At 69.6% G+C, this 112,877-nt stretch carries 107 protein-coding genes and 1 tRNA gene (2 of these 108 running past the window's edge); 65 read left to right on the top strand and 43 right to left on the bottom strand.

Translation table 11 applies throughout. The features are described 5' to 3' along the window. Positions 1-320, bottom strand: partial view of a DUF4129 domain-containing protein gene (locus tag FQ142_RS11130; protein WP_149423301.1) — the start only. Its footprint begins 322 nt before the window's first position; the window shows 320 of its 642 coding nt (coding positions 1-320); it begins with the start codon at positions 318-320; its stop codon lies beyond the left edge, outside the window. Continuing rightward, positions 317-1,780 carry a hypothetical protein gene (locus FQ142_RS11125; protein WP_188042370.1) on the bottom strand — a complete coding sequence of 488 codons (1,464 nt, stop codon included), beginning with the start codon at positions 1,778-1,780 and terminating at the stop codon, positions 317-319. Before FQ142_RS11125 ends, FQ142_RS11130 begins: the two co-directional genes overlap by 4 nt. A 95-nt stretch (positions 1,781-1,875) precedes the next feature. Here FQ142_RS11125 and mtrA point away from each other — a divergent pair, with 95 nt between their 5' ends. The 5 genes from mtrA (at position 1,876) to hpf (ending at position 7,514) form a co-directional block, all read left to right on the top strand. After that, positions 1,876-2,556, top strand: a complete 681-nt coding sequence (gene mtrA / locus FQ142_RS11120) for an MtrAB system response regulator MtrA (RefSeq protein ID WP_056416443.1) — start codon at positions 1,876-1,878, stop codon at positions 2,554-2,556. Between the two features lie 7 nt (positions 2,557-2,563). Further along, entirely contained in the window at positions 2,564-4,243 is a 1,680-nt protein-coding gene (gene mtrB, locus FQ142_RS11115; protein ID WP_149423300.1) for an MtrAB system histidine kinase MtrB, read from the top strand. Next, on the top strand, positions 4,240-5,958 hold the full coding sequence (locus FQ142_RS11110; RefSeq protein ID WP_149423299.1) for an LpqB family beta-propeller domain-containing protein: 1,719 nt from the start codon (positions 4,240-4,242) through the stop codon (positions 5,956-5,958). Before mtrB ends, FQ142_RS11110 begins: the two co-directional genes overlap by 4 nt. Before the next feature lie 112 nt (positions 5,959-6,070). Next, positions 6,071-6,763: a ComF family protein gene (locus tag FQ142_RS11105; protein ID WP_149423298.1), complete on the top strand. Its 693-nt coding sequence runs from the start codon at positions 6,071-6,073 to the stop codon at positions 6,761-6,763. A 94-nt stretch (positions 6,764-6,857) separates the two neighbouring features. Continuing rightward, positions 6,858-7,514, top strand: a complete 657-nt coding sequence (gene hpf / locus FQ142_RS11100; RefSeq protein WP_056416455.1) for a ribosome hibernation-promoting factor, HPF/YfiA family — start codon at positions 6,858-6,860, stop codon at positions 7,512-7,514. Positions 7,515-7,581: 67 nt separating this feature from the next. Here hpf and FQ142_RS11095 read toward each other — a convergent pair whose 3' ends face one another. Both FQ142_RS11095 and FQ142_RS11090 read right to left on the bottom strand, forming a co-directional pair. Then, positions 7,582-8,922 carry a hypothetical protein gene (locus FQ142_RS11095; RefSeq protein WP_056416458.1) on the bottom strand — a complete coding sequence of 447 codons (1,341 nt, stop codon included), beginning with the start codon at positions 8,920-8,922 and terminating at the stop codon, positions 7,582-7,584. Positions 8,923-8,985: 63 nt separating this feature from the next. Next, positions 8,986-9,588 (bottom strand): PadR family transcriptional regulator, encoded by a 603-nt coding sequence (locus tag FQ142_RS11090; protein ID WP_056416461.1) that lies wholly within the window; start codon positions 9,586-9,588, stop codon positions 8,986-8,988. A gap of 164 nt (positions 9,589-9,752) precedes the next feature. Between FQ142_RS11090 and secA the strand changes: the two genes are divergently transcribed. Both secA and FQ142_RS11080 read left to right on the top strand, forming a co-directional pair. After that, positions 9,753-12,560 (top strand): preprotein translocase subunit SecA, encoded by a 2,808-nt coding sequence (gene secA / locus FQ142_RS11085; RefSeq protein ID WP_149423297.1) that lies wholly within the window; start codon positions 9,753-9,755, stop codon positions 12,558-12,560. 83 nt (positions 12,561-12,643) lie between these two features. Beyond that, a complete protein-coding gene (locus tag FQ142_RS11080) occupies positions 12,644-13,870 on the top strand; it encodes a pyridoxal phosphate-dependent aminotransferase (RefSeq protein WP_056416469.1) in 1,227 nt (408 codons plus the stop codon). Here FQ142_RS11080 and FQ142_RS11075 read toward each other — a convergent pair. Both FQ142_RS11075 and FQ142_RS11070 read right to left on the bottom strand, forming a co-directional pair. Then, positions 13,794-15,059, bottom strand: coding sequence for a CpaE family protein (locus FQ142_RS11075; RefSeq protein ID WP_056416471.1), 1,266 nt, complete (start codon positions 15,057-15,059; stop codon positions 13,794-13,796). The two genes, FQ142_RS11080 and FQ142_RS11075, sit on opposite strands and share 77 nt — an antisense overlap. Continuing rightward, positions 15,056-15,676: an SAF domain-containing protein gene (locus FQ142_RS11070; RefSeq protein WP_149423296.1), complete on the bottom strand. Its 621-nt coding sequence runs from the start codon at positions 15,674-15,676 to the stop codon at positions 15,056-15,058. The genes FQ142_RS11075 and FQ142_RS11070 overlap by 4 nt, the downstream gene beginning before the upstream one ends. Positions 15,677-15,773: 97 nt before the next feature. Between FQ142_RS11070 and FQ142_RS11065 the strand changes: the two genes are divergently transcribed. Continuing rightward, positions 15,774-16,052: a helix-turn-helix domain-containing protein gene (locus FQ142_RS11065; protein ID WP_056416475.1), complete on the top strand. Its 279-nt coding sequence runs from the start codon at positions 15,774-15,776 to the stop codon at positions 16,050-16,052. Here FQ142_RS11065 and FQ142_RS11060 read toward each other — a convergent pair. Beyond that, entirely contained in the window at positions 16,040-16,651 is a 612-nt protein-coding gene (locus FQ142_RS11060) for a hypothetical protein (RefSeq protein ID WP_149423295.1), read from the bottom strand. The genes FQ142_RS11065 and FQ142_RS11060 overlap by 13 nt on opposite strands. A 128-nt stretch (positions 16,652-16,779) precedes the next feature. Between FQ142_RS11060 and FQ142_RS11055 the strand changes: the two genes are divergently transcribed. Next, positions 16,780-17,166 (top strand): Rv3235 family protein, encoded by a 387-nt coding sequence (locus FQ142_RS11055; RefSeq protein WP_056416478.1) that lies wholly within the window; start codon positions 16,780-16,782, stop codon positions 17,164-17,166. A gap of 24 nt (positions 17,167-17,190) precedes the next feature. Then, positions 17,191-18,675 carry a sensor histidine kinase gene (locus FQ142_RS11050; protein ID WP_056416481.1) on the top strand — a complete coding sequence of 495 codons (1,485 nt, stop codon included), beginning with the start codon at positions 17,191-17,193 and terminating at the stop codon, positions 18,673-18,675. Positions 18,676-18,760: 85 nt separating this feature from the next. Here the strand turns inward: FQ142_RS11050 and FQ142_RS11045 are convergent, their stop codons facing one another. Then, complete coding sequence (locus FQ142_RS11045; RefSeq protein ID WP_028503730.1) at positions 18,761-19,009, bottom strand: WhiB family transcriptional regulator; 249 nt, start codon at positions 19,007-19,009, stop codon at positions 18,761-18,763. Between the two features lie 235 nt (positions 19,010-19,244). Here FQ142_RS11045 and FQ142_RS11040 point away from each other — a divergent pair, with 235 nt between their 5' ends. Continuing rightward, the gene (locus FQ142_RS11040) at positions 19,245-19,628 is read left to right on the top strand and encodes a hypothetical protein (protein ID WP_149423294.1); all 384 of its coding nucleotides are present in this window, start codon (positions 19,245-19,247) and stop codon (positions 19,626-19,628) included. A gap of 3 nt (positions 19,629-19,631) precedes the next feature. Here the strand turns inward: FQ142_RS11040 and bcp are convergent, their stop codons facing one another. From bcp to aroA, 3 genes are read right to left on the bottom strand one after another with little or no spacing between them, the layout of a single operon-like run. Beyond that, the gene (bcp, locus tag FQ142_RS11035; protein WP_056416485.1) at positions 19,632-20,105 is read right to left on the bottom strand and encodes a thioredoxin-dependent thiol peroxidase; all 474 of its coding nucleotides are present in this window, start codon (positions 20,103-20,105) and stop codon (positions 19,632-19,634) included. A 9-nt stretch (positions 20,106-20,114) separates the two neighbouring features. Then, positions 20,115-21,185, bottom strand: coding sequence for a ribosome small subunit-dependent GTPase A (gene rsgA, locus FQ142_RS11030; RefSeq protein ID WP_149423293.1), 1,071 nt, complete (start codon positions 21,183-21,185; stop codon positions 20,115-20,117). Then, the gene (gene aroA, locus FQ142_RS11025; protein WP_149423292.1) at positions 21,182-22,507 is read right to left on the bottom strand and encodes a 3-phosphoshikimate 1-carboxyvinyltransferase; all 1,326 of its coding nucleotides are present in this window, start codon (positions 22,505-22,507) and stop codon (positions 21,182-21,184) included. The genes rsgA and aroA overlap by 4 nt, the downstream gene beginning before the upstream one ends. A 70-nt stretch (positions 22,508-22,577) precedes the next feature. Here aroA and FQ142_RS11020 point away from each other — a divergent pair, with 70 nt between their 5' ends. The 3 genes from FQ142_RS11020 (at position 22,578) to FQ142_RS11010 (ending at position 24,853) form a co-directional block, all read left to right on the top strand. Further along, positions 22,578-23,240 carry a sigma-70 family RNA polymerase sigma factor gene (locus FQ142_RS11020; RefSeq protein ID WP_056416493.1) on the top strand — a complete coding sequence of 221 codons (663 nt, stop codon included), beginning with the start codon at positions 22,578-22,580 and terminating at the stop codon, positions 23,238-23,240. Continuing rightward, positions 23,237-23,482 (top strand): zf-HC2 domain-containing protein, encoded by a 246-nt coding sequence (locus FQ142_RS11015; RefSeq protein ID WP_042541911.1) that lies wholly within the window; start codon positions 23,237-23,239, stop codon positions 23,480-23,482. The genes FQ142_RS11020 and FQ142_RS11015 overlap by 4 nt, the downstream gene beginning before the upstream one ends. A gap of 63 nt (positions 23,483-23,545) precedes the next feature. Next, positions 23,546-24,853: a GNAT family N-acetyltransferase gene (locus FQ142_RS11010; protein WP_149423291.1), complete on the top strand. Its 1,308-nt coding sequence runs from the start codon at positions 23,546-23,548 to the stop codon at positions 24,851-24,853. Between the two features lie 77 nt (positions 24,854-24,930). Here FQ142_RS11010 and FQ142_RS11005 read toward each other — a convergent pair whose 3' ends face one another. Then, a complete protein-coding gene (locus FQ142_RS11005; RefSeq protein ID WP_149423290.1) occupies positions 24,931-28,614 on the bottom strand; it encodes a multifunctional oxoglutarate decarboxylase/oxoglutarate dehydrogenase thiamine pyrophosphate-binding subunit/dihydrolipoyllysine-residue succinyltransferase subunit in 3,684 nt (1,227 codons plus the stop codon). Between the two features lie 159 nt (positions 28,615-28,773). Between FQ142_RS11005 and FQ142_RS11000 the strand changes: the two genes are divergently transcribed. The 3 genes from FQ142_RS11000 (at position 28,774) to FQ142_RS10990 (ending at position 32,731) form a co-directional block, all read left to right on the top strand. Then, complete coding sequence (locus tag FQ142_RS11000) at positions 28,774-30,228, top strand: GuaB1 family IMP dehydrogenase-related protein (RefSeq protein WP_149423289.1); 1,455 nt, start codon at positions 28,774-28,776, stop codon at positions 30,226-30,228. A 128-nt stretch (positions 30,229-30,356) separates the two neighbouring features. Continuing rightward, positions 30,357-31,673, top strand: coding sequence for a hemolysin family protein (locus FQ142_RS10995; protein ID WP_056416505.1), 1,317 nt, complete (start codon positions 30,357-30,359; stop codon positions 31,671-31,673). Beyond that, complete coding sequence (locus FQ142_RS10990) at positions 31,670-32,731, top strand: hemolysin family protein (RefSeq protein WP_149423288.1); 1,062 nt, start codon at positions 31,670-31,672, stop codon at positions 32,729-32,731. Before FQ142_RS10995 ends, FQ142_RS10990 begins: the two co-directional genes overlap by 4 nt. A 76-nt stretch (positions 32,732-32,807) precedes the next feature. Here FQ142_RS10990 and FQ142_RS10985 read toward each other — a convergent pair whose 3' ends face one another. Then, a complete protein-coding gene (locus FQ142_RS10985; protein ID WP_149423287.1) occupies positions 32,808-33,875 on the bottom strand; it encodes an NADH:flavin oxidoreductase/NADH oxidase in 1,068 nt (355 codons plus the stop codon). 55 nt (positions 33,876-33,930) lie between these two features. Between FQ142_RS10985 and FQ142_RS10980 the strand changes: the two genes are divergently transcribed. From FQ142_RS10980 to FQ142_RS10960, 5 genes are read left to right on the top strand one after another with little or no spacing between them, the layout of a single operon-like run. Then, positions 33,931-34,773, top strand: a complete 843-nt coding sequence (locus tag FQ142_RS10980; RefSeq protein WP_149423286.1) for an NAD(P)H-hydrate dehydratase — start codon at positions 33,931-33,933, stop codon at positions 34,771-34,773. Further along, complete coding sequence (locus tag FQ142_RS10975; RefSeq protein WP_262492128.1) at positions 34,770-36,008, top strand: glycosyltransferase 87 family protein; 1,239 nt, start codon at positions 34,770-34,772, stop codon at positions 36,006-36,008. Before FQ142_RS10980 ends, FQ142_RS10975 begins: the two co-directional genes overlap by 4 nt. Before the next feature lie 6 nt (positions 36,009-36,014). Then, entirely contained in the window at positions 36,015-36,347 is a 333-nt protein-coding gene (locus FQ142_RS10970; RefSeq protein WP_056416517.1) for an MTH1187 family thiamine-binding protein, read from the top strand. A 9-nt stretch (positions 36,348-36,356) separates the two neighbouring features. Beyond that, positions 36,357-37,577 (top strand): MFS transporter, encoded by a 1,221-nt coding sequence (locus FQ142_RS10965; protein WP_149423285.1) that lies wholly within the window; start codon positions 36,357-36,359, stop codon positions 37,575-37,577. Positions 37,578-37,616: 39 nt separating this feature from the next. After that, positions 37,617-38,225 carry an NUDIX hydrolase gene (locus FQ142_RS10960; RefSeq protein WP_149423284.1) on the top strand — a complete coding sequence of 203 codons (609 nt, stop codon included), beginning with the start codon at positions 37,617-37,619 and terminating at the stop codon, positions 38,223-38,225. On the opposite strand, the gene FQ142_RS10955 is transcribed toward FQ142_RS10960, so the two are convergent. The 4 genes from FQ142_RS10955 to FQ142_RS10940 form a co-directional block, all read right to left on the bottom strand. Then, on the bottom strand, positions 38,222-39,430 hold the full coding sequence (locus FQ142_RS10955) for a homoserine O-acetyltransferase MetX (protein WP_149423283.1): 1,209 nt from the start codon (positions 39,428-39,430) through the stop codon (positions 38,222-38,224). The genes FQ142_RS10960 and FQ142_RS10955 overlap by 4 nt on opposite strands. Positions 39,431-39,550: 120 nt before the next feature. Next, the gene (locus FQ142_RS10950) at positions 39,551-40,570 is read right to left on the bottom strand and encodes an endonuclease/exonuclease/phosphatase family protein (protein ID WP_056416528.1); all 1,020 of its coding nucleotides are present in this window, start codon (positions 40,568-40,570) and stop codon (positions 39,551-39,553) included. Between the two features lie 59 nt (positions 40,571-40,629). Next, the gene (locus FQ142_RS10945) at positions 40,630-41,952 is read right to left on the bottom strand and encodes a bifunctional o-acetylhomoserine/o-acetylserine sulfhydrylase (protein ID WP_149423282.1); all 1,323 of its coding nucleotides are present in this window, start codon (positions 41,950-41,952) and stop codon (positions 40,630-40,632) included. Between the two features lie 102 nt (positions 41,953-42,054). Then, a complete protein-coding gene (locus FQ142_RS10940; RefSeq protein WP_149423281.1) occupies positions 42,055-42,654 on the bottom strand; it encodes a TetR/AcrR family transcriptional regulator in 600 nt (199 codons plus the stop codon). Between the two features lie 33 nt (positions 42,655-42,687). Between FQ142_RS10940 and FQ142_RS10935 the strand changes: the two genes are divergently transcribed. From FQ142_RS10935 to FQ142_RS10920, 4 genes are read left to right on the top strand one after another with little or no spacing between them, the layout of a single operon-like run. Continuing rightward, on the top strand, positions 42,688-43,608 hold the full coding sequence (locus FQ142_RS10935; protein ID WP_149423280.1) for a DMT family transporter: 921 nt from the start codon (positions 42,688-42,690) through the stop codon (positions 43,606-43,608). Between the two features lie 56 nt (positions 43,609-43,664). Continuing rightward, on the top strand, positions 43,665-44,447 hold the full coding sequence (locus FQ142_RS10930) for an SDR family oxidoreductase (RefSeq protein ID WP_188042369.1): 783 nt from the start codon (positions 43,665-43,667) through the stop codon (positions 44,445-44,447). A gap of 3 nt (positions 44,448-44,450) precedes the next feature. After that, positions 44,451-45,161 (top strand): uracil-DNA glycosylase, encoded by a 711-nt coding sequence (locus FQ142_RS10925; RefSeq protein ID WP_149423279.1) that lies wholly within the window; start codon positions 44,451-44,453, stop codon positions 45,159-45,161. Between the two features lie 4 nt (positions 45,162-45,165). Next, positions 45,166-45,783: a GNAT family N-acetyltransferase gene (locus FQ142_RS10920; RefSeq protein WP_149423278.1), complete on the top strand. Its 618-nt coding sequence runs from the start codon at positions 45,166-45,168 to the stop codon at positions 45,781-45,783. Between the two features lie 8 nt (positions 45,784-45,791). Here FQ142_RS10920 and FQ142_RS10915 read toward each other — a convergent pair whose 3' ends face one another. The 6 genes from FQ142_RS10915 to FQ142_RS10890 form a co-directional block, all read right to left on the bottom strand. Beyond that, positions 45,792-46,586 carry an ABC transporter ATP-binding protein gene (locus tag FQ142_RS10915; protein WP_149423277.1) on the bottom strand — a complete coding sequence of 265 codons (795 nt, stop codon included), beginning with the start codon at positions 46,584-46,586 and terminating at the stop codon, positions 45,792-45,794. Then, the gene (locus FQ142_RS10910; protein ID WP_149423276.1) at positions 46,583-47,374 is read right to left on the bottom strand and encodes an ATP-binding cassette domain-containing protein; all 792 of its coding nucleotides are present in this window, start codon (positions 47,372-47,374) and stop codon (positions 46,583-46,585) included. The genes FQ142_RS10915 and FQ142_RS10910 overlap by 4 nt, the downstream gene beginning before the upstream one ends. Next, on the bottom strand, positions 47,371-48,237 hold the full coding sequence (locus FQ142_RS10905; RefSeq protein ID WP_149423275.1) for an ABC transporter permease: 867 nt from the start codon (positions 48,235-48,237) through the stop codon (positions 47,371-47,373). Before FQ142_RS10905 ends, FQ142_RS10910 begins: the two co-directional genes overlap by 4 nt. Then, positions 48,237-49,184: an ABC transporter permease gene (locus tag FQ142_RS10900; RefSeq protein ID WP_149423274.1), complete on the bottom strand. Its 948-nt coding sequence runs from the start codon at positions 49,182-49,184 to the stop codon at positions 48,237-48,239. The genes FQ142_RS10905 and FQ142_RS10900 overlap by 1 nt, the downstream gene beginning before the upstream one ends. 13 nt (positions 49,185-49,197) lie before the next feature. Next, a complete protein-coding gene (locus tag FQ142_RS10895; protein WP_149423273.1) occupies positions 49,198-50,718 on the bottom strand; it encodes an ABC transporter substrate-binding protein in 1,521 nt (506 codons plus the stop codon). A gap of 94 nt (positions 50,719-50,812) precedes the next feature. Continuing rightward, positions 50,813-51,739 carry an alpha/beta fold hydrolase gene (locus tag FQ142_RS10890; RefSeq protein WP_149423272.1) on the bottom strand — a complete coding sequence of 309 codons (927 nt, stop codon included), beginning with the start codon at positions 51,737-51,739 and terminating at the stop codon, positions 50,813-50,815. 172 nt (positions 51,740-51,911) lie between these two features. Here FQ142_RS10890 and FQ142_RS10885 point away from each other — a divergent pair, with 172 nt between their 5' ends. The 3 genes from FQ142_RS10885 to FQ142_RS10875 are packed head-to-tail and all read left to right on the top strand — an operon-like array spanning position 51,912 to position 53,665. After that, a complete protein-coding gene (locus FQ142_RS10885) occupies positions 51,912-52,442 on the top strand; it encodes a carboxymuconolactone decarboxylase family protein (RefSeq protein ID WP_149423271.1) in 531 nt (176 codons plus the stop codon). Beyond that, positions 52,439-53,161 (top strand): tyrosine-protein phosphatase, encoded by a 723-nt coding sequence (locus tag FQ142_RS10880; RefSeq protein ID WP_149423270.1) that lies wholly within the window; start codon positions 52,439-52,441, stop codon positions 53,159-53,161. The genes FQ142_RS10885 and FQ142_RS10880 overlap by 4 nt, the downstream gene beginning before the upstream one ends. A 33-nt stretch (positions 53,162-53,194) precedes the next feature. After that, on the top strand, positions 53,195-53,665 hold the full coding sequence (locus tag FQ142_RS10875; protein WP_056416579.1) for an SIP domain-containing protein: 471 nt from the start codon (positions 53,195-53,197) through the stop codon (positions 53,663-53,665). On the opposite strand, the gene FQ142_RS10870 is transcribed toward FQ142_RS10875, so the two are convergent. The 4 genes from FQ142_RS10870 to FQ142_RS10855 all read right to left on the bottom strand — a co-directional run bounded on the left by FQ142_RS10870 (position 53,623) and on the right by FQ142_RS10855 (position 57,807). Next, the gene (locus tag FQ142_RS10870) at positions 53,623-54,102 is read right to left on the bottom strand and encodes a hypothetical protein (RefSeq protein WP_056416583.1); all 480 of its coding nucleotides are present in this window, start codon (positions 54,100-54,102) and stop codon (positions 53,623-53,625) included. The two genes, FQ142_RS10875 and FQ142_RS10870, sit on opposite strands and share 43 nt — an antisense overlap. After that, positions 54,099-54,902: an arginase family protein gene (locus tag FQ142_RS10865; RefSeq protein ID WP_149423523.1), complete on the bottom strand. Its 804-nt coding sequence runs from the start codon at positions 54,900-54,902 to the stop codon at positions 54,099-54,101. The genes FQ142_RS10870 and FQ142_RS10865 overlap by 4 nt, the downstream gene beginning before the upstream one ends. Before the next feature lie 61 nt (positions 54,903-54,963). Then, positions 54,964-55,707 carry a PspA/IM30 family protein gene (locus FQ142_RS10860; protein WP_045255408.1) on the bottom strand — a complete coding sequence of 248 codons (744 nt, stop codon included), beginning with the start codon at positions 55,705-55,707 and terminating at the stop codon, positions 54,964-54,966. Positions 55,708-55,761: 54 nt separating this feature from the next. After that, on the bottom strand, positions 55,762-57,807 hold the full coding sequence (locus tag FQ142_RS10855; protein ID WP_149423269.1) for a TPM domain-containing protein: 2,046 nt from the start codon (positions 57,805-57,807) through the stop codon (positions 55,762-55,764). A gap of 123 nt (positions 57,808-57,930) precedes the next feature. Between FQ142_RS10855 and FQ142_RS10850 the strand changes: the two genes are divergently transcribed. The 5 genes from FQ142_RS10850 to FQ142_RS10830 are packed head-to-tail and all read left to right on the top strand — an operon-like array spanning position 57,931 to position 61,985. Then, complete coding sequence (locus FQ142_RS10850; protein WP_056416591.1) at positions 57,931-58,770, top strand: DUF3097 domain-containing protein; 840 nt, start codon at positions 57,931-57,933, stop codon at positions 58,768-58,770. Positions 58,771-58,813: 43 nt separating this feature from the next. Further along, a complete protein-coding gene (gene trmB / locus FQ142_RS10845; protein ID WP_056416594.1) occupies positions 58,814-59,539 on the top strand; it encodes a tRNA (guanosine(46)-N7)-methyltransferase TrmB in 726 nt (241 codons plus the stop codon). Then, positions 59,536-60,429: a CPBP family intramembrane glutamic endopeptidase gene (locus FQ142_RS10840; RefSeq protein WP_149423268.1), complete on the top strand. Its 894-nt coding sequence runs from the start codon at positions 59,536-59,538 to the stop codon at positions 60,427-60,429. The genes trmB and FQ142_RS10840 overlap by 4 nt, the downstream gene beginning before the upstream one ends. A 27-nt stretch (positions 60,430-60,456) precedes the next feature. Beyond that, entirely contained in the window at positions 60,457-60,849 is a 393-nt protein-coding gene (locus tag FQ142_RS10835) for a DUF1304 domain-containing protein (protein ID WP_149423267.1), read from the top strand. Positions 60,850-60,908: 59 nt separating this feature from the next. Next, positions 60,909-61,985 carry a DNA polymerase IV gene (locus FQ142_RS10830; RefSeq protein ID WP_149423266.1) on the top strand — a complete coding sequence of 359 codons (1,077 nt, stop codon included), beginning with the start codon at positions 60,909-60,911 and terminating at the stop codon, positions 61,983-61,985. 60 nt (positions 61,986-62,045) lie between these two features. On the opposite strand, the gene FQ142_RS10825 is transcribed toward FQ142_RS10830, so the two are convergent. Genes FQ142_RS10825 through FQ142_RS10815 form a run of 3 tightly spaced genes read right to left on the bottom strand, consistent with a single transcriptional unit; the run spans position 62,046 to position 63,977 of the window. Further along, a complete protein-coding gene (locus tag FQ142_RS10825) occupies positions 62,046-63,023 on the bottom strand; it encodes a zinc-binding dehydrogenase (protein WP_149423265.1) in 978 nt (325 codons plus the stop codon). Between the two features lie 45 nt (positions 63,024-63,068). Then, on the bottom strand, positions 63,069-63,491 hold the full coding sequence (locus FQ142_RS10820; RefSeq protein WP_149423264.1) for an organic hydroperoxide resistance protein: 423 nt from the start codon (positions 63,489-63,491) through the stop codon (positions 63,069-63,071). 57 nt (positions 63,492-63,548) lie between these two features. Then, the gene (locus FQ142_RS10815; protein ID WP_056416612.1) at positions 63,549-63,977 is read right to left on the bottom strand and encodes a MarR family winged helix-turn-helix transcriptional regulator; all 429 of its coding nucleotides are present in this window, start codon (positions 63,975-63,977) and stop codon (positions 63,549-63,551) included. Positions 63,978-64,081: 104 nt separating this feature from the next. Between FQ142_RS10815 and FQ142_RS10810 the strand changes: the two genes are divergently transcribed. Beyond that, complete coding sequence (locus FQ142_RS10810; protein ID WP_149423263.1) at positions 64,082-65,722, top strand: DHA2 family efflux MFS transporter permease subunit; 1,641 nt, start codon at positions 64,082-64,084, stop codon at positions 65,720-65,722. An 89-nt stretch (positions 65,723-65,811) separates the two neighbouring features. On the opposite strand, the gene FQ142_RS10805 is transcribed toward FQ142_RS10810, so the two are convergent. Both FQ142_RS10805 and FQ142_RS10800 read right to left on the bottom strand, forming a co-directional pair. Beyond that, a tRNA-Arg gene (locus FQ142_RS10805) sits at positions 65,812-65,884 on the bottom strand. Positions 65,885-65,900: 16 nt separating this feature from the next. Further along, entirely contained in the window at positions 65,901-66,707 is an 807-nt protein-coding gene (locus FQ142_RS10800; protein ID WP_262492127.1) for an SGNH/GDSL hydrolase family protein, read from the bottom strand. Positions 66,708-66,777: 70 nt separating this feature from the next. On the opposite strand from FQ142_RS10800, the gene argS reads away from it, so the two are divergent. Both argS and FQ142_RS10790 read left to right on the top strand, forming a co-directional pair. Then, positions 66,778-68,442 carry an arginine--tRNA ligase gene (gene argS / locus FQ142_RS10795; RefSeq protein ID WP_149423262.1) on the top strand — a complete coding sequence of 555 codons (1,665 nt, stop codon included), beginning with the start codon at positions 66,778-66,780 and terminating at the stop codon, positions 68,440-68,442. 34 nt (positions 68,443-68,476) lie between these two features. Beyond that, a complete protein-coding gene (locus tag FQ142_RS10790; protein ID WP_149423261.1) occupies positions 68,477-69,337 on the top strand; it encodes a DUF2993 domain-containing protein in 861 nt (286 codons plus the stop codon). Positions 69,338-69,341: 4 nt separating this feature from the next. Here FQ142_RS10790 and FQ142_RS10785 read toward each other — a convergent pair whose 3' ends face one another. Continuing rightward, positions 69,342-70,409 (bottom strand): YihY/virulence factor BrkB family protein, encoded by a 1,068-nt coding sequence (locus FQ142_RS10785; RefSeq protein WP_149423260.1) that lies wholly within the window; start codon positions 70,407-70,409, stop codon positions 69,342-69,344. 150 nt (positions 70,410-70,559) lie between these two features. On the opposite strand from FQ142_RS10785, the gene lysA reads away from it, so the two are divergent. From lysA to prfA, 5 genes are all read left to right on the top strand, one after another. After that, positions 70,560-71,969: a diaminopimelate decarboxylase gene (gene lysA, locus FQ142_RS10780; RefSeq protein ID WP_262492126.1), complete on the top strand. Its 1,410-nt coding sequence runs from the start codon at positions 70,560-70,562 to the stop codon at positions 71,967-71,969. 64 nt (positions 71,970-72,033) lie between these two features. Beyond that, positions 72,034-73,341: a homoserine dehydrogenase gene (locus FQ142_RS10775; protein ID WP_149423258.1), complete on the top strand. Its 1,308-nt coding sequence runs from the start codon at positions 72,034-72,036 to the stop codon at positions 73,339-73,341. Further along, positions 73,338-74,282, top strand: coding sequence for a homoserine kinase (thrB, locus tag FQ142_RS10770; RefSeq protein ID WP_149423257.1), 945 nt, complete (start codon positions 73,338-73,340; stop codon positions 74,280-74,282). Before FQ142_RS10775 ends, thrB begins: the two co-directional genes overlap by 4 nt. Positions 74,283-74,471: 189 nt before the next feature. Continuing rightward, entirely contained in the window at positions 74,472-76,433 is a 1,962-nt protein-coding gene (gene rho, locus FQ142_RS10765; RefSeq protein ID WP_149423256.1) for a transcription termination factor Rho, read from the top strand. 11 nt (positions 76,434-76,444) lie between these two features. Then, positions 76,445-77,524, top strand: a complete 1,080-nt coding sequence (gene prfA, locus FQ142_RS10760; RefSeq protein WP_056416644.1) for a peptide chain release factor 1 — start codon at positions 76,445-76,447, stop codon at positions 77,522-77,524. Positions 77,525-77,673: 149 nt separating this feature from the next. On the opposite strand, the gene FQ142_RS10755 is transcribed toward prfA, so the two are convergent. Both FQ142_RS10755 and FQ142_RS10750 read right to left on the bottom strand, forming a co-directional pair. Then, positions 77,674-78,327, bottom strand: coding sequence for a response regulator (locus FQ142_RS10755; RefSeq protein ID WP_056416647.1), 654 nt, complete (start codon positions 78,325-78,327; stop codon positions 77,674-77,676). Beyond that, entirely contained in the window at positions 78,324-79,976 is a 1,653-nt protein-coding gene (locus FQ142_RS10750) for a sensor histidine kinase (RefSeq protein WP_149423255.1), read from the bottom strand. The genes FQ142_RS10755 and FQ142_RS10750 overlap by 4 nt, the downstream gene beginning before the upstream one ends. Before the next feature lie 144 nt (positions 79,977-80,120). Here FQ142_RS10750 and FQ142_RS10745 point away from each other — a divergent pair, with 144 nt between their 5' ends. Then, positions 80,121-81,665, top strand: a complete 1,545-nt coding sequence (locus FQ142_RS10745; protein ID WP_056416651.1) for a CitMHS family transporter — start codon at positions 80,121-80,123, stop codon at positions 81,663-81,665. A 124-nt stretch (positions 81,666-81,789) separates the two neighbouring features. Here the strand turns inward: FQ142_RS10745 and epsC are convergent, their stop codons facing one another. Then, positions 81,790-82,359, bottom strand: a complete 570-nt coding sequence (gene epsC, locus FQ142_RS10740; protein ID WP_149423254.1) for a serine O-acetyltransferase EpsC — start codon at positions 82,357-82,359, stop codon at positions 81,790-81,792. A gap of 8 nt (positions 82,360-82,367) precedes the next feature. Beyond that, on the bottom strand, positions 82,368-83,306 hold the full coding sequence (cysK, locus tag FQ142_RS10735) for a cysteine synthase A (protein WP_056416659.1): 939 nt from the start codon (positions 83,304-83,306) through the stop codon (positions 82,368-82,370). A 99-nt stretch (positions 83,307-83,405) separates the two neighbouring features. On the opposite strand from cysK, the gene prmC reads away from it, so the two are divergent. The 16 genes from prmC (at position 83,406) to FQ142_RS10655 (ending at position 99,349) form a co-directional block, all read left to right on the top strand. Then, positions 83,406-84,266: a peptide chain release factor N(5)-glutamine methyltransferase gene (gene prmC, locus FQ142_RS10730; protein WP_149423253.1), complete on the top strand. Its 861-nt coding sequence runs from the start codon at positions 83,406-83,408 to the stop codon at positions 84,264-84,266. A gap of 46 nt (positions 84,267-84,312) precedes the next feature. Further along, complete coding sequence (locus FQ142_RS10725; protein WP_056416665.1) at positions 84,313-85,032, top strand: L-threonylcarbamoyladenylate synthase; 720 nt, start codon at positions 84,313-84,315, stop codon at positions 85,030-85,032. Then, on the top strand, positions 85,029-86,201 hold the full coding sequence (locus FQ142_RS10720; protein ID WP_149423252.1) for an MraY family glycosyltransferase: 1,173 nt from the start codon (positions 85,029-85,031) through the stop codon (positions 86,199-86,201). Before FQ142_RS10725 ends, FQ142_RS10720 begins: the two co-directional genes overlap by 4 nt. Next, complete coding sequence (locus tag FQ142_RS10715; RefSeq protein ID WP_149423251.1) at positions 86,198-86,773, top strand: hypothetical protein; 576 nt, start codon at positions 86,198-86,200, stop codon at positions 86,771-86,773. Before FQ142_RS10720 ends, FQ142_RS10715 begins: the two co-directional genes overlap by 4 nt. 221 nt (positions 86,774-86,994) lie before the next feature. Further along, complete coding sequence (atpB, locus tag FQ142_RS10710; RefSeq protein WP_410477435.1) at positions 86,995-87,702, top strand: F0F1 ATP synthase subunit A; 708 nt, start codon at positions 86,995-86,997, stop codon at positions 87,700-87,702. Positions 87,703-87,761: 59 nt separating this feature from the next. Further along, complete coding sequence (gene atpE, locus FQ142_RS10705; RefSeq protein WP_042541851.1) at positions 87,762-87,998, top strand: ATP synthase F0 subunit C; 237 nt, start codon at positions 87,762-87,764, stop codon at positions 87,996-87,998. 27 nt (positions 87,999-88,025) lie between these two features. Then, the gene (locus FQ142_RS10700; RefSeq protein ID WP_056416674.1) at positions 88,026-88,580 is read left to right on the top strand and encodes a F0F1 ATP synthase subunit B; all 555 of its coding nucleotides are present in this window, start codon (positions 88,026-88,028) and stop codon (positions 88,578-88,580) included. Next, complete coding sequence (locus tag FQ142_RS10695; RefSeq protein ID WP_149423250.1) at positions 88,580-89,368, top strand: F0F1 ATP synthase subunit delta; 789 nt, start codon at positions 88,580-88,582, stop codon at positions 89,366-89,368. Before FQ142_RS10700 ends, FQ142_RS10695 begins: the two co-directional genes overlap by 1 nt. A 63-nt stretch (positions 89,369-89,431) precedes the next feature. Further along, positions 89,432-91,072, top strand: a complete 1,641-nt coding sequence (gene atpA / locus FQ142_RS10690) for a F0F1 ATP synthase subunit alpha (RefSeq protein ID WP_056416680.1) — start codon at positions 89,432-89,434, stop codon at positions 91,070-91,072. Between the two features lie 20 nt (positions 91,073-91,092). Next, on the top strand, positions 91,093-91,992 hold the full coding sequence (locus tag FQ142_RS10685) for a F0F1 ATP synthase subunit gamma (protein WP_045255376.1): 900 nt from the start codon (positions 91,093-91,095) through the stop codon (positions 91,990-91,992). 21 nt (positions 91,993-92,013) lie between these two features. After that, the gene (atpD, locus tag FQ142_RS10680; RefSeq protein ID WP_056416683.1) at positions 92,014-93,468 is read left to right on the top strand and encodes a F0F1 ATP synthase subunit beta; all 1,455 of its coding nucleotides are present in this window, start codon (positions 92,014-92,016) and stop codon (positions 93,466-93,468) included. A gap of 2 nt (positions 93,469-93,470) precedes the next feature. Continuing rightward, a complete protein-coding gene (locus FQ142_RS10675) occupies positions 93,471-93,731 on the top strand; it encodes a F0F1 ATP synthase subunit epsilon (RefSeq protein ID WP_045255374.1) in 261 nt (86 codons plus the stop codon). Positions 93,732-93,805: 74 nt separating this feature from the next. Further along, positions 93,806-94,552 (top strand): YaaA family protein, encoded by a 747-nt coding sequence (locus tag FQ142_RS10670; protein WP_056416688.1) that lies wholly within the window; start codon positions 93,806-93,808, stop codon positions 94,550-94,552. A gap of 108 nt (positions 94,553-94,660) precedes the next feature. Continuing rightward, positions 94,661-95,452, top strand: coding sequence for a DUF5684 domain-containing protein (locus FQ142_RS10665; protein ID WP_149423249.1), 792 nt, complete (start codon positions 94,661-94,663; stop codon positions 95,450-95,452). A gap of 168 nt (positions 95,453-95,620) precedes the next feature. Beyond that, on the top strand, positions 95,621-96,472 hold the full coding sequence (locus tag FQ142_RS10660; RefSeq protein ID WP_149423248.1) for a PP2C family protein-serine/threonine phosphatase: 852 nt from the start codon (positions 95,621-95,623) through the stop codon (positions 96,470-96,472). A 57-nt stretch (positions 96,473-96,529) separates the two neighbouring features. Further along, positions 96,530-99,349, top strand: a complete 2,820-nt coding sequence (locus tag FQ142_RS10655; protein WP_149423247.1) for an FtsK/SpoIIIE domain-containing protein — start codon at positions 96,530-96,532, stop codon at positions 99,347-99,349. 21 nt (positions 99,350-99,370) lie between these two features. On the opposite strand, the gene FQ142_RS10650 is transcribed toward FQ142_RS10655, so the two are convergent. Next, positions 99,371-100,366, bottom strand: coding sequence for an asparaginase (locus tag FQ142_RS10650; RefSeq protein WP_262492125.1), 996 nt, complete (start codon positions 100,364-100,366; stop codon positions 99,371-99,373). Positions 100,367-100,448: 82 nt separating this feature from the next. Here FQ142_RS10650 and FQ142_RS10645 point away from each other — a divergent pair, with 82 nt between their 5' ends. Then, positions 100,449-100,943, top strand: coding sequence for an OsmC family protein (locus FQ142_RS10645; RefSeq protein ID WP_149423245.1), 495 nt, complete (start codon positions 100,449-100,451; stop codon positions 100,941-100,943). Between the two features lie 44 nt (positions 100,944-100,987). Here the strand turns inward: FQ142_RS10645 and FQ142_RS10640 are convergent, their stop codons facing one another. After that, the gene (locus tag FQ142_RS10640; RefSeq protein ID WP_056416704.1) at positions 100,988-101,767 is read right to left on the bottom strand and encodes a lysophospholipid acyltransferase family protein; all 780 of its coding nucleotides are present in this window, start codon (positions 101,765-101,767) and stop codon (positions 100,988-100,990) included. A 93-nt stretch (positions 101,768-101,860) separates the two neighbouring features. Here FQ142_RS10640 and FQ142_RS10635 point away from each other — a divergent pair, with 93 nt between their 5' ends. Next, positions 101,861-102,880 (top strand): FKBP-type peptidyl-prolyl cis-trans isomerase, encoded by a 1,020-nt coding sequence (locus FQ142_RS10635; protein WP_253385912.1) that lies wholly within the window; start codon positions 101,861-101,863, stop codon positions 102,878-102,880. A gap of 38 nt (positions 102,881-102,918) precedes the next feature. Further along, the gene (gene dxr / locus FQ142_RS10630; protein ID WP_149423244.1) at positions 102,919-104,001 is read left to right on the top strand and encodes a 1-deoxy-D-xylulose-5-phosphate reductoisomerase; all 1,083 of its coding nucleotides are present in this window, start codon (positions 102,919-102,921) and stop codon (positions 103,999-104,001) included. Between the two features lie 124 nt (positions 104,002-104,125). On the opposite strand, the gene FQ142_RS10625 is transcribed toward dxr, so the two are convergent. After that, complete coding sequence (locus FQ142_RS10625; protein ID WP_188042368.1) at positions 104,126-105,745, bottom strand: Mur ligase family protein; 1,620 nt, start codon at positions 105,743-105,745, stop codon at positions 104,126-104,128. 134 nt (positions 105,746-105,879) lie between these two features. On the opposite strand from FQ142_RS10625, the gene FQ142_RS10620 reads away from it, so the two are divergent. Continuing rightward, positions 105,880-107,196 carry a M50 family metallopeptidase gene (locus FQ142_RS10620; protein ID WP_149423243.1) on the top strand — a complete coding sequence of 439 codons (1,317 nt, stop codon included), beginning with the start codon at positions 105,880-105,882 and terminating at the stop codon, positions 107,194-107,196. A 43-nt stretch (positions 107,197-107,239) separates the two neighbouring features. Here the strand turns inward: FQ142_RS10620 and FQ142_RS10615 are convergent, their stop codons facing one another. Beyond that, complete coding sequence (locus FQ142_RS10615) at positions 107,240-109,123, bottom strand: anthranilate synthase family protein (protein ID WP_149423242.1); 1,884 nt, start codon at positions 109,121-109,123, stop codon at positions 107,240-107,242. Between the two features lie 230 nt (positions 109,124-109,353). Here FQ142_RS10615 and ispG point away from each other — a divergent pair, with 230 nt between their 5' ends. Then, positions 109,354-110,505 carry a flavodoxin-dependent (E)-4-hydroxy-3-methylbut-2-enyl-diphosphate synthase gene (gene ispG, locus FQ142_RS10610; protein ID WP_188042367.1) on the top strand — a complete coding sequence of 384 codons (1,152 nt, stop codon included), beginning with the start codon at positions 109,354-109,356 and terminating at the stop codon, positions 110,503-110,505. Between the two features lie 138 nt (positions 110,506-110,643). Beyond that, positions 110,644-111,510 carry a hypothetical protein gene (locus tag FQ142_RS10605; protein ID WP_149423241.1) on the top strand — a complete coding sequence of 289 codons (867 nt, stop codon included), beginning with the start codon at positions 110,644-110,646 and terminating at the stop codon, positions 111,508-111,510. Positions 111,511-111,517: 7 nt separating this feature from the next. Here the strand turns inward: FQ142_RS10605 and FQ142_RS10600 are convergent, their stop codons facing one another. Together FQ142_RS10600 and FQ142_RS10595 are read right to left on the bottom strand one after the other, a co-directional pair. After that, positions 111,518-112,210, bottom strand: a complete 693-nt coding sequence (locus tag FQ142_RS10600) for a nucleotidyltransferase domain-containing protein (protein WP_149423240.1) — start codon at positions 112,208-112,210, stop codon at positions 111,518-111,520. A 15-nt stretch (positions 112,211-112,225) separates the two neighbouring features. Further along, positions 112,226-112,877, bottom strand: the end of a protein-coding gene (locus FQ142_RS10595; RefSeq protein ID WP_149423239.1) for an RNB domain-containing ribonuclease. Its footprint extends 764 nt past the window's final position; the window shows 652 of its 1,416 coding nt (coding positions 765-1,416); its start codon lies off the right edge, out of view; the stop codon is at positions 112,226-112,228.

Raw genomic sequence — 112,877 nt, 5'->3', positions numbered from 1 at the left:
GACCGATCGTCCTCGGCGCCGAGCAGACCGCCCCGGAGCGCGCGGACAGACTGCGAGCGCCGTGGGCGGCCCCAGATGATCAGAGCGGCGACGAGCGCGCCGAAGACGATGATGCTGACGATGATCAGAGCCGAGGGTCCGACGCTCGCGCCGTTGTCGGCGCTGAAGAGATCGGCCAGGAACCGGCCGATGTCCCGGGCGATGAGATCGAACCAGGTCGGCTTCGCGTCCGCGTAGCGGGGATCCGCGAGCTCCTGCTCGGCCCACCGCCGCGCCTCGTCGCCGTCCGGCACGCGCACATCGTCGAGGAGGCGGATCATGCCGGACCCTCACCTCCGGTGCCGGGGGCCGCCCAGGTCGGCTCCGCGCTCGCCGCGGGCGGGGCCGGCGGCGCGGCGGGAGCGGGAGGGGGAGTGGACGGCGTGGAGTACGGCGGCTGTGCCGGGTACTGCCGCGGCTGCTGTGCGGGGTACTGCTGCTGTGCCGGGTATTGCTGCGGCTGCTGCGCGGGGTACGGCTGCGCGGGGTACTGCTGCTGTGCCGGATAGGGCTGTGCCGGATAGGGCTGCGCCGGGTACTGCTGCTGTGCCGGGTATTGCTGCTGTGCCGGGTACTGCTGCTGCGCAGGGTAAGGCTCACCCGGGTACCCCTGCGCCCCGTAACCGGCGCTCATCATCGCCCACTCCGGCACCTGCTTCGGCGGGGGCGCGCTCGTCACGGCCTTCGACGGGTCGATCACGAACGGATCGCCCAGCTGCTCCTCGGTCCACCCGAGATCGCGGCGCTCGACGTGGCCGATCAGGGCCTGGTCGAGGCCCTCGTATCGCATCCGGCTGTCGAGGTAGACGAGCGTGCCTGCGGTGCTCTGCACGACGAGCGTGATCGCCTGCAGGACCAGCAGAAGGATCTGCGGGGCGAGCAGGGCGAAGACGAACCCCATGATCGCTCCGGTGTCGGAGGATCCGGTCGGAGCGATCACGGTGCTGAACATCGAGCCCAGCAGCGTCGCCGGCAGGTTCACTAGCTGCATCGCGACGCCCATGATCGCGCCGATCAGGAAGGTGACGCCCCAGGCGGTCCAGAACCGGCCGCGGGTGAGGCGCCAGGATCGCACGAACGCCTCGCGGAACGTCGCCCGCTCGAGCACCAGGACCGAGGGCACGAGCAGCAGCTTGGTCGTGAGCCACACCACCAGCGGGATGGTCGCGAGGATCAGCACGACCACCAGGATGACGATGCCGCCGATCGCCTCGACCGAGTTCCCCAGACCCCCGGCGACGAATCCGGCGATGATGAGGAACACGATCACGATCACGCCGAAGACGAAGACGACCGAGAGGGATGCGAAACCGGCCAGCCGCCAGAACGACGGGATCATCCGTCGCCAGAGCGTGCCGAGCCCGGCCTTCACCCCGATCGCGGCGAAGCCGATCTCGGCGGCCACCACTCCCTGCATGAGAGCGGTGAAGGCGATGGAGGCGATGCCCACGGCGAGCCCGGCCACGAGATTCATCGCGATGGTCCCCGCGAGCACGGCCTCGAAATCCGCGGAGGAGGGGGAGAGGGACTCCAGGCGAGTGAAGGTCGTGACGAACACGAACCCCATCACGGTGGCGCTGAGCGCCACGACCGCGAGCTGGATCACGACCCCGAAGCCGAAGAGCACCTTCGGGTTGTGGCGCAGCGCCGCGAACGACCTGCTCAGCAGCATCCCGAAGGTCAGCGGATGCAGGGGGATGATGCCCCTCTTCGGGGCAGGGGTCCACGTCTGGCCGGTCACCGGCACTCCCTCCGTCGTGCGCTCCCATCGTGTCACACCCGCCGTCGGACGCGCAGACGGAGGTCGGTGGGACTGAGTGCCATAAGGTAACAGTTATGACCTCACGCATTCTTGTGGTCGACGATGACACCGCGCTCGCCGAGATGATCGGCATCGTGCTGCGCACGGAGGGCTTCGAGCCGGTGTTCTGCGCCGACGGAGCGCGGGCCGTCGAGGAGTGGCGCACGCAGCGTCCCGACCTCGTGCTGCTCGACCTGATGCTCCCCGGCATGGACGGCATCGAGATCTGCACGCGGATCCGGGCCGAATCCGGAGTCCCCGTCATCATGCTCACCGCCCGCAGCGACACCGCCGACGTGGTGCGCGGCCTGGAGGTCGGGGCCGATGACTACATCGTGAAGCCCTTCAATCCGAAGGAGCTCGTCGCCCGCATCCGCACCAGGCTCCGTCCCACTCCGCAGACGGTCGGCGAACAGCTGCGCGTGGGCGATCTCACCGTCGACGTCGATGCGCACGAGGTGCGGCGCGGCACGGCGCCGATCGCTCTGACCCCGCTGGAGTTCCAGCTGCTCGTCGCCCTCGCGTCCAAGCCGCAGCAGGTCTTCTCCCGCGAGATGCTCCTCGAGCAGGTGTGGGGCTACCACTACAAGGCGGACACGCGCCTGGTCAACGTGCACGTCCAGCGTCTGAGGGCCAAGGTCGAGCTCGATCCCGACAATCCCAAGATCGTCATGACGGTGCGCGGCGTGGGTTACCGCGCCGGGAGTGCGGGATAGGACGACGATGGCCGCGCCCACAGCGACCACCACGGCGGTCGCTGTCATCCGCGACTGGCGAGGCTGGCCGTCCGTCTTCAGCGCGCTGTGGCGGAGTTCGCTGCGATTCCGCACGCTGACGGTCACTCTGCTCCTCACGTCCACGGCGATCCTGATCACCTGCGTCACCATGGCCCTGGTCATCCAGAACGATCTCTTCGAGTCCCGCAAGACGGAGGCGCTCGAAGACGCGGCCCGCGCCGTGAACCTGGCGCAGGTGACCCTGGACTCCGCAGCCCTCGGCGATGAGCCCGCCGCGCTGCAGGAACTCTGGGACAGCGTGCAGGCAGATCTCCGGCGCTACTCGACGGCAGAGGGCTTCGCCGGCATCCGGATGAACGACGACCCCGATGCCGTCGTACTGAACGGGTTCTCGGCGGGGTTGAGCGCCAACATCATCAGCACGGGTCTGAGCAACAGGGTCGTGCAGTTCGACGACCGCCAATCCTGGCAGTCGGTGGGGCTCGATGTCGCCGGCCGGGTCGTCCCGGGAATCATCGTCGGCCAGCAGCTGCAGGTGCCCGAGGCGGGATCCTTCCAGCTCTACTTCGCGTACGACCTCGCCGATGCCGACAACACCCTCACCTTCGTGCAGCGGACGCTGTGGATCGCCGGGATCGGACTCGTCGCCATCGTCGCAGCGATCTCGTTCATCGTGCTGCGCGCCGTGTCGACCCCGATCGTCGAGGCCGCCGAGACCAGCGCCCGACTCGCATCGGGCGACCTGGCGGTGCGCATCGACGTGCACGGAGAAGACGAGATCGCGACCCTCGGTCGGTCGTTCAACGCGATGGCCGACAGCATCGAGTCCCAGATCAAGGAGCTCGGCGAGCTCTCGCTCGTGCAGCAGCGATTCGTGTCCGACGTCTCGCACGAGCTGCGGACGCCGCTCACGACGATCCGGCTCGCGGCCGACATGCTGAACGACCAGCGCGGGGCGTTCGATCCGACCACCGCCAGGACGACCGAGCTGCTGCACACCCAGGTGCAGCGTTTCGAGACGCTGCTGTCCGACCTGCTGGAGATCAGCCGCTACGACGCCGGGTCCGTGCAGTTGGAGCTCGAGGCCACGAGCCTCGCGCATCTCGCGGAGGACATCATCGAGCAGATGCAGCCGCTCGCGGACGGACGCGGCACCGAGCTGCGTCTGGTCGCGCCTGGCGGCTACTCTCCGGTGGACATGGATCCGCGTCGCGTGCGCCGGGTGCTGCGCAATCTGATCGGCAACGCGATCGAGCACGGCGAGGGGCGCCCGGTCGTGGTGACCGTCGACAGCAACCAGCACGCCGTCGCCGCAGGGGTGCGCGACTTCGGGCTCGGCATGGACCCGGCGGATGCCGAGCGGGTGTTCGACCGCTTCTGGCGGGCGGATCCCTCGCGTCAGCGTACGATCGGCGGCACGGGTCTCGGGCTCTCCATCGCGCTCGGCGACGCGACCCTGCACGGTGGCAGTCTCGCGGTGTGGTCCGAGCTCGGGGCCGGCACGAACTTCGTGCTCACGCTGCCGCGCCGCGGCGACGCGTCAGAAGGGCCGTCGCCGATCTCGACGGAGCCGCAGGATTCGCTGTCCGAGATCGGCGACGCGACCCAGCCGATCCATCTCGCCGACATCCCGGCCGAGCTCTTCGACCGAGGGAGCATCGAATGATGCGTCGGACCCGCCGTATCCTGCGCGGCCTCGCCATCGCGACGACCGCGCTGATGCTGACCGCGTGCACGGGGCTGCCCACGTCCGGCGACGCCCAGCCCGGGCTCGCCCTCGGGGCGTCCCCGGAGGACCCCGACTTCCTCCCTCTCGCCTCGGGCCCTGCCGACGGCGCCGCTCCGGCCGCGATCGTCGAGGGCTTCATGGAGGCGGCGATCACACCGGCGGACAACTGGGACACCGCGCGCAAGTTCCTCACCCCCGATCTCGCGTCGACCTGGCGCCCGAACACCGGCGTCTCGATCGACGTGAGCGCGTCGACGCGCCTGTTCACCTCGAGCATCGAGGAGGACGACGAGCCCGCCGCCGGCGACACCGCCGACGTGCGCGTCACCTTCGATCAGCTGGCCAGCGTCGATGCGACCGGCGCCTACTCGGAGTCGTTCGGAGCGTCGAACTCCGCCTTCGTGGTGGTGTTCGACGACGGGCAGTGGCGGATCTCCGAGGCGCCCGACGGCGTCGTGATCGACGAGTCCCGGTTCTCGCGCGTCTACGACGACTTCGCTCTGCAGTACTACGACCAGACCTGGGAGCGCCTGGTGCCCGACGTGCGCTGGTTCCCCCGTCGTGCCACGGTCGCCACGACGATCGCGCAGTCTCTGATCGGCGGCGCCCCCAGCCCCTGGCTCGACCCGGCGGTGCAGAGCGCGTTCCCGCAGGGCGTGCAGCTCGCACGGGACGCCGTGCCGATCGATTCGGACCAGGTCGCGGACGTTGCACTGAATCGCGAAGCGCTGAGTCTGGATCCGAAGACCCTCGCCCGGATGCGCACGCAGCTGCAGAGCACGTTCGCCGCGGCCGGCGTGCAGATCAGCCAGGTGCGCTTCACCGTCGACGGGCGCACCCTCGAAGCCGGGGTCGTCAAGCTCGTGGAGGACCCCGCCGACACCGGGAGCATCGTGCTGCGGGACGGCGAGTTCGGAACCCTCGTGGGCAGCGAGATCACTCCCATCGCCGGCGTCACGGAGGAGATCCTCGCCGTGACGCAGCCGATCTCGGCGATCGACGTGGCGCTCGACGGCACGCGTGCGGCGGTGAAACTCGCGGACGGCCACGTGTATCTCGCGGGCGAGGGACAGTTCGACGAACTGGATGAGCGCGCGAACCTCGTGCGTCCGTCGATGGACCCGTACGGCTACACCTGGTCGGTGCCCTCGAACGCCCCGGCCGCGCTGCAGGCGATCGGCAGCGAGGTGGCCCCGAACGCGATCTCCGGCGCGTGGCCCGACGCCTCCTCCGTCTCCGCCATCCGTGTCTCCGTCGACGGCGCGCGGATCGCCGCCGTCGTCGTGGTCGGCGGTGAACGGTGGATCGTCGTGTCGTCGGTGATCCGCGACGAGACGGGTATGCCCACCGAGCTGGGACCGATCGAACCTCTCGCGCAGCTGGGAGGTTCGGCGACCGCTCTCGTGTGGCTCGGTCCCGATCGCCTGGGGGTGCTCGCCGACCTCGAGGACCGCACGGTGATCACGCAGATCGTCGGTGGTACCGGCACGTCGGAGGTCGCGCCCACGGATGCCGTGTCGCTCGCGGGGGCTCGCAGCGCGTCGGGGCTGCGGGTTCTCGGTGCCGGCGGGGCCGTCTTCGCCCGCACCGGTTCGGCGTGGAGCGAGTCGATCAGCGGCGTCGCGCTCCTCGCCACGCGGGCCGGGCACTGACCGCGAGCGCACCGCTCCTGCACCGGCAGTGATCCGCGCGGACTTCTGACAGCGCCCGTGCGCGAAGTCGACCGCGAGCGCATCACGCGCGGATCCACGGCAGGATCGGCGGATGCTGTCATCCGCCGCCGCCCCCGCCGTCCGTGCCATCGGTGCCGACGTCCTCGCGCTGCTGCTCGCGGCCACGTGCGCCGGGTGCGATGCGCCGGAGACGCTGCTCTGTGCGTCCTGCCGGCAGCGCATCCGGGCGCGGTCGGTCGTCACCGGCACGACAGCCGGACTCCTCGTCCGTGCCGCGATGCCGTTCGAGTCGGTGCCCGCGCGCTGCGTGCGGCGGCTCAAGGACGAGGGCGAGACCCGGCTCGCGCACCCGTTGGGGGCTGCGCTGGGCGAGGTGCTGCGGGGCGTGCTCGAGGCCCGACCCGCAGGTGAGGTCGCGGTGGTGCCGGTTCCGAGCTCACGAGCGGCCTTCCGTCGCCGAGGCTACCGGGTCCCGGACCTCCTGATCCGTCGCGCGGGGTACACACCCCGTCGCCTTCTCTCCACCCGCCGTCCGACGGCGGATCAACGAGGGCTCGACGTCGAGAGTCGCTCGCGCAACGTGCACGGGAGCATGTGCGCGAAGGGCAGTGGCGGGCTCGCCGTGGTGCTCGTCGACGACGTCATGACCACGGGCGCCACCCTCGATGAGGCGGCGCGGGCGCTGCGGGTCGCCGGGGCGGACGTCCTGTCCGCGGTCGTACTGGCCGCCACGCCACGTCACAGTGAACGGAATGCGTACGCATCGGAGACACGCAGGAAATGACCCGTGACATCCGTCGTCGTGCCGACTAGCGTGGGGGGACACAAGGCGACCACGGTCCGCCCTTGGCCGGGAGGACCGGGACAAGGAGGCAGCAATGGAAACGAGCATCGTTGGCGTCGGGGTGGGAATCACCGACCGCTTCAGAACCGTTGTCGAAGAGAAGATCGCCAAGATCCAGACGTTCGCGTCACGTGCGCAGCGATTGGACGTGAAGGTCACCCACCGGGTGTATCGCAACGGCCGTGTGCCCGATGAGACCGTCGAACTCACGCTCGTGAGCAAGGGACCGGTCGTGCGGGCCGAGGCCACCGACGGCGACAAATTCGTCGCCCTCGACCTGGCGGTGGACAAGATGGCGGAGCAGCTCCGTCGAGCCAAGGAGAAGCGGGTCGACGGACGTCAGCACCCGCGCGGCGCGCATTTCGAGAAGGAGAGCGGCGCCCTGGAGGGCATCGACGTCCAGCCCGCATCCGTCGAGGTCCTTCGCGCCGTCGCGACGGGCACCGTGCCGATCCAGAACGAGGAGGACGAGGTCTACTCGCCCGTCGTCATCCGCACCAAGAGCTTCGATGCGGAGTGGATGACCGTCGAGGAGGCGGTCGATCGCATGGAGCTGGTCGGCCACGACTTCTTCCTGTTCGTCGACGTGCGCACCGACCACCCGAGCGTGGTCTACCGCCGCAAGGGCTGGGACTACGGTGTCATCGCACTCGAGACGCAGGCTCCGCCCGCCGAGGCGCTCGCCTCCTGAGAAGGACATGAGAACGGCCCGGCCCCTTCGAGGGGCCGGGCCGTTCGTTCGTCCGTTCGCGGGATGCTCAGTCGAAGATGCCGTCGAGGATGCTGCCGATCACGAGGCCGCCGAGGATTCCGGACGCGATGTCTCCGCCGCCACCGCGGCGACCGCCGCCGCTCCAGCCGCCACCGCCCCAGCCGTCGCCTCCGCCGCCCCAGCCCTGGTCCTGGGGGCGGGACGAGTCGATGTCGCGCTGGGCGAGCTGCAGAGCCTCGGAGGCGAGGTGAGCCACCCGGCGGGCGCCGGCGAGCGCCTGATCGCGCGTCTCCTCGGCCGGGAGGAGGTCGGAGAGGTCGACCCGCAGGCGCTCGGCCTCCGCGAGCCGGGTGCGGGCGTCCGCCCCGATCCAGCCGCGGTGTCCGGCGATGAGTCCGCGGGCGACGCCCAGCTGCCTGTCCGCGTCGTCGATGGCGTGCTGCACCTGCTGCAGGCTGGGCAGCGGATGCGCCTCGCGGTGCCGCGCCGTGGCGATCGCGTCGTCGAGGGCGGTGTTCGCGGCGCGGAGCTGGGAGAGCTCGGCGAAGGGGTCGCCGGGGGTGCCTGCGGGGGAGAGGGCGCTCAGGGCGTTCTGCAGCGCGGTCACCGCGGCGGCGACAGCCGGCACCTGCGGAGCGGTCCGCGCCGCGATGAGGTCGCTCCGCGAATCGGCCACGACCTCGGCGAGCGTCGACTCGGCGCGCAGTGCCTCGATCTCGAAGTCCTCCACGGCGTCGAGCAGTGCCGAAGCACGGCGCGTGGCTTCGGTCGCCGTCTCGAGAGCGAGGTTGGCCTCTTCGTTCTGCTTCGCGGCCCGGCGACGTTCCGAGACCGAGGCCCCGTGGGTCGCGAACGCGATGAGCTGCTCGGCCTCCGCCGCACTGGCGGTGATCTGGTGCATGGCCGACTCGGCGTATCGCGACGACAGGCGTGCGACGGTCTCGTTCGTCTGCGGGATCCGGGTGCTCAGCTCGGCGGCATCCGCGCGCACCTTCGCGATGACCTCGGGAGCGCGACGGACCTTCGCGATCGATTCGGCGAGGGCGGACGTCTTCTCGTCGAGGAGGTCCTGCGCCCAGTCGCACAGCTGCACGATCCTCGCGTTGCGGGTGCGGAGCTCCTCCGGGGTGTCCGGGATCTCATCGTGATTCAGCTGGTGGAGTTGGAAGGCCTCGCGCAGGTGCGTGCGCACGGCGCTCAGCGCCTTCTTCAGGTCTCCGGTGAGCTGGCCGCCGAGCTCGGCCTCGGCGAAGGAGAGCTCGTCCGAGGTGCTGCGGATCCGCTCGTCGGCCGCGACCAGCGACTGCTCGGCACGGCGTGCCAGATCGGCATCCTGTGCGGCCAGCTCTTCCTGTTCGCGCTTGCGCCTGCCCCATATTCCAGCCATAGGACCGATCCTAGTTTCCCGAGCGCCGACCCTGGCTGTGCATCCGCTTGAGGCGAACGCGGTTCAGACGAGCGCGACCGCCTCGACCCTGGCCGGCCGGCCGCGTCGAGGGCGGTCGGCCGTCAGCTCGATCGTGAGCGCGTGACGCGGATGCCGGGCGAGGCGCGCCTCGACATGATCGAGCCAGCGCAGCTCGGCGTCGGCGGTGAAGATCATCGAGTCGACCACGAGCGACCACGCCAGTCCTTCGGGGGTGTGGTCCTCGCGGGAGTCGCGCACGTTCACGAGCGTCGCGTGGTGCTGCTCGGCCGCGGCCCGTTGGATCGCGATGACCTCGGCGGCGTCGGCGCCGGGAAGCGTCGCCGCCACGGCCAGCTTGATCGCGAGTTCGTCGCGCGTGGTCCGCCCGCGCTCGATCGGCGAGGCCAGCCAGCGGTCGACGTCATCCGCCCCGGCATCGGTGATCTCCCAGTAGACGTGGCCCTGGGCATCAGCGGCGCCTCTGGCGACGAGGCCGTCGCGCTCCAGGCGCTCGAGCGTGTTGTAGATCTGTCCCACGTTGAGCGGCCAGACGGAGCCGGTGCGGCGATCGAACTCGTGGCGCAGCTGGTAGCCGTAGCAGGGGCCCTGCGCGAGGATCGCGAGCAGACTCTGTCTCACCGACATGTGGACCTCCCGGGTGTCGTGCACAAATATACATACCGGGAAATCCGACGACCCCGCGCCATGCAGACGACGCGCAGGTCACGGACCGGTAACATGGCAAGGTATGTCCGGTCGGCGCTCGACACGCGGCGCCGCCGGAACCATCCGACAGGGAGATGACATCTGTGGCCAATCCTCTTGAGAAGCTGCTGCGCGCGGGCGAAGGGCGGGTCATCCGCCGCCTGAACCAGGTGGTCAAGGCCGTGAACGCGCTGGAAGAGGACATCTCCAAGCTCACGGATGACGAACTGCGCAACGAGACCGTCGAGCTGCGGGAGCGGTTCGCCAAGGGCGAGACGCTCGACCAGCTGATGCCGGAGGCCTTCGCCGCCGTGCGTGAGGCGGCGAAGCGCACCCTGGGCATGCGCGCCTACGACGTGCAGATCATGGGCGGCGCGGCGCTCCACCTCGGCAATATCGCCGAGATGAAGACCGGTGAGGGCAAGACGCTCGTCGCCACGTTCCCCGCCTACCTCAACGCGATCGCGGGTGAGGGCGTCCACGTGATCACGGTCAATGACTTCCTCGCGAGCTACCAGGCCGAGCTCATGGGTCGCGTGTACCGCGCGCTGGGCATGACGACCGGCATCATCGTCTCGGGTCAGACCCCGGCGGTCCGCCGTGAGCAGTACGCGTGCGACATCACGTACGGCACGAACAACGAGTTCGGGTTCGACTACCTGCGCGACAACATGGCGTGGCGCAAGGACGACCTCGTGCAGCGTGAGCACTACTTCGCCATCGTCGACGAGGTCGACTCGATCCTCATCGACGAGGCGCGCACCCCGCTGATCATCTCGGGTCCCTCGTCGGGTGAGGCCAACCGCTGGTTCGCCGAGTTCGCCAAGATCGCGCGCACCCTCGAGGCGGGCGTGGACTACGAGGTCGACGAGAAGAAGCGCACCGTCGGCGTGCTCGAGCCCGGTATCGAGAAGGTCGAGGACTACCTCGGCATCGACAACCTGTACGAGTCCGCGAACACCCCGCTGATCTCGTTCCTGAACAACTCGATCAAGGCGCTCGCGCTGTTCAAGAAGGACACCGACTACGTCGTCATGAACGACGAGGTCATGATCGTCGATGAGCACACGGGCCGCATCCTGGTCGGTCGTCGCTACAACGAGGGCATCCACCAGGCGATCGAGGCGAAGGAGGCGGTTCCGGTCAAGGCCGAGAACCAGACCCTCGCGACGGTCACCCTGCAGAACTACTTCCGTCTCTACGACAAGCTCGCCGGTATGACCGGTACCGCCGAGACCGAGGCGGCCGAGTTCATGTCCACCTACAAGCTCGGCGTCATCCCGATCCCGACCAACCGGCCGATGGTGCGCAAGGACCAGTCCGACCTCGTCTACAAGAACGAGGCGGCGAAGTTCGCCCAGGTCGTGGAGGACATCGCCGAGCGTCACGCCAACGGCCAGCCGGTGCTGGTGGGAACGGTGAGCGTCGAGAAGAGCGAGTACCTCTCTCGTCTCCTCGCGAAGAAGGGCGTCAAGCACGAGGTCCTGAACGCCAAGAACCACGCGCGGGAGGCGGAGATCGTCGCCCGCGCCGGTCGGCTCGGTGCCGTGACGGTCGCGACCAACATGGCCGGTCGTGGAACCGACATCATGCTCGGTGGAAACGCCGAGTTCCTCGCCGTGCAGGATCTGAAGGGCCGCGGGCTCGACCCGGTCGAGACGCCGGAGGAGTACGAGGTCGCCTGGGACGAGGCCTACGAGGAGAAGAAGGCCGTCGTCGCCGAGGAGGCCGAGAAGGTCATCGAGGCCGGGGGACTGTACGTGCTCGGCACCGAGCGCCACGAGTCCCGACGGATCGACAACCAGCTCCGTGGCCGTTCCGGTCGTCAGGGCGATCCCGGCGAGAGCCGTTTCTACCTCAGCCTCACCGACGATCTGATGCGCCTGTTCCAGTCGGGTGCCGCCGAGGCGATCCTGGCTCGCACGAACTTCCCCGACGACGTGCCGATCGAGTCGGGTCTCGTCTCCCGCGCGATCCGCAGCGCGCAGTCGCAGGTCGAGTCTCGCAACGCCGAGATGCGCAAGAACGTCCTCAAGTACGACGACGTCCTCAACCGCCAGCGCGAGGCCATCTACGCCGATCGCCGCCACATCCTGCAGGGCGACGACATCGCCGACCGGGTGCAGCACTTCATCGAAGACGCGATCAGCGGCGTCGTGCGCGACCACACGGGCGAGGGGCACAACGAGAGCTGGGACTTCGACGCGCTCTGGACCGAGCTCAAGACCCTCTATCCGGTCAGTGTCACGATCGACGAGGTCGTCTCCGAGGCCGCGGACCGCAAGGGCGGCATCACGGCGGACGGTCTCACTCGCGAGCTGCTCTCGGATGCGAAGATCGCCTACGAGACGCGTGAGGAGTCCCTCGGCGAGGCGGCGACCCGTGAGCTCGAACGTCGCGTGGTGCTGCAGGTGCTCGACCGCCGCTGGCGCGATCACCTGTACGAGATGGACTACCTCAAAGACGGCATCGGCCTGCGGGCGATGGCGCAGCGCGACCCGCTGATCGAGTATCAGCGCGAGGGCTACGCGATGTTCCAGTCGATGATGGGCCAGATCAAGGAGGAGTCCGTCGGCTACCTCTACAACCTCGAGGTCGAGGTGCGGCGTGCCGCAGACTCGCAGACCGCCGAGGTCGAGGCCAAGGGACTGTCCGAGGGCGGCGGCGAGCAGCGTCTCGAGTACTCGGCGGCGAACGATGCGGGCGAGGTCGAGGTGCGCGACGACCGGGGGCAGGTGCAGCAGGCCGCCACCGACAAGATGCGCCAGGCGGCCGCGGCTCGTCAGGCCCCCGCGGATCAGCCCGACGCGGCACCGGCCGAACGCGGGGCGTTCGGACAGCGCACCGATGCGGCAGCACCCGCCGCTGGCAACCGCGAGCAGCGCCGCGCCCAGGGCAAGAAGAAGAAGTAGCAGCGCGAGCGCACGACTGCACGAGCACAGAGGGGCCGATCCGGGTGGATCGGCCCCTCTGCGCGTCATTGTAGGCTTGCGCAATGACACCAACGCGCCACTTCGACCAGTCGTCGAAGCTCAAGAACGTCCTGTACGAGATCCGTGGGAACACGCTCGTCGAGGCGGCGCGTCTCGAGGCCGAAGGACATCGGATCCTCAAGCTCAACACCGGCAATCCTGCGATCTTCGGCTTCGAAGCCCCTCACCAGATCGTGCACGACATGCTCGCCGCGCTTCCGACCGCGCACGGCTACAGCGACAGCAAGGGCATCGTCTCGGCGCGTCGCGCCGTCGTGAGCCGGTACGAGGAGATCGAGGGCTTCCCGCGTTTCGGTCCGGAGGACGTCTTCCTCGGCAACGGCGTCTCGGAACTCATCACCATGACGATGCAGGCGCTGCTCGACGAGGGCGACGAGGTGCTGATCCCCGCGCCGGACTACCCGTTGTGGACGGCCATGACGAGCCTGGCGGACGGCACGCCGGTGCACTACCTCTGCGACGAGGACTCCGGGTGGCAGCCCGATCTCGAAGACATCCGGTCGAAGATCACGCCGCGCACCAAGGCCCTCGTGATCATCAATCCGAACAACCCCACCGGAGTCGTCTACTCGCGCGAGATCCTCGAGGGGATGGTGCAGATCGCCCGCGAGAACCAGCTGCTGCTGCTCTCGGACGAGATCTACGACCGCATCCTCTTCGACGACGCCGTGCACATCCCGACGGCCACCCTGGCGCCCGATCTGCTCTGCCTCACCTTCAACGGCTTGTCCAAGACCTACCGCGTCGCCGGATTCCGCTCGGGATGGCTCGTCATCACGGGGCCGCAGTCGCATGCGAAGGGCTTCCTCGAGGGGATCAACCTGCTCGCCTCCACTCGTCTGTGCCCGAACGTCCCCGCGCAGTACGCGGTGCAGGCGGCACTCGGCGGTGTCCAGTCGATCGACGCGCTGATCGCGCCGACCGGGCGGCTGCACGAGCAGCGCGACATCGCCTGGGAAGGACTCGAATCGATCCCCGGAGTCTCGTGCGTGAAGCCGGCCGGCGCCCTCTATGCGTTCCCGCGCCTGGATCCGAACGTGCACGAGATCAGGGACGACGCGAAGCTCGTCTACGACCTGCTCGTCTCGGAGCACATTCTGCTGGTGCAGGGAACCGGCTTCAACTGGCCGACACCGGACCACCTTCGTCTGGTCACCCTTCCCGAGCCTCGCGTGCTGGCCGAGGCCGTCGAGCGCCTCGGGAACTTCCTCTCGAGCTACCGCCAGTAGGCGTCGCCGGTGCGGCCGGCGGGGACGTCGTCACCGGCAGAGGCAGACGTGATGCGACCAGTCGACGGATGCCGGAGACCAGGGCGGACCGTGGCGTGAGGTCGGCCATCGGGCGGGCATGGAGCAGGGCTGCGTCTGCGGCGCGCTGATCGAACGGCAGGAACTCGACCGCGGTGATGCCCGCCAACCTCTCGAGGGTCCGGCGCACCTGACCGCGGGCGTCGATGCCCAAGGGGCCGGGGCGCACACGGTTCACCACGACGCTGACCGGGACAGGATCGGTGAGACGGCGCAGCTCCGCATGCTCGCGGATGAACCGGCTGATGCCGAGGGGATCGGCGGAGGCGACGGCGACGATCGTGTCCGCCTCCTGCAGCGCGGCCACTGTGGCGGCGTGCCGCCGTGGGCCGGCGAGGTCGAAGGTCGCCTCGTCATCGGCGTCGAAAGCGCTCGCGACATCGACCACGGTCTCCTCGCTCCATGTGCGGCATACCCGGAGTGTCGCGCGCAGACGGTCGGCGCCGAGTTCCGGCCAACGGCTCGGACGATTGATGCCGCCGAGCACCTCCACCTCGCCGGCACTCGTCTCCAGGACCGCGGAGAGCCGGGTGAGCTCGTCGGCGTCGAGCGACCCCAGGTCGGCGCGACGGCAGGCGGCGGCGATTCCCGGAGCGTCGTCGCCGAGTCCGAGCAGCAGAGCCAAGGAAGGGGCGACCGTGTCCGCGTCGATGAGTGCCGTGCGACGGCCCACCCGCGTCAGCTCGACAGCGAGCTGGATCGCCACGGTGGATCGCCCGGGAGCTCCGGCGGGACCCCAGACGACGGTGACACGGTGCGGCGGCGAGGACTCCGGCTCGGTGGTCTCCGGATGATCCGCGGCCAGTGCGGTCGCCACCTCCCACCCGGTGGCGTCGGCCGGCAGCGGGGCCGCGAGACCGTAGCGAGCGAGCACCCTCGCCTCACCGTCGCCGAGGGGCACCAGCCGCACACCCGCCCGATCGCAGGCCGTGACGACTTCGGGGGTCAGCGCGCCGCGCGTCGCGGCGACGACGACGGCGTCGATGCCGGGAGGGAGGGGAAGCAGTCTTCCCGGAGCCACCACGGCGACGACGCGGATGCCCTCGACCTCGAGCTCATCCGCGAGGCCGGCCGCACGGGACTCCGGCACGGCCAACACGACGGACGTCACGGGGTCGCGCCGATCGGGACGACGGCGAGGACCGATCCTCCGGTGATCGCCCCCAGCACCGCCGCGACGTCGGCCCTCTTTATCACGACTTCGACCGTGCTTCCCCCCGAAGCCAGGACGGACGCGCTCTTCGTCACCGAGGTGACGGTCGCGTCGGCCACGAGGATCCGCGGCGGCTCCTGCACCGATCCGTCGTCGCTCGGGGGTGCGGCCCAGAGCTCCACGTCGCTGCCGGCCCCGACATCCGCGGGAATCCCCGTGCCGCTCTCGACGACCACGGTCGTGGTCCGTCCGGCATCGACGTCTTCGACGGCCGCATGGGCCAGGAGTTCGCCCGCGCTCACGGTCTTCGACGCGATCCGGCCCGGCTGCAGATCCTGAGGCGCCACGTAGCGGGACGTGACGCCGCCGAGCCCCACCTCCACGACCTGGAAGTCGTCGGAGGTGAGCGCCTCGCCTCTGACGATCGTGCGGTTCGCCTGGAGGATCGGCGTCGTCGCACCCGCCGACGAGACGACCGCCCAGACGCCGCCGATCGACAGGAGGACGAGGGCGATGCCGATCAGGAAGCGCGCGTCGCCCCAGACGGCGCGGCGTGGACGAACGAATCTGTGCATCGCCACATGCTCACAGAAATCGTCGCGGAGGCTCGGGACTTATCCACAGCGGCACGGGGGTGCAGGTGAAACCCGCCGGTGGGGGCAGAATGGGGACATGCCCGACTCGACCCCGTCCGTGAGGCGCTTCCTCGCGCCCGCGCAGGTGGCCGAACTCCTGAGCATCGAGGTGGACGAGGTCATCGAGCTCGTCTATCAAGGACGGCTCAGCGGATCCAAGCTCGGGTCGCCCGCTCGATGGCGCATCGAGGAGACGAGCCTCGCCGACTACCTCGCGGAGCAGTCGGAAGAGGCGCGTCGCATGGCGTTGTGGCGTCAGGCGAACGAGGCCAGCTTCCCCGAGGTGTGGGGCGCGCCGTTCGGTCACGGAAGCTGACCCCCGAAGGTCTGCACCGACGCCACCGCGTGGAACGGGATCATCTGGAATCCCCGCACGGCTGCCGCGGTCCTGGCCGCGCCGGCGTCGTGCAGCGCGAGATCCAGGTGATCCGCACCGGCTCTGTCTATCGTCCCATGGAGGTCTCTTCCGTCGATGCTCAGGATGTTCACGGGCACACGGCGGCGCGCGAGGTCCCGCAGGATGAACCCCAGGGACATCCGCTCGCGGAGGATCGGTGCGGCCGCCTCCTCTCCGTCCAGGCTCGTGAGCAGCAGTCCGTGATCCACGCTGAGCCCGTGCACCGCGTGGAACGGGAGTATGCAGGTGGACCGACGCGGCGGTGACTCCGCAGCGTCGAGGATCGCCGCCGCGACCCAGTCCGCGCCGAGGGCCTGAAGTCGCACGCGCATGCGTGCTCCGCCGGGGAGATCGACGGTCGCGAGGGCCGATGCCGCGCACAGCACCCGGAGTCGGCTGCGCATGTCCAGACGGGAGATGCGCAGCCGCTCCGACTCGGCGTCGAGCACGGCTCGCTCGCTCTCCCACTCTGCGGCGAGCTGGCCCTCGAGGTCCTCGAACAGTCGATCCCAGTGCACGCGGACCACCGTAGGCGATCGCATCGGGCCCATGTACGAGTTATCCACATAGATCTCGGATTCGGCCGGAACGGCTCTTCCACGCATGCTCTACTTGGCGCAGTCTTCCCCGATGGAGAGTGCCGCAGATGACGATGAACGAGTATTTCGCCCCGCAGCCGACGCCGCGCGCCGAGCTTCCGGATCCGCAGCCGCTGCTGCGCAGTCTCACGCAGGGCGTGCTCGAGGTCCTCGCCGGGGTCAGAGAAGTCGATCAGTTGGCCCGCTGGTTCAGCGAAGATGCGTACCGGAGTTTGGTGACGCGGGCGAATCTGTCGGCGAGGGCGCGCAGCGCGAGGGGGGTCTCGCCTGCGCGCCCGACTTTCGAGATCCTGTCCATCCGAGTCACCGAGCCGGTCGACGGCAAGGTCGAGGCGGTGGTCGTCGTGGCGGGCCCCGGTCGGACTCGAGCGGTGGCGATCCGTCTCGAAGGCCTCGACCGGCGCTGGCGGGCCTCGTCGCTGGCCGTGCTCTGATCTCCCGCACCGTAGGCTTGAGGGGTGTCAACCCTCAGTGATCTCGCCAATGCCCAGGGCCGCCTGACCGACGTCGACGTCGAGTGGCTGCACCGCCTCGCCGGCGACGGGCAGCTCCTCGCGGACCTCTCGTCCGCCGACATCGTGGTCTGGGTCCAGACCGAGGACGGCTCGTTCATCGCCGTCGCGCACGCGCGGCCCAGCGGTGCGGCGACGCTGTTCTACCGCGACATCGTGGGGGAGCGGGTGCGTCCGCAGTGGCGGACCCAGGTGCAGGGGGCGTTCGACTCCGCGGCGATCGTCGATTCCTCGTCGCCGGACTGGTTCGAGGAGACGCCGACGCGGGTCCGGGCTGTTCCGATCGTCAACGATCGACGCAGCGGACACGGGGAGGCCGGTGTCATCGGCGTCGTCACCCGGCACACGAACCTGGGTGAGGCGCGCACTCCGTCCCGACAGCAGATCACGTTCGACGAGTGTGCGAACGACATCTTCCGGATGATCGCGGACGGCAGCTTCCCGGATCCGGCCGCGCCGACCTCACCGCGGCGCGGAGCGCCTCGTGCGTCTGACGGGCTGATCCGCATCGATGTCGACGGCATCACCACGTTCGCCAGTCCGAACGCGCTTTCCGCCTTCAATCGCATGGGCTTCGACGACGAGCTCGAGGGGGAGTCGCTGGCCGAGGTCACCACGCGGCTCGTCCCGCCGTCCCGCCAGGTCGACGAGTCGCTGCCGGTGGTGGTCACCGGCCGTGCGCCGTGGCGCACCGACATCGAGGCGCGCGGGGTCACCGTGTCGCTTCGGGCGATACCGCTCAAGGACCACGGCACGCGCATCGGCGCGATCCTGCTCTGCCGCGACGTGTCTGAGCTGCGTCACCAGGAGCAGGAGCTCATCACCAAGGACGCCACGATCCGCGAGATCCACCACCGGGTCAAGAACAACCTGCAGACGGTGGCGTCGCTGCTGCGGATCCAGGCGCGTCGTACGCACTCCGACGAGGCGAGGGACGCTCTGACCCAGGCGATGCGGCGCGTCGACTCGATCGCGGTCGTGCACGACACCCTCGCACAGGGGCTCACGCAGAAGGTGGATTTCGACGAGGTCTTCCATCGCGTGCTCAAGCTCGTGGCCGAGGTCGCGTCGGCCCCCAACACCCGGGCGCGCACGCACTCGACCGGTCGCTTCGGGGTGCTGCCGAGCGAGTACGCGACGCCGCTGGCGCTCGCGCTGACCGAGGTCGTCACCAACGCCGTCGAGCACGGCCTCGCCGGGCAGGAGGGCATGGTCACGATCGACGCCGCGCGCACGGAGGAGAACCTGCGCGTCCTGGTGCGCGACACCGGGAGCGGGCTTCCCGAGGGTCGCATCGGTCAGGGACTCGGCACGCAGATCATCCGGACCCTCATCCAGGGCGAGCTCGGCGGATCCATCGAATGGCGGGGGAGTGAGGGCGGCGGGACCGAGGTCGTCATCGACATCCCGCTGCGCTGGCTGACGAAGTAGCCGCCCGAGTACGCGGTGCGGGAGAAAGCCGCCCGAGTACGCGAAAGCGGCCCGAGACCAGGTCCCGGGCCGCTTTCGCGGATGTTCAGGAGGCGCGTCGTGCGCGCGCGGCGCGGCGCTTGAGCGCGCGACGCTCGTCTTCGGAGAGACCGCCCCACACGCCCGAGTCCTGGCTGGACTCGAGGGCGTACTGCAGGCAGATCTCGGTCACCGTGCAGGTGGCGCAGACCGTCTTGGCCTTCTCGATCTGATCGACAGCCGGGCCGGTGTTCCCTACGGGGAAGAACAGCTCGGGATCGACGGTCAAGCAGGCGGCCTTGTCGCGCCAGTCCATGGGGGCTCCTCGGTGTGGATTTTCCTGAATCGGCGCAACGCGACGACTCTGATTTCGGGTGCAGTTCGGGTTCAGCTACCCTGTTGAGATACGGACGGATGCCCGCGAATTGTGATGCGGGCTCGGAGCCCGCCCCACGCCGCTGTGGGAGCACATGACGCTGTCTATTCTGTTACATGAAACCGGCGAAATCAAGGGTTTCGCTTGTTCTCATTCGATTCTCAGGAGACACATCGTGCGCTCACCCGCCCTCGCTCTCGCCGCAGCGGTAGTCCTCGCCGCGGAAGGCGCAGCCCTCCTCGTCTTCGCGCTGATCGAGCTCGTCGGCCTCGGTGCGGGAGATGCGTCCTCGCTGCCGACCGCCCTCGCTCTCATCGTGCTGACGCTCATCGGGGCGGGCGCGCTGATCGCCTTCGCGATCGGGACCCGCTCCGGGCACTCCTGGGCGCGTTCCGGCGGCATCGTCTTCCAGGTGCTCGGCGTGGCCCTGGCCCTGGCGTCCCTGACGATCCAGCCGGTCGTGTGGGGATTCACTGTCGGCGTGGGCATCCCCGCCGTGCTGGGTTTCGCCCTGTTGATCGCGACCACGCGCGCCGAGAACGAGCGCCCGGCCGAGTGACGCTCAGGCGTCGATGCCGAGCAGCTTGCGCAGGCGGGCGACGTGCCCGGTGGCCTTGACGTTGTACTGGGCCAGCGTGATCGTGCCCTCGTCGTCGAGCACGAAGGTGGACCTGATCACACCCTCGACGACCTTGCCGTAGTTCATCTTCTCGCCCCAGACGCCGTAGGCCGTGTGCACGGCGTGGTCGGGGTCGCTGAGCAGCGTGAAGGTGAGTCCGTCGCGTTCCCGGAACGTGGCGAGCGTGGCCGGCTCGTCACGGGAGATGCCGATGACGCGATACCCGGCGCCCTGGAGTGAGGAGATGCTGTCGCGGAAGTCGCACGCCTGGGTCGTGCATCCCGGAGTCATCGCCGCGGGGTAGAAGTACAGCACGGTCTTCTCGCCTCGCAGGTCTGCGAGCCGGACGGTCTTGCCGTCCTGGTCGAGCAGGGCGAAGTCGGGAGCAGCGGTTCCGGGTTCGAGGCGCACAGTCACGCACTCAGCCTACCGGCCGGGAGTCTGCTCCGCCTTGTCGGCGAAGGTCTGCAGCAGTCGCTGCAGGGAGTCCAGACGCGCGCGTCCCGTGTCGCTGAGCTCGCCTCGTTCGGCGGCCTCGATGAGTGCGCAGTCCGGCGCGTCCACGAGATGGGTGCATCCGCGTGGGCAGTTCTCGGCGATCTCCGCCAACTCGGTGAACGCCGCGAGGATGTTCGAGGGTTCCACGTGGCCGAGCCCGAACGAGCGGACTCCGGGGGTGTCGATGACCCAGCCCGAGCCGGCCGGGCCGGAGTAGCGCAGCGAGACCGTGGACGACGAGGTGTGGCGCCCTCGTCCCGTCACCTGGTTCACATGGCCCGTCGCACGCAGCGCACTCGGCACGAGCGCGTTGACGAGCGTCGACTTGCCCACACCTGAGTGTCCGACGAAGACCGTGGAGTGACCCACGAGCGCGGCGCCGATCTCGTCGACCGGCATCTCCTCCTGCGCGCTGGTGAAGACGCGGAGGTCGAGGCCGTCGAAGTGCGCGAGGAAGGCGGAGGGGTCGGCGAGGTCGGTCTTGGTGACGACCAGGAGCGGGCGGATGCCGGCGTCCAGCGCCGCGACGAGGTAGCGATCCACCAGTCGCGCCCGGGGCTCGGGGTCGGCCGCGGCGACCACGATGAGCATCTGATCGGCGTTCGCCACGATGACGCGCTCGACCTGATCGGTGTCGTCGGCGCTGCGCCGGAGAAGAGAGGTCCGATCGACGATGCCGATGATGCGCGCGAGCGTGCCGTCTTCGCCGGTGGTGTCGCCCACGACCTTCGCCTGATCTCCGGTGACGATCGGGTTGCGTCGCAGCTCGCGGGCACGAGCCGCCGTCAGCAGGCGCTCGTCGGGTCCGCCCTCATCGAGCAGGACCGTATAGCGTCCGCGGTCCACCCCGAGCACGCGGCCGACCTTCGCGTCGTCGTGGGCGGGACGTCGCTTGGTGCGGGGGCGGTTGGCCTTGGGGTTGGGACGAGTGCGGATGCTGCTCTCGTCGTAGTCCTCGAAGCCGTCCTCGAGGTCGTTCGTGTCGTCGAGCCAGCTCACGCGGACGCGCCCCGCAGCATCCGCTCCCAGAGCAGTGTGAACTCGGGAAGCGTCTTCGCCGTCGTGCCGATGTCGTCGACCTGCACTCCGGGGACGCGCAGTCCGATGAGGGCGCCGGTCGTCGCCATCCGATGGTCGTGGTGGGCCGCCCATGCGCCGCCGCGCAGCGTCCGGGGAATGATGCGCAGCCCGTCGGGCAGCTCCTCCGCCTCGCCACCCAGGGCGCGGATGTTGCCGATCAGCGCCGCGATGCGGTCCGTCTCGTGCAGTCTGATGTGACCGATCCCGCGGAACGTCGTCGGACCGGTCGCGAAGGCGGCGAGTCCGACCAGCGTCGGCGTCAGCTCGCTCGCCGCGGACAGGTCGAGGTCGAGTCCTCGGATCTCGGTTCCGGCCTTCACCGTCAGGGTGCCGCTGTGTCGGTGGACGTGAGCGCCCAGAGCCTGCAGGATCTCGGGCAGCAGGGCGCCGGGCTGCGTGGAGTGCACGGGCCAGCCGGTCACGGACACGGAGCCCCCCGTCACGAGGGCGGCGGCCAGGAACGGCGCGGCGTTGGAGAGATCCGGCTCGATCGCGATCTCCTTGGCGCGCGGCACGCCGGCCTCGACGAGCCACTCGCCGGTGGCCGGTCGCTCGATGCGGACACCGCGTCGGCTCAGCGCCTCGATCGTCATGTCGATGTGGGGCAGGCTCGGCAGGTGTTCGCCGGTGTGCACGAGGTGGAGTCCGACGTCGAACCGCGGTGCGGCGAGCAGCAGGCCGGACACGAACTGGCTCGACGCGGAGGCGTCGATCTCGACCCGTCCGCCGCGGATGTGGCCGTGGCCGCGGATCGTGAACGGCAGCGCCCAGGTGCCCTCGTCGTCGATGTCGACGCCGAGGTCGCGCAGGGCGCTGATGAGCCCGCCCATGGGCCTGTGCAGTGCGGTCTCGTGCGCGGTGAGATGCACGTCTTCATGGGCGAGTCCGGCGAGCGGGGCGATGAACCTCATGACGGTCCCCGCCTGGCCGCAGTCGACGGTGGCGCCGCCGACGAGCTTGCCGGGGGTGACAACGAGGTCGGGGCCGAACTCTCCGGCTCCCTCGACCTCTTCGATGCCGACGCCGAGCGCACGCAGAGCCTCGATCATCCGTCGCGAGTCGTCCGAGTGCAGCGGGGCTGTCAGTCGGCCGGGTCCGTCGGCGATCGCGGCGATGATGAGCTCGCGATTCGTCAGCGATTTCGACCCGGGGATCGTCACCGTCGCGTGGACGGGATCCGGGGCCGTGGGCGCTGCATAGACGCCCTGGACAGGGGAGGGGGAATACCCGTTGGCGCTCATCGGTTTCAACCTTAGTGAATACGGGAGTCCGCCCGATCGGATCACGGAAGCCCGGCGACAAGGAGACAGGATGCTCGCAACTCTGGAACGCGAGTTCGTGGACCTCAGCGGCCTAGACTGGCCGGTGATGGATGACACGGAGACGGCAGAAAAGGTCAGCGACCCTCGGCGTGAATTCGAGGATCAGGCGATCCCCTTCATGGATCAGCTCTACGCTGCCGCGATGCGGATGACGCGCAATCCGGCGGACGCCGCCGACCTGGTCCAGGAGACGTTCGTGAAGGCGTACGGCTCGTGGGCGACGTTCTCGCAGGGCACGAATCTGAAGGCGTGGCTCTACCGCATCCTGACGAACACGTACATCAACATCTACCGCAAGAAGCAGCGCGAGCCCTACCAGGGCACGATCGACGAACTCGAGGACTGGCAGCTCGGCGGTGCCGAGTCGACGACCGCCTCGCACGGACGATCGGCGGAGGCCGAGGCCATCGACCACATGCCCGCATCCGTCGTCAAGGACGCGCTGCAGGCGGTCCCCGAGGACTTCCGGCTGGCGGTGTACCTCGCCGACGTCGAGGGCTTCGCCTATCAGGAGATCGCGGACATCATGAAGACACCCATCGGCACCGTGATGAGCCGTCTGCACAGGGGCAGGCGGATGCTGCGGGAGCTGCTGGCCGACTACGCCGCGGAGCGGGGAATCTCCGCGGCAGAACCGAGGAGCACGAAATGACCGACTGCGGCTGCGACAAGGCGCGCAAGGATCTGGAGGAGTACCTCCGCAACGAGGTGTGCAACACCGAGCACACCGAGATCCGCGAGCATCTCGAGAACTGCCCGTCGTGTCGGGACGAAGCGCTCGTGGCGACCACCCTCACCGAGGTCGTGGCCCGCGCGTGCAAGGAGACGGCTCCCGAGGAACTGCGCGACCAGGTGTTCGCGCGCCTGCGCGAGGTGCAGGCCGCGCAGCACTGACGTCCCGACAGGGGCGGCGGGCAGCGGAGGTCGACGTAGGCGTTCGCCCGTAGGGTGGAAGGCATGACCGACATCGACTCGAGATCCGTCCCCGCCGACCCCACGTCCACGGAGCGCCTCGCCGCCGAGTCACTGAGCTATCGCGTCGTCGACACCGCCGATGAGGCGGCATCGGAGAGATTTCAGCGTGCGACGTCGCGGGGCTTCCTCGGCGCGGAGCCCTCGACCGAGGCGTTGGCCTTCGGGCGCACGACGTTCGAATCGCGACGCAACATCGGCGTCTATGACGAGCGCGTGCCCGAGGGGCAGCCGGTGGCCACCATCGACTCGTGGACGACCCCCGTCACCGTTCCCGGCGGCTCCGCACTGCCGATGTGGGCGATCAGCGGGGTGACCGTCTCGGCGACGCACCGGCGCCGAGGAATCGCCAGAGCGCTGCTGGAGGGCGAGCTCAGGGCGGCCGTCTCCGCGGGCGTGCCGATCGCCGGGCTCACCGTGTCGGAGGCCACGATCTACGGCCGGTACGGCTTCGGCTCGGCGCTGCCCATGTCGCGCTTCGCGGTCGACACCCGCCGCGCCGGATGGGTCGGCGGTGACATCGCCGGGCGCATCGAGTACGTCGACAGGGAGACACTGGCCGCCGAGCTCGGCCGCGTCCACGACCGCGCACGCTCGTCGCGTTCCGGCCAGATCCCCGGGTGGGACTCGCGCTGGACGGGCATCGCCGGGCTGTCGCCGAGTGACACCGATCGTGACAAGGTGCGAGGCGTCCGATACCTCGACGGCGCCGGCGACCTGCGCGGAGCGATGGCCTTCACACTCGGCGAGAGGAGCGGATCGTTCCGCTTCACGCTCGACATCCGTCTGCTCGTGGCCGAGACGCCCGAAGCCACGGCCGCACTCTGGCGGTTCGCCCTGCAGCACGACCTCGTCGACGAGGTCACGGCCGACCTGCGTCCGCTCGACGACGCGCTGCCCTGGCTCGTGCGCGACCCGCGTGGCGTCGTGCAGACGGTTCACGATCACGGCTGGCTGCGCATCCTCGATCTCCCGACGACGCTCGCCGCGCGCACCTACTCCGCCCCCGTCGATCTCGTGCTCCGCGTCACCGATCCGCTCGGCTTCGCCGAGGGAGACTGGCGACTGCGGGTGGACGGCTCCGACGCGGCCGTGGTCGAGGCGGCGGGCGACGGGACGAGGGCGGTGGATGCGACGCTCGACGTCGCCACGCTGTCGATCCTCTTCGCCGGGGGAGTGAGAGCCTCCTCGCTGCACGGCGCAGGTCGGATCGATGCGGATGCCGACACCGTCGAGGCGCTGGACCGTGCCTTCGTCGCGTTCCCGGCTCCCGCTCTCGACATCTGGTACTGATCCACGCCGCCGGGTACGGATGCGAAAAGGGAGCCCCGACAGTTCGTCGGGGCTCCCTTTTCCGTAGGCGGCTCGGGTCAGCTCCCGGTCAGCGCCTCGCGCAGGAGCGTGGCCTGCTCGGCGGCGTGCACCTTCGACGAGCCCGTCGCGGGAGACGCGGATGCCGGTCGGCACACCGGGCGGAACCGGCGATCGCCGGGGACCGCCGCGAACGCGAGAGCGAGGAACGGCCAGGCTCCCTGGTTCTCCGGCTCCTCCTGCACCCAGACGAGCTCGGCGTTGGGGTAGGAGTCGGTGATCGCCTTGAGACCCTCGATGGGCGTCGGGTACAGCTGCTCGAGCCGGACCAGGGCGACCTGGGGGTTCGGGTTCTTCTCGAGCTCGGACTTCAGATCCCAGTGGACCTTGCCCGAGTGCACGAGCACGCGGGTGACCGCATTGCGGTCGAGCTCGCGGGCGTCGTCGATCACGGGCTCGAAGCGACCCTGCGTGAACGCCTCGACCGGGCTGGTCGCGCCGCGCAGACGGAGCATCGCCTTGGGCGTGAACACGATCAGCGGCTTGCGCGGACGTGCGTAGGCCTGACGGCGCAGCAGGTGGAAGTACGACGCGGGCGTCGACGGGCGGGCGACGATCATGTTGTCCTGCGCGCACATCTGCAGGAAACGCTCGATGCGAGCCGAGGAGTGGTCGGGCCCCTGGCCCTCGTAGCCGTGCGGGAGCAGCAGGGTCACGCTCGACTGCTGTCCCCACTTCTGCTCGGCAGAAGAGATGTACTCGTCGATGACGGACTGGGCGCCGTTGACGAAGTCGCCGAACTGCGCCTCCCACAGCACCAGGGATTCGCGGGCCTCGACGGAATAGCCGTACTCGAAGCCGAGGGCGGCGTACTCGCTCAACAGGGAGTCGTAGACGAAGAACCGGCCCTGCGAGTCGGACAGGTTGGACAGCGGGAGCCATTCCTGTCCGTTCGCGCGGTCGTGCAGGGTCGCATGACGCTGCACGAACGTGCCGCGTCGCGAGTCCTGACCGGCGAGCCGGACCGGGGTGCCCTCGACCAGCAGCGACCCGAAGGCGAGCAGCTCGCCGAAGCCCCAGTCGATGTTGCCGTTGCGGCTCATGTCCAGACGCTTCTCGAGCTGCTGCTGCAGCTTGGGGTGCACCGTGAAGCCCTCGGGCTTGTTCACGAACGCGTCTCCGATGAGCTGGATGACTTCGCTCGAGACGCCGGTGATCTCGGGGGCGCCGACCTGCTCCTCGGCGGGAGGGAGGTCCTGGACGACCGGGTTGGTTCCGGTCTCCGCGGCGTGCGTCTCGGCGAACGCGATCTCCAGACGGTTCTGGAAGTCGGCCTTGGCCTCGTCGTACTCCTCTTCGGTGATGTCGCCTCGTCCGACGAGCGACTCCGTGTAGAGCTTGCGCACGGAGCGCTTGGCCTGGATCAGGTCGGTCATCAGGGGCTGCGTCATCGACGGGTCGTCGCCCTCGTTGTGACCGCGGCGGCGGTAGCAGACGAGATCGATCACCACGTCGCGGTGGAACCGCTCGCGGTACTCGAACGCGAGCTGCGCGACGTGGATGACGGCCTCGGGGTCGTCGCCGTTCACGTGGAGCACCGGCGCCTGGATCGTCTTGGCGACGTCGGTCGCGTACACCGAGGTGCGCGAGTCGTCCGGCAGGGTCGTGAAGCCGACCTGGTTGTTGACGACGACGTGGATGGTGCCACCGGTCCGGTAGCCGCGCAGCTGCGACATCTGCAGGGTCTCGACGACCACGCCCTGTCCCGCGAACGCGGCATCGCCGTGCACGAGGATGGGCAGCCAGGCGAACGTGCCGATCGGCTTGCGGTCCTGCTTGGCGCGGACGATGCCCTCGAGCACGCCGTCGACGGTCTCGAGGTGCGAGGGGTTCGCCGCGAGGTAGACCGGCAGCTCGGACCCGTCGTCGGCGACGAAGGTGCCCTCGGTGCCGAGGTGGTACTTCACGTCGCCGGAGCCGCGTCGGTTCCCGGTGGTCTGGGTGCCCTCGAACTCCTGGAACACATGACCGTAGGTCTTGCCGGCGATGTTGGTGAGCACGTTCAGACGGCCGCGGTGGGCCATGCCGATCGCCGCACCCTCGAGTCCTGCGGTGGCAGCGCCCTGCAGGATCTCGTCGAGCAGGGGGACGAGCGACTCGCCGCCCTCGAGCGAGAAACGCTTCTGGCCGACGAACTTCGTCTGCAGGAACGTCTCGAACGCCTCTGCCTCGTTGAGCTTGCGCAGCACGCGCAGCTGCTCGTCGTGGCCGGGCTTCTGGTACTTGACCTCGACCTTCTCCTGGAACCAGCGGCGCTGCTCCGGGTCCTGGATGTGCATGTACTCGATGCCGAGCGTGCGGCAGTACGAGTCGCGGAGCACACCGAGGATGTCGCGGAGCTTCGCGACGCGGCGTCCGCCGAATCCGCCGGTGACGAATTCGCGGTCGAGATCCCAGAAGGTGAGCCCGTGGCTCTCGATCTCGAGGTCGGGGTGCGACCGCTGCACGTATTCCAGCGGATCGATGTCGGCCATCAGGTGACCGCGGACGCGGAAGGAGTTGATCAGCTCCTGCACGCGGGACTGCTTGTCGACGCGCTCGGCGAGGTCGACCGCGATGTCGGGGTTCCAGCGGATCGGAGCGTAGGGGATGCGCAGCGCCGCGAAGATGTCGTCGTAGAAGCCGCGCTGACCGATCAGCAGCTCGTGCACCTTCTTGAGGAACTCGCCGGAGCCCGCGCCCTGGATGACGCGGTGGTCGTAGGTGCTGGTGAGCGTGATCGTCTTGCCGATCGCGAGCTCGTTGAGCGTTCTTCCGCTGGCTCCCTGGAACTCGGCGGGGTACTCGAGCGCTCCCGCGCCGATGATGCAGCCCTGACCCTTCATCAGTCGCGGGACGGAGTGCACCGTGCCGATGCCGCCGGGGTTCGTCAGCGACACGGTGGTGCCCTGGAAGTCGGCGGCGGTGAGCTTGTTGTTGCGGGCCCGCGAGACGAGGTCCTCGTAGGCCACGAGGTACTCGCTGAACGAGAGTGTGTCGGCCCGCTTGATGCTCGGGACCATGAGGGCACGCGTGCCGTCGGGCTTGGGAAGGTCGATCGCGATGCCGAGGTTGACGTGCGCCGGGGCGACGACGGAGGGCTTGCCGTCGATCTCGGCGTAGAACACGTTCTGGCTGCGGAACTCGTCGAGAGTGCGGATGAGCGCCCAGCCGATGAGGTGGGTGAAGCTGATCTTGCCGCCGCGCGTGCGGGCCATGTGGTTGTTGATGACGATGCGGTTGTCGATCATCAGCTTCGCCGGGATCGTGCGCACACTCGTCGCGGTGGGGACGGTCAACGACTCGTCCATGTTCGCCGCGAGGGTCTTGGGCAGACCACGGAGCGGCGTGACCTTGTCCTCTTCAGCGGCGGCAGCCGACTCTGCGGTCTCGGCCTTGGGGGCGGGTTTCGGAGCCTGCGCGGGAATGGGGGCTGCGGCCGCGGGCTTCGTCGTCGTCCGTGCGACGGGCTGGGCGCCGATGACGGGGATGGGGGCGGTCACGGGGTGCGCGGTCTGCTCTGCCGACGCGGCGGGCGCCGACGTTCCGGAGGCCGCCTCCGACTGGTACTTCTCCAGGATCGGCCACCACTCCTTGTCGACGGAGTCGCGGTTCACCTTGAACTGTTCGTAGAGCTCTTCGACGAGCCACGAATTGGCTCCGAACCCCCCGTCGCCCCCGACGCCGGTCACCTGGTTCGACACGCTCGATCGCCCTCTTTCATCACTGAAGTCCATATGTGCACACCAGGACGCAGGATGCGTCGGGGCCCGCACTCTCTCGAACACCAAGCCTAACGTGTTTCGCGGGACGATCGTCGAAGGCGAGCGCCCCTGTCGCCCCGATCTGAGTAGCGTGGGGGTATGGAGTTCTCCGGCGAGTCGCCCGCAGTCGATCTGACCTATTCCGATGTCTTCCTCGTGCCGCGCCGCTCCGCGGTCACCAGCCGTCTGCAGGTCGATCTCGCCCCGCAGGACGGCACGCCCGCGACGCTGCCGCTGGTCGCCTCGAACATGAACTCGGTGACGGGTCCGCGACTCGCCGCGGTGCTCGCCAGGCGCGGGGGTCTGGGCGTGCTGCCGCAGGACATGCCGCTGCAGGACCTCGATGCCGCGATCCGCGACGTCAAGGCGCAGCCCGTGCTGTGGGACACCCCGGTCGTCCTCCCTCCCGAGGCCTCCGTGACCGAGGCCCTGCGTCTGATGCCCGCCACCGCGGGCCACGGCATCGTCGTGGCCTCGGGAGGGGCACCGCACCACGTCGAGCGGATCCTCGGCGTCCTTCCCGCCTCGCGCCTCGCGACCGCTCTGCCCGACGCGCAGCTGGGCGACCTCGTGCACGGCGGCACCCCCTCGCTCGATGCCGAGGACATCGGGTCGGAACGCCACGCGTTCGACGTGATCACCGAGGCGGGGGCGGAGATCGTCACGATCGTCCGTCACGGGCACCTGGTCGGCACGCTCAGCGCACGCAGCGCCCTGCGCTCGACCCTCTATCGGCCCGCCCTCGATGCGGACGGACGACTGGCGGTCGCGGCGGCCGTCGGGATCAACGGCGACGTCGCATCGAAGGCGAGAGCGCTCGCCGCGGCCGGTGTCGACGTGCTGGTCGTCGACACCGCCCACGGACACCAGGAGGGGATGCTCGGCGCGCTGCGCGCCGTCGCCGATCTCGGTCTTGGCATCCCGCTCGTCGCCGGCAACATCGTCACGGCGGACGGGGTGCACGACCTGGTCGCGGCCGGCGCGTCGATCCTCAAGGTCGGCGTCGGACCCGGAGCGATGTGCACCACGAGGATGATGACCGCCGTCGGGCGTCCGCAGTTCTCCGCCGTGCTCGAGACGGCCGAGGCGGCGCGCGAGCTCGGCGCGCACGTGTGGGCGGACGGGGGAGTGCGCTACCCCCGGGACGTCGCGCTCGCGCTCGCCGCCGGAGCGGCGTCCGTCATGGTCGGATCCTGGTTCGCGGGCACGATCGAGGCGCCAGGTGAGCTGCAGACCGACGCCGACGGGCGCATCTACAAGGAATCCTGGGGCATGGCGTCGACCAAGGCCGTGCAGGCGCGATTCGGACGCCTCGACGCGTACGAGCGCGCGCGCAAGGAACTCTTCGCGGAGGGGATCTCCTCGTCGAAGATCTATCTCGACCCGCTCCGCCCCGGTCTCGAGGACCTGCTCGACATGATCACGTCGGGGGTACGGTCGTCGTTCACCTACGCCGGTGCGTCCTCCGTGCCGGAATTCCACGACCGCGCTCTCGTCGGGCTGCAATCCGCCGCGGGGTACGAAGAGGGCAAGGCGCTGCCGGTCAGCTGGTGACGACGAGGGTGGTGCCGGACATGCCCGCCACCACGGCGATCCCGTAGAATCATGGTCACCATGGACGACCCTCCCAGTTGCAGTACATCGCCCCATTGCCCGCCCCTCGGTGACGAGGGGAACCTCTGATGGACTACATCCTGCTGGGCGTGGGGCTCCTGCTCACCGTCGGCACCGGACTCTTCGTCGCGAGCGAGTTCGCTCTGGTCAATCTCGACCGTGCCGATCTCGAGGCGCGTCAGGCACGCGGAGAATCCCGGGTCTCGCTCACGATCAGCGCGCTGAAGCACACATCGACCCATCTGTCGTCGGCCCAGCTCGGCATCACCCTGACGACGCTGCTCACCGGGTACACGATGGAGCCGGCGCTCTCCAATCTGCTGCGACCGACCCTCGTGGCCTGGAACATCCCCGAGGGGGCCGTCGCCCCCATCGCGACCGTCGTCGCGATGCTCGTCGCGACCGTGCTCTCGATGATCCTCGGCGAGCTGGTGCCCAAGAACTTCGCCCTCGCGCTGCCGCTGGCGACCGCGAAGCTGGTCATGCCGTTCCAGGTCGCGTTCACGACCGTGTTCAAGCCCGCCGTCGTCGTGCTCAACGGCAGCGCCAACGGCGTGCTGCGCGGCATCGGCATCGAGCCCAAGGAGGAGCTCTCGGGCGCCCGCAGTGCCGAGGAGCTGTCGTCCCTCGTGCGGCGCTCGGCCAGTGCGGGTCTTCTGGAGGCCGATACGGCGAGTCTGCTGGACCGGACGCTGACGTTCTCGCGGCTGACCGCCGCCGACGTGATGACGGCGCGACCGAGCATGCACGCGCTCGCCGCCGGCGACTCCGCCGACGAGGTCATCCAGCTCGCGCGACGCACCGGGCACAGTCGCTTCCCGGTCTACGACGACGACCTCGACGACATCACCGGTGTGGTGCATCTGAAGGCGGCGATCTCCGTTCCGCGTGATCGCCGTGCCGAGGTGCCGGTGGGGGCGATCTCCACCGACCCGCTGCGCGTGCCGGAGACCGTGCACGTCGATGCTCTGATCTCGGAGCTCCGTGCCCGCGGCTACCAGCTGGCCGTCGTCGTCGACGAGTACGGCGGCACCGCCGGGCTCGTCACCCTGGAGGATCTGGTCGAGGAGCTGGTGGGCGAGGTGTCGGACGAGCACGATCGCACGAGGGCCGGTGTCGTGCGCGGACGGGACGGGATCACGTTCCCGGGTGAGCTGCGGCCCGACGAGCTGCGGCGCAGAGCCGGTGTGGAGGTTCCCGAGGGGGACGTCTACGACACGGTGGCCGGATACGTCATGAGCGTTCTGGAGCGCGTCCCGGCCGTGGGTGACGAGGTCGATCTCGAGAGCGGGACGCTGAGAGTCGTCCGCATGGACGGACGCCGCGTTGACCGCATCCGCTATGCGCCGCATCCTGATCTGACCGCGGAGGTGGTGGCCCGATGAGCGACTGGGGAGGACTGGCCTGGCTGGTCGTGCTGCTCGTGGCCAACGCGTTCTTCGTCGGCGCCGAGTTCGCGGTGATCTCCGCGCGCCGCTCGCAGATCGAGCCGAAGGCCGATCGCGGATCGCGCGCCGCCAAGACCGCGCTCTACGCGATGGAGCACGCGACCCTGATGCTCGCGACCTCGCAGCTCGGCATCACCATCTGCTCGCTGCTGATCCTGAACGTCTCCGAGCCCGCCATCCACCATCTGCTCGCCGTGCCGCTGCACGAGATCGGCTGGTCGGATGCGGTCGTCGACGCCGTGTCGTTCACGATCGCTCTGCTGATCGTGTCGTTCCTGCATGTCGTGTTCGGCGAGATGGTCCCGAAGAACCTGGCGTTCTCGGTTCCTGAGCGGGCCGTGCTGATCCTCGCGCCGCCCCTCGTGCTGGTGTCGAAGATCTTCATGCCCGTGATCTGGGTGCTCAACGCCGCGGCGAACGGCGTGCTCCGACTCTTCCGGGTCGAGCCGAAGAACGAGGCCGCGTCGACGTTCACCCTCGACGAGGTCGCGACGATCGTCGATCAGTCGCGGCGCGAGGGCGTGCTCACCGACACCGCAGGAACCGTCGCCGCCGCCGTCGAGTTCACCGACAAGAAGGCTCGCGACGTGGCCGTGCCGCTGAGCGATCTGGTCACGCTGCCGCTGACGACCACGCCGGACGACATCGAGAAGGCGGTGGCCCGATACGGGTTCTCGCGTTACGTGATCGTCGATGACGAGGGGGTGCCCGTCGGCTACGTCCACCTCAAGGACATCCTCCGTGCGGCGGACGGCCCCGATGCCGACGCCAAGCTCGTCGAGCCGCTGCCGTCGAAGCGGATCAACCACATGGTGCCGGTGCAGGAGGACACGGACCTCGAGGACGCGCTCGCCGTCATGCGGCGCGCCGGTCGACACCTCGCGAAGGTGCGCGACGCGCAGGGCCGTACGACCGCCGTCCTGTTCCTCGAGGACATCCTCGAGGAGCTCGTCGGAGAGGTGCAGGACGCGACGCGTCGCATCCGCGGGCACTGACCATCGCCGAGCGAGAAGCCCCTCCGATCCACAGGGATCGGAGGGGCTTCTCGCTGTCGGCGGTGAATGCGGGGGCTCAGCGCCAGTGCGCGCGCTCGTACTGCGGCGGCCAGGCGATGTCGGCACCGAGCTCGTGGGCGGCGCGGAGCGCGAAGTGCGGGTCGCGCAACCACTCGCGGCCGGCGAAGATCGCGTCCGCCGCGCCCTCGGCGAGCACCTGCTCAGCCTGCTCGGCGGCGGTGATCAGTCCGACCGCGGAGACCGGGATGCGCCCGCCCTGACGGACGGTCTCGGCGAGCGGCACCTGGTATCCGGGGAAGACGCTGATCTGCTGGTGCGCGACCAGACCACCGCTCGAGACGTCGATCAGGTCGGCGCCGCGGTCGGTGGCCCACGCACCGACGGTCGCGGCCTCATCGGGGGTGAAGCCGCCGTCGGCATGATCGGTCGCGGAGATGCGCACGAACAGCGGCACGCCGTCGCCCGCGGCCTCGCGCACGGCCTCGACCACGCGGAGGAGGAGTCGCGCCCGGTTCTCGAGCGAGCCGCCGTAGTCGTCGTCGCGCAGGTTGGACAGCGGCGACAGGAACTGGTGCAGCAGGTAGCCGTGCGCGCCGTGGATCTCGAGCACGTCGAAGCCCGCCTCGATCGCCCGGCGCGCGGCGGAGGCGAACCCGGTCACGATCGCCTCGATCCCGTCGGCGTCGAGCGCGACGGGCTCTGCGAAGCCCTCGTAAGCGATCGCGGAGGGGGCGGTCGTGGTCCAGCCGCCCTCTGACTGCGGCACCGAGCCCTGGTGCTCGGCCCACGGCCACCAGGTCGAGGCCTTGCGACCTGCGTGGGCGAGCTGGATGCCGGCCTTCGCGCCGCGCGCATGGATCGCGGCGACGATCGGCGTCCAGGCGTCGCGCTGCTCGTCGTTCCAGAGCCCGACGTCCTGCGGCGAGATGCGTCCCTCCGGCACGACACCGGCCGCCTCGGCCACGATGAGCCCGGCGCCGCCCGAGGCGAACTGGGCGAGGTGCGTGTGGTGCCATTCCTGCACGACGCCGTCGATCGCGCTGTACATGCACATGGGGGACACCCAGAGACGGTTGCGGAAGGTGACGGATCGGATGCTGAGAGGGGAGAAGAGGATGCTCACCCCTCGACGCTAGCGCCGTCTCGAGGGGGAGGGGTCGTCGGACTAACGTGGACTCATGCCCGATGCGCGCGAGTGGTCCCGAGAAGACACGGCACGTCTGGTGCGGGTGCCGGGGCCGGAGGACGACAAGTACTCCCGCGGAGTCGTCGGTCTCCGCACGGGATCGCCGGCCTATCCCGGCGCGGCCGTGCTCGGGGTCGAGGCCGCCTGGCGCTCCGGTGCCGGCTTCGTGCGCTACATCGGGGAGGGACGCGCGGCAGATGCCGTGATCGCCCGCCGCCCCGAGACGGTGGTGAGCGCGCACGCGGCCGGAGCGCGGGTGGGCGCCTGGGTGATCGGATCGGGGACGGATGCCGCGAGTCGCAGCCCCGAGGCGGAGCAGGAGCTGCGTGCGCTGCTCGACGGATCGGTGCCCGTGGTCGTCGACGCCGGCGCTCTGGACCTCGCGCCCGGACGGCGCGCACCGCTGCTCCTGACCCCCCACGGCGGGGAATTCGCCCGTCTTGCGCGCCAGCTCGGCGCGGAACCGGGCGACGACCGTGCCGTCGGCGCCCGCCGGGTCGCGCAGGAACTCGGCGCGACCGTTCTGCTCAAGGGGGCGCGCACGCTCATCGCCGACCCCGACGGGACGTTGATCACCGTCGAGGCCGGCACGGGGTGGTTGGCGACGGCCGGTACCGGTGACGTGCTCGGTGGGGTGCTCGGCACGCTCCTCGCCGCGAACTCGGGCACGGATGCGTCCATCGCCGAGATCGCGGCGGCGGGAGCGTGGCTGCACGGTCACGCCGGTCGGCTCGCCGCCGGGGTCGGGGCGGACGGCGGGGAGCACGGGCATCCGATCGTCGCTCTGGATGTGGCGGAGGCGCTGCCGCGCGCGATCGTGGACGTCCTCGCGTGAGTCGTCGCTCGGCCATGGGCGTCGTCGCGTCCTGGTGCGCGTTCCTGCTCGTGCATGTGATCGTCGCGGTGTCGGGCTGGGTGCTCCCGAGCCAGCCGATGGGCGATGTGGTGCTCGTCTACGAGCCGTGGTCGGCCGCCGCGCTCTCGGGCGGACCGATCGTCGGCGTCACCGAGACCTGGGTGTACCCGCAGCTCGCTCTGGTGCCGATGCTCGTCGCCAAGATCCTCTCCGTCCCCCTGGTCGCCGCGATGGGGGTCTCCGGCGCCTATCTGATCGCCTGGGCCGTCATGGTCACGGTGCTCGACGCGATCGCGTTCGCCGTGCTGCTCGGTCGTTCGCCCTCGCGTCCGCGCCGCCTCGCCGCCTGGTTCTGGGTGGCCGCGGTGCTGCTGCTCGGCCCCATAGCGATGTATCGGATCGACGCCGTCACGGTGCCGCTCGCCGTGATCGGCGGACTCTGGCTCACTCGTCGCCCCGCCCTCGCGTCCGCGCTGCTGACGATCGGAGCCTGGATCAAGATCTGGCCTGGCGCGCTGCTGCTCGCCGCCCTGGTCGCGGCGCGCAGCAGGATGCGGATGCTGCTCACGGCGGCTGCGGTGACCGCCGGCGTGATCGTGCTCCTGCTCGCACTCGGCGCCGATTCCGAGATCCTCGGCTTCCTCACCGAGCAGACCGGCCGTGGCCTGCAGATCGAGGCGGTCGCCGCGACGCCCTTCCTCTGGCTCGCGGTCGCCGGCTCGGCGCGCATCGAGTACAGCTACGAGATCCTCACCTTCCAGATCGCGGCGCCGGGAGCGGATGCCGTCAGCGCGGCTCTGACGCCTGTGATGGCGGTGCTGGTCGTCGTCATCACGATCCTCGGCGCCGTCAAGGCGACGCGGGGAGCGTCCTTCGCCCGTCTCTTCCCTCCGCTCGCGCTGTCGCTCGGCGCCGCCCTGATCGTGCTGAACAAGGTCGGCTCGCCGCAGTTCCAGACGTGGCTGATCGCACCCGTCGTGCTCTGGCTGGTGCTCGACCGCACGCGCGCCGCCGTGCCTGCGGCGCTGGTGCTCGTGCTGTGCGCTCTCACCTGCCTCATCTACCCGCTGACCTACGACGCACTGCTGCGCGCCGAGATGCTTCCCGTGCTGACGCTGACGCTGCGCAATGCGCTGCTCGTCGTGATCCTGATCGTCGGCATCCGCGCCCTCGTGCGGGTCCCCGCCCACCTCCACACCACGAACCGGGAGTGAAGAACCATGCTGATCGCCTTCTCCGTCGCCCCGAGCGGCACGCCCTCCGATGGATCGGAGCGCTCCGACGCCTCCGTGCACGACGCGGTGGCCGCGGCCGTGCGCGTGGTGCGCGAGTCGGGTCTGCCGCATCGCACGACCAGCATGTTCACCGAGATCGAAGGCCCGGACTGGGACACGGTGATGGACGTCGTCAAGCGCGCCACGGAGGCCGTGATGCCGTTCGGCTCGAGGGTGTCGCTCGTGCTGAAGGCCGACATCCGGCCCGGGTACTCGGGAGAGCTCGACGCGAAGATCGAGCGGCTCGAGGCGGCCATCGACGAGTCCGACAGCCGGTAGCATTGACGGGTGAATCCCTCGACTGAATCGAGGGGTGCGGCGAAGTGGGCGCTCCTCTCCCTCGCCATCGGCAGCTTCGGCATCGGCATGACCGAGTTCGTCGTCATGGGTCTGCTGCCCAACATCGCCGACGAGCTGCTGCCCACACTGTGGGCGCGCAGCCCTGAGGACGCGCTGAGCCAGGCCGGCTGGCTGATCTCGCTGTACGCGCTGGGCGTCGTCGTCGGAGCGCCGACGATCGCGGGTTTCGTCGCGCGCTTCCCGCGGCATCGCGTCATGATCGGCCTCGCGCTCGCCTTGACCGTGTTCAACGCCCTGACGGTCTTCCTGCCCACGTTCGAGCTCGTCGGCGCCTCCCGCTTCCTCGCAGGGCTTCCGCACGGGGCGTACTTCGGCATCGGCGCGCTGGTGGCCGCCGACGTCATGGGGCCCGGCAATCGCGCGAAGGGCGTCGCGTTCATCCTCACCGGGCTCACGGTCGCGAACGTGGTCGGCGTGCCGCTGGGCACGTTCCTCGGTCAGCTGTGGGGGTGGCGGGTCGCGTTCGCGGTGGTCGCGCTGGTCTTCGCGCTCGCGACGGCCTGCATCGTCCTCTTCGTGCCGAAGCACCCCGGGTCTCCCGGGCGCACCATGCGCGAGGAGCTGGGCGTCTTCCGCATCCCGCAGGTCTGGTCCACGCTCGGTGTCGGAGCCATCGGCTTCGGTGGCTTCTTCGCGGTCTACAGCTACATCGCCCCGCTGGTGACGGAGGTCGCCGGGTCCCCCGAGTGGGTCGTGCCGATCGTGCTCGTGCTGATGGGCCTCGGGATGACCGCGGGGAACCTCGTCGGCGGTCATCTCGCCGACATCGACCTGCGGCGCACGCTGCTTTTCGGGCTCGTGGCGATGGCGGTGGTGTTCGCGCTGCTGGCGGTGCTCGCATTCTGGATCGTCACACTCGCGCTGCTCGTGCTCGTCGTGGGCTTCGTGTCGTCGGTGCTCAGCCCGACGATCCAGACGCGGCTGATGGATGTCGCGGGGGACAACCAGTCGATCGCCGCCGCCATGAACCACTCCGCGCTCAACATCGGCAACAGTCTCGGTGCGTTCCTCGGCGGTGCGGTGATCGCTGCGGGGTGGGGCTTCACCGCCCCGTCCTGGACCGGGGCGGCGCTCGCCATCGCCGGTCTGGTGATCGCGCTCCTGTCGTATCGCGTCGAAGCCAGGAAGCCGGTGCCCGCCGCCGCGTGAGCCCGCCGTCCGGTTCATGGCCGCGGGTAGAGTGAGCGCGTGAGCGAGCCCGACGATCTCCCCGTCGCCGGCACGGCCGTGCTGCTGCGTCCCGCGACCGGCGGCATCGAGGTGCTGCTGATGCGGCGACCTGATCGCGGATCGTTCGCCGGCGCGTGGGTCTTCCCCGGAGGCAAGGTGGAGACAGGCGATCGCCTGGACGGGGACGGCGAACAGGACGATGCGCGACACGCGGCGGTGCGCGAGACGCGGGAGGAGGTCGGCCTGGTCATCGCCGATCCGGTCGCCCTGTCGCTGTGGCAGCCGCCGGCGCAGGCTCCCGTGCGCATCCGCACCTGGTTCTTCCTGTCCAGGGCGCCCGAGGCTGCGCTCGACCTCTCGGCCGACGAGGTCGTGGACGCGGTGTGGACCAGCCCGGAAAGGGCGCTGTCACGGCACGCGGCGGGGGAGTGGACGCTCTTCCCGCCCACCTGGATGACGCTGCACGGTCTGTGCGGCATGCAGACCGTCGACGAGGCGCTCGAAGCCGCCGGCACCGCGCGGAACTTCACGACGCGGGTGATCGAGACGCCGGCGGGCACCGTGTTCGAGTGGGACGGGATGCGGCTGGAGACCAGATCGCTGCCCTGGAACCTCGTGGCCGGCTAGGTCGCGAGCAGTCGGCGCAGGTGGGCGCCGACGGCCTCCGTCTCGATGAGGAAGCCGTCGTGTCCGAAGTCGCTGGTCAGCACCACCGCCTCGTCTCCGTCGAGGGTGCGGGGGATGCTGCGTGCGATGCGATGCTGTCCGTCGACCGGGAAGAGCCGGTCGCTGTCGATCCCGAGCACGAGCGTGGTGGCGGTGACGCCTCGCAGCGCCTCCTCGACGCCCCCGCGGTCGCGTCCGACGTCATGGGAGTTCATCGCCTCGACGAGCGTGATGTAGCTGTTCGCGTCGAAGCGGCGCGTGAACTTGTTGCCGTGGAAGTCGAGGTACGACTCCACGGCGAAGCGCCCGCCGTGGCCGAGCGGCGACACACCCGACTGCCAGGAGCGCTGGAATCGCTGGTTGAGCTCGATCGGGCTGCGGTAGTTCAGCAGCGCCATGCGACGCGCCAGAGCGAGGCCGCGATGCGGGCCGTCGCCGTCGGCCAGGTCGTAGTACTCGCCTCCCTGGAACCGCGGATCCATCCGGATCGTCTCGAGCTGCACGGTGTTCAGCGCGATCTGGTCGGCGGTGGTCGCCGGCGGTGACGAGAGCACTCCGAGCCGCTCGACCCGCTCGGGGTGCGTGACCGCCCATTCCAGAGCGTGCATTCCGCCCATCGATCCGCCGATCACCGCCGCCCACGCGTCGATCCCCAGGGCGTCGGCGAGCCGCACCTGGGCGGCGACCTGATCGCGGATGGTCAGATACGGGAAGCGGGACGCCCACTCGTACCCCGACGGCGCGATGCTCGCGGGACCTGTCGACCCCTGGCATCCGCCGAGCATGTTCGGGGCGATAACGAACCAGCGATCCGTGTCGAGAGCGGCACCGGGTCCGGTGATGCTCTCCCACCAGCCGGCGGTCGGATGCCCCGCACCCGCGTCGCCGCGGATGTGGCTGTCGCCGGTGAGGGCGTGCAGCACGAGGATCGCATTGTCGCGGGCCGCGTTCAGCTCCCCCCAGCTCTCGTAGGCGAGTCGGATGGCAGGGAGCTCTGCTCCGCTCTCGGTCGGGAAGGAGCCGAACGATGCGAAGTGACGACCGCCGACGGGGTCGCCGTCGCGCCAGGCGCCGGTCGCCGGGGGGCGCGCGCGCAGCAGGCGCACGTCGGCCTCGCTCACGGGCGCCGAGGGCACCGTGTCTTCAGAGGTCGTCTGCCAGTCCATTCCTCCATTCTCGCCTGGCGGGCCGACGAAGGAACGAACGTTACGGTGCCGGGTGCGTCGCGGTGGTCGTGAGCGTCGCGATGCTCATGAGGGTCGTGGGGTGGTGGGGGTGGTGCGCGCTCAGCGGGTCGTCGTCGCCAGCGTGGTCACGGTCGCGAGGTGGTCGCTGGTCCCTGCCCGCATCGTGGTGGACGCGAGCACGTCCAGTCCCCGCACGAACACGTGGTCGATCCGGGTCAACGGCACAGTCGAGGGCCAGGTGAATCCGAGCGAGCCGTCGGTCGGTCTGACCCAGTCGAGCTGCGACCGGATGGCGCCGAGCGCCGGATCCGCGGATGCGGCGTTGAAGTCGCCCACCACGACGATCGCGTCACCCTGGTCGGCGGCCACGGCATCCGCGATGCCGGTGAGCATGGTGTCGCGCTCCTCCTGCACACCGGGACGCACGGAGGCGGCATGCATCACGTAGACCGCGACGTCGGCGTGGGGGGCGGCCACGACCACCCGCAGCGCGCGTTTCCAGTCGAGCCCGAGTGAGAGGGCCTCCGCCTCGAGGATGGGGAAGCGACTCCACACGGCGACGGTCCCGATCGCGTAGGTGTGCGGGTAGTCGGCGGCCAGCGTGTCGCGTGCGGCCGCCAGGCTGCCTTCGTCCAGTTCGGTCAGGGCGATGACGTCGGCGCCGGATGCGGCGATCTCCGCAGCGGAGGCCGCAGCTCCTCCGGAGTGCGCGCGCACGTTCTGGCTGACGATCTCGAAGGATGCGGTCGGGTCGGCGCCGACCGCGGCGAGACCGGGCGCGGCGAGACCGGGCGCGGAGGGGGCGATGGCGAGCATCCAGACGAGAGCGGGTGCGATCAGCACGAGGAGTACCCGCCGGGCCCGGACGAGGGCGCACACCGCGAGGGCGAGCAGGGCGAGGCCGCACCACGGCAGCAGAGCCGCGGCCACGGTGCCGATGACGCCGGGTATCCAGATGCCCACGGCGAGTGCCAGCATCACGAGTCCGGCGACGGCGATGACCCGTCCGGCGCGGACGGTCGAGCGACGGCCAGGCGGCGGGGGTGTGGTGACGGCGATGGGATGCTCCTCGGTGCGGGCTTCCCATTCTCGACGCCGCCGACTGTGCAGCCGCCGCACACGGGAGACGACGGATGCCCCGGACCGAGGCCCGGGGCATCCGTCGTGCGATCGTCGGATCAGGCGCGTGCGGCCTCCGACACGCGGCGCGCCGCGGCGAGGGCCTCGTCGAGGTCCGCCTTGAGGTCGTCGATGTTCTCGATGCCGACAGACAGACGCACGAGTCCGGGCGTGACGCCGGCCGTGAGCTGCTGCTCGGGGGTGAGCTGGGCGTGCGTGGTCGACGCCGGGTGGATCACCAGCGAGCGCACGTCGCCGATGTTGGCGAGGTGGCTGAAGAGCGACAGGCTGTTCACGAACTCGCGGCCGGCCTCGACGCCGCCCTTGAGCTCGAACGACAGGACCGCTCCGACACCCTTGGGGGCGTACTCGTTGGCCTTGGCGTACCAGGGCGAAGAGGGCAGACCCGAGTAGTTCACCGAGGCGACATCGTCGCGGCCGTCGAGCCACTCGGCGATCTCCTGGGCGTTCTGCACGTGACGCTCGATGCGCAGCGAGAGCGTCTCGATGCCCTGGATGAGGTTCCAGGCGCTCTGCGGGGCGATGGCCGAGCCCAGGTCGCGGAGAAGCTGCACGCGGGCCTTGATGATGTACGCGAGCGGGTCACCCACCGCAGCGGTGTAGCTGGCGCCGTGGTACGAGGGGTCGGGCTCGGTGAGACCGGGGAATCGTTCGACGTTCTTGGACCACTCGAACGTGCCGCCGTCGATGATGGCGCCGCCGATAGTCGTCCCGTGGCCGCCGAGGAACTTGGTCACGGAGTGCACCACGATGTCGGCGCCGTGCTCGAACGGGCGGATGAGGTACGGGGTGGCGATCGTGTTGTCGACGATCAGCGGCACGCCGCCCTCGTGCGCGACGTCGGCGACGGTGCGGATGTCGAGGATGTTGATCTGCGGGTTGCCGATGGTCTCCGCGAAGAACAGCTTGGTGTTCGGGCGGACGGCGCGGCGCCATTCCTCGGCGTCGTCCTGGTTCTCGACGAACGTGACCTCGATGCCGAGCTTCGCGAGCGTGTACTTGAAGAGGTTGTACGTGCCGCCGTAGATCGAGCTGGACGACACGATGTGGTCGCCCGCCTCGGCGATGTTGAGCACAGCGAACGTCGACGCCGCCTGGCCGCTGGCGAGGACGAGGGCGCCGGTGCCCCCCTCCAGTGCGGCGAGGCGCTGTTCGAGCACGTCCTGCGTGGGGTTCTGGATGCGGGTGTAGATGTTGCCGAACTCCGCGAGGGCGAACAGGTTCGCCGCGTGGTCCGCGCTGTCGAACACGTACGACGTGGTCTGGTAGATAGGCGTGGCCCTGGCCTTGGTCACGGGGTCGGGAGCAGCGCCGGAGTGGATCTGCTTGGTCTCGAAACGCCAGGTCTCGGGTGCGGACATGTGTTCCCCCTGGAACTGTTGGAAATCGGTTCGGCTGATGCCGTTGCTGCGAGCGTACGGAAAATCGTCAGTCGCCGACAGTCGTCGGGACATGCGACGTAATCAACTCGATCGATCCCGCGTGAGCAGCGCATCCGCCCAGGTGCGGGCAATCCGGAACGGCTCGGCGAAGGTGGCCATCCCCACCGTGACGATCGCCCCCTCGTAGAGCAGCATCATCGCCTGCGCCATCGCCCGGGGATCACGCACCCCGCCGGACGTGCACAGCTCCTCGAACAGATCGAGCAGCCAGACCTTCTGGCGCGACACCTCGGGGAACACGGGATGGCCGTCGGCGCCGTCGCCGAGCTCGGCACGGGCGTTGATCGCACTGCATCCCTTCGGGCTGTTCTCATCGGACCACGAGATCGCGGCATCGAAGATCGAGAGGATCCGCGCGGGGCCGGGCTCGGGAACTCGCTCGAGCTGCGCGGCGACATGCGCGCGCCATCGGGCATCGCGGTGCTGCAGGTACGAGACCACGAGGGCCTCCTTCGACCCGAACCGGTCGTAGAGGGTCTTCTTGGTGACGCCGGCCGCCTCCGCGATCGTGTCGACGCCGACGGCGTGGATGCCGCGCTCGTAGAAGAGCCGCGATGCCGCGTCGAGCACCCGGCGTCCGCCGGGGGTCAGGGGGGCGAGGTCCGGGACCGGCTGCGTCATGGCTCGAATATACCAGTCTGTATAGTCAATGTCATGAGTAGACAGATCGGTATACTTGGCCGGGTGGTCACCGTCACGGCATCCGCGGTCTTCGTGGTCACCTGGAGTTCGGGGTTCATCATCCCGGCGTTCGCCACCGTCGACGTCTCGCCGTTGACGCTCCTCGTCTGGCGTTTCGTCCCGCTGGCGTGCATGCTCCTCGTGCTCGTGCATCTGACGGGGGCGGCGAGGGGTATTCCCGCCCGTGATCTGCGCATGCAGTCCGCGATCGGCGTGTTCGCGCAGTTCGGGTACTGTCTCGCCGTCTACGCGGCGGTCGCCGCCGGGGTCGCCACCGGAACGGTCGCGTTGATCGACGCGATCCAGCCGCTCGTCGTGGCGGTGCTCGTGGGGCCGGTGCTGGGCCTGCGGGTCCGGGGAGCGCAGTGGCTCGGTCTGGGGATCGGCGCGGTCGGGGTCCTCCTGGTGGTGCGCTCGCAGCTCGGCGACACGGCAGCGCCGCCCTGGGCCTACGCGTTTCCGGCACTGGCGATGGTGGCCCTCATCATCGGCACACTGTTGCAGCGCAGAACACCCGTGCGCACCGGAGTGCTCGTCACCCTCACTGTGCACGTGTCGGTGACCGCGGTCCTGCTGCTCGTGCTCGCGACGATGACGGGATCGCTCGTCCCGCCGGCATCCTGGCCCTTCTGGACCGCCGTCGCCCTGACCGCCGTGTTCCCGACGCTCGCCGCGTACGGGCTCTACTGGTGGCTGCTGCGACGCATCGGGATCACCGGCCTGCAGGCGCTGCTCTTCCTGATCGCCCCGACGACCTCGCTCGCGGGGAGCATTCTGCTGGGCGAGCCGATGACGCCGGTCACCGTCGGCGGATTCGCGCTGTGCGCGGCCGGGGTCGCGCTCGTCCTGGTCGGGGACGCGCGCTCGAGAAGAGAGGATGCGCACGCGGAGTGACACGGCGTGCTGCTGCGCACCCGGGAATCCGGGCGGAACATCGTACGGTGGAGAGCATGGTGAACAGGCGTGCAGTGGTGACCGGTGCGAGCTCGGGTATCGGACGGGCGACGGTGCGCGCACTGCGCGCCCGCGGGTGGGGAGTGGTCGGCGTCGCGCGCCGTGAGGACCGGCTGGCGGCGCTCGCCGCCGAGACCGGGGCATCGGCGATCGCATGCGATCTGACGAACCCCGACGCCGTCGCGGCCCTAGTCGAAGAGCTCGGGGCCTCGGGGCCGGTGCATGCTCTCGTGCAGGTGGCGGGAGGGGCCAGAGGCACCGATCGCGTCGAGAACGCGTCGACAGACGACTGGCAGTGGATGTACGACGCGAACGTGCTCTCGAGTCAGCGTCTGGTGGCCGGGCTGCTGCCGCTGCTGCGTCGGGCCGCCGCGGCGGACGGTCACGCCGACACGCTGTTCGTCACCTCCACCGCGGCGCAGGTGGCGTACGCCGGAGGCGGCGGATACAACGCGGCGAAGGCCGCGCAGTCCATGCTCGTGCATGCCCTGCGACTCGAGCTCAACGGCGAACCGATCCGGGTCGCCGAGATCGCGCCCGGGATGGTGCACACCGAGGAGTTCACGCTCAATCGTCTCGGCGGGGATGCGGTCGCCGCCGAGTCCGTCTACGCGGATGTCGAGGCGCCGCTGCGTGCCGAGGACGTCGCGGACGTCATCGCCTACGCGCTCGACGCACCGGGGCACGTGAACCTCGATCTCATCACGATGCGCCCCGTGGCCCAGTCCGCGAACCACCTGCTCGCGCGCGGACCGCTGCGTGTGCGTCCCGTCGGCTGAGCGATGCCGAGCCGCACTCTCGCCGAACTGGCCGCCGACGGTCTGATCGATCCGGGGTGGGCCGACGCGCTCGCGCCCGCGCAGGAGACCATCACGGCCATCGGGCATCGGCTGCGCGAGGAGCAGGCCGCGGGTCGCGGCTATCTCCCGGCAGGCGACCACGTGCTGCGGGCGTTCCGACGACCCCTGGCAGACGTGCGGGTGCTCATCACCGGACAGGACCCCTATCCGACCCCCGGGCATCCGATCGGCCTGTCGTTCGCCGTCGATCGCGACGTGCGTCCGCTGCCGCGCAGCCTCGGCAACATCTATCGCGAACTCGAGAGCGATCTGGGCATCCCGCCCGCGCCGCACGGCGACCTCACGGCGTGGAGCGACCAGGGCGTGCTGCTGCTGAACAGGGTGCTCACCGTGAGACCGGGTGAGGCCGGATCCCATCGTCGGTGGGGATGGGAGCAGGTGACCGAGCTCGCGATCCGCGCTCTCGTCGCTCGAGACCACCCTCTCGTCGCGATTCTCTGGGGAAAGGACGCCGCTCAGCTGCAGCCGATCCTGGGCGACACCCCGGTCATCGCATCCGCTCACCCGTCGCCGCTCTCCGCGCGACGGGGGTTCTTCGGCTCACGTCCGTTCTCGCGGGCCAACGACCTGCTCGAGTCCCTCGGAGCGGCACCCGTGGACTGGCGCATCGACGGGGCGCCGCGCCTAAGCTGAACCCATGCAGTTCGAGCCCGGTGACCGTCGTCGCGTGCTGCCGCGCCATCTGCGTCCCCAGCCCGCTCCCGACGTCTTCTCGTTCTCGATCCGCCCCGCCAGGGCCGGCGACCTCCCGTATGTGCGCGAGATCTACAACCACTTCGTGAGCAACTCGGTGGTCACCCTCGATGAGCGGCGCAGCAGCATCCCGTACTGGCGCGAGAAGTTCGCCTTGCTGAGCAAGCTCGGACTGCCCTTCCTCGTGGCGGTGTCGCCGGCGGGCGTCGTGATCGGCTACGCGCTCGCCCAGCCGTGGGCGGGCAAGAACGCCTACCGCTACACCGTCGAGGACTCGATCTACCTGGGGCCGGGTGCCGGAGGCAAGGGTCTCGGCGTCGCCCTGCTGCAGGCCCTCATCGACGCCTGCGAGCATCTCGGCATCCGCGAGATGGTCGCCGTGATCAGCGACACGAAGGCCGAGGCGTCGATCAGACTCCATGCGAAGCTCGGCTTCGTCGAGGCGGGCCGGATGGGCCGCGTCGGTCACAAGTTCGGCCGCGACCTCGGCACGGTCTACATGCGTCGTGCGCTGCGGCCGAGCCGGCGTCGTCGCCTCTTCGGAGCGATCTCGGCGCGGTGAGCCCTCGATCATTCCCCGGGGGCGGGGATGACCGGGATCGCTGCGAGCAGAGTCCTCGTGTAGTCGTGTCGCGGGTGCAGCAGGACGTCGGTGGTGGCACCGCGCTCGACGATGCTCCCGTCCTTCATCACCACGACGGTGTCGCAGAGGTTCTGCACCACGCCGATGTCGTGTGAGACGAGGACGAGGGTCAGATCGGTGGTGCGTCGCAGCTCGATCAGGAGCTCGAGGATCTGCGCCCGCACGGTGACGTCGAGAGCCGAGAGCGGCTCGTCTCCGACGAGGATGCGGGGTCGGTGCACGATCGCCCTGGCCAGGGCGATGCGTTGCCGCTGTCCGCCGGAGAACTCGTGCGGGTAACGTTCGGCCATCTCGGGCTCGAGACCGACCTGCTCCAGCACCTCGCGGACGCGGGCGCGGTGGTCGCCGTCGATCGCGAGAGCCCACAGAGGTTCGCGGATGATCTGCGCGGCCGTCATCCGCGGGTCCAGGGAGGCGTAGGGATCCTGGAACACGAGCCCCGTCTGTCGGCGCAGCCAGTGCAGCGATCGGGCGGATGCCGCGGCGTCCACCGTCCTGCCGTCGACCCGCACCGTGCCCGCCGTCGGGCGGTCGAGCCCGAGGAGCAGACGCACCAGGGTGGACTTGCCCGATCCGGATTCTCCGATGATGCCGAGGGAGGACCCCTCGACGATGTCGAGATCCGTGGCGGCCAGAGCAGTCTGCGTGCGAGGCCGTGCGAGCGTCGAACGTCGCGGGACCGCATAGTCGCGCTGCAGTCCTCGCGCCTCGATCAGGCTCATCGGATGCCTCCGTCCGGCCGCCACAGCGTCGCGGTGGCATCGCGCAGCAGCCCCTTCGTCACGCTCGACGCGGGCGCGCTCAGCAGGGTGCTGACCGGTGCGGTCTCGACGACGCGGCCGTCTTCGAGCACGACTCCGTGCGTGGCGACCTGTGCGAGCACCGCGAGGTCGTGGGTGATGAACACCAGGGACATGCCCTGCTCCTCGGCGAGACCCAGCAGCAGGGCGAGGATCTCCGCCTGGATGGTGACGTCGAGAGCCGTGGTCGGCTCGTCGGCGATGAGCAGGCGCGGGCGGCAGGCGAGCGCCATCGCGATCGCCACACGCTGTCGCTGACCGCCCGAGAGCTGATGCGGGTAGCGGTCGACGATCGCCTCGGGATCGGGAAGGCGCACCCGCGCCGCCTCCTGGATCGCGCGATCACGTGCGTCGCGGCGGCCGATGCCCTCGTGGATGCGTATCGACTCGGCGATCTGCCTGCCCACGGTGCGGATCGGGTTCAGCGCCGTGCGGGGCTCCTGGAACACGATGCCGATCTCGTCGCCGCGCAGCCGCGCCAGCTCCCTGTCGGGCATGCCGATCAGCTCGGTGCCGTTCCAGCGGATGCTGCCGCTCGCCGACGCGCCGTCGGGCAGCAGGCCGAGCACGGCGAGCGCGGTGAGCGACTTGCCCGACCCTGACTCTCCGATGAGACCGAGTCGGGTGCTGTCCGGCACCTCGAACGAGACGCCGTCGACGACGGGGCGACCGTCGATGCGGACGACCAGGTCCTCCACGATGAGACTCATGCGACCACCGCCGGGGTGTGGATCTCCGCCGCGCGGTGACGCAGCGTCGGGTCGGTGGCCTCGCGCAGGGCGTCTCCGAGCAGGTTGAGAGCGAGCACGGTGATCGTGATCGCGAGGCCCGGCCAGATGACCGAGAGCGGGTGCACGCCGATGTAGCGCTGCAGATCGGACAGGAGCAGACCCCAGCTCGGGTCGGTGACCGCGGCGCCGAACCCCAGGTACGACAACCCGGCCTCGGCGAGCACCGCGACCGCCATCGACCACGAGAGCTGCACGATGAACACCGGGGCGACGTTCGGCAGCAGATGCCGGATCAGGCTCTGCCCGGCGGTGAGACCGGAGGCCCGCGCGGCGAGCACGAAGTCGCTCTGCTGCACACGGCGGAGTTCGGGCCGGGTGACACGGGCGATGTTCACGCCGAAACCGATGCCGACCGCCCAGATCACCACCCACAGCGACCCGCCCCACACCGAGGAGATCATCATCGCGATCAGCAGGACGGGGAAGGCGATGAGGATGTCGACGAGCACCGCGACCGTCTCGCGGAGCCACCGGGCGGTCAGTGCGCCGAGCGCGGCGAGCGCGATGCCGACGAGGGTCGCGACGATCCCGGCGCCGACGCTCACGAAGACCGTCGTGCGGGCTCCCGCCATGAGCAGGCTCAGGATGTCACGGCCGGTGTCGTCGGTGCCGAGCAGATGCGGCCAGCTCGGCACCGCCCAGCGCGCGCCGATGTCGGACGTCTGCGGGTCGAACGGCGTCCACAGCAGTGAGACCAGCGCCGTGAGGGCGACGAGCGCGATGACGATCAGACCGAACCGCCCTGTGGCGGTGCGCAGCAGTCGTGGGAGCCAGCCGGGCATCAGGCCTCCCTCTGTCGCGGGTCGATCGCCCGGTGGACCAGATCGACGACGAATCCGACGACGAGCACGAAGCCGGTGAGGACGAGGAGCTCGCTCTGGACCTTGACGAGGTCGCGGGTGCCGACGTCGGCCACGAGCATCCGTCCGATCCCCGGCAGGGTGAACAGCTGCTCGATCACCACCGAGCCGACGATGATCCCGGCGATCTGCAGGCCGAGGACGGTGATGATCGACAGGCCGACCGCGGGGATGCCGTGCGAGATCAGGGCGCGGGTGCGCGTGAGGCCCTTGGCGGCGGCGGTGCGGACGAAGTCCTGGCCGGCGGCCTGCAGAGTGGCGCTGCGGACGAAGCGCATCAGCATGGCCCCTTCGACGATGCCGATGGTGAGGGCCGGGAGCAGCAGTGACTCGATCGCCTTCCCCGGTGTGCTCCATCCGGTGCGCGGGAACCCCTGCGGGGGGAGCCAGCCCAGCCACACCGAGAAGACCACGATCAGCATCATCCCGGCCCACACGACCGGCACGGCGGCGAGGGCCTGAGCACCGACGCTGAGCGCGGTGCCACCCCGCGCGTTCCGACGCAGTGCCGCGAGGATGCCGAACGGCACGGCGATGAGCACGGCGATGAGGAGGGCCATGATGCCGAGCGGCACCGTGACCTGCGATTTCAGCAGCAGCTCCTCGCCGACCGATGCGCCGGAGAGCAGAGAGGTGCCCAGATCTCCGCGGAACAGTCCACCGATCCACTCGGCGTACTGCACGGGGAGCGGACGGTCGAGGCCGAGCGATTCGCGCAGGGCCTGGACCTCCGCGGGCGATGCCTGGGTCCCGGCGATGAGCTGTGCGACGTCTCCGGGCAGCACGCGCAGCGTCAGGAAGATCACGGCGCTCGACACGAGGAGCCCTGCGATGAGCAGGGCTCCTCGGACGAGCGCGTAGCGGATCACGGGGTGCGCGTCATCACTGGGGGGCGGCCACGGTCACGCCGGACAGGTTGATGCGGGAGTTGATCGAGTCCTCCGGGAAGCCGGTGACGAGCGGGCTCACCGCCGTGATGGTCGCGCCGTTGTAGAGCCAGTCCGCCGCGTGGTCCTCGGAGACGATGCGGGCCGCCTTCGCAAGCAGCTCTGCGGACGCGTCGGGATCGACCTCGGCGAGCGCCTGGGCGTACAGGCTCTGCACCTCGGCGTTGTCGTAGCCGAAGTAGTAGTCGGGGTTCGCGAAGTTGCCGAAGTCGCGCGGCTCGACGTGCAGCACGAAGCTGAGGTCGAAGTCGCGGTTGGTGTACACGTCCTCGAGCCACGTCGGGAACTCCACGGAGTCGACGTCGAGGGTCACACCGACCTTCTGGAAGTCGGAGATCAGCACCTTCGGCACGGTGGTGCCGTAGAAGCTCGGGATCGTGAGGGTGAGCTCCAGATCCTCCTGGCCGGCCTCTGCCAGCAGCTCCTTGGCCTTCTCCGGGTCGTAGGACACGACGTCGGAGAGGTCTTCGTAGCCCGGGTCGAGCTCGGGGATCGGACCGTAGAGCGTGGATCCCGCGCCGACGGCCGCGACGAGGGCGTCATGGTCGATCGCGAGGCGGAGCGCCTCGCGAACCCTGACGTCATCGAGCGGCGCCTTCGCATTGTTGAACGCCAGCGTCGCCTTGTCGGTGGTGCGGCCGGTGGTCAGCGTGAAGTCGCCGGAGTCCTCCAGCTGCGGGGCCAGGTTCGGGTCCACGGCGGTGAGCACCTGCACGCCGCCGTCGAGAGCGGTGTTCACTCCGGCCGTGAAGTCGGGGATGTACTGGAACTCGACCTCGGCGACACCGGCCGGCTCACCCCAGTAGGCCTCGTTGCGGGCGAAGGTGATCGCGCTGCCCTTGTTCCAGCGCGTCAGCGTGAAAGGTCCGGTGCCGTTCTCGGCGGTCTTGAGATCCGTGGTGTCACCGGTCTGGAAGACGAGCCCGGCGGGCCCGGTGAGCGAGAAGAGGAAGTTCTGGTTCGGCGCGCTGAGTACGATCTGCACCGTGGTCGGGTCGGGCGCGGTGATCGAGGCGATCGACGCGAACTCGGCGTTGCCCTGCAGCGTGGCGTCGGTGCGGACGGCTTCGTACGAGGCCACCACGTCGGCCGAGGTCAGTGCGGTGCCGCTGTGGAAGGCGATGCCGTCATTGAGCGTGAATGTGTAGGTGAGGCCGTCGGTGGAGACCTCGTAGTCCGACGCGAGGCGCGGTTCGATCTCGTTGTCCTGCGACCGGGTGACGAGGCCCTCGTAGATGTTGTCGATCAGGATCTGCTCGAGTGCCGCACCGCTGGTGTGACGGATGTCGAGGTTCGTCGGCTCGAGCACGAGACCCACCTGCAGGGTCGCGTCAGGATCCGGTTCGCCGACCGGAGCGGAGGGCTCGGGGTCGGCTGCGCCTGCGCAGGCGGTGAGGACGATGGCGCTCGCCGCGATCGCGGAGATCAGCGCGAGTCGTCGCGTACGTCGGAACATGGGGTGTTTCCTCTCGGTGCGGCATGTGCTGTGTGCCGGTGGGTCGAGCCTAGGGATGTGTCGGGTGGGTGCGGGCCGGATGTGGAACGGGAGGTCACAAATCGGCGGAGGGAAGGGTCGAGGTGATCAGCGCCGCGAGCTCCGACGGTGCGCTCTCCTGCGCGTTGTGGGTCGCCGTCACGGTGACGACGCGCGCGTGCGGCAGCCGTCGCGCGAAGTCGTCCGCATCGGAGGCGCTCACGAACCCGTCCGTGGCCCGCACGAGCGTGATCGGTGCGGTGGTCCGTGCGAGGTCCTCCCACCCCGCATCGCTGAGCAGGGAGGGAGCGGACTCGTCTCCCGGGGCGTGGGCGTCGAGCGCCTGCGCGGCCAGATGGGCGAAATGATGCTTCCATTCGACCCGGCCGTCATCCCGCACGCGGGTGTTGAGCAGGACGCCGCGTTCCGTGTCGGGGCGGGAGCCGCCGAATCCGAACGCGATGGCCCGGTCGACGAGTTCGTCCCGGCTGGCGAAGTCGGTGGGGCCGGCGTAGAACTCGCGCAGGGCGGCAGGGCCCGCCGAGGTGTCGATGCCGGGTGTGATGTCGACGACGATCAGCGCGGAGATGAGGTCGGGGCGTGCGGACGCGAGAGCGGCACCGGTGAGTCCGCCGAGCGACTGCCCGACGACCAGCTGCGGGCGGTCGGTCCACGCATCGAGCGCTGCGGCGACGTCGACGGCGAGGGTGCGCGGCGTGTAGTCGAGGTCATCCCGCCACGACGAGTCGCCGTGGCCCGCGAGGTCGAGCACCAGCACCGGTCGCTGCAGCGAGAGCACCGTCGTGTCCCAGGTGTGCGCGTTGAGGCCGGCCCCGTGCAGCAGCGTGACCTCGGGAGCGCCCGCTCCGTATCGCAGAGCGCTGACCTGTCGACCGCCGGCGAGCGGCAGGGTCAGTCGCTCGACCGGGGGAGCGGCGACGCCGAGAGCCTGGGCCTGTGCGGGAAGATAGCTGAACTCGCTGATGTCGATCGCCACCTGCATATTCTGCTCCGTCCTGCGGGGTCGCGAGAAATGCGGGAGCAATATGTCAAGCCGTGACCGGTTGTTACCTCTCATTACATGATCGTTTAGCTCGTGCTGATTGGCGATATGTCCGGGCGGGTAGGCCACGAGACGCGGCGCGACGTCGCGCCGCGGGAATATCATTGGACTCATGAGCGAGAAGCGAGTGCACCTCTCCAAGACCGAGCCCGCCGCCTACCAGGCGCTCGATGCGTTCGCCCGCACCGTCGGTGAGATCTGCGCGGCGAACGGCATCGACGATCGTCTCAAAGAGATCGTGATGATCCACAGCTCCCAGCTGAACGGGTGCAGCTTCTGCACACGTCTGCATGTCGACAGGGCTCTCAAGGCCGGCCTCGACACCGACACCCTCATGCAGATAGCCACCTGGCGCGAGAGCGATGTCTTCAGCGACCGCGAGGAGGCCGCGCTCGAACTCGCCGAGGCGTTCACCTTCATCGCGGAGGACGGCATCTCCGACGAGGTCTACGACCGGGTGGGCGGCGTCTTCACCGAGAAGGAGTACGCCGCGCTCAGCTGGGCGTGCGTCTCGATCAACGCCTTCAACCGCGTCGTGATCGCGGGGCGGTACCCGGTGCCGCCCCGACAGGCACAGCCGCAGGCAGAGGCCCAGCCGCAGGCACCGGCCGAGGCGCCAACCCAGCCGCAGGCACAGGCATGACGGTCCTCGACGTCGACGGCGTCACCAACGTCCGGGACGTCGGGGGGATGCCCGCTGCCGGTGGCCGGATCCGCGCGGGCGTCCTGCTGCGCTCGGGACAGCTCTCGGGCGCGACCACGGCCGGAGCGAACGAGGTGCGACGCCGCGTCGCGCACATCGTCGACCTGCGCGACGGCGAGGAGGTCGCGGCCGAGCCGACCGAGATCGACGGACCCGACACCACGCACCTGCCGCTGTTCCTCGGCTCCGTGCGTTCGTTCTTCGAGACCGACACGAGTCTGGACGACCTCTATCTGCATCTCCTCGAGGAGAGCGGCTCGAGACTGGTGGACGCGATCCGCATCATCGCGGCGGGCGAGCCCACACTGGTGCACTGCACGGTGGGCAAGGATCGCACGGGCGTGACGGTGGCTCTCGCTCTGGCCGCAGTGGGTGCCGACCGCGACGCGATCATCGCGGACTACGCGCTCACGGAGTCGCAGCTCCCCGAGGAGCGGTCGCGGCGCATCGTGGCCTATCTGCGGTCGCAGCATCCCGAGGCGGTGCACGCCGCGGCTCTGGCCACGCAGTCGCCCGCGCCGGTCATGCGCGCACTGCTGCAGAAGGTCGACGAGCGGTGGGGCTCCGCGGCCGAGTACCTGCGCGCCAACGGCATGACGGAGGCCGAACTCGAGCGCCTGCGCGCGGCCCTCGTGGAATCGGATGCCGAGCAAGGTTAGGCAACCCTTCACCTGGTGTACGATTGATGCATCATGGAGACCTTCCTCGAGACCCGCAGCACGCGCGCCGCACGCCGTGAAGCGCGGCGCCGTGCGCATCACCTCGTGACGGCCGACGAGCATTCGCTCGGCGAGCTCGAGGTGTTCCTGGCGACGCTGCCGCTGTGCGCGTCCGGACGGATCTTCATCGAGGTGGCCGACGCCTCCGACATCGGAGTGATCGATGCACCGGGACGCATGACGGTCACGTGGCTCGCTCGGGCTCAGCGCTCCGGCACGCCCGGCACAGGTCGGGCCTGCGCGCCGGGGCAGGCGCTCGCGCGCGCGACCTGCGCGTGGGCCGACGAGATGCTCTGCGACGACGAGTTCGAGACGCGCGTCACGCTGCTGGGCGGCTACCTGGGCTCAGCGGACATCGTCGAGCACCTGACCGGAGCGCTCGAGATCCAGCCCGGTCAGATCTACGCGCCGGAGCGGTTCGGGCTTCTTCCCGTCGACCGCTGAGCAGCGCTGCGACGCACGTAGTTGCCGTCTTCGAGCCCCGCCTCGATCTCGAACCGATTGCGCAGCGGATCCCGCCCCGCGAACAGGTAGAGCACCGGCAGCAGCATGCCGTAGCGCAGCCACTGCGCCTTGTGCACGGCCTCGTGGCGCAGTACCGCGTCGCTCGGACGCGTGTCTCCGGTGAGGAAGCAGCCGCCGACGCAGACGCCTCCGCGGTTGAAGGTCCATTGCGGCATGCCTCGGAACACCCAGAGTCCTGCACGGCGCTCCACGGGGCCGGTGCTCCAGAGTGATCCCCAGACCCAGCCGACGGCGGTGCCCCACCAGTAGCCGATCCGGCTGAGGGGGGAGCGCAGGAGGAACGAGGGGATCCGTCGATCGAGGCGTCGTCCTCGAGCGAGAGCGTGCTCTGCGGCGGGGCGCCAGTCCTCGGTCATGCGACAGCACCCACCAGGCGCAACAGGGCACCGAGATCCTCGACGGCGTCGGCGGGAGAGCGTGGAGCGAATCCCGCGATCGTCGCGCCGGCGAGCGGCACGCGGGTCCTCAGCGCGCGGATGGCCGCGCTCAGCGCGGCCGGTGCCAGACCGAACGGCGCGGGGGAGGACACTCCGGCGATCTCGGCCGGGTCGAGCACGTCGACGTCGATGTGCACCCACACCCGCTGCGCACCGGTGGCGGCGACGGCATCCGCGAGGGCGTCGACGTCGTCGAGGTCCGCGACGGAGAGCTGACGCAGGCCGTCGAGGGGCGCGATCTCCGCGTCGTCGAGGTTGCGCATGCCCACCGTGACGACGCGGTCGCGCCGGACCGCGGGGTCGAGGACGAGCTGGGCCTCGCCCTCGCCGAGCACGGCCCGCAGCGCCATGCCGGAGAAGGCCCCCGAGGGCGAGGACTCCGGGGTGTGCAGGTCGGCGTGCGCGTCGCACCAGACGACGGCGAGGTCGTCGGTGCCGCCGGGGAGGGCGGCGAGAGCAGCGACGGTCACGCTGCAATCGCCGCCGATCACCACCGTCTCTGCGGTCATCGCGTCGCTGACCAGCTCGCGCGCCCGCAGCAGGGCGCTGAGTCGGCGCACGCCGGTGCCGAGTGACTCGCCGGCCTCGACGGGGACATCGAGCACCGTGGTCGTCGCGCGGGGAAGATCGCCTGCTATCGCCGACGCGCCGTCGACGAGCAGCATCGCGCGCGGGGCAGGGGAACCCTGCCACTGCGGGACGACGAGGAATCGCACCATGAATGCCTCCGTGGAAAGAGCGGATGCCCCGGACACGGAGGTCCAGGGCATCCGAGGGGTGTCAGGAGCCTTCGATCGCCTGACGAGGTGCGCTTCCGCCGGCCTTCAGCTCGGCGAGACGGGCCTCGACCTCGGTGAGCTCGCCGATGTCGTCGAGGCTCTCGAACTGAGCGTCGAGGCTCGACGCGGCGAGCTCGATCTTGCCCTGCGCGAGCGCCTCCTGGCGGCGGACCTTGTCTTCGAAGCGGCCGAGCTCGCTGGTCGGGTCGAGCACGCTGATCGAGCCGACCGCATCCTGCACCTTGGTCTGCGCCTCGGCGACCTTGGCGCGGGCGAGCAGCTCGCTGCGCTTGTTCTTCAGCTCGCCGAGCTTGTCCTTCATGCCGTTGAGGCCGGACTTGAGCTTGTCGACGATCTCGGTCTGCGTGGCGATGGTCGGCTCGGCGCTGGTGGCCTCGCGCTCGGCGCTGATCTGACGCTGGAGCGCGATCTTGGCGAGGTTGTCGAACTTGTCGGCATCCGCCGCGTCGCCCTTGGTGCGCATCTCGTCGGCCTTGCGGCTCGCGGCCAGAGCCTTGTTGCCCCACTCGGTCGCTGCCTGCACGTCTTCCTCGTGGTCGCGCTCGAGGAGGCGCAGGTTGCCGATCGTCTCGGCGATCGCCGACTCGGCGTCAGCGATGCTGTTGGTGTAGTCGCGGACGAGCTGGTCGATCATCTTCTGCGGGTCTTCCGCAGAGTCCAGGAGCGAGTTGATGTTCGCGCGGACGAGGGTGGAGATACGTCCGAAGATGGACTGCTTGGTCATGCGTGTTTCCTTTCAGAGGGTCGTGCTCGATGTCCGAAGTGGTTGTGGGGATGATCAGAAGCGTCGTCCTCCCGAGCGGCCGCTGCGGCCGGAGGATCGGCTTCCGCCGCCCCCGAATCCGGAGCTGCGGAAGCCGCCGCCTCCGCCGCCGGAGCGCCAGCTGCTGCGGCGCGAGGAACCGCCGCTGCTCCCGCCGCCCGAGATCAGGCCGCCGATGATGCCGCCGAGGATGTCGCCGCCGAGTCCGCTGCCGCCCGAGTTGCCGCCGCCTCCGAAGAGGCCGCCGCCCCCGCTCCACCCGCTGTCGTAGCGCTCCGAGGAGTAGGCCTGCAGATCGGACTGCGCGGAGGCCGCGGCCTGACGAGCGAGATCGAGAGCGTGTGTCGCCTCGGTGAGGGCGGCCTCGGTGTTCGTGGCGCGCAGATCGAGGGCTCGCGTCAGCCCGAGCTCGGCCTGCGACAGTCGCGTGCGCGCGGTCGATCCGACGGTGCCACGGCGGGTCTCGATGAACTCGCGCGTCGAGCGGATCTCGGAGCCGGCCTGCGCGAGCGTCTGCTCGAGCATCTGCACCGCCCGCTGTGCGCGGGCGACGCTCTCGCGCCCCTGGGCGATCGCGGCATCGATCTGCGTGTTCGCGGCCGTCAACGCGGCGAGCACCGCCTGAGGGCTCCGCGCCGAGCCGGTGAGGTGGTCCTGCGCACGCTGCAGCTCGGCCTGCGTCGCGGACGCCGCAGCGGCGATCGCGCCGGACGGGTCGGGAAGCTGCTGCGCGGTGGCGATGTCGCCCTGCAGCTCGGTGACCAGAGCCTGCGCCGTCGCCTCGATCTCGCCCAGCTCGGTGCCGAGCGTGGTGACCGCCTGTGCCAGCTGCCCGGCCTGCGCGGTCGACTGCTCGGCGGTGCGGATCGCGAACGCCGCGGTACCCGTCTGGCCCGCGGAGATGGCTTCGGCGGCGGCGGCGATCGAACGATCTGCGAGCTCGATGCGCTCCTGCGCCTGCGCGGGGTTGTCGGCGACGGTCGCGATCGAGGCCGCGTCGTAGGTCGCCGTCAGCGTCGCGAGCGCGGGTGCGGCGCTCGCGAGGAGCGACTGCACGGACGCTCTCTGGGCACGGACGCGTTCGAGTTCCTGCGGCGCGTTCTGCTCGAGCTTGCGCAGCGCATCGAAGGCCTCGGTGTTCGCATCGAGCATGTCGTCGATCTCGTCGCAGATCCTGATGATGCGGATGTGCCACGCGCGTCGGTCCTGGACGGTGTCCTCGATCTCGTCGTCGAGCTTCTGCTTCAGGTCGAACGCCTCGGACATCTTGGCTCTGGCGGTCTCGATCGCTCCGCTGAACGTCGCGGTCGCGGCCTCGCCGAACTGCGCCACCGCGAAGCCGAGCTCCTCACGGCTCGAGGTGATCGCGTCGTCGGCCTGCACCAGCGCCGCTCCGGCCTGGGTCTGCACCTGCTCGTCGGTGAGGGTGGAGAACGGATCGTTCGGGTCTGGCCGCTCGGGCATGGCGCCCCGCCGGCGCACGGCGGCCGCGCGACGTGAGCGCCGCACGAGCGCGACGACCAGCCAGATGACTAGGGCCAGTGCGATGACGCCGACCACGATCAGCGTCGTGCGCAGCGCGCCGGCGCCCCCGTCGCCCTGGATCTCGTCGGCGGCCAGGGTGATCGCTCCCTCCCAGTCGTTCTGGGAGGCGAGCGGGAGGATCTTGTCCTCCACACCGTCGAGCGTGCTGTCACTGAGCGGGCCGTCCGGCGCGGCTGAGATGTAGTAGCTCCGGCCCTCGACGGCGATCGCGAGCAGATACTGCTCCGAGCCGAGGTTGTTGCTCTGTGCCACCGCATCCGCCCACTGGGCGTCGTCCGAGGGGGAGGTGAAGTCGTCGACGAAGACGACGAAGAGATCTGCCGAGGAGTTCTCGCTGAGAGTCTGCAGCCGGGCCTCGACCGACGCCTCCTCGCTCGGGGTGAGCACCCCCGCCTCGTCCGTGACGTAGCCGGAGTCCAAGGTGAGCGGATCGGTCGCCGATGCGGCGGATGCGGAGAGCGCTCCGGCCGCCGCAGCCACGGTCAGTGCGGCCAGCGTCAGCCACCGTGTCTTCATCGTGTTCCCTCCGACCGGCAGCCGAGCCCCATGCGAAAGAGTCTATGCACAGAGGTCGACACGCGACACCTTCCGACGGGGGATGACCGTTCGCCCTCAGCGGAGACACATACGCTGGAGGGCATGGACGACAGGTACGGATCGGATGTGCTCGCGTCGGGATGGCGGGAGCGCGCGGCGAAGCCGGTGCCGCAGGTGCCCGCCGAGCTCGATCTCGTCGTGGAGGTGGCCGACGACGGCTACTGCGGCGCGGTCACGCGGGTGCAGGGCGGCAACGTCGAGCTCGAGGACCGACTCGGTCGCAGACGGCTGTTCCCTCTCGGCGGCGGGTTCCTGATCGACGGCTCGCCGGTGCGCCTGGGGCCGCCCGCGCCGAAAGAGCAGGGCGCGCGCCGAACGGCATCCGGCTCGTTCGTGGTCTCCGACCAGCGCGCCAGGATCGCGCTCCCCAGTCGGATCCTCGTCGAGGGCAAGCACGATGCCGAGCTCGTCGAGAAGGTGTGGGGCGCGGATCTGCGGGTCGAGGGCGTCGTCGTGGAGTTCCTGCAGGGTGTCGACCTGCTCGACGAGCTGCTCGCCGCCGAACCGCCCAGCGCGTCCCGTCGGTACGGCGTGCTCGTCGATCACCTCGTGCCCGGATCGAAGGAGTCGCGCATCGCGGATGCCGTCGCCCGAGGCCCGCACGGCAGGCACGTCCGCATCGTCGGCCACCCCTTCGTCGACGTGTGGCAGTGCGTGACCCCGCGGGCGCTGGGGATCGCCAAGTGGCCGGAGATCCCGCGCGGCACCGATTGGAAGACCGGGATCTGCCGGGCGTTCGGCTGGCCGCACGAGACGCAGGGCGACACCGGGCGGGCCTGGCAGCACATCCTGTCGAAAGTGCACACCTACCGCGACCTCGAGCCCGCGCTGCTCGGTCGGGTCGAGGAGCTCATCGACTTCGTGACCGCTCCCGCGCACTGAGCGCCGGTCGGCAAGGTCGGATGCCGCCGACTACCCTGGGAACATGGTCGAACCCCGTACGTTCCGTGACGAACCGGTGTCCTTCGTACGCCGCAGCGGCCGCATGTCCGACGCCCAGGAACGCGCATTCGAGGAGCTCGGGCCGCACTACCTCCTCGACGTGCCGCGCGACGTCGCGTGGACATCGGTGCACCCCGAGGCACGGCTCGATCTCGCAGACGAATACGGGCGTGACGCCGACCTGTACGTGGAGATCGGTTCGGGTCAGGGACACGCGATCGTCGCGGCCGCGTCGTCGCGGCCGGACGACGACTTCCTCGCGGTCGAGGTCTTCCGTGCCGGCCTCGCCCGCACGATGCTCGACGCGGACCGGGAGGGCGCCCGCAACATCCGGGTCGTCGAGGCCAATGCGCCGGAGGTGCTCTCGTCGTACCTGCCCGAGTCCGCGGCGGCCGAGGTGTGGATCTTCTTCCCCGATCCGTGGCACAAGAAGAAGCACACCAAGCGCCGCCTCGTGCGTCAGGGATTCGGCGACACCGCCGCACGCGCGCTCCGGGACGGCGGCCTGTTGCGCCTCGCCACGGACTGGGAGGACTACGCGCTGCAGATGCGCGAGGTGCTCGACGCGGACCCGCTGTTCGAGCGGGCTTTCGACGGCGAGTGGGCCGACCGCTTCGACGGTCGGGTGATGACCGCGTTCGAGCGCAAGGGCATCGCCAAGGGTCGGGACATCCGCGATCTCGTGTACCGCCGCCGGTCCCGCACGTGACCTCTGTGCAGCGCGCGCAGACGGACTGGACCGGCGCGGTCCCCGCGCTGGTCGTCTGCGCGGCGGCTCCCGCCTTCTTCGTCGCACAGATCGTCTGGCTCGGCTGGACGCTGCTCGCGCTCGGCGTCTTCGGCGCCTGGCTCGTCGAGCGCCGCAGGCCCGGGACCCCGGACCGGACCGTGAGCGTCGGCGCGCGGCGGGAGACCGCCCGCACGATCGGCGTCGCCCGCACTCCCTCCCTCACCCGGGACCTCTCACTGATCGCGCTGGGCATGCTGATCGTGAGCGTGATCCCGCTCGCCGCCGAGCTCGACAACCTCGCCATGCTGCGCTTCACGCTCGCACTCGGAGGTGCGGTGGCGGTTCCCTACGCGGTGTCGCGCTTCGTCTACCGCGACAGGGCGATCAGCTTCCCCTGGCGCGCGCGTCGCCGGTGGGGTCGGCTGCAGTGGGGGTGGCTGGTCGCCGTGCTGGTGCTGGGGTGGCTGATCCTGCCGTTCTACTTCATCAGCAGCGGCGTGTACCAGAACTGGCCGGTCGTCGACACGCCCGACCTCATCGCGCGCCTGTTCGTCGGTGTCGGTGCCGTGGGGATCTGGGATGAGCTCTTCTTCATCTGCACGGTGTTCGCACTGCTGCGGCGGCATTTCCCCGATGCTCTCGCGAACGTGCTGCAGATGATCGTCTTCGTGTCGTTCCTGTGGGAGCTCGGGTACCGCGAGTGGGGGCCGCTGCTGACGATCCCGTTCGCCCTGCTGCAGGGCTTCATCTTCGTGCGCACGCACTCGCTCGCCTACGTGGTGACGGTGCATCTGCTCTTCGACGCGGTCGTCTTCGCCGTGCTGGTGCATGCCCACAACCCCGGGCTGCTGCCGATCTTCCTGCTCTAGGAGGGCGCGGGCGGATACGATCTACTCATGCTCATCGTCGGACTCGTCTTCGCCGCGGCCGCTGCCGCGTTCCACGTCTTCATCTTCGCGCTCGAGTCGCTGCGGTGGACGGAGCCCGAGACGCGGAAGATCTTCGGCGTCGCCAGCGAGGCGGACGCGCAGACGACGAAGGCACTTGCGTTCAACCAGGGGTTCTACAACCTGTTCCTGGCACTCGCCGCTCTGCTCGGGGTCGGCTTCGTGATCATCGGCCTCACCACGGTCGGTCTGACGCTCGTGTTCGCCGGCACCGGGATGATGCTGGCCGCGGCCCTCGTGCTCATCCTCTCGGACCGCACGAAAGCGCGCGCGGCGATCATGCAGGGGACCCTCCCGCTGCTCGCGGTGATCGTGACCGCGATCGCCGTGGCGATCGGCTGATCCGCTGCTGAGCGCTCGCGAGGGGTGACAACCCGATCGCGTCGGGCCACACTCGGTGCATGGCCGATTGGGTGCTGCACGTCGACATGGATCAGTTCATCGCCGCGGTCGAGGTGCTGCGCCGGCCCGAGCTCGCGGGGCTGCCGCTGATCGTCGGCGGACGGGGGGACCCGACAGAACGAGCCGTCGTGTCGACGGCGTCGTACGAGGCCAGGGCGTTCGGGATCGGCTCGGGTATGCCGCTCAAGATCGCGGCCCGCAAGGCGCCGGAGGATGCGGTGTTCCTCCCGGTCGACCACGACGCCTACGAAGCGTCATCCGCCGAGGTGATGGCGGCGCTGCGCACGCTGCCCGGCGTGGTGCTCGAGGTCATCGGCTGGGACGAGTGCTTTCTCGGGGTGACCACCGACGACCCGGAGAAGACCGCCCGCGGGGCGCAGGCGGCGGTGCTCGACGCGACGGGGTTGCACTGTTCGGTCGGCATCGGGGACAACAGGGTGCGCGCCAAGATCGCCACCGAGTTCGGCAAGCCCCGCGGTGTCTTCCGCCTCACCGGCGAGAACTGGTTCGCGGTGATGGGGGACAAGCCCACGCGTGATCTCTGGGGCGTCGGTCCGAAGGTGCAGAAGCGTCTGGGCGCCCACGGCATCCGGACGGTACGAGAACTCGCGGATGCCGACGAGGAGCTGCTCGTCTCGGAGTTCGGGCCGCGGATGGGAGTCTGGTACCACGGACTCGGCTCGGGACTCGGGCCGCGCGTGGTCGACCCGACGCCCTGGGCGGCTCGGAGCCACAGCCGCGAGACGACGTATCAGCAGAACCTGACCACCTCCGAGCAGGTCCGCGACGCGCTGACGGAGCTGGCCGGACATGCTTTCGACGACTGTGCTGCCGAAGGTCGACCGGTGGTGCGCGTGCACATCAAGGTGCGCTACGCCCCGTTCGAGACCAGGACGTTCGGGCACAAGCTCGACGCGCCGACGACACGGCGAGACGACGTGATCGCGGCAGCCCTCGCCCTCGCAGCCACGATGGATCCGCAGCGGGAGGTGAGACTTCTCGGCGTGCGCGCCGAGATGACGATGCCCGAGGTCGATGGGTCGACAGAGCGCACGCCGGTTCGCGGCAGGATCTGAGCGGTCTGGAGCTGAGCAGACCTGTCGGGGCGGGCCGGTGGCCCACCCCGACACGCGAAGTCAGAACTTGAAGAGCACCTTGCCGACGCGTCCGGCCGTGTTGCTGGCGCGCACGGCGTCTGCGGCATCCGCAGCGTCGAAGACGCCGGCCACAGGGAGCGTGAGCGTGCCTTCGGTGACGCGCTGGATCAGCTCGCCGAAGAGGGCGCCGCGGGTGGCGGCGTCCATGGTCTGGATGACCTTGCTGCCCCAGAAGCCCTTGACCGTGGCCTGCTTGAAGATCACATCGCCGGAGCGGATCTCCATGACGGGCGAGTTCATCGCACCGAACGCCACCAGGGTGCCGCCCTCTCCGAGCAGGGAGAGCACATCGCCTGCGGAGGATCCGCCGACGGAGTCGACGCCGAACGCGACGTGCGCGCCGTCGGTGAGGCGCGCGACCTGCTCGCGCCAGTCGTCCTGATCGGTGGCGACGACGTTCTCGATGCCCTGCTCGCGAAGCTCGTCGACGCCGGCGGTGCGTCGCACCAGGCCGATGACGTTGATGCCGCGTGCGGCCCCGAGCTGGGCGAGCATGCGTCCGACGGCGCCGTTCGCCGCGTTCTGAACGATCCAGTCGCCCTTCTCGGCGCCGAGGAACTGCAGCAGGCTGATCGTGCTGAACGGCATCGAGACCAGCTGTGCGGCGCTCTCGTCCTCGAGGGACTCAGGAACCGGAATGAGGCCCGCCGCGTCGGCGACGATGAACTCCGACCAGGCGCCGAACGTGCCGCCGGTGGCGACGCGCTGTCCGACGGTCAGGTTCTCCACACCCTCGCCGAGTGCATCGACGACGCCGAGCGCCTCGGTGCCGGATGCGGCGGGGAGCTCGGGCTTGAATCCGTAGGTGCCGCGGATCGTCCACAGGTCGTGGTTGTGGATCGGTGAGAGGACGACGCGAAGGCGGACCTGGCCGGGGCCGGGCTCCGGCGTCGGGCGCTCGGTGACCTCGAGGACGTCTTCGGGCTCGCCGAATGTGCGGTGCGTGAGTGTGCGCATGATGTTCTCCTTGTGGGATCTGTCGTGGGGGTGGTCGGCGGGTGATCAGTCGTCGGAGACGGTGATCGCCACGTCGATGTTGCCGCGGGTCGCGTTGGAGTACGGGCACACCTGGTGCGCGGCGTCGGCGAGGGCCTGAGCCTGGTCGTGGGGGAGGTCGGGGATGACGACCTCGAGCTGCACGGCGAGGCCGAATCCGCCCTCGCCGTTCGAGCCGATCTGCACGCGCGCTCCGACGGACGAGTCGGTGATCTTGATCTTCTGCGCGCGGGCGACGCTCTGCAGCGCGGAGTGGAAGCATGCCGCGTAGCCGGCGGCGAAGAGCTGCTCGGGGTTCGCGCCGTCGCCGCTGCCGCCCATCTCCTTGGGGATGGCGAGGTTCAGCTCGAGGCGTCCGTCGCCCGTGGCGACACGTCCGTCGCGTCCTGCTCCGGTGGCGAGTGCTTCGGCGGTGTAGAGAGCGTCCATCGTGTGGATTTCCTTCCGGTTGGGGTCTGTCGGCGCGTGAAGCGCGGGAGTGAGGGTCTACGGGGTCTTCTGCAGTCGGGCCGTGAGCTCCTGGAGCTCGGCGATGAGGCGGTGGCGCTGATCGTCGTCCTGCATGCCGGCGAGTGCGGCGACGGCGGAGTGCACGGGCGCGACCTCGGATCGCAGAGCGGTGCCCGCCTCGGTGAGGCCGACGGTGACGACGCGCTCGTCGGTGGCGCTGCGCGACTTGGAGACGTAGCCTGCCTGCTCCAGGCGGCGCACGAGGGGGGAGAGCGTGCCGGAGTCGAGCTGCATGGCGTCGCCGAGCGACCCGATCGTCTGCTCGCCCTCCATCCAGAGGATTGCGAGCACGAGGTACTGCGGGTACGTCAGGCCCCAGGGAGCGAGCAGGGTGCGGTACGCCTGCGTCGTCGCACGGGCGGCGGAGTAGAGCGAGAAGCACACCATCTCATCGGTCACGGCCATTCGACGAGTATTGCACACGATTAAGTTGTGCACAACTAAATGATCGGGATTTAGTTCCCATATGTGACTTCCACCCTGTATGACTACTAGCTAAACTAGCGATCATGGAACGGTACTCACGGCTGCGCTGGGCGGGCCTGGTCTTCATCAGCATCGCGGTCTCGCTGATCATCGTCGACTCGACGATCGTCAACGTCGCGATCCCTGCGATCGTCGACGATCTCGGCATCACGTCCACCGAGGTGCAGTGGGTGCAGGAGGCCTACACGCTGGTGTTCGCCGCGCTGCTGCTCGTGTTCGGGAGTCTCGCCGATCGGTTCGGCCGGCGACGCATGATGCTCATCGGAGTCGTCGTCTTCGCCGCCTCATCCGTGCTCGCCTCCTTCGCACCGGACGGCGGGATGCTGATCCTCGCGCGCCTGGCGCAGGGAGTGGGAGGCTCGATGATCCTGCCGACGACGCTGTCGATCATCAACGCCACCTTCCGCGGCCGTGAGCGGGGCATCGCCTTCGCCGTGTGGGGATCGACGATCGGCGGAATGGCCGCCGTCGGCCCGCTCCTCGGCGGATGGCTCACGACCGCGTTCTCGTGGCGCTGGGCCTTCGGCATCAACATCCCCCTCGGCGTCATCATCGTCATCGGCGTGCTTCTGACCGTCGCCGAGTCTCGCAGTGATCGCACCTCCCGCATCGATGTCATCGGAGCGCTCCTGTCGGTGCTCACGATGGGAAGCCTCGTGTTCGGGCTCATCGAGGGGCGCACCTACGGCTGGTGGCTCGTCGACCAGCGTCCGCAGATCGGCGACTGGACCTGGCCGCTCGATCTGTCGCCGATCCCGTTCGCGTTCGCGCTCGCTCTGATCGCCCTCGTCGCCTTCATCCTGTGGGGGGTGCACCGCGAGCGTCGCGGCACCTCGACCCTCTTGGCACTGCGTCTGTTCGCGATCCCGTCGTTCCGCAACGGCAACATCGCGGCCACGGTGGTCTCGCTGGGGGAGTTCGGGATCATCCTCGCGCTGCCGCTCTGGCTGCAGTTCGTGCTGGGCTTCGACGCGCTGCAGACGGGGCTGCTGCTGCTGGCTCTCGCCGGCGGATCATTCGTCGCCAGCGGTGCAGCCGGTGCCGCGAGCGGCAAGGTGCCGCCCGTCTGGGTCGTCCGTGCGGGGCTGCTGGCCGAGATCGTCGGAGTGGCGGGTGTCGGCTTCGTGATCGCACCGGATGCGTCGTGGGTGCCGCTCATCCCGTTCCTGTTCGTCTACGGACTCGGCGTGGGGCTCGCGACGGCCCAGCTGACCGGCGTCGTTCTCGCCGATGTCCCGGTGGCGGACAGCGGTGCCGCATCAGGCACGCAGTCGACATCGCGGCAGCTCGGTGCCGCTCTCGGCGTCGCGGTTCTGGGCACCGTGCTCTTCACCAGCACGGCCGGGATCCTCGATTCCTCGCTGGAGGCCAGGGGAGTGCCCGCCGATCAGCGCGATCAGGTCGTGTCGTCGGTCGTCGACAGCGCCGGTGCCGCGATCAGCGGACTCGAGGTGCAGCCCGACACCGCGGCCATCGCCGACGACGCCAAGGCCGCCTTCTCGGACGGAACGCGTTTCGCGGCGTGGACCGCGGCCGGGTTCCTCGCCCTCGGCCTGCTGTCGACGATCTCCCTCGGCTCCGGAGCACGGAGCATGGGCGACGGAGAGGCGGACTCTGAATCCCGACCGGCGGGCGGCGCTGCGGAGGGCGGGCCCTCGAACTGACCGAGGTGCGGTCGTGGTGAGCGGTGGACTCCAGACGCGGAGAACCCCCGCCCGTGATGGGCGGGGGTTCTCTGGCTCCAGCGTGTGTGTGCCCCCGACAGGAGTCGAACCTGCGACCTACGGTACCGGAAACCGGCGCTCTATCCACTGAGCTACGGAGGCGTACCGAACGACGATATCACTGCTCGGGAGTGGTCTCCGACCCACCGGCCTCCGTCACCGGCGCGTTGCCCAGTTCGGCGAGAGCCGCGGCGAGCTTCTCGGCCAGGTAGCGGTGGCCGTCGGTGGAGGGATGCTTGCGCCCGACCTCCACGTCGATGACCGACAGGTAGTTCTGCGCGGTGATCCAGTTCTGCGCGATGGGGGAGATGTACCACCAGCCGCGGGCCGCGGCGAGATCGCCGAGGTCGGTGTCGATCCGCGCCGTCTCGGTGCCGACGGGCAGCTCGTGCGGCGCGGGGCCGAGGACGACGATCGTCGCCTCCGGGTACTTCGCCGCCATCGCGTCCCACGCGGCGGTCACGGCTTCGCGATACCCCGCCGCGCCCTGAGCGCGGTCGTTGATGGATCCCTGCAGGATGACGAGGTCGGGCGTGAGGGTCGGATCGAGAGCGGCGATCCGCTCGCCGAAGGCGGGGCCGTCGATCCCCGGCTTGAGGTACCCGCTGCCGCGGACGCCGTCGACGATCGTCTCGCCGTCGAGCAGCTCGGCGAGCACGTAGGCGTAGCCGAGGGTGGGCTCGGTCGCGGCGGAGCCGTAGGTCCACGAGTCGCCGAAGACGAGCACGGTCGGGTGCTCGGGCAGCAGCAGCGGGACGGGTGCGACGGTCACCGACTCACCGCCGGCCGCAGCTCCCGCGGGAGGTGTCGAGGGCACCCAGACCCAGGGGCGCCAGACCCCGAGGGCCACGGCGGCCACCGCCAGGATCACCGCGATGACGAGGCCCGCGAGGGGCAGACGGTGACGGGTGGAGGCGGCCTTCATGGCATGACTGTAGATCACGTTCCCGCTCCCGCAAATTCGGGGGCTCACCGCGCCGTAAACTGGGACGGCTATGAACCCTGACACACTCGCCGAAGCCCTCCTCGCCGTCCTCGCACCGATCGCCGAGGAACGACGTCCCGGCGAGCCGTTCGAGCTCGCCGCATCCGACATCGTGCTCGACCGCCCGCGCAACCGCGAGCACGGCGACTGGGCCTCGAACATCGCGATGCGTCTGGCGAAGCCGTTCGGCACCAACCCGCGGGAACTCGCTCAGCAGATCGCCGACGGTCTGGCGCAGGTCGACGGCATCGAGAGCGCCGAGGTCGCGGGTCCTGGTTTCATCAACATCCGCCTGGATGCCGCCGCCGCCGGCGCTCTGGCGAAGGTCATCGTCGACGCCGGTGTCGCGTACGGACGCAACGACACCCAGGCCGGCAAGTCGATCAACATCGAGTTCGTGAGCGCGAACCCGACCGGCCCGCTGCACATCGGCCACACGCGCTGGGCCGCTCTCGGCGACGCGATCGCCCGCGTGCTCGCGGCATCCGGTGCCACCGTCGCGCGGGAGTACTACATCAACGACGCCGGTGTGCAGATGGAGCGGTTCGCGAACTCCGTGCTCGCCGCCGTGAAGGGCGAGCCGACGCCGGAGGGCGGATATGCCGGAAGCTACATCGCCGACCTCGCTGCCCGAGTGATCGAGGCCCGCCCCGATCTGCTCGATCTCGAGGCGGAGGAGCAGGTCGCCGTCGCGCGCGAACTCGCCTACGGGTTCCAGCTCGACGAGCAGAAGCAGTCGCTGTCGAAGTTCAACGTCGACTTCGACGTGTGGTTCTCCGAGCGCACGCTGCACGCCAAGGGCGCCGACGGCACGAGCTTCGTCGACCAGGCCGTCGACCGCCTGCGCGAGCAGGGGCACGTCTTCGACGACGAGGGCGCGGTCTGGGTGCGCACGACCGACTTCGGCGACGACAAGGATCGTGTGATCCGCCGCTCGAACGGCGAGTACACCTACTTCGCCGCCGACGCCGCGTACTACCTGAACAAGGGCGATCGCGGGTTCGAATACAAGCTGTACCTGCTGGGAGCCGACCACCACGGGTACGTGCATCGTCTCAAGGCCATCGCGGGAGCGGCGGGGGAGGACCCTGAGAAGAACGTCGAGGTGCTGATCGGCCAGCTCGTCTCGGTCGGTGGAGCGCGCCTCAGCAAGCGCGCCGGCAACATCATCGAGATGGATGACCTGCGCGAATGGCTCGGCACCGATGCGCTGCGGTACTCGCTGGAGCGCTCTCCTGCGGACTCGCCGCTCGCCCTCGACCCCGAGCTGCTGCAGAAGCGGACGAACGACAACCCCGTCTTCTATGTGCAGTACGCCCACGCGCGGACACACAACGTGGCTCGCAACGCCGCGGACTCGGGCGTCGACCGTTCGGAGTTCGCCCCCGAGACGCTCACGCACGAGACCGAGAGCGCGCTGCTCGGAGCGTTGCAGGAGTTCCCGCGCATGGTGGCCTTCGCCGCCGAGGTGCGCGAGCCGCACCGGGTCGCCCGCTACCTCGAGGAGCTCGCCGGCCTGTACCACCGTTGGTACGACAATTGCCGCGTGATCCCGCAGGGCGACGATCCCATCGAGACCGTGCACCGCACGCGTCTGTGGCTCAACGACGCCGCGGGTCAGGTCTTCCGCAACGGGCTGGACCTGCTCGGCGTCTCCGCGCCCGAGCGCATGTGACCGGCGTCCGCGACGCCGACAGGGGGATGACAGCATGAGCGACGACAACCACACGCGTCCCTACCCGGCGCGAGACTCCGAGCATCCGACACTCGTGATCCCCGGCGGTGCAGACGAGGCGGATGCCGCCGAGGCCGCACCGACGCCCCGCCGTCGCAAGCGCCGGCTATGGGTGCTGGCCATCGTCCTCGTCGTGCTGGCCCTGCTCGTCGTGGCGGCGGAGCTCATCGTGCGCGCCGTTCTGCCCGGGATCGTCCGGGGAATGGTGATCGAGCAGCTCGACCTGCCCGCCGACCAGCAGCTCGAGGTGGAGGCCGACGGCATCCTGCTGCCGCAGCTGATCGGCGGCTCGCTCGACACGCTGCACCTGTCGACGGATTCCGTCACGCTGCAGGGCATCACCGGAGCCGTCGACGCGACCGTCACCGGAGTGCCGCTGCGCGGGGGCGATCTCCGCGGCGCGTCCGGCACGATCCGCATCGACGAGTCGCAGTTCGGCAGCCTCCTCGCCGACACCGATCTTCCCGTGGAGTCCGTGACGCTCGAGGAGCCCAACGCGACGGTCTCCGGATCCGTGACGGTGCTCGGACTCTCGATCCCGCTGTCGCTCACCGTGCTGCCGGGCGTCGCCGACGGCGACCTCGAACTCACTCCGGTGGGGGCCGCCATCGGCGGACTCGAGGTCGACGCCGATCAGGTCGGCTCGTCGCTGGGGGCGCTGGGAACCCGGCTCACCGAGACGCAGCGCGTGTGCATCGCCGACCAGCTCCCCGCGGGCATCACCCTCGTCGGGCTGAAGGTCGTGGGCAGCGAGGCCGTGATCGACGTGGCCGTCGACGGGGCCATCGCGACCGATGCGAGCCTGCTCGAGAAGGGCACCTGCCCGCGGGGCTGAGGTCTCAGCCTGCCGGCGTCTCGGTCGCCGAGCCTTCACGCATCTCACGCTCGGCCTTCTGCGCGGCGCGCAGCTCGGCGGTCGCGAGCGTGACCTCGGCTTCGGCGCGCTGCACCCGTCGCTGCGGGAACGTCGACGCGCCGAAGCGGGCGTGCACGCGGTCGTGGCGCTCCTCCTCGGAGGTGACGATGAAGGCGGAGGAGATCAGGATCACCTGGGTCGACAGGTTGAGCCAGATCAGCAGCGCGAGCAGCGAGGCGAACGAGGCGAGCAGCGGGTTGCTCGTCGCCCCGCCGATGAACAACCCTGACAGCTCCTGCAGCACCAGGAGCCCGACGCCGCCGAGCAGCGCACCGCTCCACAGGGAGCGCGCCGAGGGAATGGTGCCCGAGAGCACGCGGAACACGCCCGCGATCAGCGCGGTGTCCAGGGCGAGCACGACGAGCAGCGATGCGATCCGGATGCTCCAGATCGCGATCGCGGAGTCGTCGGCGATGCCCAGCAGCCCCGCGATCCAGGTGATGCCGATCCGGCCGATGAAGGTGATCGCCGCGGCTGCGACGAACGAGAGGCCGATGCCGATGGCCAGGAGCAGGTTGCGCAGCATCACCCAGATGAAGAGGACGTCGCCCTGCGCGGTGCCCGCGAGGATCCGCACGGCCGAGCGCAACGATCCGACGGCGGCGAGGGCGGAACCGGTGAGAGTGATCACCGAGACGGCGCCGGCGACGGACAGGGAGATCGGCGCCTGCAGGTCGGACGGGTCGATGATCGCGCCCTCGCCGATGAGCCCTGGCACCACGGACTGCACCGCGTCGATGATCGCGTCCCACGCAGCCGGGTTGCCGGCCAGCCAGAGCGCCGCGATCGAGAAGCCGAGGAGCACGGCGGAGAACACGCTGAAGAGAGCGCGATAGGTCACGCTGTCGGCCAGCATCGGTCCGCGTCGCTCCGAGTAGAGCAGGAACGCCCTGACCACGCGCTGTCGGAGTGCCCATCGGATCGCCGCGGCGCTGACACGCGGGATCAGGCCGGGACGATCGGCTTCTGGGGCTGCGGATTCGGTGCTCATCGCGAACAGTCTAGGAGCCGCTGCGGACCGCGCTGAGGGGGTTGACGCGGAGGGTCACCATGGCGGATGCGGCATGACGGGTGCCCTAGAATCGGGGGCGACCTCGCAGTGCGCGTGTTCGCCCGAGACCCGTCCCACGATTGGTGTTCCTTGCTTTCCCCTGCCGACTCGCTCGCCCCGGAATGGCTCGTCGTCCCCGACGACGTGAACGATCTCGCCGCCGCCGTCTGGCCCGCATCTGCGCATCGCGACGCTGACGGGGTCGTGCAGCTGGCCGGTGTCTCCGCCACCGCGCTGGCCCAGACCCACGGGACGCCGCTGCTGGTGATCGACGAGGACGAAGTGCGTGCCCGTGCCCGCAGCTTCCGCGTCGCGTTCGACCGCGCGGCCGCCGACCACGGCACCACCGCGCAGGTGTACTACGCGGGCAAGGCGCTGCTGACCACCGTGATCGCCCGCTGGGTGGTCGACGAGGGGCTCAGGGTCGATGTCTGCACCGGGGGAGAGCTCGCGGTCGCGCTCGCAGCGGGGGTCGCCCCGGCATCCCTCGGCTTCCACGGCAACAACAAGTCCGTCGCCGAGCTCGAGCGCGCCGTCGAGGTGGGCGTCGGCACGATCATCGTCGACAGCGCGATCGAGGTGGAGCGGCTCGCGGCCATCACCGCGCGGACCGGCGCCACGCAGCGGGTGCTGGTGCGGGTCATCAGCGGTGTGCACGCCGAGACCCATGACTTCCTCGCCACGGCGCATGAGGACCAGAAGTTCGGATTCCCGCTGCCCGAGGCCGAGCAGGCCGTGGCCCGCATCCGCGAGATCCCCGGTCTCGAGTTCGCCGGGCTGCACTGCCACATCGGATCGCAGATCTTCGGGGTCGCCGGCTTCCGCGAGTCGGCGTCGCGGGTGCTCGAGCTGCATGCCGCGCTGCTCGAGGGGGGCCCGGTGCCGCAGCTCAACCTCGGCGGCGGCTTCGGCATCGCGTACACACGCCTCGACGACCCCACTCCGATCGAGACGCTTGCGGGCGAGATCGTCGCTGCCGTGGCCGAGGGCTGCGCAGCGCGCGGCATCGCGGTTCCTGCCCTGTCGTTCGAACCGGGACGCGCGATCGTCGGCACCGCGGGGGTGACCCTGTACGAGGTGGGCACCACGAAGGACGTCGCCCTCGACTCCGGTGCGACCCGTCGCTACGTCAGTGTCGACGGGGGTATGAGCGACAACGCCCGCCCCGCCCTCTACGGCGCGCAGTTCTCGGCTCGCCTGGCGTCGCGCGCGGGCACCGGAGAAGCGCAGCTCAGCCGCGTGGTCGGCAAGCACTGCGAATCCGGCGACATCGTCGTCGACCACGAGTTCCTGCCGGCCGATGTCGCGCCGGGCGATCTGCTCGCGGTGCCGGCGACCGGCGCGTACTGCGCCCCGCTCGCGAGCAACTACAACCACGTGCCCCGTCCGCCGATCGTCGCGGTGCGCGACGGGCGGTCGACCGTCATCGTCCGCGGCGAGACCATCGACGACGTCCTGTCACGGGACGCCGGTATCGAGTCATCCGAGAATCCTCGGTGACCCGCGCTCCCCGTGACGCGGCATCCGACGACGTACGACAGATCCACCCTCCGAAGGAGAAGCAATGACGACTGAGTACCGACGACTTCGGGTGGCGCTGCTGGGCGCCGGCGCGGTCGGCTCCCAGGTGGCCGACCTGCTGCTGCGGCACGGTGACGAGCTCGCCGATCGTGCGGGCGCCGCTCTCGAGCTGTCCGGCATCGCCGTGCGCAACCTCGACGCCCCGCGCGACGCCGACCTGCCTGCGGAGCTGTTCACGACCGACGCGGAGTCCCTGATCCTCGGGGCCGACATCGTCATCGAGCTGATCGGCGGGATCGAGCCGGCTCGCACGAACATCCTCCAGGCCATCGGCTCCGGAGCCGATGTCGTGACCGCGAACAAGGCGCTGCTCGCCACCCACGGTCCCGAGCTCTTCGAAGCCGCCGATCGCGTGGGCGCCTCGGTGTACTACGAGGCCGCCGCGGCAGGGGCGATCCCCATCATCCGCCCGCTGCGCGATTCGCTCGCGGGCGACCGGGTCGTGCGCATCATGGGCATCGTGAACGGCACCACCAACTACATCCTCGACCGGATGGAGACGGAGGGCGCCGACTTCGCCGATGTGCTCGCCGACGCCCAGCGCCTCGGATACGCCGAGGCCGATCCGACGGCCGACGTCGAGGGCTACGACGCCGCGCAGAAGGCCGCGATCCTCGCGAGCCTCGCCTTCCACACCGCGGTCCCGCTGGATGCGGTGCATCGCGAGGGGATCTCCTCGATCACGGCCTCGATGATCGACGAGGCCCGCGCCGCCGGATTCGTCATCAAGCTGCTCGCGGTCTGCGAGCGCCTCGAGGCGAACGGCGCCGAGTCGATCTCGGTCCGCGTGTACCCCGCATTGGTGCCCCAGTCGCACCCGCTCGCCTCGGTGCACGGTGCGAACAACGCCGTCTTCGTCGAGGCCGAGGCCGCCGGCTCGCTGATGTTCTACGGGGCGGGAGCCGGCGGTGTGCAGACCGCATCCGCCGTTCTCGGCGACGTCGTCTCGGCGGCACGGCGGCACATCGCGGGCGGAGTCGGTGTCGGCGAATCGACCAGGGCGAACCTGCCCGTCGTCGCGATCGGACACGTCACCACGCGCTACCAGATCACGCTCGAGGTCTCGGATGCTCCGGGCGTGCTCGCCACGGTCGCCGGGATCCTCAGCGACGGCGACGTCTCGGTCGCCACCGTGGTCCAGACCGTCGAGGGGGAGGCGGAACCCACCGCTCGCCTCGTGATCGGCACACATCGGGCGACGGACGCGGCGCTCAGTGCCACCGTGACCGCGCTGTCGGAGAGCTCCGTCGTCGAGCGCGTGGTCTCGGTGCTGCGCGTGGAAGGCGAGTGACCGTGGCGGCAGGACGCACGGTCGAGGTCACGGTCCCGGCGACCAGCGCCAACCTCGGCCCCGGCTTCGACACGCTCGGGCTCGCGCTCAGTGTCTACGACACGCTCCTCGTCACCGAGCTCGCGGCCGGGGAGCTGGAGATCGAGGTCACCGGATCCGGCGCCCAGGAGATTCCGCGCGACGCGTCGAACCTGATCGTCCGCACCGTCGCGCACGTGTACGCCGATGTGGATCGCCCCTTTCCGGGTCTGCGCATCCAGGCCGAGAACGGCGTGCCGCACGGACGCGGCCTCGGCTCGTCGGGAGCCGCGGTCGCCGCGGGCATCCTCGCGGCCAAGGGGCTGCTCGAGGGCGACGTCGAGATCGACGACGCCGACATGCTCCGCCTCGCCACGGAGATCGAAGGGCATCCCGACAACGTCGCTCCGGCGCTCTTCGGCGGACTCACGATCGCCTGGATGGGGGAGCACGGCGCCCGACACAAGAAGCTGCTCGTGCATCGCGGAGTCTCTCCTCTCGTGCTGGTGCCCTCGTACACGATGTCCACGTCGGCCGCGCGCTCGCTGCAGCCGCCCCACGTCTCGACCGCGGATGCGGTGTTCAACCTGTCGCGCTCGGCCCTGCTGATCGCGGCTCTCACCCAGAGCCCCGAACTGCTGCTCGATGCCACGGCCGACCGGCTGCACCAGGACTACCGTGCCGAGGCGATGCCCGAGACACAGCGACTCGTGCAGGCGCTGCGCAGCGCAGGCTTCGCGGCCGTCGTCTCGGGCGCCGGACCCAGCGTGCTGGTGCTCGCCGACGGCCCCGGGCGCCGCCAGGATGCCGTGGAACTCGCCGAATCCACCACCGACACCCCGTGGGATGCGCTGCTGCTCGCCGTCGACGTGCGTGGTGGTACAGTGGGGGAATCGAGCGGAGGGCTCCACGCAACTGCGTGAATCTGGCCCCATTGCAACTCTGCAAGTCCCGCACGCAAATCCCTGTATCACTGCTCTCAGCGAGAACCCGGTTCTCTTCGAGAACCCAGTGACGAGGCCGGCTGACGCCGAGCGTCAGCCCGTGCGACCGCGCTCAGCACCCGTTGTGCGCGTACCGCTCGTGTTCCCCAGACTGAAGAGGGAGTACTCGTGGAGAATTTCTCCGAGACCCAGAACGACAAGGCGGCACCTGCCGCCGAGGCTCCGGCGACGGCGTCCGACGCCGCGACCGCATCCGCGACCGAAGTGGCCCCTGCGCGCAAGCGCGCACCGCGACGTGCGAGCACCGCGACCGCTGCAGCGAAGGCCGAGAAGGCCGCGGCGGCCGCTGCTGAGGCGCCCGCCGCCGATGCCGTACCCGCCGCTGCATCCGCTGCCGCACCCGCCGCCGAGGCTCCGGCCGAGGCCGCACCGAAGGCGAAGGCCCCGCGCCGCAGCCGGGCGAAGAAGGCCGATGCCGAGACCGAGGCGTCCGCGCCGTCCGCGCAGGCTCCCGCCGCCGAGGCCCCCACCGCGGATGCGGCACCGGCCGAGTCCGCACCGTCCGCCGACGCCGGATCCTCCGACGCGACCGACGAGCCGAAGAAGACCACCGGTCGCGGTCGCCGCACCGCCAAGAAGCCGGCGGCCGATGCCGAGGCTCCCGCCGCCGAGAAGCCCGCCGAGGCTCCTGCGACGGAGACCCCCTCCTCGAACGATTCCGGCTCCGACTCCGCCGACGGCGGCGACGAGCAGGGCGGTCGTGGACGCAACCGCAACCGCAGCCGCAACCGCGGTCGCGGCCAGAACGGCAACGGCCAGGGCGACTCGCAGCAGTCGCAGCAGACGCAGCAGCAGAGCGCGCCGACCGACGACGACGGCGGAAACGCCCGCAACCGTCAGCGCAACAAGCGTCGCGGCGGCGCCCCGACCGACGAATTCGATACGGAGATCGGCGAGGACGACGTCCTGATCCCGATCGCGGGCATCCTCGACGTGCTCGACAACTACGCGTTCGTCCGCACCACCGGCTACCTCGCCGGCCCCAGCGACGTCTACGTCTCGCTCGGCCAGGTCAAGAAGTACAACCTGCGCAAGGGCGACGCGATCGTCGGATCGATCAAGCAGCCCCGTGAGGGCGAGCAGCAGGGACGTCAGAAGTACAACGCCCTGGTCAAGGTCGACTCGATCAACGGCCTGTCCGTCGATGACGCGGCGACGCGCGTCGAGTTCGGCAAGCTCACCCCGCTGTACCCGCAGGAGCGTCTCCGTCTCGAGACCGCTCCCGAGAAGCTGACCCAGCGGATCATCGACCTCGTCGCCCCGATCGGAAAGGGACAGCGCGGGCTCATCGTCGCGCCGCCCAAGGCGGGCAAGACGATCGTGCTGCAGCAGATCGCCAACGCGATCGCGCAGAACAACCCCGAGGTCCACCTCATGGTCGTGCTCGTCGACGAGCGCCCCGAAGAGGTCACCGACATGCAGCGCACGGTGAAGGGCGAGGTCATCGCCTCCACCTTCGACCGCCCCGCCGAGGATCACACCACGGTCGCCGAGCTCGCCATCGAGCGCGCCAAGCGCCTCGTCGAGCTGGGCCGCGACGTCGTCGTGCTGCTCGACTCGATCACGCGTCTCGGTCGTGCCTACAACCTCGCGGCCCCGGCCTCGGGACGCGTGCTCTCGGGCGGTGTCGACGCCTCGGCGCTGTACCCGCCCAAGCGCTTCTTCGGCGCCGCGCGCAACATCGAGAACGGCGGATCCCTGACGATCCTCGCCACGGCTCTCGTCGAGACCGGCTCCAAGATGGACGAGGTCATCTTCGAGGAGTTCAAGGGCACCGGCAACAGCGAGCTGCGCCTGTCGCGTCAGCTCGCCGACAAGCGGATCTTCCCCGCCGTCGACGTCAACGCGTCGAGCACCCGTCGCGAGGAGATGCTGCTCTCGGCCGACGAGGTCAAGATCACCTGGAAGCTGCGCCGTGCCCTCGCGGGTCTCGACCAGCAGCAGGCGCTCGAGGTCGTCCTCGGCAAGCTCAAGGAGACCCACTCGAACGTCGAGTTCCTCGTGCAGATGCAGAAGTCGATCCCGACGCTGCCTTCGGGCGCGCACGGGCACGACAACAACATCCGCTGAGCGGAGCCGGAGTGTTCGAGTCCGTCCAGACTCTGATCGACGAGCATCGCCGGGTGCAGGAGGAGCTCTCCGACCCGGCGGTGCACGCCGACGCCGCGCGGGCGAAGCGGGTCAATCGCCGCTACGCCGAGCTGTCGCGGATCGTCACCGCCCATGAGGCATGGGTGGCGGCATCCGACGATCTCGACGCCGCCCGTGAGCTGGCACGCGAAGACGACGCGTTCGCCGCCGAGATCCCGGCTCTCGAAGAGGGACTGCAGGCGGCGCAGGAGAGGCTTCGGCGGCTGCTGATCCCTCGCGATCCCGACGATGCGCGTGACGTGATCATGGAGATCAAGGCGGGGGAGGGCGGTGCCGAGTCGGCGCTGTTCGCCGCGGACCTGCTGCGGATGTACATCCAGTACGCGGCCTCCAAGGGCTGGAAGACCGAGCTGCTGGAGCGCAACGAGTCCGATCTCGGGGGTTACAAGGACGTCCAGGTCGCCATCAAGGGATCCTCCACCGACCCTGCCCAGGGCGTCTGGGCGCATCTCAAGTACGAGGGCGGGGTGCACCGGGTGCAGCGCGTGCCCGCGACCGAGTCGCAGGGTCGTATCCACACCTCGACCACCGGTGTGCTGGTGTTCCCCGAGGTCGACGAACCCGACGAGATCGCGATCAACCAGAACGACCTCAAGATCGATGTCTTCCGCTCGTCCGGACCCGGCGGTCAGTCCGTCAACACGACCGACTCCGCGGTGCGCATCACGCACCTGCCCAGCGGGATCGTCGTCTCGATGCAGAACGAGAAGTCCCAGCTGCAGAACCGCGAGGCCGCCATGCGCGTGCTCCGCGCCCGACTGCTCGCGAAGCAGCAGGAGGAGCTGGACGCCGCGGCCTCGGACGCGCGCAAGTCGCAGATCCGCGGCATGGACCGCTCGGAGCGCATCAGGACGTACAACTTCCCGGAGAACCGCATCGCGGACCATCGCACGGGCTTCAAGGCGTACAACCTGGACCAGGTGATGGACGGGGCTCTCGAGCCCATCATCGAGAGTGCGATCCAGGCCGACGAAGAGGCGCGGCTCGCGGCTGTCGGCTCCGACTCCTGAGCCGTACCTCTCGCTGAGTCGCACCTCTCGCTGATCACGGACCTCTCGCTGATCCCGCACCTCTCGCTGATCACGGGCCTCTCACGGGTGCCCGAGGCGCGCGACCGCGCGGACTCGGGTCTCAGGTGCGCGACTGGCCGACTCGGGTCTCAGGTGCGCGCCGCGTAGCGGTGCTCCGGTCGTCCCGTTGCTCCGTATCGCAGGCGCACCTCCACGACGGTGCGTGCCGCGAGCGCCGCCAGATGGCGTTGTGCGGTGGCGCGCGAGATGCCGACCCGCTCGCCCACCTCGGCGGCCGATGCCTCGCCGTCGCCGAGCGCCGCGAGCACCAGCTGTTCGGTCGCGGAGCGCGAGACGGTCACGGGTTCGCCGGAGCCGTGCAGGATCGCCAGCGCCCGGTCCACGTCCTCCTGCGGCAGGGGGCGGTCGCCGGCGAGGAGGTTCCGATAGCGTGCGTACCGATCGAGCAGTCCCGTGAGGGCTCGTCGCTCGAAGGGCTTGCGCAGGTAACCGACGGCGCCCGAGCGCAGCGCCCTGCGCACCGTGGGGCCGTCGTCGGCGGCGGAGATCAGGATGGCGTCGACCCCCGTCTCCCGCACCAGGGCGATGCCATCGCCGTCGGGAAGATAGACGTCGGCGAGGAGCAGATCGGGACGTGACGCCCGGAGGCCGTCCTGTGCCTCTGCGATCGAGCGCACCGGGTCGAGGGCGGTATAGCCGGGCTGCTCGTCGACGATGCCCCGATGCAGCTCGCCGACGCGGAAGTCGTCGTCGAGGATCAGGACGCGGAGGGGATCGGTCATGGGGTCTCCCTGTGAACTGTCGGAGCGGCGGACACGGCACCGCCGAGGCGTGCGGCGAACACGGCGCCGTGCACGGGGCCGCCCGGATCGATGATCCAGAGGTCCCCACCGCTGCGGCGGGCGATCTCCCGGGCGAGCGGGAGGCCGAGTCCGTGACCGTGCACGCGGTCGGCGCTGTCGTCGCCGGGGGAGTGGGGTGACATCGGTTCGGTGCTGCCCAGCCCCGGCCCGGAGTCGGCGACCGTGAGCACGAGTGCGTCGCCGTCGCCGAGCACCGCGACTTCGACCCACCGGGGTTCGCGGTCGCCGGCCACCGCCGCGGTCACGGCGTTGTCGACCAGATTGCCCAGGACGGCGGCGACGTCTTCGGGCTCGACGATGTCGCCGATCAGCTGCGTGTCGTCCGCGATGCGCAGCGCCACACCGCGTTCACCCGCCTCGAGGCCCTTGGCGCCGAGGAAGGAGTGCAGGAAGGCGTCGCCGAGCAGATCGAGTCCGACGACGGGGAACGCCACGGAGCCGCGCTCCACGAGCTCGCCGAGGAAGGCCCGCGCGTCGGGGATGCGGTGGGCGTCGAGGAGGCCGGCCGCCACGTGCATGCGATTGGCGAACTCGTGTCGCTGCACTCGCAAAGCCGCGGTCACGGCGCGCACGCTCTCCAGCCTCTCCGTCAGGGCGATCAGGTCGGTGCGATCACGGATGATCAGCACGTCGCCGAGTCGGCGGCCGGCGCGCTCGACGGGCCGTGAATCCAGATAGAGCACGCGCTCGTCGATCACGGCGCTGGAACGCGCCACGGTGCCCGATGCCGTCTCGAGGAGCACAGGTGGCAGCCCCAGCTCGACGAGCGGGCGACCCACCGGGGTGTGGATGCCCAGCATCCGGTCGGCGGCGGCGTTGCTCACTCGCACGATGCCCTCGGTGTCGACCGCGAGCACGCCGTCGTCCACGCCGTCCAGCACCGCGGTCTGGTTCTGCACGAGCGCGACGAGCTCTTCCGGCTGCACGCCGAACGTCAACCGCTCCCAACGTCGGCGCAGGAGCAGGAACGCGAGCACAGAGAGGGTCAGGGCGCCCGCCGCGGTGAGTCCGATGACGCCGAGCAGCGGGGGCAGGTCGTCGAACACGCCGGTGCGCTCGAAGCCGACGCTGATCTCTCCGACGGGGGTGCCGTGGGCATCCCGCACGGGCACCTTGGCGCGCGCCGATTCGCCGAGCGTGCCGGTCTGCCACTCGACGACCTCGTTGCCGGCGAGCACATCGGCGAACGGTGTGCTCACGACCTCGCCGATGCGCGCGCTGGTGGGATGCGCGAGACGGATGCCGTCTTCGTCCGTGATCACGACGAAGAGCGCTCCGGTGCGGGCCGCGACATCGAGAGCAGTGCGCTGCAGGTCGCCGTTCCTCAGGCTCTCGGCATCCGGTGGCTCGCTCGACGCGGAGACGCGAGCGACTTCGGTGCGCACCTGCGGGTCCTCGGCGAGGGTCCTGGCGATGCCGAGGGCGGTGGACTGCGCCTCGGCACGCAGCTGCTGCACGGCGAGGGCGAGGTACACACCCGTGCACAGGGCGACGACGAGCGCGACGGCCGCGAGCTGCAGCAGCAGCGCGCGGGTCGCGAACCGCCATCTGGTCGGCGTCTTCGACACGGGGGCTCCCTTCGCGCAATATGCGCAGAAGTCACGCTACGCGCATAACGCCCGGGAATGCGGGATACCGCACTCGGACGCGCCGGATTGCCTACTCTCGTCAGGATCCGTCGAAGTGGACGGACCCGACGAAGGAGTCACCGTATGCCCGATGCACTCACCGGCCTGTTCGCGGCCGCCGACGAGGCGCCCACGTATGACGTGGCGTTCGTGCCGCCGGAGTGGGTCCTGGTCCTGCTCGGATTCACCATGGTGCTGGCGTTCATGACGCTCATCATGACCAAAAGACTGACCCCGATGGTCGCCCTGATCCTCGTTCCCACCGTGTTCGGTCTGTTCGCGGGCGCCGGGCTCGGGCTCGGCGACATGATCCTCGACTCGATCTCCACGATGGCGCCGACCGCGGCGCTGCTCATGTTCGCCATCATGTTCTTCGGGATCATGATCGACGTCGGACTGTTCGACCCGCTGATCCGCCTGATCACGCGGCTGCTCGGCGACGACCCGGCGAAGGTCGTGCTGGGCACCGCGATCCTGGCGGGTGCGGTGTCGCTGGACGGCGACGGGTCGACGACCTTCATCATCACCACCTCGGCCATGCTGCCCATCTACCTGCGACTCGGCATGAGCCCCGTGGTCCTCACCTGCGTCGCGGGCCTGATGAACGGCACGCTGAACATCGTGCCCTGGGGCGGCCCCACCGTGCGGGCGGCGACAGCGCTCGGTCTGCAGCCGACCGACATCTTCGTCCCGATGCTTCCGGCCCTGGGCGTCGGCATCCTGGTGACGTTGAGCTTCGCCTGGTTGCTCGGGCTGGGGGAGCGCCGCCGCCTCGGCCGTCTCGACTCCGCCGGGCTGCTCACGGGAGGCGAGGGCGGTGCGCTGTCGACCGTCCCGAAGATCTTCCGCGGATCCGACGCGAAGCCCGGCGCCCGAGCGGCGCTGCGCACCGGCAACATCGTCGTGGTTGCCGGCGGTCGCGCCCCCGTGCCCGCCGCAAGCGTCGACCCTGCGGACACCGCGATGGCGGACACCATGCTCGACCCCGCGCGGCCGACCCTGCGTCCGAAGCTGATCTGGTTCAACCTGGTGCTGACGCTCGCGGTGATGGTGCTGCTGATCCTCGACATCATGCCCCTCCCGTACGTGTTCATGGTCGGTGCGGGAATCGCTCTGCTCGTGAACTTCCGCGGCATCAAGGATCAGGCATCCGAGATCGTCGCCCATGCTCCGAGCATCGTCGGCGTCGTGTCGATGGTCATCGCGGCCGGCGTGCTGGTCGGCGTGCTGTCGGGCACGGGCATGGTCGATGCGATGGCGACGTGGATCACCGACGTCCTGCCTCCCTCGCTCGGACCGTTCCTCGCGCCGATCACAGGGGTGCTGTCGATCCCGTTCACGTTCTTCATGTCGAACGACGCGTTCTACTACGGCATCCTGCCCGTGCTCTCGCAGAGTGCGGCGGCATACGGGATCGACCCGGTGGAGATGGCCCGCGCATCGATCATCGGGCAGCCGGTGCACCTGCAGAGCCCGCTCGTCCCGGCCATCCTGCTGCTCGTCTCGCTGGCCGGGGTGAACCTCGGCGACCACCACCGCAAGGTGCTCTGGCGCGCGACGATCGTGTCTCTGGTGATGCTGGCGATCGGCATCGTGTCCGGAGCGATCCCGTTCTTCGTGGCTCAGTGACGCCGGGCCCGCGGACGCACTGACGGGCGCACTCGAGGGGTCTGCGACGCCGCGTGACGACCGTGATCCACGGTCGCCGCGCGGCGTTCATCGGCGCTGCCGGGATGCGATCCCGGGCGCCGACTCAGATCGAGTACTCGGGAGCGGTGAGCATGGCGCGGGTGTCTTCGCCGCGCAGTCGAGCGCGAGGTTTGGCCGGCACTCCGACCAGGACGCTGTCGGCCGGTGCATCGCGGGTGACGACGGCGTTGGCCCCCACCACCGATCCCTCGCCGATCGTGACGGGTCCGAGGATCTTCGCGCCGGCGCCGACCGCGACCCCGTCGCCGAGAGTGGGATGCCGTTTGCCCGCGTCGCGGGTGCGACCGCCCAGCGTCACCCCGTGATAGAGCATGACGTCGTCACCCACCTCGGCGGTCTCGCCGATGACGACGCCCATGCCGTGGTCGATGAAGAACCGTCGGCCGATGCGCGCGCCCGGGTGGATCTCGATGCCGGTGAGCCACCGCGAGACCTGCGAGATCGCCCGGGCGGGCAGACGCAGTCCGCGTCGCCACAGGCGGTGCGAGACCCGGTGCGCCCAGATCGCGTGCAGACCCGGATACAGCAGCGCCACCTCGGCGGCGCTGCGTGCCGCGGGGTCGCGGAGACGTGCCGCCGCGACGTCCTCGCGCATTCGACCGATCATGCTCATCGAGCGGGTCAGGACTCGAGAAGGTTCTCGTACAGGGCGGTCGAGAGGTACCGCTCGCCGAACGAGGGGATGATGACGACGATGGTCTTGCCCGCGGCCTCGGGGCGCTGCGCGACCTGCAGAGCGGCCCAGATCGCGGCACCGCTCGACATGCCGACCAGGATGCCCTCTCTGCTCGCGGTCTCGCGTGCGACGCGGATGGCGTCGTCGAAGGTGACGTCGATGACCTCGTCGAGGATGTCGCGGTCGAGGATGGGCGGCACGAAGTTCGGTCCGATCCCCTGGATCTTGTGCGGTCCGGGGTGTCCCTCGGTGAGGATGGGGGAGTCCTTGGGCTCGACGGCGACGATCTGCACGCCCGGGACGCGCTCCTTGAGCACCTGGCCGACGCCGGTGATCGTTCCGCCGGTGCCGATGCCGGCGACGAGGTAGTCGACGGAGCCGTCCGTGTCGCGCAGGATCTCCTCGGCCGTGGTGCGACGGTGGATCGCGGGGTTCGCCTCGTTGGCGAACTGCTTCGCCAGCACGGCACCCGGTGTGCGGGCGGCGATGGCCTCCGCCTCGGCGATCGCATGCGTCATCCCCTTGGTGGGGTCGGTGAGGACGAGCTCGGCGCCGAAGGCCTTCAGCAGCATGCGCCGCTCCTTCGACATCGACGCGGGCATCGTGAGGATCACCGAGTAGCCGCGCGCGGCGCCGACCATCGCGAGCGCGATGCCGGTGTTGCCGCTGGTCGCCTCCACGATCGTGCCCCCGGGCTTCAACTCGCCCGAGGCCTCCGCGGCATCGACGATCGCGATGCCGAGGCGGTCCTTGACGCTGGAGGCCGGGTTGTAGAACTCGAGCTTCGCGAGCACGGTCGCACCGAGGCCCTCGGTGACGCGGTTCAGGCGTACCAGGGGGGTGTTGCCGAACGCGGACGTGATGTCGGAGTGGATACCGGGCATGGAGGAGCCTTCCTGTGCGGGGTGACTGCGCCTCCAGCCTAGGCGAGCGGCCCCGGGGGTCGGGCAGTATGACGCCTTTCCGCGCTCTACGCTTGACCCATGCCCGACATCTCCCTCGCCTCGGCGGTGCGCACGGCCACCGCCCGCCTCGCGGAGGCCGGCGTGCCCGATCCCCTCGTCGACGCCGAGCTCCTGGCCGGACATCTCCTGGGGCTGCGGCGCGGAGAGGTGCAGGCCGCCCTCATCCGCGGCGACGCCCTGAGCGCTGAGATCGAGAGTGCGCTGGATGCCCTGGTCGCCCGGAGGGCGGCACGGGAACCGCTGCAGCACATCACCGGGGTCGCTCCGTTCCGACACCTCGAACTCGCCGTCGGCCCCGGGGTCTTCGTGCCTCGCCCCGAGACCGAGACGGTCGTGCAGTACGCGATCGACGCGCTGCTCGGCTCCGCGCTCCCCGCCCCCATCGCCGTCGATCTCGGCACCGGCAGCGGTGCGATCGCGCTCGCGATGGCCACCGAGGTCCCGCATGCGCGTGTGTTCGCCGCGGAGCTCTCTCCGGACGCGTACCCGTGGGCCGTGCGCAACACGGCAGGCGTCGAGAACCTCACGCTCGTCAACGACGATCTCGCTGATGCGTTCCGCGAGCTCGACGGCACCGCATCCGTGGTCATCTCCAACCCGCCGTACGTGCCGGATGCGGCGATCCCGCGTGATCCCGAGGTGCGCCTGTTCGACCCGTCGATGGCGCTGTACGGGGGCGCGGACGGCCTCGACCTGGTGCGGGTGCTGAGCGTTCGGGCGGCGGAGCTGCTGCACCCCGGCGGGCTCCTCGTGATCGAGCACGGCGAGCTGCAGGGCGAGGAGATCCGCGGCATCCTGACCCGAGACGGATGGCGCGCTGCCGCGACGCATCGCGACCTCACCCTCCGCGACAGGGCGACGACCGCTCTGCGCCCCTGATCGCGGACACGAATCCCCCAGGCACCCCGGCTAGAATCGGAACGTCATGTCCTCCATCTTCGATTGCGGCGACGAGGCCCAGCTTCTCGCCGGGATGCGCCACGCACGTCAGGCGATCAGCCGCGGCGAGCTCATCGTGATGCCCACCGACACCGTCTACGGGGTCGCGGCCGACGCCTTCTCGCCGGCGGCGGTGCAGCGGCTGCTCGATGCCAAGGGCCGCGGCCGCAACCAGCCCCCGCCCGTGCTCGTCGGCTCGAAGGAGGTCGTGCACGCGCTCGCGGAGTCCGTGCCCGAGCCCGTGCAGCGCCTCATCGACGCCTTCTGGCCCGGTGGGCTGACCATCGTCCTGCCCGCCCAGCCCTCCCTCGTGTGGGATCTCGGCGACACCGAGGGGACGGTCGCGATCCGGATGCCGGAGGGTCGGGTCGCCCTCGAACTGCTCGCCGAGACCGGGCCGCTCGCGGTCTCCAGCGCCAACCTCACCGGCCGCGACGCGGCGATCTCGGCGCTCGACGCCGAGCGGATGCTGGGCGACAGCGTGTCGGTCTACCTCGCCGACGGACTCAGCCGTGACGGGATCGCGTCGACGATCGTCGATGCCACCTCGCTCGTGCCGCGCGGGGCCGAGCCGACGACGGGCGGAGTGCGCATCCTCCGCGACGGCGCGGTCAGCCGCGAACGGCTCGAAGAGGTCCTCGGAGACCTGCTCGAACCCGCGGAATCGGCAGCGGACGCGGAGTCGGCAGCGGACGCGGAGTCGTGAGCCAGTACCTCCTCACGATCCTCGTGACCGCCGCGATCACCTTCGCGCTCACCTGGGCGGTCTGGAAGCTGAGTCTGCGCTACAAGCTGTACCCCGGCATCCGTGAGCGCGACGTGCACACCACGCCCACGCCGCGGCTCGGCGGGGTGGCGATCTTCCTCGGCATCGCCGCGGCCATCGGCTTCTCGGCGCTGAATCCGTTCTTCGCGAACATGTGGATGCCGCCGCAGACCATGTGGTCCATCCTCGCCGCCGCGCTGCTCATCGCGATCATCGGCGTCGTCGACGACCTCTGGGACCTCGACTGGATGATCAAGCTCGGCGCGCAGTTCCTCGCCGCAGGGATCATCACGGTGGGTGGGGGACTGCAGATCCTGTCGCTGCCCTTCGGCGACCTGATCGTGTTCTCCAGCTGGCTGAGCATCACGATCACGATGTTCGCGATCGTGATCGTGATGAACGCGGTCAACTTCATCGACGGGCTCGACGGTCTCGTCGCCGGGGTCTGCCTGATCGCGAACGGCGTCTTCTTCGCGTACTCCTACATCCTCACCCGCGACACCGGCGCGTCCAGCTACTTCAACCTCGCCTCCTTCCTCGCCGCCGTCCTCATCGGCGCCTGCATCGGCTTCCTGCCGTTCAACTGGAGTCCGGCGAAGCTCTTCATGGGCGACTCCGGTGCTCTGGTGCTGGGGCTGCTGATGGCGACGTCCGCCATCGCCGTGACCGGCCAGCTCGAGCCCTCCGCTCTCGATCCCGAGCGGCTCGGGCGCTCCCAGCTGCTGGGTGCGTTCATCCCGATCCTGCTGCCCCTGCTGGTCGTGCTGCTCCCGCTCCTCGACTTCGGCCTCGCGGTGCTTCGCCGCGTGCACGCCGGCAAGTCGCCGTTCTCGCCGGACCGCAAGCATCTGCACCACCGCATGCTCGACCTCGGGCACCGTGATCGCGATGCCGTGCTGATCTTCTACGCCTGGACGGCCGTGATCTCGCTCGCGGTGCTGCTGATGTACGTCGGCGCGCGCGAGGACTGGCCCGGCCAGTATCTCCCCGGTGTGCTGTTCGGCGTGGTCGGCATCGCCGCCTGCCTCGTCATCACCCTTCTTCCCACTCGCCGGCGCACGACCGCGGCGACCGCCGACACCGACCCGACACCCGTGGAGTCCCCGTGAGCCCGAACCCCGTATCCAGCAACCCGATCCTGCGCAGGACCCTGCTGTGGTCCGCCGTGTCGATGATCGTCCTCGCGATCGTCGCCGGCGGCATCGGCCTGCTCGTCGACGGGGGAGAGGGGCTGGTCAGCGGTCTCCTCGGTGTCGTCCTGGCGATGCTGTTCCTCGGCATCACCGCCCTGAGCATCCTGATCGCCAACCGCTGGTTCGGGGATCCGCTCTACGTCCAGCTCTTCTTCGCGATCGTGCTGGGCGGCTGGCTGCTCAAGCTCGGCCTGTTCGTCGTCATCATGATCGTGCTGAGCGGGCAGCCGTGGGTGAGCCCCATGGTGTTCTTCCTGTCGATCGTCACCGGCGTCGTCGCGACGCTCGTGATCGACGTGATCGTGATCACGCGCATGCGCCTTCCGCACGTGTCCGACGCGTCGCTGCCCTCGGAGGCCCCGACCGACCAGGCCCCGGGCGTGCAGCTGCCGACCGTCGTGCCGGAGGATCGCGCTCCCGGGCGGCACAATCTCATCCAGGACTCCCCGGTCACGGATGCCCCGGCCGAGGACGGCCCGCGGTCTTAGGGAACCCTCATACTCTGATAGAGTTGACGAGTGCCCGCCGCTCGCCCGCGAGCGCTTGCGCTTGAAGCACACCGACCATCGTCGCCCCGGTTTTTTCCGGTGCCCCGAAGCTGGAGCACGCGCTGTTCAATCTTGCTGCGAACCTGACGCCCCGACTCGCCACTGACGGCGAGTTCCACGGACCTTCGATCGACGAGTTCTTCCCGGAGATCCTCTTCAACGTGGCGGGCATCCCCGTCCACCGGATCCACCTGGTCCAGTTCATCGCCGTCGTGGCGGTGGTCCTCATCCTGGTGCTCGGCACCCGTCGGATGAAGGTCGTCCCGGGACGCTTCCAGAGCGTCGTCGAGATGGGGCTGGACTTCGTCCGCGGCAACATCGCGCACGACCTGCTCGGTCGCAAGGACGGCAACCGATTCCTGCCGATCCTCACCACGATCTTCTTCATGGTGCTGTTCATGAACATCACGGGAATCATCCCGTTCCTGAACATCGCGGGAACGAGCATCGCGGCCGTGCCGCTGACGCTCGCCCTCGTGAGCTACATCACCTTCATCTACGCCGGCATCAAGAAGAGCCCGCTCGGCTTCTTCAAGAACGCGCTGTTCCCGTCGGGAGTGCCGTGGCCGGTCTACATCATCGTGACGCCGATCGAGTTCCTCTCGACCTTCATCATCCGGCCCGTCACCCTGATGCTCCGACTGCTGATGAACATGGTCGTCGGTCACATGCTCCTGGTGCTGTGCTTCGCAGCCACCCAGTTCTTCTTCTTCACCGCAGGTGGCGGCTGGGCCGCTCTCGGTGTCGGAACCCTCGCCTTCGGCGGCGCCTTCACTCTCTTCGAGATCCTGGTCGCCGTCCTCCAGGCATACGTCTTCACCGTCCTCACCGCGGTCTACATCCAGCTCGCGGTCGCAGAAGAGCACTAAGCCCACTAGGCACTGAGCGGGTCGGCACCTGCCGGCCCACCCAACGAAAGGAAAAACCCGTGGACGCTACTACGGTTCTCGCAGACATCAACGGTCACCTCGCTTCGGTCGGCTACGGCCTCGCCGCTATCGGCCCGGCCATCGGTGTGGGCATCGTCGTCGGCAAGACCATCGAGGGTGTCGCTCGTCAGCCCGAGCTGGCCGGCCGCCTCCAGGTCCTCATGTGGATCGGTATCGCCTTCACCGAGGCGCTTGCATTCGTCGGCATCGCCGTCGGATTCATCCCCTTCCCGTAATCTCTACCGACTTCTGAAGGAGACAGGATGCTGAACGCTCTTGTCACGAACCTCGCAGCAGAGGGTGAAGCGCACAACCCGCTGATCCCTGCGTGGTACGACATCATCTGGTCGGGTCTGTGGTTCCTCGTCATCCTCATCGTCGTGTGGAAGGTCGCCCTTCCGAAGTTCACGGCGATGCTCGACAAGCGGTCCGCCGCCATCGAGGGCAACATCGCCAAGGCCGACGAGGCCCAGAAGCAGGCTGAGGCCGCGCTCGAGGAGTACACCCGGCAGCTCGCCGAGGCGCGCACCGAGGCCGGTGAGATCCGTGAGGCCGCCCGTGAGGACGGCAAGAAGATCGTCGCCGAAGCCAAGGACACCGCGTCGAGCGAGGCCGCTCGCATCACGGCGACCGCGCACACGCAGATCGAGGCGGAGCGTCAGACCGCTCTCGTGTCGCTGCGCAGCGAGGTGGGCTCGCTCGCCATCGACCTCGCCGGTGGCGTGGTCGGCGAGACGCTCTCGGACGATGCTCGCGCGACGGCGGTCGTCGACCGCTTCCTCGCCGACCTCGAAGCATCCGAGAAGGCGGCTCAGTAATGGGCAGCGCGACCACTCAGGCACTCGCGGCATCCACTCAGGCGCTTGCCGCAGCGAAGGACGTCACTCTCGACTCGGCCAGGGAGCTGTTCGCAGCTGCCAGGACCGTGGCGGAGTCGTCTCAGCTGAGCGGCGCGCTCACTGATCCCTCGGCTCCGGCCGAGGCGCGACAGAACGTCGTGTCGGCGGTCTTCGGCGGATTCTCTTCGGACGTGCAGAACGTCCTGAGGACCGTCGTGGCCCAGCGCTGGTCCTCGTCGTCGCAGCTCGTCGACGGCGTCGAGGAGCTGGCCATCCGTGCCGCGGCGATCTCCACTCCCCAGGCCGACATCGGAGGAGAGCTCTTCGGCTTCTCCCGCGTCATCGCCGCGAACGCGGATCTCGAGCTCGCGCTCGGAACCCGCCTCGGGGGAGAGGACGCCAAGGGCGCTCTCGTCGACAGGCTTCTGGCCGGGGGCGTCAGCGACGCCGCCGCGCTGATCGTGTCGTCGCTGGTCCGCCAGCCGCGGGAGCGTCGCATCCGGCAGATGCTGGCGCGGGCGACGCGCATCGTCGCTGACCAGGGCGATCGGGTGGTGGCGACGGTGCACACCGCGAAGCCGCTGACCGACGCGCAGCGCACCCGCCTGAGCGCGGCACTCTCGCGCCGCTACGACGGCAACGTATCCCTCAACGAGGTCTTCGACCCCGCCGTCGTCGGAGGTCTGCGCGTGCAGATCGCCGATGACGTCATCGACGGCAGCATCTCCGCTCGACTCGCCGACCTTCGCCAGAAGCTCGTCAGCTAATACCCACGTCGGCTAACACGACTTCGCGCGGGGAACCGCGCACCCAGATACAAAGGGAAGACAATGGCAGAACTATCGATCAGCCCCGACGTCATCCGTGACGCGCTGAAGGACTTCGCCGCCGCCTACGAGCCCACCGGGGCAGCGGCGACCGAGGTCGGCACCGTCATCGACGCAGCGGATGGAATCGCGCACGTCGAGGGCCTGCCCGGCGTCATGGCCAACGAGCTCGTGGCCTTCGCGAACGGCACCAAGGGCCTCGCGCTGAGCCTCGACCAGGACCAGATCGGTGTGGTCGTCCTCGGCGACTTCACCGGTGTCGAAGCAGGACAGGAAGTCACCCGCACGGGTGAGGTCCTCTCCGTGCCCGTCGGCGACGGCTACCTGGGTCGCGTCGTCGACCCGCTCGGAAACCCGATCGACGGCCTCGGCTCGATCGCCACCGAGGGCTCGCGTGAGCTCGAGCTGCAGGCGCCGGGCGTCATGCAGCGCAAGTCGGTGCACGAGCCGATGCAGACCGGCATCAAGGCGATCGACGCCATGATCCCCGTCGGCCGCGGCCAGCGTCAGCTGATCATCGGCGACCGCCAGACCGGCAAGACCGCGATCGCGATCGACACGATCATCAACCAGAAGGCCAACTGGGAGTCGGGCGACGTCAACAAGCAGGTGCGCTGCATCTACGTCGCGATCGGCCAGAAGGGCTCGACCATCGCCTCGGTGAAGGGCGCGCTCGAAGAGGCCGGCGCCCTGGAGTACACCACGATCGTGGCAGCTCCGGCCTCCGACCCCGCCGGCTTCAAGTACCTCGCTCCCTACACCGGTTCGGCCATCGGCCAGCACTGGATGTACGGCGGCAAGCACGTCCTGATCATCTTCGACGACCTGTCGAAGCAGGCCGAGGCGTACCGCGCCGTGTCGCTGCTGCTGCGTCGTCCGCCGGGCCGCGAGGCATACCCGGGTGACGTCTTCTACCTGCACTCCCGTCTGCTGGAGCGTTGCGCGAAGCTGTCCGACGAGCTCGGTGCGGGTTCGATGACGGGTCTCCCGATCATCGAGACCAAGGCCAACGATGTCTCGGCGTACATCCCGACCAACGTGATCTCGATCACGGACGGCCAGATCTTCCTGCAGTCCGACCTCTTCAACGCCAACCAGCGTCCTGCGGTCGACGTGGGTATCTCGGTGTCGCGAGTCGGTGGTGACGCTCAGGTCAAGTCGATCAAGAAGGTCTCGGGAACGCTCAAGCTCGAGCTCGCTCAGTACCGCTCGCTCGAGGCCTTCGCGATGTTCGCATCCGACCTCGACCAGGCGTCGCGTCGTCAGCTCTCCCGTGGTGCGCGTCTGACCGAGCTGCTCAAGCAGCCGCAGTACTCGCCGTACCCCGTCGAGGAGCAGGTCGTCTCGATCTGGGCCGGAACCAAGGGCAAGCTCGACACGATCGAGGTCGCGGATGTGCTCCGCTTCGAGCGCGAGCTCCTCGACTACCTTCGTCGCAACACCAAGGTGCTCGACACCCTGCGCGAGACCAACGTCCTCGATGACGACACGGTCGCCGAGCTCGAGAAGCACACGGATGCTTTCCTCCTGGAGTTCCAGGGCGGCAAGGGTCAGGCGATCGGAGCTCCCGGCCACGAGGAGCACGGTGCGGCCGAGGCCGACGACGTCAACCAGGAGAAGATCGTCAAGGGTCGTCGCGCGTAACCGCGTGAGGAACTGATTTCATGGGCGCTCAACTCAGGGTCTACAAGCAGAAGATCTCTTCTGCTCAGACGACCAAGAAGATCACGAAGGCGATGGAACTCATCGCGGCTTCGCGCATCCAGAAGGCGATGGGACGTGTCAAAGCGTCCAGCCCCTTCGCGCGTGCCGTGACGAGGGCCGTGTCCGCCGTCGCGACGCACTCGAACGTCGACCACCCGCTCACCCGCGAGCCCGAGACGATCCGCCGCTCCGCGGTCGTGATCTTCTCGTCGGACCGGGGCCTTGCCGGAGCCTTCAACTCGCAGATCCTCCGAGAGGGTCTCGAGGTGGCGGAGCTCCTGCGCAGTCAGGGCAAGGAGCCGGTGTTCTACCTCGTCGGTCGCAAGGCCGTCGGCTACTTCCAGTTCCGTCGCATCGCGGCGGCCGCGGAGTGGACCGGCGACACCGACACCCCGTCGTTCCACACGGCGGAGGAGATCTCGGCCACGCTGCTCGAGGACTTCTCCCGCGGTGCGGACGAGGGCGGCGTCGACGAGATCCACCTCGTGTACAACCGCTTCGTCAGCATGATGACGCAGTCGCCGGAATCCGTGCGTCTGCTTCCGCTGGAGATCGCGGAAGCCGATGACTCCGAAGCGGGAAGCGCCGTCTACCCGCTGTACGAGTTCGAGCCGGATGCCGAGACAGTCCTCGACGCGATCCTGCCGGTGTACATCCAGAGCCGTGTCTTCAACGCTCTCCTGCAGTCGTCTGCTGCCAAGCAGGCTGCGACGCAGAAGGCGATGAAGTCGGCCAGCGACAACGCCGACAAGCTCATCACCGACTACACCCGTCTGCGCAACAACGCGCGTCAGGCGGAGATCACGCAGCAGATCGCGGAGATCGTCGGCGGCGCCGACGCACTCTCGTCGAGCAAATAGACCATCAGGAAAGAGACGAAAATGACCACCACCGCCACGGCTGACCAGCCGGCGACCGCGGTCGTCGGGCGCGTCGCACGCGTCAACGGTCCGGTTGTCGACATCGAGTTCCCGCACGACTCGATCCCCGACATCTACAACGCGCTGAAGACCACGATCACGATCGGCGACTCGTCGGTCGAGATCACCCTCGAGGTCGCTCAGCACCTCGGCGACGACCTCGTTCGCGCCATCGCTCTGAAGCCGACCGACGGCATCGTCCGCGGCCAGGAGGTGCGCGACTCCGGTGAGGCCATCTCGGTCCCCGTCGGCGACGTCACCAAGGGCAAGGTCTTCAACGTGATCGGCGAGGTCCTGAACCTCGAGCCCGGCGAGACCATCGAGGTCACCGAGCGCTGGCCGATCCACCGCAAGGCTCCGAACTTCGACCAGCTCGAGTCGAAGACGACCATGTTCGAGACCGGCATCAAGTCGATCGACCTCCTCACCCCGTACGTTCTGGGTGGAAAGATCGGTCTGTTCGGTGGCGCCGGTGTCGGCAAGACGGTCCTCATCCAGGAGATGATCCAGCGCGTCGCGCAGGACCACGGTGGTGTGTCGGTGTTCGCCGGTGTCGGCGAGCGCACCCGTGAGGGCAACGACCTGATCCACGAGATGGAAGAGGCGGGTGTCTTCGACAAGACCGCCCTCGTCTTCGGCCAGATGGACGAGCCGCCGGGAACGCGTCTGCGCGTCGCCCTGTCGGCTCTGACGATGGCGGAGTACTTCCGTGACGTGCAGAAGCAGGACGTGCTGCTCTTCATCGACAACATCTTCCGCTTCACGCAGGCCGGTTCCGAGGTCTCCACGCTGCTGGGCCGCATGCCCTCGGCCGTGGGATACCAGCCGAACCTGGCCGACGAGATGGGCCTCCTCCAGGAGCGCATCACCTCGACTCGCGGTCACTCGATCACCTCGCTGCAGGCGATCTACGTGCCGGCCGATGACTACACCGACCCGGCTCCGGCGACCACGTTCGCCCACCTCGACGCCACCACGGAGCTCTCGCGTGAGATCGCGTCGAAGGGTCTGTACCCGGCCATCGACCCGCTGACCTCGACGTCGCGCATCATGGACCCCCGCTACTTGGGCGAGGACCACTACCGCGTCGCGACGACGGTCAAGCAGATCCTGCAGAAGAACAAGGAACTGCAGGAGATCATCGCGATCCTCGGTGTCGACGAGCTCTCCGAAGAGGACAAGATCGTCGTGTCGCGTGCACGCCGCATCCAGCAGTTCCTCTCGCAGAACACCTACATGGCGAAGAAGTTCACGGGTGTCGAGGGTTCGACCGTGCCGCTCAAGGAGACCATCGAGTCGTTCGATGCGATCACCCGCGGTGACTTCGACCACGTGGCCGAGCAGGCCTTCTTCAACGTCGGTGGCATCTCCGACGTCGAAGAGCAGTGGGCGAAGATCCAGAAGGAGAACGGCTGACCATGGCACTGCACGTCAGCCTCGTCTCCGCGGACGCGGAGGTCTGGACGGGAGAGGCGAGCCTCGTCGTCGCCAAGACCGTCGAGGGCGAGATCGGCTTCATGAGCGGCCACGAGCCGGTTCTGGCGATCCTCGCTCAGGGCGAGGTCCGTATCACGCAGACCGACGGCACGAAGGTGCTCGCCAACGCGCAGGACGGCTTCCTCTCCATGGAGAGCGACGTCCTGACGATCGTGGCGGGCAACGCGGCCCTCATCGCGTAGCAGTCCGTACATCGCGTCCGCCCCGGCACCCCTCGTGGGTCCCGGGGCGGACGCGTCTGCATCCCCGAGGTTTCATGAAGATCCTGCTCCCGCCGTCCGAGACCAAGCGTCCTGGCGGTGACGGCGCACCGCTCGATGTCGACGCGCTGGCGCTGCCGTCGCTGCGCGACGAGCGGCTGGCCGTCGTCGACGCTCTGGTCGCTCTGTCCGCCGACGAGGATGCCGCTCGTGCGGCGCTCAAGCTCAGCGCGAAGCAGGGGGGAGACGTCCTGCACAATCGGATGCTGCGCTCCGGAGCCACGATGCCGGCGGTCGACCGGTACACGGGAGTGCTGTACGACGCGCTCGATGCGGCGTCGCTCTCGTCGGCATCCCGACGATGGCTCGGTGCGCACGTGTGGATCCATTCGGCGCCCCTCGGGCCGATCGGCGCTCTCGATCCGATCCCGCAGTACCGGCTGGCAGCGGGCGTGTCGGTGCCCGGCCTGCCTGCGCTTCGGCGGCACTGGGCGGCTCCGACGACCGCGGCGATCGCGGGGGAGCAACCCCCCTTCGTCCTCGACCTCCGCAGTGAGGCGTATGTCGCACTCGGGCCGGTTCCGCACTCCGTCGCCTCGGTGTACGTGCGCGTGGTGACGGAGCACGGGCGGGCGCTCAACCACTTCAACAAGAAGTCCAAAGGACTGCTCGTGCGGGCGCTGGCGGAGGATCGACCCCGCATCGGATCGCTGCGGGGTCTGCGCCGCTGGGCGGAGCCGCGGGGAGTCGTGCTCCGCGACACCGATGACCAGGGGATCGTGGAGCTCGTCGTCGCCGAATGACCGTCGCGCGGCTCCGCCCGCGTGTGTCGTTGCCCCGTATATCGGCGCACCGATATGGTTGGTGTCGCGGCGCGCACGGCGTCCGCTCCATCGGATCCGGAGGGATTCATGTACAACGACTATTACGACAACGGGGCGGCTCTCGCCGGTCTCTTCGCTGTGCTCCTCATCGCTCTGCTCTTCGCTGCGGCGTTCTACGTGATCTCGGCCATCTTCCTCATGAAGATCTTCGAGAAGGCCGGAGTCGAGGGCAAGTGGCGTGCGTGGGTGCCCGTCTACAACATGATGGTGTTCGCGAAGCTCGGCGACGTCTCGCCGTGGGTGGTGCTCATCGGCATCGGGCTCACCTGCATCCCCTACCTCAACTTCCTCACCAGCATCGCTCTCGCAGTGGTCCTGGCCCTCGCGGCCTGGCGTGTGGGTCTCAAGCTGCAGAAGGATGCCGTCTGGGTCGTCCTCTACGTGCTGCTGTCGATCGTCTGGTACGGCATCAACGCGTTCGACAAGTCGCGCTGGAACCCGAACATCGCACCGGCCCCGTGGGCCGGTAACGGCTTCCTCGCCGACAACACCGTCTGGCAGGGCGTGCCCGTGCAGCCGCGTCCGGCGGCAGGCCCCGGCTACGGTGCACCGCAGGGATACGGCGCTCCGCAGGGGTACGCACCGCCCGCACCGCAGGGCTACACGCCTCCGGCTCAGCCCGGGTACACGCCGCCCGCGCAGCCCGGCTATGCGCCCCCGCCCGCACCGTCGAACCCGCCCGCACCGTCGAACCCGTCTGCTCCCGGCGTCCCGCCGGCAGCTCCGTCGGCACCGCCCGCAGGTCCGCCGGCTCCTCCGACGGCTCCGCCCGCGGCTCCGCCGGCACCCCCGACGGACCCCACGCAGCCTCCTGCGTGACCTCGTGACACAGAGCCCCCGACTCCGGTCGGGGGCTCTGTGCTGTCCCGGCCGCGCTCCGCGATTGCAGTGGTGTCGTCGCGAGGCGATAACGTGGAGTAATGCTGTCCACTACGATGTGTGAGTATCCCGGCGCGGCCCGACCCGCAGGACTTTCGGAGGCGACGAGTGTCTGACACGACGACGAGCACGCGACGCGTGACGGTCGCCGACCGCCCCCTCCTGCTGTCCTGGGCGGGGGTCACCGACGTGGGACGGCGCCGCGAGACCAACCAGGACGCGTTCTTCGCGGACTATCCGTTGTTCATCGTCGCGGACGGCATGGGCGGTCACGCGGGCGGCGAGATCGCCAGTCGCAGCACGGTCACTCGCCTACAGGCGGTGGCGACGTCCGGATCCGTGGCGCGTGCGTCGATCGAGGGGGCTCTCGAGCTCGCCGTGGCGGACATCGCCGATCACCCTGAGGCCACCGACGAGGGCACCGGCACCACTCTCACCGGAGTGTTCCTCGAGTTCGACGACGAGGAGCCGCACTGGGCGGCGCTGAACATCGGAGACTCCCGGGTATATCTGCTGCGCGACGACCGGCTCGTGCAGGTGACCACCGACCACTCCGTCGTCCAGGAGCTCATCGCTGCCGGCAAGATCAGCCCCGAGGAAGCCGAGGGCCATCCGTACAGCAACGTGATCACGCGCGCGGTCGGGGCGAGCGAGCTCACGGCGCCCGATTACGTGACTCTCGACGTGCGGGCCGGCGACCGGTTCGTGATCTGCTCCGACGGGCTCACCAAGGAGCTGACGGATTACGGCATCCAGCACTTCCTGCGCGCGAACGCCGACCCCGCAGCCGCCGTCGATGCGATGCTGGCGGCCGCCCTCGAGAACGGCGGACGCGACAACGTCACGCTGGTCGTCGTCCAGGTCTCCGACGAGTCCGCGTCCGCCGACTCTCCGTCGTCCGACGCGCCGACGGCCTCGGTCGTCGACGTCTCCTCCACGGAAGAGCGTCCGGCCGACTAGCGCTCCGGGGCCTGGGGACGATACCCGGGCTCTCGTGAACCGGAGTGCACTGGAGGGATGGAATCCCTCCCGATAGTCATCCCGCCCGCGCCGGTTCCCGCGCGGCGCCCTCCGACGCCCTTCGTCGCCGCTCTCGTGCCGGTCGCGGCGGGCGTCGTGCTGTGGGCGGTCACCGGCTCGCTGTTCTCGCTCTGCTTCGCGGCCCTGGGGCCGCTGATGATCCTCGCCTCGCTCGTCGACGGTGCCCGCTCCCGCCGCCGGTCTCGTCGAGAGGGTGCGGTGGAGAATGAGCGGGCGTGGACGCGCGTCGAGGAGCAGCTGACCGCTCAGCATGACGAGGAGCGCCGGGGACGCTGGCATCGCCATCCCGATGCCGCGGCGTGCCTCGATCAGCCTCCGCTGCGGGGATCCGACCCTGTGGATCCGCGCACCGAGATCGCGGTGGGCAGCGGGGTGGGCGTGAGCGCCGTGCGCGCATCCGGCGGTGATGGCGAGCGCGAGCGTGCGTTCCGCGAGCGGTGCGCTCGGCTCGACGACGTCCCCGTCACCGTGCCCCTCGGAGGAGGCGTGGCTCTGCGGGGCGGATTGCCGCTGGTGGAATCGGTGGCGCGGGCGCTCGTCCTCCAGCTGGCCCTGAGATTCGGTGCCGCGCAGCTGATGATCTGCGGCGACCGGCTCGACGACTGGGGGCTCGCCCACCTCCCTCAGGCGAAGGGGGACCGTCGCGGCGCCTTCCGCCTCGGGGTCGCTCTGGCGGGTTCGCGGCGTCCGGATTGCGACAGCGTGATCTGGATGCTGCACCGCGACGACGACGTCGCCGAGGGCATCACCACGGTGATCGACATCGACGAGCCGGGCCGGGCGTTCGTGCGTACGCCGCAGGGCGTCGTCCGGGTGTCCGTCGAGGGCCTGTCGCACGATCAGGCCGCCGCCATCGCCGTGTCCCGAGTGGGGGACGCGGAGGAGGTCGATACCCTTCCCGCGGAGGTCGCTCTCGGAGACCTCCGCCAGCAGGGGTCTCCGAGCGGCCTCCCCGCGATGATCGGCCGCGGTGAGCGCGATGACGTCGGGCTCGACATCGTCGAAGACGGACCGCACGCGATCGTCACCGGCACCACGGGCACTGGCAAGAGCGAGCTGCTGGTGTCGTGGGTGACCGCGATCGCGACCGCGCACGGTCCCGACCGTGTGGTGTTCGTGCTCGCGGACTTCAAGGGCGGGACGGCGTTCGACCCGCTCAGGGAGCTGCCGCAGGTGGCTGCCGTCATCACGGATCTCGATGAGGAGGGGGCCCGGCGCGGAGTGACCAGCCTGACCGCAGAGCTGCGGCGTCGGGAGTCGGTGCTCGCCGCGGCCGGAGCCCGCGATGTGCGAGAGGTCGACATGCCTCGGCTCGTCATCGTGGTCGACGAGTTCGCGGCTCTCCTGCAGGAACATGCGGATCTGGGGATCGTGTTCACCGACATCGCCGCGAGAGGACGGGCGCTGGGGATGCATCTGATCCTCGGCACGCAGAGGGCGTCCGGGGTGATCCGTGATGCCCTGGCGTCGAACTGCCCGCTTCGGGTCAGCCTCCGGGTGTCGGACTCCGCCGACAGCCGAGCCGTGATCGGCACGGACGCCGCCGCCGAACTGCCGGGGGGAGTCGCGGCCCGCGGCGTCGCGCTGGTACGAAGACCGCAGGACGAGCAGGCGCGGGTGATGCGCGTCGCTCTGACGGGCGCGGCGGACATCCGTGCCGTCGCGGCCCTGTGGGCCGATGCCGAGACGCCGCGGAGCCCCTGGCTTCCCGCTCTGGAGCGACGGATCCCGTGGGGCGAGGTCCGTGGAGAGCAGAGTGCAGGTCGTGTGATCCTCGGGCGGGTCGACGACCCGGAGCACCAGCGTCAGCCGCTCGACTCGATGGCGGTCGGGTCGGACCGCGGTCTGAGCGTGGTCGGTGCTCCCGGCTCGGGCCGGACGTCCGTCCTGCGCGCTCTCGCGGCGCAGGACGATGAGGCACTGTGGATTCCGAGCGACCCGGAGGAGGCCTGGGACATCGCCGTGGCGCTCTCCTCGGGCCGCGTCAGGCCGCCCCGCCTCGTGCTCTGCGACGATATCGACGTCAGGATCGACAGCCTCCCCGCAGAGTACGCGCAGCACGTGCTGCATCTGTGGGAGCAGATCCTGCGGAACAACACGGACACGACCTTCGTGCTGACCTCCGCACGTGCGGGCGGGGCTGTGGGGCGCGTGCTCGACATCCTGCCGCGTCGTGGTCTGCTGCGGTTGCGGAGCAGGGTCGATCACCTGGCGGCCGGCGGCGATGCGCGCGGGTTCGAGGCGGAGCGTCCGACGGGACGCATGCGGATCGGAGATCGCGAGATCCAGGTCGTCTGGGTGCCGGACACGGCTGCGCAGGTGCCCGGGACGGGCGCGGAGGATGCGGTGGCGGAGCGCACGGGCAGGCCCGGCGGCGTGAGCGCCCGGCACACGACGCCGCGGCGTCGGGCGAGCGACGGGTGGGCACCCCGGCTCCCGCTCACCGGCCTGGTCACCGCCGGAGCCCCTGCGGTCGCCGAGGCGCTGTCCGCTGTCTTCGCGGAGTGCGACGTCCTCTGCCTGTCAGCCGCACCCGGCGGCGTCGCGCTCTCCGAACGCCCGGCGATCCTGATCGGCGAGCCCGAGGCGTGGCAGCGCGACTGGTCGCTGTGGCAGCGGATTCGCCGAGACGGCGAGCTGCTGGTCAGAGCCGAGAACGCCGTCGAGCTGCGTCAGCTGGCCGGTGTGCGCGACCTGCCGCCGTTCGCACGACAGCACGCCGGTCGAGCGTGGTCGATGGTGGCGGACTCCGCACCCAGACGGGTCTCGATCCCGGCTCTCGCGCCGCGACGATGACCTGTCCGCCGCGGACGGCGCTCAGAGGGCGGAGCCGGGGCGGATGCTTCCGACGTTCTGTCCGCCGCCGAGCACCTCGAGCGGGAGCACCGCCTGCAGGGTCGCGACGTCCGCGTCGGTCAGCCCTCCCGCGCGCGCGAGCAGAGTGGCGGCGACGATGGTGCTCGCTCGCGCGCCGCCGTCGAGCATCTTCACCGCGGCAGTCGTGCCGTTCGGGGCGACCATCACGATCACGCCCTCGGCGCCGCTCTTGGCGAACACACCGAGCTTCTCGATGGCGACGGTGTCGGGGCGACCAGGGCCGTCGATGGTCCAGGGATGCTCGCGGACCGCGCGCACGAGTGACCCGGCGACGCGATGCAGCGCGAACGGGGAGCGGTCCGATGCGGTGCCGATGCGGTGGATCGATCGGGCGAGGCCCGTGAGCGTGAGCGCGTAGACGGGCGCGCCGCATCCGTCGATCGCCGTGTGGGCGACCTTCTCGCCGGTGAGCCGCTCGATGACATCACGGATGTGCACCTGCAGCGGATGCGCGGGCTCGAGGTAGCCGTCGGTCGGCCACCCCGTGGCGACGCAGGCCCGCAGCATCGCCGCGTGCTTGCCCGAGCAGTTCATCCGGATCCGGGTCTGCGCACCGTGCTCGCGCACCAGTTCGTCGCGCGCGGCGGTGTCGGAGGGCCAGGCGGGAGGACACGCGAGGTCGTCCTCGTTGAGTCCGCCCTCCGTGAGGATGTTCCGGACCAGCGCGGCGTGGCGGTCGGTGCCGCTGTGGCTCGCGGTCGACATCGCGAGCTGTTCGCCCTCGAGCGCTGCGCCCGCGGTGACGCACGCCACAGCCTGCAGCGGCTTGAGGCTCGAGCGGGGGAGCACCAGCGCATCGGGGTTGCCGTGTCGAACGACGACGTCGCCCTCGGGCGAGAGCACCACCGCCGCCCCTGCGTGTCGCGATTCGATGAAGCCGCTCCGTTCGACGACGGCGAGTTCCACGGCATCCTGAACGGTCAGAGTCTCCAGCACCCCCTCAGGATATCGTCGGTCGGCGTCCCACCGCGCCAACGATGCCGCGCCGCATGCCCGGGGCGGGTGGCAGACTGACGTCATGGCAGACCGTCTGACGCCTTTCGGCGAGCACCGTTACGCACTCACCGCCACCTGGACCGGGAACGCCGGCACCGGCACGAGCGGCTACCGCGACTATCGACGCGACGTGACGATCGAGGTCGCGGGCAAGCCCGATCTGCTCGCGTCGGCCGACAAGCCCTTCCGTGGCGATCCCGCCCGCTGGAATCCCGAGGATCTGCTGCTCGCCTCGCTGTCCGAGTGCCACCTGCTCTCGTACCTGCATGCGTGCGTCACCGCGGGAGTGGTCGTGGTCTCATATCGCGACAGCGCATCGGGAACCATGCGCGAGGACGGTGCCGGCGGCGGGGCCTTCGTCGAGGTGATGCTGCGCCCGGAGGTCGTGGTGGCGGAGGCGTCGATGATCGACGCCGCCGAGCGCGCGCACACACAGGCGCACGAGTGGTGCTTCATCGCGAACTCGATGAACTTCCCGGTGCGGCACGAGGCGACGGTCCGCGCAGCGCAGGACTGAGTCGCTCGGCGCGATCGGACGCCACCTCGCGGGCGGGCGCGCGGTCAGCGACGTTCGTGCGGCAGTGCCTGCTTGATCTTCTCGATCGCGCCCTGAGCGGGAGCCTCGTTGAACGCGTCGGCGAGTTCCTGGCCGGAGAGCGCGTGGATCGCCGCCATGATCTCGTCTGTCGCGAGTCGGCGGGCACGCCCGCTCGTGGCCGGGCCGTGCGGCGAGAGGTCGAGCGGCTCCCCGAACCGCACGGTGATGCGCTCCGAGAGGGTCGGCACCTTCGCTCCGACGGGCATCACCTTGTCGGTCCCGATCAGGCCGACCGGCACGACGGGGGCCCCCGTCTGCAGAGCGAGGAACGCCACGCCGGTGCGGCCCTTGTACAGACGACCGTCGGTGGAACGCGTCCCCTCCGGGTAGAGCGCGACCGCGAGTCCTTCGTCGAGGAGCTGACGCTGCACGTCGAGCGCGTCGAGCGCGGCCTTGCCGGCGCCCCGGCGCACGGAGATGGCGCCGATCGATTCGAAGAAGGTCTTGCTGAGCCAACCCTTCATGCCGGTGCCCTCGAAGTACGTGGACTTCGCGAGGAAATGCACCGGACGAGGTGCGGCCACCGGGATCGCGATCGAGTCGATGAACGAGAGGTGGTTGCTGGCGAAGATGACCGGGCCGTCCTTCGGGACGTTCTCGCGCCCCTCGATGCGGGGCCGGTAGATGGTGCGCGCGAGCGGGGTGATGAGACCGCGACCCAGCCGGTAGGCGAATCCCGCGTGACGGGGTCCCTGCGTCTCTGCGGGCGATGTTGCGGGCTCCACCGACTGCTCTGACGTCATCAGAGCAGATTACCCCCGGATCCATGCCGCCGTGGGAATGAAGCCCCGGCGCGCGCCTCCCAGCCTCGGCCAAGGGGCGTGCGCCATGATGGGGTGTCCCTCCCGCGAACCCGAGGTCTCATCGTGCGCAAGCGTCCGCTCATCATCCTGTCCACCGTCGCTGCGGCGACCCTTCTCCTTGCCGGGTGCTCGGGAGGTGCGGATCCGGAGTCGACCGCGACGCCGGACGCCTCCGCTCAGGGCTCGTGCCTGGCCGACCTGAAGTCCGGTGCCGGATCCGATGCGGTGTCGGTCGAGGGCTCCGGCGCTGATGCCAAGGTCACGGTGCCGGCCGACGCCGACCTGACCGAGGCCCAGCGATCCGTGGTCGTCGAGGGCGATGGCGAAGACGTCAAGCCCGGCGACCTCATCTCGCTGCGCTATCAGCTCGTCGACGCCAAGACGAACGAGGTGCTCAGCACGTCCGAGCGCGGCCCCGACGGCGTGCTCTCGGCCCTTCTCGCGGTGCAGCAGCCGCAGCAGATGGTCGATCCCACCCAGTCCACCGTCTTCACGGTCGCTGCGGAGTGCGTTCCGATCGGATCCAGCGTGGTGCTGACGCTCCCCGCCGCGCAGGAGGGATCCAACCCCAGCGTGCTGTACATCGAGACCATCGAGGAGCTGCCCACCATCGCATCCGGGTCCGACGTCGATGCGACCGAGGGGATGCCGAAGGTCGAGCTCGACGACGCGGGCTCGCCGACCATCACGCTCCCCGACACCGACGCTCCCACCGAAACCGAGGTCGCCGAGCTCAAGCAGGGCGATGGCGCCGTGGTCGCCTCGGGCGACCTCGTCACGGTGCAGTACCGCGGGGTCAAGTGGTCGGACGGCACCGAGTTCGACTCGAGCTGGAGCCGCGATGCGGCCCCGACGCAGTTCCAGACCACCAGTGTCGTGCCCGGCTTCAAGATGGCGCTCGAGGGCCAGAAGGTCGGCTCCCAGGTCGTCGTGACCATGCCGCCGAAGGATGGCTACGGCGAGGGCGAGATCAACGCGAACGACCTCACCGGCGAGACCCTGGTGTTCGTCGTCGACATCCTCGCGACGACCCCCATCGAGCAGGCTCCGTAAGCACGGCGGGAGCCGAGGGCGTGCCATAGGCTGGCGGCATGCGTCGCATCATCGTCCTCGGCTCCACCGGCTCCATCGGCACCCAGGCGCTCGACGTCATCCGTGCCAATCCTCGGCGTTTCGAGCTCGTCGGCCTCGCTGCCGGCTCCAACGCCGAGATGCTGGCCGAGCAGGCGGCGGCCTTTCAGGTCGAGAGCACGGCGCTGGGCGCCGCCGAGGCCGAGCAGCTCGTGCGCGATGTCGAGGCCGATGTCGTGCTCAACGCGATCACGGGCTCCATCGGCCTCGGATCCACTCTCGCCGCGCTGACGGCCGGGCGCACGCTGGCTCTGGCCAACAAGGAGTCGCTCATCGTCGGTGGGGAGCTCGTGCTCGCCGCGGCCGCACCCGATCAGATCGTCCCCGTCGACTCGGAGCATTCGGCGATCGCCCAGGCCCTGCGCAGCGGTTCCCACTCGGAGGTCCGCCGGCTGGTCGTCACGGCATCCGGCGGCCCGTTCCGCGGACGCTCGCGTGACGAGCTGCGCGAGGTCACCCCGCAGCAGGCGCTCGCGCATCCGACGTGGGACATGGGTCGGATGGTGACCACGAACTCCGCGACGCTCGTGAACAAGGGGCTCGAGGTCATCGAGGCCCATCTCCTGTTCGACGTCGCCTACGACGACATCGACGTCGTCGTGCATCCTCAGTCCATCGTGCACTCCATGGTGGAGTTCATCGACGGCTCCACGATCGCCCAGGCATCGCCGCCGGACATGCGTCTGCCGATCTCGCTCGGTCTCGACTGGCCGAACCGCATCGGCGGCGTCGGACGTCCGCTCGACTGGACCAGTGCGACGTCCTGGACCTTCGAACCGCTCGACGACGGAGCTTTTCCCGCGGTGGCTCTCGCCAAGGCGGTCGGTCGTGCCGGGGCCACCTTCCCCGCGGTCTACAATGCGGCCAACGAGCAGGCCGTCGACGCGTTCCACGAGGGGCGGCTGCCGTTCCTCGGCATCGTCGACACGATCTCGCGGGTCGTCGACGCGCACGAGCCTCCCGACACCCTGACGGTCGAGTCGCTCGCCGAGGCCGAGGCCTGGGCGCGCCGCACCGCCGACCGGCTGATCGCGAAGGGCTGATCCCGCCGACGGATCACACGGATCACACGGATCACGCGGATCACGCGGATCAGGCAGATCAGGCGGACAAGCCGGATCACGCGGATCAGCCCGACCTGGCGGGGCGGGCCGATCCCGAGGACTCTCAGTCCTCGTCGGCGTACGGAACGGGCCAGTGCGAGTCGGGGACGGGCCACCCGGCGGCGCGCAGCGCGCGACGCGCCAACTCCCGTGCCGAGTACGGAGTGCGCACGCCTCGGATGTCGCGGTAGTCCTGATGTCCGGGCCCTGCCCACAGGATGGAGTCGCCGTCACCGACCATGCCGACGGCGGCGATGATCGCCGCCTCCGGTGGCGAGTACTCGTGGATCTCCGCGTCCGGGCGGGCGGCGCGCGCACCGGCGACGAGAGTCGCCCGGATCGAATCCGGATCCTCGAAACGCGGATGGTGGTCGGTGACCACGAGGATGTCGCTGCCCTCGACCGCGGTGCGCGCCATGTCATAGCGCTTGCTGGCGTCTCGGTCGCCATCGGCGCCGAAGAGCATCAGCACCCGACCCGGGGTGACCCGGCGGACGGCCGCGAGCGTCTTCTCGAAGGCGTCGGGGGAGTGCCCGAAGTCCACGAACACGACGGGACCCTCATCGCCCGAGACGAGCTGGGTGCGTCCTGGCAGGTGCGCGTCGATGAGTCCGCCGTCGAGCGCCTCGACGATGCGATCCCAGGCGTAGCCGCCCTCGAGGAGCATGACGATGGCCAGGGCGGCGTTCGCGGCCATGTGCGGCCCGATCACCGGCACGGTCGTCGTCAGCGCACCCGCGGGGCCGGTCAGCGTGAACGTCGTGCCGGAGGCGCGCTCGTCGTCGATCACGACCACCCAGTCTGCGGCGGAGGCGGCCTCCGGATCTGCGGCGATCGTGGGGGTGCCGACGGTGACCACGGGGATCTCGGCCCGCTCCACCACGACCGCGCCGTTGAGGGAATCGAGGCACACCACGCCCCGGACCGCACGGTCGGGACGGAACAGGGGAAGCTTCGCCTCGAAGTACTCGTCCATGTCGGCGTAGTCGTCGAGGTGATCGTGGCTGAGGTTCGTGAAGCCGGCGACATCGAAGCGGATGCCGTCGACACGGTGTCGGGAGAGGGCCTGAGCGCTGACCTCGACGGCCACCGCCTCGACCTCGCGCTCACGCATGAGGGCGAGCAGCGCGTGCATCTCGGAGGCCTCGGGCGTCGTGAGTCGCGACACGATCACCTCGCCGGCGATGTGACGTTCGGCGGTCGAGGAGAGACCGGTGACGACGCCGAGCTGGTCGAGGATGCCCTCGAGCAGGTGCGAGACGCTGGTCTTGCCGTTCGTGCCGGTGGTCGCGAACAGCAGCGGCAGGGGGTCGCCCGCTCCGGTGCCGTAGACCCACGCGCTCAGGGCTCCGAGCACGGCGCGCGGATCGTCGACCACGAGGATCGGGAGCCCCGCGGAGGCGGCGATCTCGGCACCGGCATCGTCGGTGATGATCGCGACGGCGCCCTTGCCGGCGGCGGCTGCGGCGAACTCGGCGCCATGGCGGTTCACCCCCCGGATCGCGACGAAGGCTTCGCCGGTGCGGAGGTCGGCGGTGGCGAGGGTGATCCCCGACAGGGTGACACCGGTCACCTCGCCGCGCACCTCTCGGGCGAATCGGGAGGCGAGTTCGGACAGCTCACGCCGGGGCGGGTTCGCGGGGCGGAGCACGGGAGGCAGGCTCGGTTGTTGTTCAATCGACATGTCCTCTCCATGATCTCACGGCGGCGGTGTGATCTCCGGGTGCGGCACGTCCGCCCGCACGCCGCGGTGCGGCGCGTCGTGGCCTCGGAGACTCGTGGGGCTCATTCCTAGGCTGCGCGCACTAACGTGATCACGTGGATGTCCTGCTCTATCTGGGTGGCATCGTGTTCATGCTGATCGGCCTCGGCCTCTCGATCGGTCTGCACGAGGTCGGTCACCTCCTGCCTGCGAAGCTCTTCGGCGTGCGCGTCGGCCAATACATGATCGGCTTCGGGCCCCGGCTGTGGTCGAAGCGCATCGGGGAGACGGAGTACGGCTTCAAGCTGCTGCCGCTGGGCGGCTTCATCTCGATGTCGGGCATGTACCCGGCCTCCACGGCCGCAGGTCCCGCCAAGGGACTCTTCCGCGCCCTGGTGCAGGACGCGCGGTCGGCGAATGACGAGACGATCGCCGCAGGCGCCGAGGACCGGGTGTTCTACCGTCTGCCGGTGTGGAAGCGCGTGATCGTCATGCTGGGCGGTCCGCTGATGAACCTCATCCTCGCCGTCGTGATCTTCACCGTGCTGGTCTCGGGCATCGGCGTGCAGCAGGGTACGACGACGATCGCCTCGGTGAACGAGTGCGTGCTCCCTGCCGGATCGACCGCGACCGAGTGTGCGGCGGACGACCCCGCGACGCCGGCCGCCGAGGCGGGCATCCGGCCGGGAGACGTCCTCGTGTCGGTGGGCGGTCAGGCCGTCTCGACGTTCGCCGAGGCCACCGCCATCGTGCAGGCGGCACCCGGCAAGGCCCTCGATCTCGTGGTCCGTCGCGACGGCGCGGAGAAGACACTGCGCATCACTCCCGTCGAGGCCGAGCGGACGATCACGGATGCCAGCGGCCAGCCGGTGCTCGGGGACGACGGCGACCCTGTCGTCAAAGACGTCGGCTACGTCGGCATGGCCGCCCAGATGGGCTTCGTGCAGCAGCCCCTCTCGGCGGGACCGCAGATGGCGGGCGACACCGTCGCCCGCGTCGGGTCGATGATCCTGACACTGCCCGTGCGCATCTGGGACGTGGGAGTCTCGCTGGTGACAGGAGGCGAGCGGGATCCGAACGGACCGCTGAGCGTGGTGGGTGTCGGTCGCCTCGCCGGTGAGGTCGCCGCCACGGACGCCCCGGTCCTCAACCGCTTCTCGGTGCTGCTCAGCCTGCTGGGCTCGCTGAACGTGGCGCTGTTCGTGTTCAACCTGATCCCGCTGCTGCCGCTGGACGGAGGCCACGTCGTGGTGGCGCTGTGGGACGGCATCCGCCGCGCCTGGGCGACGCTGCTCCGTCGTCCGCCGCCCGCGCCGGTCGACGCCACGCGCCTCGTGCCCCTCACCGTGGTCGTCGCGACGCTGCTCATCGCGATGGGCGCGGTTCTGCTGCTCGCCGACGTGTTCAACCCCGTGAAGCTCTTCGGCGGCTGATCGCCGCCCTGTCTCCGTGGGCGAGGCTCACGGCGACCCGCGTTCAGGACAGGGCGTGCGAGACGAGACGCTCGAGGGTGCGGATGCCGTCGCGCGACAGGATCGATTCGAGGTGCCCCTGCACGGACGCGAAGTGCGGCCCCCGCAGCGCGTAGACATCGCCCGTCGCGGGGTCCGCTGACACTTCGGCGGACCCCGCCGACGTTGTTCCGGGTGTCACCCTGGCGGTGAACGTGTTGTAGAAGCCGATCGATGCGTCCTCGCCGAACACCGGCACCGCCTTCTGGAGTCCCTGGTGCGGGGCGTCGAGGGGTACCAGGGCGAGGCCGAGGCCGTCGCTGAGGATCTGATGGCTCAGACAGACCGCGAGCAGCGGGGAGCCGGTGTCGACCCGACGCGAGACGACCTCGCGCATGCGGGCGATCCGCGGGCTGTCCAGGTCGCGCGGATCGCCGGGGCCGGGTCCGGCGACGACGAGGTCGGCGGCGGCGAGCTCGTCGTCCGTCACCTCGCTCCAGGGGCGGTTTGTCACGTCGAGGCCGAGATGCCGCAGCTGATGCGCCAGCATCGTGGTGAACCGGTCCTCGGCGTCCACGACGACGGCCGAGGTGCCGCGGAAAGGACCGGAGAGGTCGTCGCCCTGCGGGTTGAGCCAGAAATCCGCGAGTCGGGCGTTGCGCGAGGCGAGCAGAGACTCGATCGTCGGGTCGGCAGCGAGGGATCGCGGCTCGCCCGGGGCGTCGGCATCCTCGCGCGCCTCGGCCGCACCGTCCCTGTCGATCGCGCCGATCGCTCCGAGCACCCCTGCCGCCTTGCCGTGGGTCTCGGACACCTCGCCGTGCGGATCCGAGTGGCGGACGAGGGTGGCACCGACCGGCACGCTGAGCGCGCCGTCCTGCACGTAGACGGTGCGGATGAGGATCGGGGCGTCGAGATCGTGTCCGCCCTCGGCGTTGGGGGTGAACAGGGCGGCGACGCCGGAGTAGTACCCGCGCGGCTTGCGCTCGTGACGGCGGATGACCGCGCAGGCGTTCTGCATGGGGGAGCCGGTCACGGTCGGCGCGAACATCGTCTCGCGGAGGATGTCACGGGGATCCAGCGCGCTGCGTCCGCGGAGCATGTACTCGGTGTGCGTGAGCCGCGACATCTCCTTGAGGTGCGGGCCGGTGATGCGCCCGCCATCGGAGCACACCGCGCTCATCATCTTGAGCTCTTCGTCGACCACCATGAACAGCTCCTCGGTCTCCTTGGTGGAGGAGAGGAAATCGACCAGGGTGTCCTTCGTGGCACCGCCCGCCGGGTGACGGAACGTGCCCGAGATCGGGTTCATCGTCACGACCCCGCCCCGCGCCACGACGTGAGCCTCGGGGCTGGCCCCGACGGCGATGTGGTCGGGGGTGACGACGGCGAACGTCCAGTACGCGCCGCGTTCGTGGGTGAGCAGAGCACGGAACCAGGTGAGTGCGGCCGTGCGGTCGTCGACGTCGATGTCCGCCGTGAAGTCCCGGCGGATCACGAAGTTCGCGCCCTCACCGCGTCCGATCTCGTCGGCGATCACCGTCTCGACGATCGCCGCGTACTCCTCGTCGGCGATGTCGAAACCGCCGTCTCGCAGCGGAACAGGTTCGGCCGGCAGTGCGGTGAGCAGCTCGGCGGTCGGAAGATGCAGGTGCTCCTCGACGACCAGGCAGCGTAGCGGGGCGCCGTCGTCCTGGGCGACGAATCCGCGCTCCCGCACCTGGCGGTAGGGCACCATCGCGAAGATCTCCCGGTCGGTGCCGTCGATCGTGAGGGGGATGTCGGCGAGGAGGTCGACATCCAGGACGTCGCCGGTGAGCAGCTCGACGGATTCGACGCCGTCGCGCGCGATGAGCACGAACGATGCCGCGGGATCCGCGGTGAGCTCGGAAAGACGTGAGAGGGTCATCGATGTCTCCTGTGCGTGGCTCCGGCTCGGCTCAACGAAAAGACCGCCCCGGAGGCGGTCTGGATTCGTGGGAACGCGAACACACCGCCTAGGAGGCGGGCCACCAGGTGAGGTTCGCGAGCATGGGCTGAAAACTATCACACCACCGACCGCGTCCCCGTTCGCGTGACGGAGGTGGAGAGTGGTCCCGCTTCCAGCCTGCGTGCATCAGAGCGGCGTAGGCTGGAGGCGTGCCAGCAGTCAATCTCGGGATGCCGAAGATCCCCGAAGTCCTCGCCCCACGTCGCAAGACCCGCCAGATCAAGGTGGGCAAGGTGCTCGTCGGCGGCGACGCCCCCGTGAGCGTCCAGTCGATGACCACGACGAAGACGACCGACATCAACGGGACGCTTCAGCAGATCGCCGAGCTCACCGCATCCGGCTGCGAGATCGTGCGCGTGGCCGTGCCGCATCAGGACGACGCCGATGCGCTGAAGATCATCGCGATGAAGAGTCAGATCCCGGTGATCGCCGACATCCACTTCCAGCCCCGCTACATCTACACGGCGATCGATGCCGGTTGCGGCGCCGTGCGCGTGAACCCCGGCAACATCCGCGAGTTCGACGGCAACGTCGGCAAGATCGCCGAGGCGGCGAAGGCCGCGGGCGTCTCCCTGCGCATCGGCGTGAACGCCGGATCGCTCGACCGTCGCATCCTCACCAAATACGGCAAGGCGACGGCCGAGGCCCTCGTCGAGAGCGCTGTCTGGGAGGCGTCACTGTTCGAGGAGCACGACTTCCACGACTTCAAGATCTCGGTCAAGCACAACGACCCGATCGTCATGGTCAAGGCCTACCGTCTGCTCGCCGAGCGGGGAGACTGGCCGCTGCACCTCGGCGTCACCGAGGCCGGACCCGCGTTCCAGGGCACGATCAAGAGCGCCACGGCGTTCGGCATCCTCCTCGGAGAGGGCATCGGCGACACCATCCGCGTGTCGCTCTCTGCGCCGCCCGCCGAAGAGGTCAAGGTCGGCCACCAGATCCTGCAGTCACTGAACCTCCGCGAGCGCAAGCTCGAGATCGTCTCGTGCCCGTCGTGCGGGCGCGCGCAGGTCGACGTCTACACGCTCGCCGAGAACGTGACCGAGGGACTCAAGGACATGACGGTGCCGCTGCGCGTCGCGGTCATGGGGTGTGTCGTGAACGGGCCGGGCGAGGCGCGCGAGGCTGATCTCGGCGTCGCCTCCGGCAACGGCAAGGGACAGATCTTCGTCAAGGGCGAGGTCATCAAGACCGTGCCCGAGGCGGACATCGTCGCCACGCTGATCGAAGAGGCCAACCGGATCGCCGCCGACATGGGTCCCGAAGCACCTCTCGGCACCGCGCAGGTCGTCACGGTCTGACGGCTGGGACGCGTCCCGACGCCGTCGGCATCGCGCAGGTCGTCTCGGTCCCACGACCGGACCTCGTCCGCACCCGATTCGGGCGATCGACTCCTCCCACGAGGGGCGGCGCCCGTCCTGAGCATCTCAAGGAGCCCCATGCCCTCGTCAACCGTCGTGTCCTTCGCCGGCGGCGATGTGTCGGGATGGAGCACCGTCACCCGGGTCGAACCGACATCCGCGGGCGCCGTCGTCATCGTGGACGCCACACCGTTTCATCCGGTCGATCACACATGGCCGGATCAGCCCGGTGACAGCGGCGAGATCACGCTCGACGGGTCGGCGGTGCGCGTCACGGAAGCCGTGATGGCCGCGGTGTCGGACGATGGCCGGTTCGCGGTCGGCTCCGACATCCCCGTGAAGCGCGGCGCGCAGGGATGGACGTGGCTCGTCGGTCATCCGCTCGAGGGTGATGCTCCGTCCTGGCTGGTCGAGGGCGGACGCGTGGAACTCTCGGTCGACTCGTCCAGGCGGGCCGGTCTCAGCCGGGGTCACACGGCCTGCCACCTCGCGTCTCTGGCACTCGATCTCGCCCTTGCGGATCTGTGGCGCAAGGATCCGGGCGAAGACGCTCTGGGCGCCCCGAACTTCGAGGGCAAGGCCAATCAGTCGAGCCGCATCCATGCGGACGGTGCCGTCGACGAGTACCGCCTGGGCAAGAGCCTGCGTAGGGCCGGCTTCGACACCGAGACGTTCGCCGCGACTCTCGCGGACCGTGAGGCGTCGATCAACGCGCGGCTGGCCGACTGGGTCGACTCGGATGCATCGAGCCGGGTGGTCACGGAAGGTCCGACGATCGTGGACCGGCGCAGCTGGCAGTGCGAGCTTCCCGACGGTACGGCCGAGATCCTGTGCGGCGGCACACACGCGGCATCCCTCGACGAGTTCGTCTCGATCTCCGTGACGCTCGACCTGACCGATCCGCAGCTGCTGGTCATGACGACGCGGGCCGTTCCCGCGTCCTGAGCCCGGTTCAGCGCACGAACCCGCTCTGCACCCTGCCGCCTGCACGATCGAGCTCGTCGTCGACGCGGTCGGCGAACGTGGCGTAGTCTCGGTCGAGCAGCGGGATGCTCAGCCGGTCGGCGCGCTCGCGACTGAGCGTCCGGAGCCGCCGGGCGAGCCATTTGCCCGTCGCGATCCAGCGCCCCTCGCTGAGCAGCATCAGCTCCGCGATCCGCTCGAACAGGATGGCGGCCTCGACCTGCTGCTCGAGGGGGTCTGCGGCGTCTCTGAGGTCGTCGAGCACATCGGTGATGACGTAGCGACGGAAGGCGGACTCCTCCGCACTGAGTGAGGGGCCCTCGTCGAGGACGCTCTGCCAGCGACGGCGGAGTGAGGCCAGACGGCCGTCGTCTCGGAACGGCGTGCCTTCGACGAGCATGTGCACGGTCACCGGCCTGTGCTGTGCCACACCTCGGTCGGCCCACTCCTCGAAACCCGCGGGTGTGTACGCGAAGACCTCGAAGATCTCGCCCTCGAACTCATGAGTCGAGGCCTCGCTCCTCTGGCCCTCGGCCGCGAAGAGATCGTCTCCGAGGAGCAGCAGGTCGATGTCGCTCGTCGGGGTGCGCTCGCCGCGTGCGGTACTTCCCGCCACGATGGCGATGTCCGCTCCGGGGTAGCGGGCGGCGACGAATCGTTCAGCGACGGCGAGGTGGTCCACGCCCCAAAGCGTATGTCAGATGGAGAACTCGATCTCGCCTCCGGCGATGTCGACGCTCACGACTCGCAGCGGTACGACACCTCCGGCGACAGCGCCGTCCGGAACCGGCGCGGAGGCGGTGACGGCGGGGTCGGCGAGCTGGACCGTGGCGCGCTCGCCGCGGATCTCGATCACGGTCGCATCGACCGTGGAACCGACCAGGGGAGTCATCAGTGCGGCCTCGACGCAGTTGATCGTCGCGGAATCGAGCCTGGACGCGCGTTGACCGGACTCCTGCATCAGGGCGGGGAGATCGGCGAGCGACTCGCGAACCCATCCCGGCACCTCACGCCCCTCGGACACGGCGAGGCAGATCGCGAGCGACCACCGATCGACGAGACGACGCAGAGGTGCCGTGGCGTGTGCGTACGGAGCGGCGATGGCCGCCTGCTCCGTGTCGGGCGGCACCGAGCCGTCGAAGGTCACGTACCCCGCTCCGCGGAAGAGCGACGCCGCCGCCTCGAGGATCGGGAGGGTCATGGGGTCTGCGCGATCCAGTTCGCGCAGGTAGTCGCCGTATCTGCCCGTCGTCCAGGGGCGGCCGAGCGCCTCGGTCTGATGGCGGAAGGCGGCGAAGGCCTTCTCGTCGGGTTGCGGCATGGTTCGCAGGATGCCGATGCCGGCATCG

Source organism: Microbacterium sp. ANT_H45B (genome assembly GCF_008369345.1).
Taxonomy (GTDB): domain Bacteria; phylum Actinomycetota; class Actinomycetes; order Actinomycetales; family Microbacteriaceae; genus Microbacterium.
Note: the sequence above shows the minus strand (reverse complement) of the source record. Positions and strands in the feature narration are given on the sequence as shown.

Excerpts from the sequence above, each read along its gene's own strand:
- FQ142_RS10850 (WP_056416591.1), top strand. The coding sequence starts at position 57,931 with ATGGACGACAGGTACGGATCGGATGTGCTCGCGTCGGGATGGCGGGAG.
- FQ142_RS10785 (WP_149423260.1), bottom strand. The coding sequence starts at position 70,409 with ATGAGCACCGAATCCGCAGCCCCAGAAGCCGATCGTCCCGGCCTGATC.
- FQ142_RS10970 (WP_056416517.1), top strand. The coding sequence starts at position 36,015 with ATGCTGATCGCCTTCTCCGTCGCCCCGAGCGGCACGCCCTCCGATGGA.
- FQ142_RS10830 (WP_149423266.1), top strand. The coding sequence starts at position 60,909 with ATGGCCGATTGGGTGCTGCACGTCGACATGGATCAGTTCATCGCCGCG.
- FQ142_RS10695 (WP_149423250.1), top strand. The coding sequence starts at position 88,580 with ATGGGCAGCGCGACCACTCAGGCACTCGCGGCATCCACTCAGGCGCTT.
- hpf (WP_056416455.1), top strand. The coding sequence starts at position 6,858 with ATGGAAACGAGCATCGTTGGCGTCGGGGTGGGAATCACCGACCGCTTC.
- aroA (WP_149423292.1), bottom strand. The coding sequence starts at position 22,507 with ATGAGCGCCAACGGGTATTCCCCCTCCCCTGTCCAGGGCGTCTATGCA.
- FQ142_RS10990 (WP_149423288.1), top strand. The coding sequence starts at position 31,670 with ATGAGCGACTGGGGAGGACTGGCCTGGCTGGTCGTGCTGCTCGTGGCC.
- FQ142_RS10885 (WP_149423271.1), top strand. The coding sequence starts at position 51,912 with ATGAGCGAGAAGCGAGTGCACCTCTCCAAGACCGAGCCCGCCGCCTAC.
- FQ142_RS10870 (WP_056416583.1), bottom strand. The coding sequence starts at position 54,102 with ATGACCGAGGACTGGCGCCCCGCCGCAGAGCACGCTCTCGCTCGAGGA.
- FQ142_RS10745 (WP_056416651.1), top strand. The coding sequence starts at position 80,121 with ATGCCCGATGCACTCACCGGCCTGTTCGCGGCCGCCGACGAGGCGCCC.
- mtrB (WP_149423300.1), top strand. The coding sequence starts at position 2,564 with ATGGCCGCGCCCACAGCGACCACCACGGCGGTCGCTGTCATCCGCGAC.
- FQ142_RS11110 (WP_149423299.1), top strand. The coding sequence starts at position 4,240 with ATGATGCGTCGGACCCGCCGTATCCTGCGCGGCCTCGCCATCGCGACG.
- FQ142_RS10890 (WP_149423272.1), bottom strand. The coding sequence starts at position 51,739 with ATGCAGGTGGCGATCGACATCAGCGAGTTCAGCTATCTTCCCGCACAG.
- FQ142_RS10835 (WP_149423267.1), top strand. The coding sequence starts at position 60,457 with ATGCTCATCGTCGGACTCGTCTTCGCCGCGGCCGCTGCCGCGTTCCAC.
- FQ142_RS10935 (WP_149423280.1), top strand. The coding sequence starts at position 42,688 with ATGAGTAGACAGATCGGTATACTTGGCCGGGTGGTCACCGTCACGGCA.
- trmB (WP_056416594.1), top strand. The coding sequence starts at position 58,814 with ATGGTCGAACCCCGTACGTTCCGTGACGAACCGGTGTCCTTCGTACGC.
- FQ142_RS10815 (WP_056416612.1), bottom strand. The coding sequence starts at position 63,977 with ATGGCCGTGACCGATGAGATGGTGTGCTTCTCGCTCTACTCCGCCGCC.
- FQ142_RS11000 (WP_149423289.1), top strand. The coding sequence starts at position 28,774 with ATGGAGTTCTCCGGCGAGTCGCCCGCAGTCGATCTGACCTATTCCGAT.
- FQ142_RS10945 (WP_149423282.1), bottom strand. The coding sequence starts at position 41,952 with ATGTCCGCACCCGAGACCTGGCGTTTCGAGACCAAGCAGATCCACTCC.
- FQ142_RS10755 (WP_056416647.1), bottom strand. The coding sequence starts at position 78,327 with ATGACCGATCCCCTCCGCGTCCTGATCCTCGACGACGACTTCCGCGTC.
- FQ142_RS10675 (WP_045255374.1), top strand. The coding sequence starts at position 93,471 with ATGGCACTGCACGTCAGCCTCGTCTCCGCGGACGCGGAGGTCTGGACG.
- FQ142_RS10665 (WP_149423249.1), top strand. The coding sequence starts at position 94,661 with ATGTACAACGACTATTACGACAACGGGGCGGCTCTCGCCGGTCTCTTC.
- FQ142_RS10865 (WP_149423523.1), bottom strand. The coding sequence starts at position 54,902 with ATGGTGCGATTCCTCGTCGTCCCGCAGTGGCAGGGTTCCCCTGCCCCG.
- FQ142_RS10905 (WP_149423275.1), bottom strand. The coding sequence starts at position 48,237 with ATGCCCGGCTGGCTCCCACGACTGCTGCGCACCGCCACAGGGCGGTTC.
- FQ142_RS10820 (WP_149423264.1), bottom strand. The coding sequence starts at position 63,491 with ATGGACGCTCTCTACACCGCCGAAGCACTCGCCACCGGAGCAGGACGC.
- FQ142_RS10725 (WP_056416665.1), top strand. The coding sequence starts at position 84,313 with ATGTCCTCCATCTTCGATTGCGGCGACGAGGCCCAGCTTCTCGCCGGG.
- cysK (WP_056416659.1), bottom strand. The coding sequence starts at position 83,306 with ATGCCCGGTATCCACTCCGACATCACGTCCGCGTTCGGCAACACCCCC.
- FQ142_RS11015 (WP_042541911.1), top strand. The coding sequence starts at position 23,237 with ATGACCGACTGCGGCTGCGACAAGGCGCGCAAGGATCTGGAGGAGTAC.
- prmC (WP_149423253.1), top strand. The coding sequence starts at position 83,406 with ATGCCCGACATCTCCCTCGCCTCGGCGGTGCGCACGGCCACCGCCCGC.
- FQ142_RS11020 (WP_056416493.1), top strand. The coding sequence starts at position 22,578 with ATGCTCGCAACTCTGGAACGCGAGTTCGTGGACCTCAGCGGCCTAGAC.
- FQ142_RS11070 (WP_149423296.1), bottom strand. The coding sequence starts at position 15,676 with ATGCACAGATTCGTTCGTCCACGCCGCGCCGTCTGGGGCGACGCGCGC.
- FQ142_RS11045 (WP_028503730.1), bottom strand. The coding sequence starts at position 19,009 with ATGGACTGGCGCGACAAGGCCGCCTGCTTGACCGTCGATCCCGAGCTG.
- FQ142_RS10645 (WP_149423245.1), top strand. The coding sequence starts at position 100,449 with ATGGCAGACCGTCTGACGCCTTTCGGCGAGCACCGTTACGCACTCACC.
- FQ142_RS11080 (WP_056416469.1), top strand. The coding sequence starts at position 12,644 with ATGACACCAACGCGCCACTTCGACCAGTCGTCGAAGCTCAAGAACGTC.
- FQ142_RS10995 (WP_056416505.1), top strand. The coding sequence starts at position 30,357 with ATGGACTACATCCTGCTGGGCGTGGGGCTCCTGCTCACCGTCGGCACC.
- argS (WP_149423262.1), top strand. The coding sequence starts at position 66,778 with ATGAACCCTGACACACTCGCCGAAGCCCTCCTCGCCGTCCTCGCACCG.
- FQ142_RS10790 (WP_149423261.1), top strand. The coding sequence starts at position 68,477 with ATGAGCGACGACAACCACACGCGTCCCTACCCGGCGCGAGACTCCGAG.
- FQ142_RS10980 (WP_149423286.1), top strand. The coding sequence starts at position 33,931 with ATGCCCGATGCGCGCGAGTGGTCCCGAGAAGACACGGCACGTCTGGTG.
- FQ142_RS10685 (WP_045255376.1), top strand. The coding sequence starts at position 91,093 with ATGGGCGCTCAACTCAGGGTCTACAAGCAGAAGATCTCTTCTGCTCAG.
- FQ142_RS11090 (WP_056416461.1), bottom strand. The coding sequence starts at position 9,588 with ATGTCGGTGAGACAGAGTCTGCTCGCGATCCTCGCGCAGGGCCCCTGC.
- FQ142_RS10615 (WP_149423242.1), bottom strand. The coding sequence starts at position 109,123 with ATGACCCTCTCACGTCTTTCCGAGCTCACCGCGGATCCCGCGGCATCG.
- FQ142_RS11055 (WP_056416478.1), top strand. The coding sequence starts at position 16,780 with ATGACGATGAACGAGTATTTCGCCCCGCAGCCGACGCCGCGCGCCGAG.
- FQ142_RS10825 (WP_149423265.1), bottom strand. The coding sequence starts at position 63,023 with ATGCGCACACTCACGCACCGCACATTCGGCGAGCCCGAAGACGTCCTC.
- FQ142_RS10625 (WP_188042368.1), bottom strand. The coding sequence starts at position 105,745 with ATGTCGATTGAACAACAACCGAGCCTGCCTCCCGTGCTCCGCCCCGCG.
- FQ142_RS10640 (WP_056416704.1), bottom strand. The coding sequence starts at position 101,767 with ATGACGTCAGAGCAGTCGGTGGAGCCCGCAACATCGCCCGCAGAGACG.
- FQ142_RS10655 (WP_149423247.1), top strand. The coding sequence starts at position 96,530 with ATGGAATCCCTCCCGATAGTCATCCCGCCCGCGCCGGTTCCCGCGCGG.
- FQ142_RS11105 (WP_149423298.1), top strand. The coding sequence starts at position 6,071 with ATGCTGTCATCCGCCGCCGCCCCCGCCGTCCGTGCCATCGGTGCCGAC.
- FQ142_RS10775 (WP_149423258.1), top strand. The coding sequence starts at position 72,034 with ATGACGACTGAGTACCGACGACTTCGGGTGGCGCTGCTGGGCGCCGGC.
- FQ142_RS10855 (WP_149423269.1), bottom strand. The coding sequence starts at position 57,807 with ATGAAGACACGGTGGCTGACGCTGGCCGCACTGACCGTGGCTGCGGCG.
- FQ142_RS10800 (WP_262492127.1), bottom strand. The coding sequence starts at position 66,707 with ATGAAGGCCGCCTCCACCCGTCACCGTCTGCCCCTCGCGGGCCTCGTC.
- dxr (WP_149423244.1), top strand. The coding sequence starts at position 102,919 with ATGCGTCGCATCATCGTCCTCGGCTCCACCGGCTCCATCGGCACCCAG.
- FQ142_RS10670 (WP_056416688.1), top strand. The coding sequence starts at position 93,806 with ATGAAGATCCTGCTCCCGCCGTCCGAGACCAAGCGTCCTGGCGGTGAC.
- FQ142_RS10860 (WP_045255408.1), bottom strand. The coding sequence starts at position 55,707 with ATGACCAAGCAGTCCATCTTCGGACGTATCTCCACCCTCGTCCGCGCG.
- FQ142_RS10910 (WP_149423276.1), bottom strand. The coding sequence starts at position 47,374 with ATGAGTCTCATCGTGGAGGACCTGGTCGTCCGCATCGACGGTCGCCCC.
- atpA (WP_056416680.1), top strand. The coding sequence starts at position 89,432 with ATGGCAGAACTATCGATCAGCCCCGACGTCATCCGTGACGCGCTGAAG.
- FQ142_RS10880 (WP_149423270.1), top strand. The coding sequence starts at position 52,439 with ATGACGGTCCTCGACGTCGACGGCGTCACCAACGTCCGGGACGTCGGG.
- FQ142_RS10875 (WP_056416579.1), top strand. The coding sequence starts at position 53,195 with ATGGAGACCTTCCTCGAGACCCGCAGCACGCGCGCCGCACGCCGTGAA.
- atpD (WP_056416683.1), top strand. The coding sequence starts at position 92,014 with ATGACCACCACCGCCACGGCTGACCAGCCGGCGACCGCGGTCGTCGGG.
- FQ142_RS10810 (WP_149423263.1), top strand. The coding sequence starts at position 64,082 with ATGGAACGGTACTCACGGCTGCGCTGGGCGGGCCTGGTCTTCATCAGC.
- FQ142_RS10915 (WP_149423277.1), bottom strand. The coding sequence starts at position 46,586 with ATGAGCCTGATCGAGGCGCGAGGACTGCAGCGCGACTATGCGGTCCCG.
- FQ142_RS11095 (WP_056416458.1), bottom strand. The coding sequence starts at position 8,922 with ATGGCTGGAATATGGGGCAGGCGCAAGCGCGAACAGGAAGAGCTGGCC.
- FQ142_RS11010 (WP_149423291.1), top strand. The coding sequence starts at position 23,546 with ATGACCGACATCGACTCGAGATCCGTCCCCGCCGACCCCACGTCCACG.
- FQ142_RS10605 (WP_149423241.1), top strand. The coding sequence starts at position 110,644 with ATGCCCTCGTCAACCGTCGTGTCCTTCGCCGGCGGCGATGTGTCGGGA.
- FQ142_RS10895 (WP_149423273.1), bottom strand. The coding sequence starts at position 50,718 with ATGTTCCGACGTACGCGACGACTCGCGCTGATCTCCGCGATCGCGGCG.
- FQ142_RS11065 (WP_056416475.1), top strand. The coding sequence starts at position 15,774 with ATGCCCGACTCGACCCCGTCCGTGAGGCGCTTCCTCGCGCCCGCGCAG.
- FQ142_RS10940 (WP_149423281.1), bottom strand. The coding sequence starts at position 42,654 with ATGACGCAGCCGGTCCCGGACCTCGCCCCCCTGACCCCCGGCGGACGC.
- FQ142_RS10955 (WP_149423283.1), bottom strand. The coding sequence starts at position 39,430 with ATGGACTGGCAGACGACCTCTGAAGACACGGTGCCCTCGGCGCCCGTG.
- epsC (WP_149423254.1), bottom strand. The coding sequence starts at position 82,359 with ATGAGCATGATCGGTCGAATGCGCGAGGACGTCGCGGCGGCACGTCTC.
- FQ142_RS10930 (WP_188042369.1), top strand. The coding sequence starts at position 43,665 with ATGGTGAACAGGCGTGCAGTGGTGACCGGTGCGAGCTCGGGTATCGGA.
- FQ142_RS10700 (WP_056416674.1), top strand. The coding sequence starts at position 88,026 with ATGCTGAACGCTCTTGTCACGAACCTCGCAGCAGAGGGTGAAGCGCAC.
- mtrA (WP_056416443.1), top strand. The coding sequence starts at position 1,876 with ATGACCTCACGCATTCTTGTGGTCGACGATGACACCGCGCTCGCCGAG.
- FQ142_RS10920 (WP_149423278.1), top strand. The coding sequence starts at position 45,166 with ATGCAGTTCGAGCCCGGTGACCGTCGTCGCGTGCTGCCGCGCCATCTG.
- FQ142_RS10925 (WP_149423279.1), top strand. The coding sequence starts at position 44,451 with ATGCCGAGCCGCACTCTCGCCGAACTGGCCGCCGACGGTCTGATCGAT.